This is a genomic window from Xenorhabdus thailandensis (assembly GCF_037996785.1).
GTDB lineage: Bacteria > Pseudomonadota > Gammaproteobacteria > Enterobacterales > Enterobacteriaceae > Xenorhabdus > Xenorhabdus griffiniae.
The window spans coordinates 1-115,343 of sequence record NZ_JBBMXF010000013.1 but is presented as its reverse complement, the minus strand read 5'-3'; the positions used below and the strand labels follow the sequence as shown (position 1 = coordinate 115,343).

General features: G+C 42.3%; 97 protein-coding genes, 2 tRNA genes, 6 pseudogenes and 1 other annotated feature. Of the genes and pseudogenes, 58 read left to right on the top strand and 47 right to left on the bottom strand.

Going from position 1 to position 115,343, the window contains the following annotated elements; all coding sequences use genetic code 11:
- Positions 1-79: 79 nt before the first annotated feature.
- The 3 genes from AAC853_RS14045 to pabB form a co-directional block, all read right to left on the bottom strand.
- Positions 80-1,444, bottom strand: a complete 1,365-nt coding sequence (locus AAC853_RS14045) for an L-serine ammonia-lyase (RefSeq protein WP_340614907.1) — start codon at positions 1,442-1,444, stop codon at positions 80-82.
- Positions 1,445-1,602: 158 nt separating this feature from the next.
- A complete protein-coding gene (locus AAC853_RS14040) occupies positions 1,603-2,172 on the bottom strand; it encodes a CoA pyrophosphatase (RefSeq protein ID WP_338882564.1) in 570 nt (189 codons plus the stop codon).
- Positions 2,169-3,539: an aminodeoxychorismate synthase component 1 gene (pabB, locus tag AAC853_RS14035; protein WP_338882562.1), complete on the bottom strand. Its 1,371-nt coding sequence runs from the start codon at positions 3,537-3,539 to the stop codon at positions 2,169-2,171. Before pabB ends, AAC853_RS14040 begins: the two co-directional genes overlap by 4 nt.
- Before the next feature lie 150 nt (positions 3,540-3,689).
- Between pabB and AAC853_RS14030 the strand changes: the two genes are divergently transcribed.
- The 3 genes from AAC853_RS14030 (at position 3,690) to pip (ending at position 5,392) form a co-directional block, all read left to right on the top strand.
- On the top strand, positions 3,690-3,872 hold the full coding sequence (locus AAC853_RS14030; protein WP_338882561.1) for a YoaH family protein: 183 nt from the start codon (positions 3,690-3,692) through the stop codon (positions 3,870-3,872).
- A gap of 101 nt (positions 3,873-3,973) precedes the next feature.
- Complete coding sequence (gene yebF / locus AAC853_RS14025) at positions 3,974-4,345, top strand: protein YebF (protein ID WP_338882560.1); 372 nt, start codon at positions 3,974-3,976, stop codon at positions 4,343-4,345.
- 93 nt (positions 4,346-4,438) lie between these two features.
- Positions 4,439-5,392: a prolyl aminopeptidase gene (gene pip, locus AAC853_RS14020; RefSeq protein ID WP_338882558.1), complete on the top strand. Its 954-nt coding sequence runs from the start codon at positions 4,439-4,441 to the stop codon at positions 5,390-5,392.
- Positions 5,393-5,451: 59 nt separating this feature from the next.
- Here pip and AAC853_RS14015 read toward each other — a convergent pair whose 3' ends face one another.
- On the bottom strand, positions 5,452-5,682 hold the full coding sequence (locus AAC853_RS14015) for a DNA polymerase III subunit theta (protein ID WP_338882557.1): 231 nt from the start codon (positions 5,680-5,682) through the stop codon (positions 5,452-5,454).
- A 437-nt stretch (positions 5,683-6,119) separates the two neighbouring features.
- On the opposite strand from AAC853_RS14015, the gene ftnA reads away from it, so the two are divergent.
- From ftnA to htpX, 8 genes and pseudogenes are all read left to right on the top strand, one after another.
- On the top strand, positions 6,120-6,626 hold the full coding sequence (gene ftnA, locus AAC853_RS14010) for a non-heme ferritin (protein WP_338882556.1): 507 nt from the start codon (positions 6,120-6,122) through the stop codon (positions 6,624-6,626).
- Between the two features lie 234 nt (positions 6,627-6,860).
- Positions 6,861-7,247, top strand: a pseudogene (copC, locus tag AAC853_RS14005) (copper homeostasis periplasmic binding protein CopC).
- Positions 7,247-8,170, top strand: coding sequence for a copper homeostasis membrane protein CopD (gene copD / locus AAC853_RS14000; protein ID WP_340614906.1), 924 nt, complete (start codon positions 7,247-7,249; stop codon positions 8,168-8,170). Before copC ends, copD begins: the two are co-directional and overlap by 1 nt.
- 76 nt (positions 8,171-8,246) lie before the next feature.
- Positions 8,247-8,597: a YebY family protein gene (locus AAC853_RS13995; RefSeq protein WP_338882552.1), complete on the top strand. Its 351-nt coding sequence runs from the start codon at positions 8,247-8,249 to the stop codon at positions 8,595-8,597.
- A gap of 441 nt (positions 8,598-9,038) precedes the next feature.
- Entirely contained in the window at positions 9,039-9,536 is a 498-nt protein-coding gene (locus AAC853_RS13990) for a GAF domain-containing protein (protein ID WP_338882551.1), read from the top strand.
- 95 nt (positions 9,537-9,631) lie between these two features.
- On the top strand, positions 9,632-10,342 hold the full coding sequence (proQ, locus tag AAC853_RS13985) for an RNA chaperone ProQ (RefSeq protein WP_338882549.1): 711 nt from the start codon (positions 9,632-9,634) through the stop codon (positions 10,340-10,342).
- A 19-nt stretch (positions 10,343-10,361) separates the two neighbouring features.
- Complete coding sequence (prc, locus tag AAC853_RS13980; RefSeq protein WP_340614905.1) at positions 10,362-12,449, top strand: carboxy terminal-processing peptidase; 2,088 nt, start codon at positions 10,362-10,364, stop codon at positions 12,447-12,449.
- 177 nt (positions 12,450-12,626) lie between these two features.
- Positions 12,627-13,511 carry a protease HtpX gene (htpX, locus tag AAC853_RS13975; RefSeq protein WP_338882546.1) on the top strand — a complete coding sequence of 295 codons (885 nt, stop codon included), beginning with the start codon at positions 12,627-12,629 and terminating at the stop codon, positions 13,509-13,511.
- A gap of 123 nt (positions 13,512-13,634) precedes the next feature.
- Here the strand turns inward: htpX and AAC853_RS13970 are convergent, their stop codons facing one another.
- The 3 genes from AAC853_RS13970 to hxpB form a co-directional block, all read right to left on the bottom strand.
- On the bottom strand, positions 13,635-15,029 hold the full coding sequence (locus AAC853_RS13970; RefSeq protein WP_338882545.1) for an L-cystine transporter: 1,395 nt from the start codon (positions 15,027-15,029) through the stop codon (positions 13,635-13,637).
- Between the two features lie 371 nt (positions 15,030-15,400).
- Positions 15,401-15,994, bottom strand: a complete 594-nt coding sequence (locus AAC853_RS13965; RefSeq protein WP_338882544.1) for a metal-dependent hydrolase — start codon at positions 15,992-15,994, stop codon at positions 15,401-15,403.
- Between the two features lie 180 nt (positions 15,995-16,174).
- On the bottom strand, positions 16,175-16,840 hold the full coding sequence (gene hxpB, locus AAC853_RS13960; protein ID WP_340614904.1) for a hexitol phosphatase HxpB: 666 nt from the start codon (positions 16,838-16,840) through the stop codon (positions 16,175-16,177).
- Between the two features lie 207 nt (positions 16,841-17,047).
- On the opposite strand from hxpB, the gene AAC853_RS13955 reads away from it, so the two are divergent.
- Positions 17,048-17,605, top strand: a complete 558-nt coding sequence (locus AAC853_RS13955; protein ID WP_340614903.1) for a YniB family protein — start codon at positions 17,048-17,050, stop codon at positions 17,603-17,605.
- 114 nt (positions 17,606-17,719) lie between these two features.
- On the opposite strand, the gene AAC853_RS13950 is transcribed toward AAC853_RS13955, so the two are convergent.
- The 5 genes from AAC853_RS13950 to AAC853_RS13930 form a co-directional block, all read right to left on the bottom strand.
- A complete protein-coding gene (locus tag AAC853_RS13950; protein WP_340614902.1) occupies positions 17,720-18,589 on the bottom strand; it encodes a fructosamine kinase family protein in 870 nt (289 codons plus the stop codon).
- Between the two features lie 132 nt (positions 18,590-18,721).
- The gene (locus AAC853_RS13945) at positions 18,722-19,618 is read right to left on the bottom strand and encodes a metal ABC transporter permease (protein ID WP_340614901.1); all 897 of its coding nucleotides are present in this window, start codon (positions 19,616-19,618) and stop codon (positions 18,722-18,724) included.
- Positions 19,615-20,490 carry a metal ABC transporter permease gene (locus AAC853_RS13940; RefSeq protein ID WP_338882538.1) on the bottom strand — a complete coding sequence of 292 codons (876 nt, stop codon included), beginning with the start codon at positions 20,488-20,490 and terminating at the stop codon, positions 19,615-19,617. The genes AAC853_RS13945 and AAC853_RS13940 overlap by 4 nt, the downstream gene beginning before the upstream one ends.
- Positions 20,487-21,398, bottom strand: coding sequence for a manganese/iron ABC transporter ATP-binding protein (locus AAC853_RS13935; protein ID WP_340614900.1), 912 nt, complete (start codon positions 21,396-21,398; stop codon positions 20,487-20,489). The genes AAC853_RS13940 and AAC853_RS13935 overlap by 4 nt, the downstream gene beginning before the upstream one ends.
- Positions 21,395-22,309, bottom strand: a complete 915-nt coding sequence (locus AAC853_RS13930; RefSeq protein ID WP_340614899.1) for a metal ABC transporter substrate-binding protein — start codon at positions 22,307-22,309, stop codon at positions 21,395-21,397. Before AAC853_RS13930 ends, AAC853_RS13935 begins: the two co-directional genes overlap by 4 nt.
- A 295-nt stretch (positions 22,310-22,604) precedes the next feature.
- Between AAC853_RS13930 and AAC853_RS13925 the strand changes: the two genes are divergently transcribed.
- From AAC853_RS13925 to AAC853_RS13830, 23 genes and pseudogenes are all read left to right on the top strand, one after another.
- Entirely contained in the window at positions 22,605-23,285 is a 681-nt protein-coding gene (locus AAC853_RS13925; protein WP_340614898.1) for a transglycosylase SLT domain-containing protein, read from the top strand.
- Between the two features lie 325 nt (positions 23,286-23,610).
- Positions 23,611-23,933, top strand: a pseudogene (locus AAC853_RS17900) (hypothetical protein).
- A 214-nt stretch (positions 23,934-24,147) separates the two neighbouring features.
- Positions 24,148-24,684, top strand: coding sequence for an Ail/Lom family outer membrane beta-barrel protein (locus AAC853_RS13920; RefSeq protein WP_338882533.1), 537 nt, complete (start codon positions 24,148-24,150; stop codon positions 24,682-24,684).
- 445 nt (positions 24,685-25,129) lie between these two features.
- Positions 25,130-27,058, top strand: a complete 1,929-nt coding sequence (gene thrS, locus AAC853_RS13915) for a threonine--tRNA ligase (RefSeq protein WP_338882528.1) — start codon at positions 25,130-25,132, stop codon at positions 27,056-27,058.
- A 3-nt stretch (positions 27,059-27,061) separates the two neighbouring features.
- Complete coding sequence (gene infC, locus AAC853_RS13910; RefSeq protein WP_273570799.1) at positions 27,062-27,601, top strand: translation initiation factor IF-3; 540 nt, start codon at positions 27,062-27,064, stop codon at positions 27,599-27,601.
- 93 nt (positions 27,602-27,694) lie between these two features.
- On the top strand, positions 27,695-27,892 hold the full coding sequence (gene rpmI, locus AAC853_RS13905; protein WP_006118955.1) for a 50S ribosomal protein L35: 198 nt from the start codon (positions 27,695-27,697) through the stop codon (positions 27,890-27,892).
- A 42-nt stretch (positions 27,893-27,934) separates the two neighbouring features.
- Positions 27,935-28,291 (top strand): 50S ribosomal protein L20, encoded by a 357-nt coding sequence (rplT, locus tag AAC853_RS13900; RefSeq protein ID WP_010847342.1) that lies wholly within the window; start codon positions 27,935-27,937, stop codon positions 28,289-28,291.
- A gap of 103 nt (positions 28,292-28,394) precedes the next feature.
- Positions 28,395-28,519, top strand: a sequence feature (Phe leader region).
- A complete protein-coding gene (gene pheM, locus AAC853_RS17895) occupies positions 28,398-28,445 on the top strand; it encodes a pheST operon leader peptide PheM (RefSeq protein ID WP_152669842.1) in 48 nt (15 codons plus the stop codon). Its footprint overlaps the feature before it by 48 nt.
- Positions 28,520-28,601: 82 nt before the next feature.
- The gene (gene pheS, locus AAC853_RS13895; protein ID WP_189760066.1) at positions 28,602-29,585 is read left to right on the top strand and encodes a phenylalanine--tRNA ligase subunit alpha; all 984 of its coding nucleotides are present in this window, start codon (positions 28,602-28,604) and stop codon (positions 29,583-29,585) included.
- Positions 29,586-29,599: 14 nt separating this feature from the next.
- Complete coding sequence (gene pheT, locus AAC853_RS13890) at positions 29,600-31,987, top strand: phenylalanine--tRNA ligase subunit beta (protein ID WP_340614897.1); 2,388 nt, start codon at positions 29,600-29,602, stop codon at positions 31,985-31,987.
- Between the two features lie 4 nt (positions 31,988-31,991).
- The gene (gene ihfA / locus AAC853_RS13885; RefSeq protein WP_038233943.1) at positions 31,992-32,288 is read left to right on the top strand and encodes an integration host factor subunit alpha; all 297 of its coding nucleotides are present in this window, start codon (positions 31,992-31,994) and stop codon (positions 32,286-32,288) included.
- 93 nt (positions 32,289-32,381) lie between these two features.
- Positions 32,382-33,376: pseudogene (btuC, locus tag AAC853_RS13880) on the top strand (vitamin B12 ABC transporter permease BtuC).
- A gap of 51 nt (positions 33,377-33,427) precedes the next feature.
- Positions 33,428-34,195, top strand: coding sequence for a vitamin B12 ABC transporter ATP-binding protein BtuD (gene btuD, locus AAC853_RS13875; protein ID WP_340614896.1), 768 nt, complete (start codon positions 33,428-33,430; stop codon positions 34,193-34,195).
- 155 nt (positions 34,196-34,350) lie between these two features.
- Positions 34,351-35,496, top strand: a complete 1,146-nt coding sequence (gene arnB, locus AAC853_RS13870) for a UDP-4-amino-4-deoxy-L-arabinose aminotransferase (protein WP_340614895.1) — start codon at positions 34,351-34,353, stop codon at positions 35,494-35,496.
- Complete coding sequence (gene arnC, locus AAC853_RS13865) at positions 35,497-36,474, top strand: undecaprenyl-phosphate 4-deoxy-4-formamido-L-arabinose transferase (protein ID WP_340614894.1); 978 nt, start codon at positions 35,497-35,499, stop codon at positions 36,472-36,474.
- The gene (arnA, locus tag AAC853_RS13860; RefSeq protein ID WP_340614893.1) at positions 36,474-38,459 is read left to right on the top strand and encodes a bifunctional UDP-4-amino-4-deoxy-L-arabinose formyltransferase/UDP-glucuronic acid oxidase ArnA; all 1,986 of its coding nucleotides are present in this window, start codon (positions 36,474-36,476) and stop codon (positions 38,457-38,459) included. Before arnC ends, arnA begins: the two co-directional genes overlap by 1 nt.
- A gap of 41 nt (positions 38,460-38,500) precedes the next feature.
- On the top strand, positions 38,501-39,394 hold the full coding sequence (gene arnD / locus AAC853_RS13855; RefSeq protein WP_340614892.1) for a 4-deoxy-4-formamido-L-arabinose-phosphoundecaprenol deformylase: 894 nt from the start codon (positions 38,501-38,503) through the stop codon (positions 39,392-39,394).
- A gap of 5 nt (positions 39,395-39,399) precedes the next feature.
- Positions 39,400-41,061 (top strand): lipid IV(A) 4-amino-4-deoxy-L-arabinosyltransferase, encoded by a 1,662-nt coding sequence (gene arnT / locus AAC853_RS13850; protein ID WP_340614891.1) that lies wholly within the window; start codon positions 39,400-39,402, stop codon positions 41,059-41,061.
- On the top strand, positions 41,058-41,405 hold the full coding sequence (gene arnE, locus AAC853_RS13845; protein ID WP_340614890.1) for a 4-amino-4-deoxy-L-arabinose-phosphoundecaprenol flippase subunit ArnE: 348 nt from the start codon (positions 41,058-41,060) through the stop codon (positions 41,403-41,405). The genes arnT and arnE overlap by 4 nt, the downstream gene beginning before the upstream one ends.
- Positions 41,405-41,791, top strand: coding sequence for a 4-amino-4-deoxy-L-arabinose-phosphoundecaprenol flippase subunit ArnF (gene arnF / locus AAC853_RS13840; RefSeq protein WP_189760075.1), 387 nt, complete (start codon positions 41,405-41,407; stop codon positions 41,789-41,791). The genes arnE and arnF overlap by 1 nt, the downstream gene beginning before the upstream one ends.
- A gap of 7 nt (positions 41,792-41,798) precedes the next feature.
- Positions 41,799-42,035, top strand: a complete 237-nt coding sequence (locus AAC853_RS17975) for a DUF7823 domain-containing protein (RefSeq protein WP_479715120.1) — start codon at positions 41,799-41,801, stop codon at positions 42,033-42,035.
- A 210-nt stretch (positions 42,036-42,245) separates the two neighbouring features.
- On the top strand, positions 42,246-42,722 hold the full coding sequence (locus AAC853_RS13835; RefSeq protein WP_340614889.1) for a C40 family peptidase: 477 nt from the start codon (positions 42,246-42,248) through the stop codon (positions 42,720-42,722).
- A 75-nt stretch (positions 42,723-42,797) separates the two neighbouring features.
- Entirely contained in the window at positions 42,798-43,814 is a 1,017-nt protein-coding gene (locus AAC853_RS13830; RefSeq protein ID WP_338882508.1) for a lipoate--protein ligase, read from the top strand.
- Between the two features lie 112 nt (positions 43,815-43,926).
- On the opposite strand, the gene AAC853_RS13825 is transcribed toward AAC853_RS13830, so the two are convergent.
- The gene (locus tag AAC853_RS13825; RefSeq protein ID WP_338882507.1) at positions 43,927-44,322 is read right to left on the bottom strand and encodes a helix-turn-helix domain-containing protein; all 396 of its coding nucleotides are present in this window, start codon (positions 44,320-44,322) and stop codon (positions 43,927-43,929) included.
- Between the two features lie 246 nt (positions 44,323-44,568).
- Here AAC853_RS13825 and AAC853_RS13820 point away from each other — a divergent pair, with 246 nt between their 5' ends.
- Positions 44,569-45,201, top strand: coding sequence for a hypothetical protein (locus AAC853_RS13820; protein ID WP_338882506.1), 633 nt, complete (start codon positions 44,569-44,571; stop codon positions 45,199-45,201).
- Between the two features lie 114 nt (positions 45,202-45,315).
- On the opposite strand, the gene AAC853_RS13815 is transcribed toward AAC853_RS13820, so the two are convergent.
- The 7 genes and pseudogenes from AAC853_RS13815 to ppsR form a co-directional block, all read right to left on the bottom strand.
- Positions 45,316-46,110, bottom strand: coding sequence for a heme ABC transporter ATP-binding protein (locus AAC853_RS13815; protein WP_422824224.1), 795 nt, complete (start codon positions 46,108-46,110; stop codon positions 45,316-45,318).
- Positions 46,110-47,111, bottom strand: coding sequence for a FecCD family ABC transporter permease (locus AAC853_RS13810; RefSeq protein ID WP_340614888.1), 1,002 nt, complete (start codon positions 47,109-47,111; stop codon positions 46,110-46,112). The genes AAC853_RS13815 and AAC853_RS13810 overlap by 1 nt, the downstream gene beginning before the upstream one ends.
- A complete protein-coding gene (locus tag AAC853_RS13805; protein WP_340614887.1) occupies positions 47,108-47,926 on the bottom strand; it encodes a heme/hemin ABC transporter substrate-binding protein in 819 nt (272 codons plus the stop codon). Before AAC853_RS13805 ends, AAC853_RS13810 begins: the two co-directional genes overlap by 4 nt.
- The gene (locus tag AAC853_RS13800; protein ID WP_340614886.1) at positions 47,923-48,996 is read right to left on the bottom strand and encodes a hemin-degrading factor; all 1,074 of its coding nucleotides are present in this window, start codon (positions 48,994-48,996) and stop codon (positions 47,923-47,925) included. The genes AAC853_RS13805 and AAC853_RS13800 overlap by 4 nt, the downstream gene beginning before the upstream one ends.
- Before the next feature lie 75 nt (positions 48,997-49,071).
- On the bottom strand, positions 49,072-51,141 hold the full coding sequence (locus AAC853_RS13795; RefSeq protein ID WP_340614885.1) for a TonB-dependent hemoglobin/transferrin/lactoferrin family receptor: 2,070 nt from the start codon (positions 51,139-51,141) through the stop codon (positions 49,072-49,074).
- 299 nt (positions 51,142-51,440) lie between these two features.
- A pseudogene (locus tag AAC853_RS13790) lies at positions 51,441-52,488 on the bottom strand (3-deoxy-7-phosphoheptulonate synthase).
- A 157-nt stretch (positions 52,489-52,645) separates the two neighbouring features.
- A complete protein-coding gene (gene ppsR / locus AAC853_RS13785) occupies positions 52,646-53,509 on the bottom strand; it encodes a posphoenolpyruvate synthetase regulatory kinase/phosphorylase PpsR (protein WP_340614884.1) in 864 nt (287 codons plus the stop codon).
- 188 nt (positions 53,510-53,697) lie between these two features.
- Here ppsR and ppsA point away from each other — a divergent pair, with 188 nt between their 5' ends.
- The gene (ppsA, locus tag AAC853_RS13780) at positions 53,698-56,076 is read left to right on the top strand and encodes a phosphoenolpyruvate synthase (RefSeq protein ID WP_338882498.1); all 2,379 of its coding nucleotides are present in this window, start codon (positions 53,698-53,700) and stop codon (positions 56,074-56,076) included.
- Positions 56,077-56,516: 440 nt separating this feature from the next.
- Here ppsA and ydiK read toward each other — a convergent pair whose 3' ends face one another.
- Entirely contained in the window at positions 56,517-57,626 is a 1,110-nt protein-coding gene (gene ydiK / locus AAC853_RS13775; RefSeq protein ID WP_338882497.1) for an AI-2E family transporter YdiK, read from the bottom strand.
- Between the two features lie 211 nt (positions 57,627-57,837).
- Between ydiK and ydiJ the strand changes: the two are divergent.
- From ydiJ to AAC853_RS13760, 3 genes and pseudogenes are all read left to right on the top strand, one after another.
- Positions 57,838-60,908: pseudogene (ydiJ, locus tag AAC853_RS13770) on the top strand (D-2-hydroxyglutarate dehydrogenase YdiJ).
- The gene (locus AAC853_RS13765) at positions 60,905-61,318 is read left to right on the top strand and encodes a hotdog fold thioesterase (RefSeq protein ID WP_338882495.1); all 414 of its coding nucleotides are present in this window, start codon (positions 60,905-60,907) and stop codon (positions 61,316-61,318) included. The pseudogene ydiJ and the gene AAC853_RS13765 overlap by 4 nt, the downstream one beginning before the upstream one ends.
- 161 nt (positions 61,319-61,479) lie before the next feature.
- Positions 61,480-62,469 (top strand): L,D-transpeptidase family protein, encoded by a 990-nt coding sequence (locus tag AAC853_RS13760; protein WP_340614883.1) that lies wholly within the window; start codon positions 61,480-61,482, stop codon positions 62,467-62,469.
- A 71-nt stretch (positions 62,470-62,540) separates the two neighbouring features.
- Here AAC853_RS13760 and AAC853_RS13755 read toward each other — a convergent pair whose 3' ends face one another.
- The 5 genes from AAC853_RS13755 to AAC853_RS13735 all read right to left on the bottom strand — a co-directional run bounded on the left by AAC853_RS13755 (position 62,541) and on the right by AAC853_RS13735 (position 67,004).
- Positions 62,541-62,777, bottom strand: a complete 237-nt coding sequence (locus AAC853_RS13755; protein ID WP_338882493.1) for a major outer membrane lipoprotein — start codon at positions 62,775-62,777, stop codon at positions 62,541-62,543.
- A gap of 588 nt (positions 62,778-63,365) precedes the next feature.
- Positions 63,366-64,775, bottom strand: coding sequence for a pyruvate kinase PykF (gene pykF, locus AAC853_RS13750; protein ID WP_338882492.1), 1,410 nt, complete (start codon positions 64,773-64,775; stop codon positions 63,366-63,368).
- Positions 64,776-65,288: 513 nt separating this feature from the next.
- Positions 65,289-65,365 (bottom strand) — tRNA-Val (locus tag AAC853_RS13745).
- 32 nt (positions 65,366-65,397) lie between these two features.
- Positions 65,398-65,474, bottom strand: a tRNA-Val gene (locus AAC853_RS13740).
- Positions 65,475-65,630: 156 nt separating this feature from the next.
- Positions 65,631-67,004, bottom strand: a complete 1,374-nt coding sequence (locus AAC853_RS13735) for an MATE family efflux transporter (protein ID WP_340614882.1) — start codon at positions 67,002-67,004, stop codon at positions 65,631-65,633.
- 307 nt (positions 67,005-67,311) lie between these two features.
- Here AAC853_RS13735 and AAC853_RS13730 point away from each other — a divergent pair, with 307 nt between their 5' ends.
- The gene (locus AAC853_RS13730) at positions 67,312-67,956 is read left to right on the top strand and encodes a riboflavin synthase subunit alpha (protein ID WP_338882489.1); all 645 of its coding nucleotides are present in this window, start codon (positions 67,312-67,314) and stop codon (positions 67,954-67,956) included.
- A gap of 109 nt (positions 67,957-68,065) precedes the next feature.
- Here the strand turns inward: AAC853_RS13730 and cfa are convergent, their stop codons facing one another.
- Together cfa and punC are read right to left on the bottom strand one after the other, a co-directional pair.
- Positions 68,066-69,217: a cyclopropane fatty acyl phospholipid synthase gene (cfa, locus tag AAC853_RS13725; protein ID WP_340614881.1), complete on the bottom strand. Its 1,152-nt coding sequence runs from the start codon at positions 69,215-69,217 to the stop codon at positions 68,066-68,068.
- Positions 69,218-69,529: 312 nt separating this feature from the next.
- The gene (punC, locus tag AAC853_RS13720) at positions 69,530-70,717 is read right to left on the bottom strand and encodes a purine nucleoside transporter PunC (RefSeq protein ID WP_340614880.1); all 1,188 of its coding nucleotides are present in this window, start codon (positions 70,715-70,717) and stop codon (positions 69,530-69,532) included.
- Between the two features lie 123 nt (positions 70,718-70,840).
- On the opposite strand from punC, the gene punR reads away from it, so the two are divergent.
- Positions 70,841-71,749 carry a DNA-binding transcriptional activator PunR gene (punR, locus tag AAC853_RS13715; protein ID WP_340614879.1) on the top strand — a complete coding sequence of 303 codons (909 nt, stop codon included), beginning with the start codon at positions 70,841-70,843 and terminating at the stop codon, positions 71,747-71,749.
- 3 nt (positions 71,750-71,752) lie between these two features.
- On the opposite strand, the gene purR is transcribed toward punR, so the two are convergent.
- The gene (purR, locus tag AAC853_RS13710) at positions 71,753-72,778 is read right to left on the bottom strand and encodes an HTH-type transcriptional repressor PurR (protein WP_340614878.1); all 1,026 of its coding nucleotides are present in this window, start codon (positions 72,776-72,778) and stop codon (positions 71,753-71,755) included.
- A gap of 491 nt (positions 72,779-73,269) precedes the next feature.
- Complete coding sequence (gene sodB, locus AAC853_RS13705; protein WP_338882482.1) at positions 73,270-73,848, bottom strand: superoxide dismutase [Fe]; 579 nt, start codon at positions 73,846-73,848, stop codon at positions 73,270-73,272.
- A gap of 363 nt (positions 73,849-74,211) precedes the next feature.
- Here sodB and AAC853_RS13700 point away from each other — a divergent pair, with 363 nt between their 5' ends.
- Positions 74,212-74,592: a Grx4 family monothiol glutaredoxin gene (locus AAC853_RS13700; RefSeq protein ID WP_189760907.1), complete on the top strand. Its 381-nt coding sequence runs from the start codon at positions 74,212-74,214 to the stop codon at positions 74,590-74,592.
- 70 nt (positions 74,593-74,662) lie between these two features.
- Here AAC853_RS13700 and rnt read toward each other — a convergent pair whose 3' ends face one another.
- Both rnt and gloA read right to left on the bottom strand, forming a co-directional pair.
- Positions 74,663-75,322 carry a ribonuclease T gene (rnt, locus tag AAC853_RS13695; protein WP_340614876.1) on the bottom strand — a complete coding sequence of 220 codons (660 nt, stop codon included), beginning with the start codon at positions 75,320-75,322 and terminating at the stop codon, positions 74,663-74,665.
- 278 nt (positions 75,323-75,600) lie between these two features.
- On the bottom strand, positions 75,601-76,008 hold the full coding sequence (gloA, locus tag AAC853_RS13690) for a lactoylglutathione lyase (RefSeq protein WP_338882479.1): 408 nt from the start codon (positions 76,006-76,008) through the stop codon (positions 75,601-75,603).
- Positions 76,009-76,241: 233 nt separating this feature from the next.
- Here gloA and AAC853_RS13685 point away from each other — a divergent pair, with 233 nt between their 5' ends.
- Both AAC853_RS13685 and slyA read left to right on the top strand, forming a co-directional pair.
- Positions 76,242-76,481: a DUF1289 domain-containing protein gene (locus AAC853_RS13685; protein ID WP_340614875.1), complete on the top strand. Its 240-nt coding sequence runs from the start codon at positions 76,242-76,244 to the stop codon at positions 76,479-76,481.
- Positions 76,482-77,256: 775 nt separating this feature from the next.
- Positions 77,257-77,694, top strand: coding sequence for a transcriptional regulator SlyA (gene slyA, locus AAC853_RS13680; RefSeq protein WP_338882476.1), 438 nt, complete (start codon positions 77,257-77,259; stop codon positions 77,692-77,694).
- Between the two features lie 83 nt (positions 77,695-77,777).
- Here slyA and AAC853_RS13675 read toward each other — a convergent pair whose 3' ends face one another.
- Positions 77,778-78,251, bottom strand: coding sequence for an outer membrane lipoprotein (locus AAC853_RS13675; RefSeq protein WP_338882475.1), 474 nt, complete (start codon positions 78,249-78,251; stop codon positions 77,778-77,780).
- Positions 78,252-78,520: 269 nt separating this feature from the next.
- Here AAC853_RS13675 and anmK point away from each other — a divergent pair, with 269 nt between their 5' ends.
- The 4 genes from anmK (at position 78,521) to pdxY (ending at position 82,874) form a co-directional block, all read left to right on the top strand.
- The gene (gene anmK, locus AAC853_RS13670) at positions 78,521-79,630 is read left to right on the top strand and encodes an anhydro-N-acetylmuramic acid kinase (protein ID WP_338882473.1); all 1,110 of its coding nucleotides are present in this window, start codon (positions 78,521-78,523) and stop codon (positions 79,628-79,630) included.
- Positions 79,631-79,740: 110 nt separating this feature from the next.
- Entirely contained in the window at positions 79,741-80,394 is a 654-nt protein-coding gene (gene pdxH / locus AAC853_RS13665; protein WP_338882471.1) for a pyridoxamine 5'-phosphate oxidase, read from the top strand.
- A 224-nt stretch (positions 80,395-80,618) separates the two neighbouring features.
- Positions 80,619-81,890: a tyrosine--tRNA ligase gene (tyrS, locus tag AAC853_RS13660; protein ID WP_338882470.1), complete on the top strand. Its 1,272-nt coding sequence runs from the start codon at positions 80,619-80,621 to the stop codon at positions 81,888-81,890.
- A gap of 105 nt (positions 81,891-81,995) precedes the next feature.
- Positions 81,996-82,874 carry a pyridoxal kinase PdxY gene (gene pdxY / locus AAC853_RS13655; protein ID WP_340614874.1) on the top strand — a complete coding sequence of 293 codons (879 nt, stop codon included), beginning with the start codon at positions 81,996-81,998 and terminating at the stop codon, positions 82,872-82,874.
- 57 nt (positions 82,875-82,931) lie between these two features.
- Here the strand turns inward: pdxY and fabI are convergent, their stop codons facing one another.
- The 7 genes and pseudogenes from fabI to pspF all read right to left on the bottom strand — a co-directional run bounded on the left by fabI (position 82,932) and on the right by pspF (position 90,556).
- Positions 82,932-83,720 (bottom strand): enoyl-ACP reductase FabI, encoded by a 789-nt coding sequence (fabI, locus tag AAC853_RS13650; RefSeq protein WP_273558177.1) that lies wholly within the window; start codon positions 83,718-83,720, stop codon positions 82,932-82,934.
- Between the two features lie 206 nt (positions 83,721-83,926).
- A complete protein-coding gene (gene sapF / locus AAC853_RS13645; RefSeq protein WP_338882466.1) occupies positions 83,927-84,736 on the bottom strand; it encodes a putrescine export ABC transporter ATP-binding protein SapF in 810 nt (269 codons plus the stop codon).
- On the bottom strand, positions 84,737-85,729 hold the full coding sequence (gene sapD, locus AAC853_RS13640; RefSeq protein ID WP_340614979.1) for a putrescine export ABC transporter ATP-binding protein SapD: 993 nt from the start codon (positions 85,727-85,729) through the stop codon (positions 84,737-84,739). It abuts the gene before it with no gap.
- Positions 85,729-86,615: pseudogene (gene sapC / locus AAC853_RS13635) on the bottom strand (putrescine export ABC transporter permease SapC). The gene sapD and the pseudogene sapC overlap by 1 nt, the downstream one beginning before the upstream one ends.
- Entirely contained in the window at positions 86,602-87,567 is a 966-nt protein-coding gene (gene sapB / locus AAC853_RS13630; RefSeq protein ID WP_340614873.1) for a putrescine export ABC transporter permease SapB, read from the bottom strand. Before sapB ends, sapC begins: the two are co-directional and overlap by 14 nt.
- A complete protein-coding gene (gene sapA / locus AAC853_RS13625) occupies positions 87,564-89,282 on the bottom strand; it encodes an ABC transporter substrate-binding protein SapA (RefSeq protein WP_340614872.1) in 1,719 nt (572 codons plus the stop codon). Before sapA ends, sapB begins: the two co-directional genes overlap by 4 nt.
- A gap of 266 nt (positions 89,283-89,548) precedes the next feature.
- On the bottom strand, positions 89,549-90,556 hold the full coding sequence (gene pspF, locus AAC853_RS13620) for a phage shock protein operon transcriptional activator (RefSeq protein ID WP_340614871.1): 1,008 nt from the start codon (positions 90,554-90,556) through the stop codon (positions 89,549-89,551).
- 209 nt (positions 90,557-90,765) lie between these two features.
- On the opposite strand from pspF, the gene pspA reads away from it, so the two are divergent.
- The 6 genes from pspA (at position 90,766) to tyrR (ending at position 96,388) form a co-directional block, all read left to right on the top strand.
- Positions 90,766-91,437: a phage shock protein PspA gene (gene pspA / locus AAC853_RS13615; RefSeq protein ID WP_273558174.1), complete on the top strand. Its 672-nt coding sequence runs from the start codon at positions 90,766-90,768 to the stop codon at positions 91,435-91,437.
- 32 nt (positions 91,438-91,469) lie between these two features.
- Entirely contained in the window at positions 91,470-91,697 is a 228-nt protein-coding gene (gene pspB / locus AAC853_RS13610) for an envelope stress response membrane protein PspB (protein ID WP_340614870.1), read from the top strand.
- Positions 91,697-92,059 carry an envelope stress response membrane protein PspC gene (gene pspC, locus AAC853_RS13605; protein ID WP_340614869.1) on the top strand — a complete coding sequence of 121 codons (363 nt, stop codon included), beginning with the start codon at positions 91,697-91,699 and terminating at the stop codon, positions 92,057-92,059. The genes pspB and pspC overlap by 1 nt, the downstream gene beginning before the upstream one ends.
- 128 nt (positions 92,060-92,187) lie before the next feature.
- Positions 92,188-93,585: a YcjX family GTP-binding protein gene (locus tag AAC853_RS13600; protein ID WP_338882456.1), complete on the top strand. Its 1,398-nt coding sequence runs from the start codon at positions 92,188-92,190 to the stop codon at positions 93,583-93,585.
- Entirely contained in the window at positions 93,582-94,658 is a 1,077-nt protein-coding gene (locus tag AAC853_RS13595; protein WP_340614868.1) for a YcjF family protein, read from the top strand. Before AAC853_RS13600 ends, AAC853_RS13595 begins: the two co-directional genes overlap by 4 nt.
- 137 nt (positions 94,659-94,795) lie before the next feature.
- Complete coding sequence (gene tyrR / locus AAC853_RS13590) at positions 94,796-96,388, top strand: transcriptional regulator TyrR (RefSeq protein WP_340614867.1); 1,593 nt, start codon at positions 94,796-94,798, stop codon at positions 96,386-96,388.
- A 126-nt stretch (positions 96,389-96,514) separates the two neighbouring features.
- Here the strand turns inward: tyrR and tpx are convergent, their stop codons facing one another.
- Complete coding sequence (gene tpx / locus AAC853_RS13585; RefSeq protein WP_340614866.1) at positions 96,515-97,018, bottom strand: thiol peroxidase; 504 nt, start codon at positions 97,016-97,018, stop codon at positions 96,515-96,517.
- Between the two features lie 293 nt (positions 97,019-97,311).
- Between tpx and zntB the strand changes: the two genes are divergently transcribed.
- The gene (gene zntB / locus AAC853_RS13580; RefSeq protein WP_338882452.1) at positions 97,312-98,295 is read left to right on the top strand and encodes a zinc transporter ZntB; all 984 of its coding nucleotides are present in this window, start codon (positions 97,312-97,314) and stop codon (positions 98,293-98,295) included.
- Positions 98,296-98,506: 211 nt separating this feature from the next.
- Here the strand turns inward: zntB and ttcA are convergent, their stop codons facing one another.
- Positions 98,507-99,400: a tRNA 2-thiocytidine(32) synthetase TtcA gene (gene ttcA / locus AAC853_RS13575; protein ID WP_340614865.1), complete on the bottom strand. Its 894-nt coding sequence runs from the start codon at positions 99,398-99,400 to the stop codon at positions 98,507-98,509.
- A 1,138-nt stretch (positions 99,401-100,538) separates the two neighbouring features.
- Here ttcA and AAC853_RS13570 point away from each other — a divergent pair.
- Complete coding sequence (locus tag AAC853_RS13570; protein WP_273558167.1) at positions 100,539-100,871, top strand: DMT family transporter; 333 nt, start codon at positions 100,539-100,541, stop codon at positions 100,869-100,871.
- 138 nt (positions 100,872-101,009) lie between these two features.
- The gene (locus tag AAC853_RS13565; RefSeq protein WP_273558166.1) at positions 101,010-101,288 is read left to right on the top strand and encodes a putative hemolysin; all 279 of its coding nucleotides are present in this window, start codon (positions 101,010-101,012) and stop codon (positions 101,286-101,288) included.
- Positions 101,289-101,346: 58 nt separating this feature from the next.
- Here the strand turns inward: AAC853_RS13565 and AAC853_RS13560 are convergent, their stop codons facing one another.
- The 5 genes from AAC853_RS13560 to AAC853_RS13540 all read right to left on the bottom strand — a co-directional run.
- Positions 101,347-104,244 (bottom strand): salicylate synthase, encoded by a 2,898-nt coding sequence (locus tag AAC853_RS13560; protein ID WP_340614978.1) that lies wholly within the window; start codon positions 104,242-104,244, stop codon positions 101,347-101,349.
- A 35-nt stretch (positions 104,245-104,279) separates the two neighbouring features.
- Positions 104,280-105,083, bottom strand: a complete 804-nt coding sequence (locus AAC853_RS13555; RefSeq protein WP_340614864.1) for a thioesterase II family protein — start codon at positions 105,081-105,083, stop codon at positions 104,280-104,282.
- Positions 105,083-106,180, bottom strand: coding sequence for a Gfo/Idh/MocA family oxidoreductase (locus AAC853_RS13550; RefSeq protein WP_340614863.1), 1,098 nt, complete (start codon positions 106,178-106,180; stop codon positions 105,083-105,085). The genes AAC853_RS13555 and AAC853_RS13550 overlap by 1 nt, the downstream gene beginning before the upstream one ends.
- Positions 106,177-113,295 (bottom strand): amino acid adenylation domain-containing protein, encoded by a 7,119-nt coding sequence (locus AAC853_RS13545; RefSeq protein WP_340614862.1) that lies wholly within the window; start codon positions 113,293-113,295, stop codon positions 106,177-106,179. Before AAC853_RS13545 ends, AAC853_RS13550 begins: the two co-directional genes overlap by 4 nt.
- Positions 113,292-115,343: beta-ketoacyl reductase (locus AAC853_RS13540; RefSeq protein WP_340614861.1), on the bottom strand; the 2,052-nt coding region annotated here is incomplete at its 5' end. The genes AAC853_RS13545 and AAC853_RS13540, both read right to left, overlap by 4 nt.

Sequence of the window (115,343 nt, the reverse complement as noted above, 5' to 3'; positions counted from 1 at the left end):
ACTATTTCAGCTAAAATTTAAATGTAGAAAAAGGAGGCGATAATATCGCTTTCTGTCTAATGAGTAAGCAATGCTTACATTAGTCACACTGAACTTTTATCGCCAAACCACCGCGTGAAGTTTCACGGTATTTTGCGTTCATATCTTTGCCCGTTTCATACATCGTCTCAATAACTTTATCGAGAGAAACACGAGGTTCACTGGTACGGCGAAGTGCCATACGGGCAGCATTGATCGCTTTCACGGAAGCAATAGCATTACGTTCAATGCAAGGAACTTGCACCTGGCCTGCAACAGGGTCACAAGTCAGACCAAGGTTATGCTCCATGCCAATCTCTGCTGCGATGCAAACCTGTTCAGGGCTTGCGCCAAATAATTCGGCAATGCCGGCTGCTGCCATCGAGCAAGCTACCCCAACTTCACCCTGACAGCCAACTTCCGCACCAGAAATAGAGGCATTCATCTTATATAAGATACCAATGGCACCCGCAGCCAGGAAATAGCGGGTGTATAGTTCCGCTGTCACAGGCTCAATGCAATGGTTGTAGTAGGCCAAAACAGCAGGGACAATACCACATGCCCCATTGGTTGGAGCGGTAACAACACGGCCACCCGCCGCATTTTCTTCATTGACGGCCAATGCAAACATGTTAATTAAATCAACAACATTCATTGGGTCATTAGACAATTTATTTGATGATGTCAGCATACGCTGCAATGCAGCGGCACGGCGAGGAACACGCAATGGGCCAGGCAAAACCCCTTCTGTATTCAGGCCACGCTCAATACAAGCTTGCATAGTTGCCCATACGTCTGCGAAATACTCAGCAATTTCTTCTTTGCTGTGTAAATCCAATTCATTTTTCATCATCAAGCCAGAAACAGACAAGCCGGTTTTATTACAGTTCATCAACAGCTCAGCCGCAGAGCTGTAAGGGTAAGAAACCGGTTTGGAATCCTGGGATGGTTTGCCAAAATGTTCTTCATCAACAATAAAACCACCCCCGATGGAGTAGTAGGTTTTGCTGTAAACCTTTTTGTCACCTGCGAATGCATGAATTTGCATGCCGTTTTCGTGCAGTGATAAGTTATCGCTACGGAAGTTCATACCGCCATCGCGAGGAAAATCGACTTCGTGTAAACCATTTGCCAGCGGCAAACGTTCAGTTTGCTCAACATCACGAATAAAACCTGGGATTGAATCAATATCAACAGTTGCGGGCATGTTACCTGCCAGGCCCATGATGATAGCGATATCCGTATGGTGACCTTTCCCGGTTAATGAAAGTGAGCCGTATACATCAACAGCTACACGCGTGATAGAGGACATTACTCCTTGGTTTACAAGATCATCGACAAATTGTTTGCCTGCTTTCATAGGACCAACAGTATGAGAGCTGGATGGGCCAATACCCACCTTAAACATGTCGAAAACGCTAATCACGCCAGACTCCTTTAAAGAAGAAAGAAATATAGTTATTTATATAAAGCGCGCTACTTTACTGTTATTTGGTAGTGTTGATAAAGGAGTTTACAGTTTTTTTTTAATTATAATAGCAATTGATATGATTATGGATAAGTAATGCACAGTTTTGTGGTGTTTTAGAACGTTTTTTGTACTTGCTGGGCTAAGCGATAAATAATGGCTGCGGTTAATCCCCAAATCATATGCTCTTGGTGCCAATAAAAATAGACTCGTCGCTGTTGGTTGCGGTGTTTTATATCCAGATATCGATAATGGGGAAGGGAAAGTGCCTCAAGCAGCGGGATTTCAAAAATGCTTGCTACTTCTGCGGGATTGGTTCGAAAAGAGATGGGTTCGGTAATAAGCCCAATTATCGGAGTGACACGATAACCCCCAATACTATCCAAGGGGGCTAATTGCCCCAATATTTGCACTTTATTTTGTGGCAGGCTGACTTCTTCTTCTGCTTCGCGCAAAGCTGTGGCAATCAGAGAGGCGTCTTCAGGATCTGCCGCTCCACCCGGAAAAGCAATTTGTCCGGCGTGGGAGCGGAGGCTTGCGGAGCGTTGGGTGAATAACAGCGTTGGTTCTGGCTTACATATAATCGGTAATAATACCGCAGCATTTCGTTGGTTGCTGGCTAAATGTGCTGGTTTTGCAGGAAGCTGCAATTGAAACCGATGAATGAAGTCAGAGAGCGATGTCATGATATAGATAGTTCCCCTAATTGAGGTAAGATCCGTCCGAGTTTATCAAATGTTTCCTGGTATTCTTTTTCAGCGATGCTATCTGCAACGATACCACCACCTGCCCAACAGTAAATTTTTTCTTTTTCTGTCAGCAAGGTACGAATAGTAATATTGCTGTCCATTGTACCGCAGAAACTAATGTAGCCAATAGCACCACAATATCCATGTCTGCGATGTGGCTCTAATTCTTCAATGATTTCCATGGCTCGGATTTTAGGGGCACCCGTAATTGATCCACCTGGGAAACAGGCCCGCAGTAAATCTGTGGCATGATATGTGTCAGGCAAAGTTGCTGTGATGGTGCTAACCAGATGGTGTACGGCCGGAAAGGGTTCAACAACAAATAATTCAGGGACTTTGACTGAACCTGGGGTAGCAACTCGCCCAATATCATTTCTCAATAAGTCAACAATCATCAAGTTTTCCGCGCGATCTTTGCGTGAGTTTGCTAATTTCTCAGCTTGTAATTGATCCTCTACAGGGTCTTGCAATCGGGGCAGCGTTCCTTTTATTGGGCGCGTCTGAATGTGATGATCTTTCAAAAGGATAAAACGTTCAGGTGAAACGCTGATAATGCAGTGCTCAGGCAAGCGGATAAAGGCAGAAAAGGGAGCCTGGTTGCTTTCATTGAGCTGGATAAATGCCTGCCATTCATCTCCCTTGTAATTAGCATAGAACCGCTGGGATAAATTGACTTGATAGCAATCCCCTTCTCGTAGGTAGCGATGGATATGAGCAATTTTTTCGTGGTATTGCTGTGCTGTCATATTCGATTGCCACGGACTTGTCAGGGAAAATTCTTCTTTTCTGGTTTCTCGCAGAGACTCTAACCATGTCAGCCGTTCGTCAATATCGTGGTAGCTTAGTAACGTTACTTTCTGTAGCTGATGATCAATAATTAATCCCCAATCGTAGATCCCTATAGCCATATCAGGAAAGCTCAGTTCATGGGTGGCTAATTCAGGTAACTTTTCGATACGTCGTCCGAGATCGTATCCCCATATACCTAATGCTCCTCCTTGAAAAGGGAGGTCCGGATCAAATTGAGCATTAATGTCCCAGATGCGAAGATAGTTTTTTAATAGCTGGAAGGGATCTTCTTTGGAAAGAGAAACCTTATCATTACAATTAATCTCGGTAGAGGTTCCTTGGGTGACAAGGGTTGTCACAGGTTCAGCGACAATAATATCAAATCGATTATGCGGATGTTCGGCGGTTCCAGAATGTAACAGCATGGCCCAGGGTAATGCAGACAAAGGGGCGAAATAGTGAATGGCGAGATCAGGAGAATACGGTAATTGTCGTTTTTGTAATGCAATTTTCATGGCGGAATCAATATTGGTGTTGAGCAATCCACAAGGAATAACATATTAATCCGCGGAGATTATCACACAATCTTGCTCCTGACTTGAGATAAAAACAGGCTATAATCGCCGTTTGCCATTAAGTGCTATGTTTTATTTGAGGTTATAACGATGTTTTCAGGTATGCCAGTATTATCCCATGAAGAGCAGCAAGCGGCCGTAGAGAGGATCCATCAGCTTATTTCCGAAGGAATGGGCAGCGGAGAAGCCATTGCTATTATTGCTCAGGAATTACGCGAAAAGCACCGAAACCATGAGCAGATCCCTGTTTTATTTGAAGATGATGAAAACTAGTCGCGAGGCATTTTTAACAAAACTCACATAATTGCTTTCTATTACATGTTAATTTATTGCAACTTTTAATCCATACTATTTGGATGGTAATAGGAGGTAATATGAAGGCAAATCAGTTTATTCATCGTATTGGTTTATTGAGTGCCGGTATTTTGTTTTCCGTTTCGTTCACGGTAACCGCTGCTGAGAACGACCGTGTGGCGAAGTTTATTTCTTGTAAAAATTTAACTAAAGATCAAGTAGCGGCACAAGTTAAGCAAGATTTTTTACAAAAGCGTATTAGTCACTGGGATAGAGACAGAAAACAATTAGGTACTTCAAAACCCATTGCATGGGTAAATGTCAATGATATTACTGGTGATACAAATGTATTGCAGGTTCCATTGATCGTCCGAGGTACGAAAGAAGATAAAAGTTACAATGTCACGATTGATTGTCAAAAAGAAACTATCAGTTATGGTGAAGTAAAGTAAATAAAAGCAAATAATTTGTCACACTATCTTTTCTTTAAATATGTGCGGGATACTGAGAAAGTATCCCGTTTTGTTTAAACAGTGAGGGGCTTTATGACGGAACAACGGAAACTCTATCCCGCTTATGATGCATATCAAACAGGGTATCTGGATACGGGTGATGGACATCAGGTTTATTGGGAATTGTGTGGCAATCCAAAAGGTAAACCCGCAGTATTCATCCATGGTGGCCCTGGTGGTGGGATAGCAAACTATCATCGTCAGTTATTCGATCCTGAACGCTACCATATTATGTTATTTGATCAGCGTGGCTGTGGGCGTTCTAAGCCCCACGCTAGCCTGGAAAATAATACAACATGGCATTTAATAGAGGATCTTGAACGGCTGCGTAATCTCATGGGTGTTGAGAAATGGCTGGTTTTTGGCGGTTCATGGGGATCAACACTGTCTTTGGCCTATGCTGAAAAACACCCGAATAGTGTGTCAGAATTAGTGCTAAGAGGGATTTTCTTGCTTCGTCCACAAGAGTTGCACTGGTATTACCAAGAAGGTGCTTCGCGTTTTTTCCCGGAAAAATGGGAACGTACATTGTCGATCCTGTCAGAAGAAGAGCGTAAAGATGTCATAGCGGCCTATAACAAACGGCTGACCAGTGACGATTTGCAAGTCCAGCTGGAAGCGGCCCGTTTATGGAGTCTTTGGGAAGGAGAAACCGTCACACTGTTGCCTTCTGCAAGTTCAGCTTCTTTTTCAGAAGATAATTTTGCTTTGGCATTTGCACGTATTGAAAACCATTACTTTATTAATAATGGTTTTATGGACGAAACCCAGCAATTACTGGATCATATTGATGTGATCAGACATATCCCTGCGGTGATTATCCATGGCCGTTATGATATGGCATGTCAGATACAAAATGCGTGGGATTTAGCAAAAGCGTGGCCGGAAGCTGAATTGCATATTGTGGAAGGTGCTGGGCACTCTTTTGATGAAGCCGGTATTTTACACCAACTCATTAAGGCGACTGATAAATTTGTTGGAAAATAAATTAGCTGGAATAAGATAACCACCAGAAAATGGTGGTTATCTTTTCTCATCGCATTCCCTTAGCGGTTTTTAGGCTCATAAGGCAGGCGTGACAGTAACCTTGATTGCTGGCGGTAGTGCTGTAAGCGTTGTTGGAAATATTCCCGCAGATGTGCTGGTTGTGATTGTTCAACCGTGTCAGGAATAACAGGCATGTTATAACGTTCTTTGAAAGCAACACCGGATGCTACTAAATCAATATTGACCTTATCCATCTCATCTTTAGATAATTTGGCTAAATTATGTTCCATATTGGCCTCTCTGAAAATTCATTTTAAATTTCTCTATACGCATTAAACTTCAAGTTGCGATTTATAACACGCTATGAAACCTGATTTCTCCCCGCGAAGCGGGGGAGAAATCACACGCATCTTGAAGTTAGATTGGTATAAAAGAAAATTAGTAAACACTCTTTTGTTTAGCAAGTTGTTTAAAAAGGGCAGAAACTCACCTAATAAATACAAATAATATCAATTATCATTTTTATTAAAAATGTTTTTTTGAATAAAAATTTAATTAAATAAAATTGATTCTTATTTTCTCATATTTAATGAGATTTATTTCTATCGATTATTATTTGTAATCCTTTATTTATCATTGTGTTATATATTTTTATTTTGTTTTTGTATTATGTGATTTTAATTGGCATAATACGCCAAGTTTAATGAATTATTGGGAGAGTTGGCTGATGTTAAAACAAGAAATGATCAAAAAATTAAATGAGCAATTAAATCTTGAATTTTATTCTGCGAATTTATATTTGCAAATGAGTGCATGGTGCAGTGATAAAGGATATGAAGGTGCTGCAGCGTTTTTAAAGACTCATTCACAGGAAGAAATGCAACATATGCAACGTTTGTTTGATTATTTGGGTGACACTGGATCAATGCCTGTATTAGGCGCTATTCAGGCTCCTCCTGTAGAATTTAAATCTATCTCTGATGTGTTTAATCAGACTTATGAGCATGAAAAATTGATCACGGAAGAGATCAATAAACTTGCCCATGTAGCGATGACGACACAGGACTATTCCACTTTTAACTTCTTGCAGTGGTATGTTGCTGAGCAGCATGAAGAAGAAAAACTGTTCAAATCCATTCTGGACAAACTAGATATGGTAGGTGAAAGTGGAAAAGCCTTGTTCTTGTTGGATAAAGATCTTAAAGGATTATCTACGGCACCAGTACAGGCCTGATATAGCTTTCGGTTTTCGATTTGATCTATTTTTCCATCGTAACTCCCGTTTCTTTATCTGTTTTTCATGCATTGTGAAACCGGGGTTACGACCCTCACTCTTTTATCCCATTTTTGCGTAGTGCCTCACAGGTCAGGACATTACTCGTCAATTGCCGCAGATTAAACAGATTTTTTGGTATAGAATCACCCTTCAAGCATGAAAAATTTATCTACATATTAAAGGGTTATCTATATGCTCATTCTTAACATCCGTTCATTCTGGACCAAATTATCTACTCTTGTGGTTCTGTTTGTCGGCATGTCTGTCAGCAGGCTTTGGCCCATGCACATTTGAAAGATCAAGACTCCCGCAGAAAATACCGTGGTTGAAGTTGTCCCACAAACTATCACCTTGAACTTCTCAGAACGTATTGAACTGGGATTTAGTAAGGTAAAATTGATTGGTCCAGAAAAGACTGTAGTTAAAACAGGTCGGTTAGAACTCGATCCTGAAACTAAAACTAAGTTAATCCTGCCAGTTGAAGATAAACTTGCTGCGGGAAAATACAGTGTTGACTGGAGTGTACTCTCTGTCGATGGTCATAAAACCAAAGGCGTTTATAGTTTTACTGTAAAATAATGATCTCTCTAGAGGCGCTATACATATTCTGCCGTTTCTCTCATTTTGTGGCCGTCATGTTGATGTTCGGCCTTAGCTTATTCACTGTAATGCTTGTTTCTGGGCATTTCTCAAGCCTAATGAGAGAACGGTTAAAAGTTGGAGTTTTAATCAGCACCGTGTTGGCTTTGATAACTTCAATCATCTGGTTTATTGTACAGGCTGGATTAATGGGGGATGGTTGGCACGATGTTTATGTCCTGGATATCTGGCTGGCTGTTTTGGGAACCTCTTTTGGGCAAATATGGAGATGGCAGTTATTGATTGCTGTATTTGCCGTTGGTGGGCTGTTCCTTTCCAATATTAAGATCAAAAATTTCCTATTGTTAGGTTGTTCGATTATTTTACTCTCAAGCCATGCTTTCATTGGACATGCAGCTATGCATGAAGGAAGCATAGGGCTATTACTTCAAGCTAATCAGGTTGTTCATTTACTCAGTGCTGGTTACTGGTTTGGTGGGTTGTGGCCATTCTTAGTGTGTCTACAATTCTTGCGATTACGGCAGTCAGTAGAAACCAACTTATCCCCTAATGCGGCTAATCTATATGCAGATAGCGTAATTGCTATGAAGAAATTTTCTCTTTATGGGCATTTTGCCGTGTTTCTGGTGATTGTGACAGGAATAGTGAGTAGTGTGATTCTCATTCCAGATTGGCCTGTCTTTAGTCGAGCTCTATCTGAATACCAATCCATGCTATGGTTAAAAATAGTTCTGGTTATTGGAATGGTTCTTTTGGCTTTGATTAACCGTTATATTTTAGTTCCCAAGTTAAAACAGAAAAAGTGCTATCAGCAATTGATAATCAACAGCTGGCTGGAAATTATTCTGGGTACAACCGCATTGTTATGCGTAGCGATTTTTGCAACGCAACCTCCTGCGTAATGGTTGGTGCAAATCTGGGTACATAAACAGGAAAATTAGCGATAAAATTACGGCATGTATCTATAGGGGAAATATAATGAAACGACTATTTTGGGTTCTGCCTTTTTTACTTCTCTCTTTTCAAGGAGTAGCTGCGCCAATAAAAACCATCAGCAAGCTACAGTTTGGGAAACAGTGGGCATTCACTCGCGAAGAGGTTATGCTTGATTGCCGAACAGATGGCGCGTTGTTTGTGATCAATCCCAGTACATTGATGCAGTATCCATTGAATGATAGAGCAACACAACTGATGCAAGCTAATAAAGTCATTGCATCATCATTAGATACCATCCTCTTAAATGATCCCGATCGTCCTAAGCAAAAAATGAGCATTGAGCCATTCCAGAAAGCGGCACTGGCTTTATGTGATCATTCATCCAACCGATAGTGGCTAAAGCTTGTAATTCATTGTATGTCAACTACGCTTTAGGTAGTAAGTTGTTCTACGTCTCAATGGCAACTTTTAGCGCAAGGCTTTTTAATAGAGCCATTTTTCCCTGGGCCGAGTAGAGGAGTAACTCGGCCTTTTTTTATTTGTACTTAAAGTAACCATAACGTGTTTTATAATAAAAAATGAAGAAAGGCCAATATTGAGTGTAAATTGGTCTATTTTTTAAACAGATTGTGATATCTCCCTAAATTTTATAAGTGAATACTGGTAAAAATAATTAAAGAAAATTTAAATTCAGGCAGAGAGACGGTATTCTAAAAGTAAATCTAAATCATATGACTGGTTATGCTTAGAAATAGTTTGTTACATAGGGTAAAAATTTAATGTAAAACAATTGTTTTCATTGTGTTAAATTTTTTGTTTATTGCGTAGGGAATTATGGATAAGAATAAATTTTATCAAGAGCTATCTGATAGTTTGATGGCCCTGCTATCAGGAGAGTACGATTTTATAGCTTCTCTTGCTAACACAAGCGCATTGTTATACGAGCGTTTGGATAATGTTAATTGGGTTGGCTTTTACTTAGTTGATGATGATACCCTAGTATTAGGGCCATTTCAGGGTAGGATTGCTTGCGTTCGTATTCCAATAGGAAAAGGTGTATGTGGAACGGCGGTTGCAAATAAGAGTATACAGCGGATTTCTGATGTGCATGTTTTTCCGGGTCATATAGCCTGCGATGCCAGCAGTAATGCTGAAATTGTACTTCCTTTAGAAATCAACGAGAAAGTTGTTGGTGTTTTGGATATTGATAGCACGGTTTTTGATCGGTTTGACGAGAATGATGAAAATGGCTTGAAAGCGCTAGTTATCAGGCTTTGTAACCACTTGGAACAATGTGTTGTGTCAAAATATCTACAACAGAACGTAACTTAACATACGTATAACGTGGCATTTATCAGCAACATTATTATAATGTCGCCTGTTCATGCCTGCGCTGGTTGGCAAAACCGTTGTAATCAGGAAATTTCATGGAAAATCAACCTAAGTTGAACAGTAGTAAAGAAGTCATTGCTTTCTTGGCTGAGCGCTTCCCACTTTGCTTTGTAGCAGAAGGTGAAGCACGTCCTTTGAAGATTGGGATCTTCCAGGACATCGTTGAACGTATTCAGGGCGAGGAGTGTTTGAGTAAAACACAGCTCCGTTCTGCTTTGCGTTTGTATACTTCCAGTTGGCGCTATCTCTATGGTGTAAAAGAGGGAGCACAGCGTGTTGACCTTGACGGGAACATGTGTGGCGAGCTGGAAATTGAACATATTGAACATGCGCGTCAGCAATTAGCAGAAGCGAAAGCGCGGGTACAGGCTCAACGATCTGAACAGCATGCCAAGAAACGTGAAACTGAAAACGTATCTGACAAGAAAAATGAACGGCCTGTGAATAAAAAGCCGGTTCCTCGTCGTCAGAAGAAATCAGGCGATGGTGAAAAGCGTCCAGTGCGTTCGCAAAACCGCCCGCAACAATCACGTAAACCAGCAGATAAGACCATAAAAAAAATTGCACAATCTGGGTTAAACTCAGTCACTGACGTATCCTCTTTGAAAGTCGGTCAGACAATCAAAGTAAACGTAGGAAAAAGCTTAATGGATGCATCTGTGCTTGAAATTGCAAAAGATGGTGTCAGAGTGCAGTTACCTACTGGTTTAGCAATGATTGTACGCGCAGAACACTTAAAGTTCTGATACGGAGGCCAACTTGGGCATGAACAAACTCATTACATTGGCTTTCGTTTTAGGTCTATCATTTTCTGGTACAGGTTATACAGATACTATTAATAATGGTAATGTCGCGAGTGGTAGCCACGTTACTGACTCTAATCATAATACGTCTGTGGTCAGCCTGAGCCAATTGCCAGATTTAAAACCGGAACTGCAACATCCCACAATAAGTAAACGGATTGTTTCCCGTTTTCTTCGTTCTCATTATCGCCAGTTTTATCTGGATGCAGATTTTTCAGGAAAAATTTTTGATCGTTACCTGAATCAACTGGATTATGGACATAATGTTTTTTTAGCATCTGATATCGCGCAATTCGCGAGCCAGAAGGGAGAATTAGGAAAAGAACTTGAAAATGGCGTGCTAAAACTTCCGTATGATCTATTTAATCTGATGCAAAAGCGTCGTTTTGAACGCTATCAATATGTGCTTGCCCGTTTAGAAAAACCCGTTGACTTAAACGATCATGACACCATTGACACCGACCGTATTAAAGCGCCATGGCCAAAGAGTAGTGAAGAGTTGGATAGGCTTTGGGATGCTAAAATCAAATCTGATTGGATAAATCTTAAATTATCCGGCAAAGATGATAAAGAAATCAAAGAAACGTTGACTAAACGTTATCGGACATTATTAAAACGCCTCACACAAACCCAAAGTGAGGATGTTTTTCAAAGCATTATGATGGCTTTTGCCCGTGAAATAGATCCGCATACCAGTTATCTCTCGCCTCGTGATACAGAACAATTTAATTCAGAGATGAGCTTATCTCTTGAAGGCATTGGTGCTGTTTTACAATATGATGATGAGTATATCGCTATTCATTCATTGCTTCCAGGCGGTCCAGCGGCCAAAAGCAATTTATTGAAAGTTGGGGATAAAATCATTGGTGTTGGGCAAGTAGGTAAACCAATTGTTGATGTTGTTGGATGGCGTTTGGAAGATGTCGTTGCTCTCATCAAAGGTCCGAAGGGGAGTAAGGTTCGTCTTGAAATCATTCCAAGTACGAAAGGGGCAAAAAACCACATTGTTACCATAACCCGTGAGAATATCCGCCTTGAAGATAAAGCTGTCAAGATGTCGGTAAAAACGGTAGGGAAAGATAAGGTTGGTGTTCTGGATATACCAGGTTTCTACGTTGGCTTAACTAATGATGTAAAAGTACAGTTGCAAAAACTCACTAAACAGGGGGTTGCCTCGGTTGTTATTGATTTGCGCGGCAATGGTGGTGGAGCGCTAACAGAAGCTGTATCGTTATCTGGCTTATTTATTCCTACTGGTCCCGTTGTCCAGATTCGAGATAATACTGGTAGAGTAAAAGTGGAGGCAGATACAGATGAAGCAATCTATTATAAAGGTCCTCTGGTTGTTCTGATTGACAACAGAAGTGCTTCTGCATCTGAAATCTTTGCGGCTGCCATGCAAGATTATGGCCGTGGATTGATAGTGGGAGAACCATCTTTCGGCAAAGGTACAGTTCAGCAATATCGTCCTTTGAACCGTATTTATGATCAAATGCTGCGGCCTGAGTGGCCAGAAATTGGTTCTGTGCAATACACGATCCAGAAATTCTATCGGATAAATGGTGGTAGTACCCAGCTTAAGGGAGTAACGCCTGATATCATTATGCCGACAGGAGAAGAGCCTTCTGAAATAGGGGAAAGCCAAGAAGATAATGCGTTACCTTGGGACAGTATTCAGCCTGCGCATTATACATCTTTGAAAGTGATTTCAGAGTTAACGCCACTCTTGACTAAGTTGCATAATCAACGGATTGCTAATGATCCTGAATTTAAATATATCAAACAGGATATTGCTTACTATAAAGTCATCAAAGAACGTAAGGGCGTTTATTCCTTGAACTATGCTCAAAGAGAGAAAGAAAACAAGGAATACGAAGCAATCAAATTGAATCGTTTTAATGAACGCTTTAAACGAGAAGGTAAAAAAACGCTCAAATCGCTTGATGATTTACCAAAAGATTATAAAGGGCCTGATCCTTACTTAGATGAATCTGTAAAAATTGCTTTGGATTTGGCACATCAGCCTGCTGAAATAGCTGTAACGAGATAGTCTTAAAATTTGTTATAAATAAAAGGCCGGCTTGGTAGTCGGCCTTTTATCATATTGTAAAGTTATGTTGTTTATATCGCTTAACATCTTAAAAAACTTGAATAATATGGGGGTTGTCCCCATCTTATGGCTTAACTTTTAGTTGAACTGTTTGATAATTAAAGGAAGCAAATTTATATGATGAGAATCGCCTTGTTCCTTCTCACAAACCTTGCTGTCATGGTGGTGTTTGGAATAATACTTTCACTTACAGGAGTTCAGCGGAGCAGTGTTGCTGGCCTCATGATTATGGCTGGTTTGTTTGGTTTTGGGGGTGCATTCATTTCTTTGTTAATGTCGAAATGGATGGCTCTGCGTTCTGTGGGTGGCCAGGTTATTGAAAAACCATCCAATGAAACTGAAGCTTGGTTGATGGAAACTGTACGCCGTCAGTCGGATCAAGTGGGAATTACTATGCCACAAGTGGCTATCTATGATGCCTTGGATATTAATGCATTTGCTACAGGAGCACGCCGTAATGCTTCTCTAGTCGCTGTTAGTACAGGGCTACTGAACAATATGAGCCGTGATGAAGCTGAAGCCGTCATAGCGCATGAAATTAGTCATATTGCCAATGGTGATATGGTTACGATGACATTGTTGCAGGGTATTGTGAATACATTTGTTATCTTCATTTCACGTATCATTGCGCAGGCTGCTGCAAGTTTCCTTTCCAGCAGCGATGATGAAAGTGAAAGCAGCAGTAATGGTAATCCGATAGTCTACATGGTGATTTCTATGGTGTTAGAGATCGTATTCGGTATTCTGGCAAGCATTATTACCATGTGGTTCTCCCGCTACCGTGAATTCCATGCGGATGCAGGATCAGCAAAATTGGTTGGCCGCGAAAAGATGATTGCAGCATTGCAACGTCTTAAGACCAGCTATGAACCTCAGGAAGAGGGAAGCATGATGGCATTCTGTATTAATGGTAAAGCTAAGAGTTTCAGCGAGTTGTTCTTATCTCATCCGCCGTTGGATAAGCGTATTGAAGCCCTTCGTAGCGGTGAATATATAAAATAATAAATAACCAATAGCTAATATAGATAAGAAAGCCGAGGTTCGCCATGAACCTCGGCTTTATTGTATATAGAAACCCCTGGCTATGCCGGGTAAACTCTCTTTATTCACAGAAGAAAGTGCATGTTATTGAGAGTGATTTAATAAAACTTTTTCATCTTGCTCAAATACTTTTTTATTGGTTTTTCTCATTAATTGACTGGTAATAGTACCTGCTGTCATAGCGCCATTAACATTCAATGCTGTACGTCCCATATCAATAAGAGGCTCAACAGAAATGAGCAGTGCCACTAAGGTGACAGGTAAACCCATGGCAGGTAAAACAATCAATGCTGCAAATGTTGCGCCACCACCAACACCAGCAACTCCCGCAGAGCTAATAGTGACAATTCCCACAAGAGTTGCAATCCACACTGGATCAAAAGGGTTAATACCTACGGTTGGAGCGACCATCACTGCCAACATCGCTGGATAAATGCCAGCACAGCCATTTTGTCCAATAGTTGCGCCAAAAGAAGCGGAGAAGCTGGCAATAGACTCAGGAATACCGAGGCGGCGAGTTTGTGTTTCAACATTCAAGGGAATACTTGCAGCGCTTGAACGGCTGGTAAATGCGAAGGTCAGTACGGGGCCTGCTTTTTTCAAGAATTTCAGAGGATTGATACCCGTAAGTGCCAAAAGCCCGCCATGTACTACAAACATCAGGCCAAGAGCGATGTAGGAAGCAACAACAAAACTACCTAATTGGGTAATGTCATGGATATTGGAACTAGCAACAACTTTGGTCATTAAAGCCATCACACCGTATGGAGTGAGGCGCATAACTAACCTAACTAGCTTCATTGCCCATGCTTGCATGGTATCAATGGCAACGAGAACCCGTTTACCGCGTCCCTGATCATCTTTAATCATTTGTAGCGCAGCGATGCCTAAAAATGTTGCAAAAATTACCACACTAATAATGGAAGTAGGGCGTGCTCCCGTCAAGTCAGCAAAGGGATTTTTGGGGATAAAAGAGAGAATGATCTGAGGCACACTCATATCTGCAACTTTGCCAATATAATTGCTTTCAATTGCTAATAAACGAGCAGTTTCTTGAGTACCTTGGATCAGTCCTGCTGCATTGAGCCCAAATAAATTGGCAATTACGATGCCGATTAAAGCGGAAATCGCTGTAGTAAACAGTAACGTACCAATGGTAAACAAGCTGATTTTTCCTAAGGAAGATGCTTTGTGTAAACGAGCAACGGCACTAAGGATAGAAGCAAAAACCAACGGCATGATAACCATTTGTAGCAATTGTACATAACCATTACCAATAATATTGAACCATTTAATTGATTCTTTTACGGTAAGATTATCTGTTCCATAAATGATGTTTAATGCCAGCCCAAAAACGACACCTACGACTAGAGCCACAAGAACTTTTTTGGATAAACTCCATTTATTTGAGTTCGTTTTTGCCAATAGAATAAGCAGTGCTACAAAAACGAGCACGTTGATGATGAGTGGTAAATTCATCTCTAGTCTCCAAAACTTATATACTCTTTAATTTCGAGTTGTGGTGTGTAGTTTGGAATATAGATTTGTAAGTTGTATTCCAATTTGAATCTATCGTCTACATACCATGAAATGCGTAAGGTGAAATATTATCAGTATAATAAGCCGCTTCCTTATAATTAAATGGAATTTAATATAATTATTTTTCACTAGCTAGTTTAATTGATTATATATCCTAATCTATTTCTATTGTTACAGCTGTTAACTTTGTATTTTATTAAGTCAAAGATTTTCTTGGGGCGACAGGAAGTGAATAAAAAATGTTCTATATTTTCAAGTAGCCCCATTATTCAATGAGGCTACTATATTTGTTGTATATGGATATTGATCAATTACTTGTAGAGATTCTGTAGCTTATCAATAGGTAATTTATCAAACTGTATTTGGTTAAATTGCAGGCTATCGAAATAGCGAATGAATGAGAAATTAATGTGTTGTGGAAGGATAATAGCGATCACTACTACCAGTACGGCAATAAAACGTTCGGCTTTTTTACGATCCTTACCTCTAAGAATAGGCAAGCAAAAACGTATTCTTAGCGGCCATAACAGTGGAATACCAGCGGGAGTAAGCATATCAGCAATAAGATGGCTGATATAACCGATAACCATTGCATGGACAAAGTCAGTTGGGATGGGCCAATTAGACGGTATTTCAGTCTGGAATAGAGTAACTCCCACGAGCAGTGCTAATAAACTATGTGTAAATCCACGGTGTCCACATAATCGCGCGATTGGAATGGATATGAAGCGGAACAATCGGCCTAAGGTTGAACTTGGGTGGTCGATATCTGGCAACAATGAAGCCAGAAGTACACCGGGAAGCATGTGTAACCAGTCTCCCTGTGCTATTTCTGGTGTAATTTCTAGCTGATGAGCCAATACAAGACTGGCAACGGAAAAAAGAAGATGCCCTTCTGCTGTCATAACGATTTATACTAATTATTTATGCTGATTGCTGTTTATACATACAGTTGGGCAGTATAGAGGGTTTTGTCTGAGGAAGATAGAGGGTAATTAGGAAATTTTTAAATTGTGGCTTGTTGGCTGAGGGGAAGGTTGATATTTGCGCTGCCTTATGCGAGAAATGGGACAGCGCGGTGGCGATTAAGTAATATCTTCTATTGTTAGTTTTTCCAGAGAATTCAGTTTAATGTCAGCCAATGACCAGCGGTGATCATCGAAATGATGAGTGGCTGGAACGACAATTGAGCGCATTCTTGCTGCTTTGGTTGCTATCATACCGTTAAATGAATCTTCTAATGTAAGACAGTTAATCGGGTTGATTCCAAGTTGACTGGCTGCCAGCAAATAAACTTCGGGATGTGGTTTACTGTAAGGTAAGTGCGCAGCAGAAACAACAATATCAAAGTAATGTCGTAGGTTAAATAATTCGAGTACTTTTTCAATCATTTCATAGGGTGAGGCAGAAGCTAGGCCGATTTTTAACCCGCGTTCGCAACAGAGATTTAAAGCATGTTCTACTCCAGGTAGTAAGGGACGGTTTTTTTCAACTGATTGAACTACATAATTGATGATGCGTTGCTCAACTTCACTTTTTGGGATGCCTTGCCAGGGTGATGCTTGGTACCATAACTCAACCACCTGATCGATGCGTAACCCCAATGTATCAGGTAGGTTTTTGGCTAAATTTAAATCCAACCCTAATTCACTGAATACGCTTTTTTCTCCCTGTATCCAATAAGGTTCAGAATCAATCAGCAAGCCATCCATATCAAAAATGGCGGCTTCCATAGATAAACAAAATGACATCTCAAATCTCTCCGTGATGATAACAGTGATTAAAGAGGTTTGATTGTAACAATTCCAATAAATTAAATCTCGTTATGGATGATAACAAAGGAAGAGATGATTTCATTAATAAAGTAAAATAATGACTCCATAAATAGGATTAACATTGGTTCTTTATGAGTTATCATTGAGTAAAAAATAAAACTATTTGTGCCAATGGAGAATGTAATGACGTATCAACAAGCCAGATATGTTGCTATAGCTAAGCGAATCTTAGGCTGGATTATTTTTGTACCAGCCCTGTTGTCGACTTTTGTTTCAGTAATTAATCTAGCAGCAGGGCAGCATGGTGTGAAAGACGATAGTATTGGCGGTGGTGGTGTTAATGTGGTATTGAATGATTTTCTTCAGATGATGACAGAAATGATTAAATTCAATACACCATTTTGGGATTTTTTCTGGAAATATTCTCCAACCCCTGAGTTTGTTGCTGGAATTACTGGGGAAAATATCAGTTTTTTTGTCATTTATATGCTGATGTTTGTGGGGCTGGCAATGAGTGCGTCTGGATTGAGAATATATCGTCAATTTAAATTCATTAAAGAACGTATCGAAGATCAAATGGTCTTTGAACACGCGCAGGAAAGTGGAATAACCAAGGAACAATTGAAAGCTAAAATTGTTTTCCCCTCTCATTCTTTATTCAGACAGATTTTTATTCTTTACATATCACCAATCATTATCGGTGTAATTGCTTACTTATTATTTAAATTTTTAGGGTGGTAATACGATAGTTAATAACACTGCAAGGATGCTCAATGTCACGTTGGGGTTAATATAATAAATTTTATCTTTTTTTGAATCATTGGACTATTATCAATAATTAAATATTAAGTTCTCTTATGTCTGCTCAGATAAAATTTTATCAATTATCTTTTGGATTAGAATAAAATTCTCTCCTCCGAAAAGATTGCATCTATTTAACAAATAGTAAAGTTGGTAAATGGGTTGACGTTCAAGAAAATCTTTAGGCAATGGCCAAATGCTCTGGTAACCGTCAAATATTTGCAAAGGAAGATCTGGGTAAAGTGGCAGCATCGCCAGATCGCATTCGCGATCTCCCCAATAGCAGGCAGGATCAAAAGTGACGGCACAATTATCGTTCAATGATGCACAGTTCATGGGCCATAGATCGCCATGCAGGAGAGAGGGTTGAGGGTGATGATTGTGCAGTCTATCGCTGATTACTTGAACAATTTGGTTAATATCTCCAAACACCATCCCGTTATCAGCGGCAAGTTGCAGTTGCCATCCAATGCGTTTTTCGGCATAAAAATGGGCCCAACGCTTTTGCCATCCGTTAGGTTGTATGGTCGTTGCCAGCATGTTATCAAAATCAAAACCAAATTTAGGTTGTTCACTCCATTGATGTAGCTTCGCAAGGTGTTGACCAAAAAGATACGCACTGTGTGGGTTAAAGGGTTTTATGGGCAAATGCTCCAGCAGCAGGAAGCTATAGTTGCGGTCGTGACCTACACCATAAACATCGGGGACTCGGGTTGTTTTGCTGCGAGCTAATAATTCCAGTTGCTCTGCTTCTGCTTTGAAAATTGGCAGCATTTCTTTTACGTTGGATTTGATAAAGATAGGTTGTTCACCATATTTAACATGCCAGGCGCGGTGAATATCTCCTCCTGTCAATTCCTTTTTATCGTGAATTTCAGCATCACCAAAATGCTCACTTAATAGTCGGCTCACTGTTTGCCACATGTTTCACCTCATTAAGTTGACAGTTGCTATGCTTATATTACAGACAGATGTAACATTTGAACAGGATAAAAGGCATTTTAATAGGAATTAATAAGGCCATATCTCAAATTTGATATGGCACTCTATTATTTTTTAATTTGATTTTTCTGGAATTGATACTTCTTGGGATGAGATTTTCTCAAACGATCTTCTGTTTGCTTTCTTGCAAGCTAATTTTATTTGGTCATAAGTCAGTGCAATAGTGAAGAAAATTGCCTGAATGATGACGATACAGGGGCCTGTTTCACCATCAATATGGAAGCTGATGATTGTTCCAAGGACACTGGATGATATAGAAACAACCATTGCCACAATCAGCATGCGATCAAAGCTCCGGCAAAGTATAAAAGCAATAATGCCGGGGGAGATTAACATCGCAATGACCAAGATGATACCGACTGCTTGCAAAGATGCGACAATTGTTAGAGCCAGTAGTGATAATAATCCGTAATGGAGAAGTTTTACGGGAAGGCCAACCACTCGTGCCTGGTTGGGATCGAAGCAGTAGAGCATGAAGTCTTTTCTCTTTAGCAGCACAATAGCCAGTGTGATCCCGGCAATACACAAAGTTTGGAGTAATTCATGCTGGGTAATGCCGAGTATGCTGCCGAATAAAATGTGTGTCAGGTGTTGATCCGTATCTATACGAGTAAACAGGACTAACCCAAATGCAAACATACCTGAGAAAACGATTCCCATGACAGTATCTTCTTTGATTCGGCTATGTTCTTTTAAATATCCTGTCGCGAATGCACAAGATATACCAGAAAGGAAAGCACCTATTGCCAGTGGTACGCCGGTTACAAAAGCGAGCACTATCCCTGGCAAAACGGCATGGGAAATGGCATCTCCCATCAATGACCAACCCTTTAAGACTAAATAACAGGAAAGTACAGCACAAACAGCTCCCACCATAATAGCCGCATAGATAGCTCGTCGCATAAACTCATGCATGAAAGGTTCAGTTATTAATTCAATAAATGTGTTCATGAGCGTTGCTCCTGAATCAATGCCAGAGATTCCTTTCTGGCTCGTCTGCGGGAGGCTAACGTGCCATGCTTAGGGGCAAAGAAGAACGCGAGTAAGAAAATGACTGTTTGTATAGTAACAATCACTCCTCCAGTTGCACCGTTGAGAAAATAACTCACATATGCGCCGAGACCACTCGTGAGTGAACCGATAGCGACGGCAATAATCAACAAATGTTTAAATCTATCTGTCAATAAATAGGCGGTTGCACCAGGCGTTACAACCATTGCGATAACCAGGATAGCGCCCACTGTCTGTAATGCAGCAACGGTACAGGCACTTAATAAAGTGAAGAAAATGATTTTCAACCGTAACGGTGATAATCCAATAGAGCGTGCATGAGTTTCATCAAAGAAAACAACCAACAGATCTTTCCAAAGTACCATTAATATGATGAAGGAAACGGCAATAATGATTTCCACTTGTAAAACATCTTCGTCAGCGATCCCCAGAATATTGCCTAATATAATGGTTTGTACATTCACGGATGTAGGGTTTAAAGAAACGATCAATAATCCGACGGCAAAAAAAGTGGAGAATATAAAACCTATCACCGCATCTTCACGTAACCGAGTAATATGACGCACCAATGTCATTGATAATGCAGCGAGCATCCCTGTAAAAAAAGCACCACCTGCATAAGGTAAACCGAGAGCATATGCGCCAGCCACACCAGGCACAACAGAGTGGGAGAGGGCGTCTCCCATTAGCGACCAACCTTTTAGCATCAGATAAGCAGATAAGAAAGCACAGACACCCCCAACAATGGTGCTTACCCACATGGCTTTCACCATGTAGTTGTAACTGAATGGTTGTAAAAGCAGTTCCATCATGGTTGGTTTTCCTTTTTTTTGGGGTTTTTCCGCGGTGGAATATGGTGATCATGTCCGTAGAAGACGGCAGCACGTTCATCATCGGTTATCACTGTCAGTGTGCGTGGATCGTCATCTTTATGCAGCTCAGGCGCGGAAAGATTAATATGGCGCAAGACGCCACCGAAGGTTATTTCCAGATTTTTTTGAGTAAACGTATTTTCAGTTCGGCCACTGGCGAGCACCGTGCGGTTGATCAAAATAACGTGATCACAAAATTCAGGTACACTGCCGAGGTTATGCGTTGACACTAAGACCAAATGCCCTTCGTCACGTAAGTCACGAAGTAAGTCAATAATGGCATTTTCTGTTTTAACATCTACCCCAGTAAAAGGTTCGTCCAATAGCAAGACTTTTCCTTCTTGAGCCAACGCACGGGCTAAAAATGCGCGTTTTTTCTGCCCGCCAGAAAGTTCGCCAATTTGGCGATCACGCAAGTCTGCCAGTCCGACACGTTCAAGGGCGTTATTGACAATTTCATGATCACGTTTGCTAGGGCGGCGCAAAAATCCCATTTTTCCATAGCGTCCCATCATTACAACATCAGAAACCAGAACCGGAAAATTCCAATCTACATCTTCAGTTTGAGGAACATATGCGATGATATTTTGTTTTAATGCAGCTTTGATAGGTTGCTTGTTGAGCGTCACTTTTCCTTGTGAAGGTGTGACTAATCCCATGATGGTTTTGAATAATGTGGATTTGCCGCTGCCATTCATACCTACCAATGCACAAATTGTGCCGCCAGTAATGTCAAAACTGGCATCATAAATAGCCGTATGCCCATTGTTGTAAGTGACAGTGGCGTTATGCACAATTAAATGAGGATGCTCAAATAACGATTGATGGTTTAATGATGAGCGATTCATTGATTAAATCCTTTTGCGATGGTGTCTACAGTGGTGTTAAGTAGATCAATATAAGTTGGAACTGGTCCTTTTTGAGTGGACAGGGAGTCTACATAAAGCACCCCGCCATAATGTGCCCCCGTTTCTTTACTGACTTGTCTTGCTGGTTTATCTGAAACTGTGCTTTCACTGAAGACGACCGGGATCTTATTCGCTCTTACTGTGTCAATGACACGGCGAACCTGTTGTGGGGAACCTTGTTCCTCAGCATTAATTGGCCATAAGTAAACTTCTTTGAAACCATAATCTTGTGTGAGGTAGCTGAAAGCACCTTCACTGGTGACGAGCCAGCGTTGATCTTCAGGAATACGAGAAAGACGTTCTCTAAGAGGTGCATCCAATTGAGTCATTTTTTCTGCATAAGTTTTGGCATTACGATTGTAAATTTCGGCATTGTCGGGATCGTATTTGACTAAGGCTTTGCGGATATTTTCGATATAGATCAGCGCATTTTTTGGCGACATCCAGGCGTGGGGGTTAGGATTTTTATTGTAAGGCCCTTCACGAATCGGTAAAGGGGTAATACCTTCGGTTATCACCGCAGCAGGAATATCTTGCATGTTTTCAAAGAAGCGTTCGAACCAGCGTTCTAAATTTAAGCCATTCCAGAGAATAAGGTCTGCACGCTGTGCTTTTATGATATCTTTGGGAGTGGGTTGATAATCATGGATTTCTGCACCAGGTTTAGTGATTGACTCGACAATTGCTGCGTCTCCTGCGACATTTTGGGCTATATCTTGAATAATAGTAAATGTTGTAACCACTCTGAATTTTTTTTCGGCATGGGCTTGCTGGCTGAATAACACCATTGTGAATAGAACAAGGATCAGATTAACTATCGGAAGATCAGAAAGAGAATATTTTTTATTCATTATGGTAACCCTTACTCGTTGTACATATAATTATTGATAATGATTATCAGTATCATTTGTGTAAAGTCAAGGCGATAGAGGCAAAATTGATGATAAATTCGATAGATGCTCCTTAAATTCTTACCGATTGATATGACAACGACACACCTCATGCGAACAAAAAACCAGCATATTGTTTAGCGTTAGCTACGAGCAATTAAAGAGATTTATTTTATTAAGTGATAGAAAAATATTTTTGGTTTATCAGTAAAATTATATATCCTTTATAGAATTAATTTTATTTAGGGGAAGCAGTGTGAAATTAAAACTCCGTTACATTGCAGTGATATTGTTATTGTCTGGATGTGCAAGCCAACAAATACACCAGTCAGACAGTAATAGACAATCAACGGTAAAACGTATGCTTGATGGCAACAAGTCTGCTTTTGGTACTCATAAATTGACAAATAGGTTTAAATCCACCCCATTTGATGGTTTTATTGCGCAAGCCGCGAGACGTTATGGTGTTGATGAAACGCTCATCAAAGCGATTATTCAGGTGGAATCAGATTTTCGTCCAGAGGTTGTTAGTAAATCGAATGCGGTTGGACTCATGCAGATTAAGGCATCTACAGCTGGACGAGATGCTTACAGAATGAAAGGGAAATCAGGACAACCAACGCTGCGTGAATTGAAAGATCCTAAAACCAACATCGACCTTGGTACAGCCTATATCAGCATCTTGAAAAAGCAGCATCTGGAAGGTATTTCTAATCCAGAAACGTTGTACTACGCAACGATAGTTGCTTATGTAAATGGTGCAGGAGCATTATTGCGAACGTTTGACTCAAACCGAGCTTTGGCAATTAATAAAATTAATCAAATGACTCCGAATGAATTCTATCAATATGTTCAAAATAATCATCCTGCACCACAGGATTCGCGTTATTTATGGAAAGTTAAAAATGCTTATCATTCTTTAGATGTAACTTATTAATCATAATCTGTAAATTTTCATTAGGCTAGTCTGAATTTTTTATTGTAAAAAAATAGTCTTTTGTAAACTATGAATATTACAAATTTTCGATAAATATTTTACAAGCAGTATTGATTATTAATGTTTTATAAAAAATATTTATGATAACTTATGGTTAAAGTTATTTCTTTAATAAAACAATTTGTTCAATGAAAAATAATGGTACTATCCTGGATTATTTTAGTTATCTCAGATAGCTTCCAACATATAAATACAGCCCTTTTATTCATTAATTGTTGTAATTTCCAATTTACGTTAAGGAATATGTTTGCATAGGGTCGTTTAAATATGTTCCTACGGAGCTATTTTAACACCTATTCTGTGTATTAGTTTGATGGAACCATTAACGCGTTGCTGTCGGGCTTATCAAAACCAGGTTCAGGCGCGTGTGACTATTCGCATGATGTTTGCGCATTATTTGGGTGTACGAAATTTTCCAGAGGGAACCCGCAAGCAAATCTTACGCAGGAAAAGGTTGATATTTTCTACATTGATAGTAAGAGGTATGAAGGCAATACAGAACTTCATTTTACCTTGTCTTCTACTGCTGATGTGAAAGGGATTCTATGCGGGAACGGGGTATTTTATGAGGATTCATCCGACCAATGATCCCTCCTAAAGATGTATGCGATGGATTGATGAGCGATTGCAAAGTTTGATATGGAGAGGATGTTCGATTGCTTTTCGGCGGTTTTCCGGGGCCTGCGTTGATGAGTTGGTGAAAAATCCATAGTGACTCAGATCAACCTTTAGGAAACACAGCAGGATAAAATCAATAATTTTCCTATACTTTTTATGATTTTTTAATTACTAAAGGTTTTTTATGAAAAATTTGGTTTTAGCAACATTGATTGCAGCAGGAATATCAGCCCTATCTATAAACGTGCATGCTGCTAGTGAAAGCACTATTTCAGCAGGATATGCTCAGAGTCACGTTAAAGTACAGGGTGACAAATTAAAAGAGAATCCAAAAGGATTTAATGTTAAATATCGTTATGAATTGGATGATAATTGGGGAATAGTTGGCTCGTTTACATATACCCACCAAGGTTATGATTTTTATAGTGGCGGACACAAGGTAGCTAATGTTGATTTGGATTACTATTCATTAACCGCTGGCCCTGCGTATCGTATCAATGAATATGTGAGTGCCTACGGTTTAATTGGTGCGGCTCATGGTAAAGAGGAAGCTAAATCAGGTGGAAATTCACATAGTGAAAGCAAAACAGAGTTTGCCTATGCCGCAGGCTTACAGATTAATCCAATTCCTAATATAGCCATTGATGCATCATATGAATATTCAAAAATTGGTGAGTTAAAAGCGGGAACATGGGTGATAGGTGTTGGTTATCGATTCTAGTGAATGAATTTAAATATAACTTAACCTGCTTCGGCGGGTTTTTTGTTATATAGAGGAACCTATATGCGTTCACACATTACCCAGTTTATTGTGAATCACGCACAAACAGCATATCCCAATGAATATTGTGGGCTGGTGGTTCAATATCCCACCTCAAAGATGGTTGGAATTTAAACTATGATAAAGATCAATAAATTATATAAAATTAACTCATTGCGAATGTAATACGTATGGCGTCACTTAGTTACATTAAGTAGTCCTGTATGTTAGTATAGATTTTGAGTTTTAGCGATGTACATAGGTAATTTGGCAAAAGATGTATATACCTATGTACATAACTTACAGAGTGAAGTAAGAAATTGCTAATGTCTTATTAAAAATAAACGAATTTGATTTAATACAAGTGATCTTTCGTGTGGGTCACCACTGTACATAAGGATTTTAAATGCCTGTAATTACTCTTCCTGACGGTAGTCAACGTCAATTTGAGCATGCTGTTTCCGTAATGGATGTGGCTCGTGATATCGGTACTGGTTTAGCAAAAGCGTGTATTGCTGGCCGTGTTAATGGAGAATTGGTTGATGCTTGCGAATTAATCGAGACTGATTCCAATCTTGCTATTATCACCAGTAAGAATGAAGAAGGTTTGGAAATTATCCGTCATTCATGCGCACATTTGTTGGGCCATGCAATTAAGCAGTTGTGGCCCGATACGAAAATGGCTATCGGTCCTGTTATTGACAATGGTTTCTACTATGACGTCGATTTAGATCGCTCGTTGACACAGGAAGATATCGAGCTGCTTGAAAAACGCATGCTGGAACTTGCCAAAAAAGACTACGATGTCATCAAGAAAAGGGTTGGCTGGCAAGAAGCGCGTGACACATTTGCAGCTCGCGGTGAAGAGTATAAGATCCAGATTTTGGACGAAAACATTAGTCGTGATGATCGCCCAGGTCTGTATCACCATGAAGAATACGTTGATATGTGCCGTGGGCCGCATGTTCCTAACATGCGTTTTTGTCATCACTTTAAACTGCAAAAAGTTGCAGGAGCATACTGGCGCGGCAATAGTGACAACAAAATGTTGCAGCGTATTTATGGTACTGCATGGGCGGATAAGAAACAGCTTAATGCCTATTTACAGCGCTTGGAAGAAGCAGCAAAACGCGATCACCGTAAAATTGGTAAGCAGCTTGACCTGTATCATATGCAGGAAGAAGCACCGGGCATGGCGTTTTGGCATAATGACGGCTGGACAATTTTCCGTGAATTAGAAACTTTCGTCCGCACAAAACTCAAAGAGTACCAATACCAGGAAGTAAAGGGTCCATTTATGATGGATCGTATTCTGTGGGAAAAAACTGGGCATTGGGAAAACTATAAAGAAAACATGTTCACAACTTCATCGGAAAACCGCGAATATTGCGTAAAACCGATGAACTGCCCGGGCCATGTTCAGATTTTCAACCAAGGATTGAAATCTTACCGTGACTTGCCGTTGCGTATGGCTGAATTTGGTAGTTGTCATCGTAACGAACCCTCTGGCGCTTTACATGGTTTGATGCGTGTACGCGGTTTTACTCAAGACGATGCACATATTTTCTGTACTGAAGATCAGATCCTTCAAGAAGTCAGTAGCTGTATCAAGATGATTTACGATGTGTACGGCACATTTGGTTTTGAGAAGATTGTTGTTAAGTTATCAACACGCCCGGAAAAACGTATTGGTACGGAAAAACAGTGGGATGAAGCAGAAGCAGATCTTGCTGAAGCATTAACCCGAAATGGCATTGAATTTGAGTACCAGCCGGGTGAAGGGGCATTTTATGGCCCTAAAATTGAATTTACTCTATATGATTGTTTGGATCGTGCGTGGCAATGTGGTACTGTGCAACTCGATTTTTCACTGCCAGCACGCTTGAGCGCGTCATATGTAGGGGAAAATAACGAACGTAAGGTTCCTGTCATGATTCACCGTGCAGTTCTGGGATCGCTGGAACGGTTCATCGGTATCCTGACAGAAGAGTATGCTGGGTTTTTCCCAACATGGTTGGCACCTCAGCAGGTCGTCGTTATGAATATTACTGATGGCCAGTCAGATTATGTACAGGAATTGGTTAAAAAACTTCAAGATGCAGGCATTCGTGCAAAAGCAGACTTGAGAAACGAGAAGATTGGTTTTAAAATCCGTGAACACACTCTGCGTCGTGTACCTTATATGCTTGTATGTGGTGACAAAGAAGTCGAATCAGGAAAAGTATCCGTTCGTACTCGCCGCGGCAAAGACTTAGGTAGCATTGAGGTCAGTGAGTTTACAGAAAAACTGCTGACAGAAATACGCAGTCGCAATCTTCACCAATTGGAGGAATAAGGTATTAAAGGCGGAAAAAGAATTCAACCGGCGCGCCCAAATCGCATTAATGAAGAGATTCGCGCCTCTGAAGTTCGTTTAACTGGATTAGATGGCGAACAGATTGGTATTGTCAGTCTGAGAGAAGCTCTCGAAAAAGCTGAGGAAGCTGGTGTTGATTTAGTTGAAATCAGCCCAAATGCCGAACCGCCGGTTTGTCGTATTATGGATTACGGCAAGTTCCTCTATGAAAAGAGTAAGTCAATCAAAGAACAGAAAAAGAAACAAAAGGTTATTCAGGTTAAGGAAATTAAATTCCGTCCTGGTACAGATGAAGGCGACTATCAGGTCAAACTACGCAACCTGATTCGTTTTCTGGAAGATGGCGATAAAGCCAAAATCACCCTGCGTTTCCGTGGGCGTGAAATGGCACACCAACAGATTGGTATCGAGATGCTTAACCGCATTCGTGACGATCTGAGTGAACTGGCGGTGGTCGAATCCTTCCCAACGAAGGTTGAAGGTCGCCAGATGATCATGGTGCTCGCTCCTAAGAAGAAATAGTCAGGCAAACAAGTAATAGGCTCCAGTTAATCTGGCTGGAGTCTATTCGCCTGGCTAGTTCGTTGTAATTAACAATGCGAAGTGGAAATTAAAATGCCAAAGATTAAAACAGTACGCGGCGCAGCTAAACGCTTCAAAAAAACCGCAAGCGGCGGTTTCAAGCGTAAGCACGCTAACCTTCGTCACATTCTGACTAAAAAATCAACCAAGCGTAAACGTCATTTACGTCCAAAAGGCATGGTCTCCAAAGGTGATCTGGGCCTGGTTGTTGCTTGTTTGCCATACGCATAAGCAATTTTTTAGATTAGAACTCAGAGACGATAGGAGAAGTATATGGCTCGCGTAAAACGTGGTGTTATTGCCCGTGCACGTCACAAAAAAATTCTGAAACAAGCGAAAGGTTACTACGGTGCTCGTTCGCGCGTTTACCGTGTTGCTTTCCAGGCTGTTATCAAAGCTGGTCAGTACGCTTACCGTGACCGCCGTCAGCGTAAACGTCAATTCCGTCAATTGTGGATTGCACGTATCAACGCTGCTGCACGTCAGAACGGCATGTCTTACAGCCGTTTCATCAACGGCCTGAAAAAGGCTTCGATTGAAATCGACCGTAAGATCCTGGCTGACATCGCTGTATTCGACAAAGTAGCATTCGCTGCTCTGGTTGAAAAAGCGAAGGGCGCTCTGGCATAAGTCAGGTTAAAAGAGGGAGCTTGCTCCCTCTTTTACTTTTTTTCCAAAAGATTAGATACTGTCTGCAATCAGTAAATGCAAGAAGGGTACAGGAGAAAGAACGCAAATGATAAAGTTAGCCTTTTTTCGTTTCTTTTTTTACTTTAGCACCTGAAATCAGGGGGCTTCGCGCGTAAGAAAAGAAACGAAAAATAGCGCTTGAGCCTCCAGTGTGGAGGCTTTTTTATTTTTATGGCCTCATTAGTCGATAACATTGAGGACATAGTCGATAACAACTAAAGGGCCATCAGGCCGAAGGAAGAGGAAAACGATGTCACATCTTACTGAGCTGGTTGCAAAGGCAAAAACAGCCGTGGAAGAAGCCCAGGATGTTGCCGCGTTGGATTTGGTGCGAGTTGAATACCTGGGAAAAAAAGGCCATTTAACCCTCCAGATGTCATCGCTGCGTGACTTACCAGCCGAAGAACGTCCAGCGGCAGGGGCTGTTATTAATCAGGCGAAACAAGAAGTTCAAGAAGCTTTGAATGCGCGTAAGGCAAAGCTGGAAGCTGATATTCTGAATGCGCGTTTGGCAGCAGAAAAAATTGATGTTTCGTTGCCTGGTCGTCGTATGGAAAATGGTGGCTTGCACCCTGTTACCCGCACGATTGAACGTATTGAAACTTTCTTTGGCGAGTTGGGCTTTTCTGTTGAATCAGGCCCGGAAATCGAAGATGACTATCATAATTTTGATGCTCTGAACATTCCTGCACACCATCCTGCGCGTGCTGATCACGATACTTTCTGGTTTGATGCGACGCGTTTGTTGCGTACCCAGACTTCTGGGGTACAGATCCGCACCATGAAAGAGCGTCAGCCGCCAATCCGTATCATTGCACCTGGTCGTGTATACCGTAACGATTATGATCAGACTCATACTCCGATGTTCCATCAGGTAGAAGGGCTGATCGTTGATAAAAATATCAGCTTTACCAACCTGAAAGGCACACTGCATGACTTTTTGAATAACTTTTTTGAAGAAGATATGCAGATACGTTTCCGTCCTTCTTATTTTCCATTTACAGAACCTTCCGCAGAAGTTGATGTGATGGGCAAAAATGGGAAATGGTTAGAAGTTTTGGGTTGCGGTATGGTGCATCCTAACGTATTACGCAATGTTGGTATTGATCCTGAAATCTATTCTGGTTTTGCCTTTGGCATGGGAATGGAGCGTCTGACCATGCTGCGTTATGGTGTTACAGACTTGCGTGCATTCTTCGAAAATGATTTACGTTTCCTCAAACAATTTAAATAAGGCGGGTATATCTCATGAAATTCAGTGAACTCTGGTTACGCGAGTGGGCAAACCCAGCCATTAATAGTGAAGCATTGTCTGATCAAATCACCATGGCGGGTTTGGAAGTTGATGGTGTTGAAAAAGTGGCAGGTCAATTCCACGGTGTATTTGTTGGTGAAGTTGTTGAGTGTGGACAACATCCAAATGCAGATAAGTTGCGTGTCACAAAAGTTAATGTTGGCGGCGAACGCCTGTTAGATATTGTCTGTGGTGCACCTAATTGCCGACAAGGGCTTCGTGTCGCTGTTGCTACGGTTGGTGCTGTGCTGCCAGGTGATTTCAAAATTAAGCCAGCGAAATTGCGTGGCGAGCCGTCAGAAGGCATGTTGTGTTCATTTGCTGAATTAGGTATTGCAGACGATCATGATGGCATTATTGAACTGCCAGCAGATGCTCCGATTGGTGTTGATCTGCGTGATTACATGAAGTTGGACGATAATGCGATTGAAATCAGCATTACACCAAACCGTGCTGACTGCCTGAGCATCATGGGGGTTGCACGTGATGTTGCAGTTATCAATAAATTGTCCATGGCAGAGCCAAAAATCGAAGCGGTTAAACCAACTACAGATGCCACATTCCCTATTCGTGTTGAGGCTCCTGAAGCCTGTCCACGCTATTTGGGACGTGTGATCAAGAATGTGAACGTCAAAGCAATCACCCCACTGTGGATGCGCGAAAAACTGCGTCGTGGTGGTGTTCGTTCCATTGATCCGGTTGTTGATATTACCAACTATGTTTTGCTCGAATTGGGTCAACCATTGCACGCGTTCGATTTGGAACGTTTAAATGGTTCAATTATTGTGCGTTTTGCTGAGCAAGGTGAAAAACTTACTCTGCTAGATGGTAGTGAAACCGAACTTTCTGCTGAAACACTCATTATTTCTGATGAAAAACAACCGGTTGCTATGGCGGGGATTTTTGGCGGGGAATATTCTGGTGTTAATGCAGAAACACAGCATATTATGCTAGAATGTGCGTTCTTTGCACCACTGGCAATTACTGGCCGTGCTCGTCGTTATGGTTTGCACACCGATGCTTCTCACCGTTTTGAACGTGGTGTTGATCCACAGCTTCAGCATAAAGCGATGGAATATGCCACTCAATTGTTGATCGACATTTGTGGTGGAGAAGCCGGTGAAATCGTTGATGTTACTAGCGAATCTCACTTACCAAAACCAGCGACGATTACGCTTAATCGCAATAAATTGGATCGCTTGATTGGTTATCATGTTGCTGATGAACAAGTCACGGATATCCTGACGCGTTTAGGTTGCCAGGTCACGATCCAGGATGGAAGTTGGCAGGCTGTTGCACCTAGCTGGCGTTTTGATATGCAAATTGAGGAAGATCTCGTTGAAGAGGTCGCTCGTATTTACGGTTATAACAACATTCCTGACGTTCCAGTGCGCGCAGATCTGATTATGACTTCACATCGTGAAGCTGATTTGCCATTGAAACGGGTTAAAACAATGTTGGTGGACAAAGGTTATCAAGAAGCGATTACTTATAGCTTTGTTGATCCTAAGATTCAGAAATATCTTCACCCGCAGGAAGAAGCGTTAATTTTGCCTAATCCAATTTCGGCGGATATGTCTGCAATGCGTTTGTCCTTGTTGACAGGATTATTGACTACTGTTGCCTATAACCAGAACCGTCAGCAAAACCGTGTCCGTTTATTCGAAACAGGATTGCGTTTTGTGCCGGATGAACATGCGGAGCATGGGATCCGTCAGGAATTCATGCTCGGTGGCGTTATTGCAGGCAACCGTTTCGAAGAGCACTGGTCGATTGAAAAACAAGCAGTTGATTTCTTTGATTTGAAGGGTGATTTAGAATCTGTTTTAGAACTGACAGGTAAACTATCTAACATTTCCTTTAAGGCAGAAGAACATCCTGCTTTACATCCTGGACAAAGCGCTGGGATTTATCTGGAAAATAATTACATTGGTTATATCGGTGTTGTTCATCCAGAACTGGAGCGTAAACTTGACTTAAACGGCCGTACCGTGGTATTCGAGTTATTATGGACTGGTCTGGTAGACCGCGTAATCCCTGAGATGAAGGAAGTTTCTCGCTTCCCATCTAACCGCCGCGATATCGCCATCGTTGTGCCTGAAAATGTAGCCGCAGAAGATGTTCTGGCTGAATGTAAGAAAGTTGGCGTAAATCATATAGTTGGCATAAACTTATTTGACGTGTATTGTGGTAAAGGTGTCGCGGAAGGCTACAAGAGCCTTGCTATTAGCTTAATCTTGCAGGATACCATGCGTACACTGGAAGAAGAAGAAATTGCTGCGACCGTCAACAAATGCGTTGCTGCACTAGAACAGCGATTCCAAGCATCCTTGAGGGACTGAACTTATGGCGCTTACTAAAGCTGAAATGTCAGAAAATCTGTTTGAGAAACTGGGTATTAGCAAGCGTGACGCTAAAGATCTGGTAGAAATGTTCTTTGAAGAAGTTCGTCGTTCTTTGGAGAATGGGGAGCAAGTGAAATTATCTGGATTTGGCAACTTTGATTTGCGAGACAAAAATCAACGTCCAGGCCGTAATCCAAAAACAGGTGAAGATATTCCGATTACGGCTCGCCGTGTTGTCACTTTTCGCCCTGGCCAAAAACTGAAAAACAGAGTGGAAAAAGCGTTACCCAAAGAATAACTACATAAAAAGGCCGCATTTTGCGGTCTTTTTCTTATCTTCTCTTTTCAGCCTTCAATGGAAGGAGCATTTATTTTCTAAATGGCCTCACACATGCGCTCTGTTTACGAGTTGATCACCTATCAGAGAAAACGTAACCATCGAGTGATGGCGGTTTTGTCTGTTTTATTCGTTATTCTGTTTATCTTGTCATTATGTGCCGGTGAAATCTGGTTTTGGCCTGATCAATGGTTATCAGAGCCTGCCCAGTTGTTTATTTGGCAGTTGAGATTGCCCAGAGTGATTGCCGTGATGGTGGTTGGTGCGAGCTTAGCCCTGTCAGGAGCCATTATGCAGGCGTTGTTCGAAAATCCATTGGCGGAGCCAGGATTGCTTGGGATCAGTAATGGCGCTGGTGTTGTAGTGGTATGTTTAATACTTGTCTTTCATGGTATTGCACCATTGTGGTTATTAAGTGTTGGCGCGGTATCTGGGGCATTTTTTATGACCGCTATTTTGCTGGGATTTTCCAGAAAACATCAAGTGACCAATACCCGCTTGTTATTGATTGGCGTTGCTTTCGGGGTGATCTTTGGCGCCTTGATGACATGGATGGTTTATTTCAGTACCAGTTTAGATCTCCGGCAATTGATGTATTGGATGATGGGAAGTTTCAGTGGCGTTGATTGGCGCCAAAAATGGCTGATGGTTGCATTGTTTCCCGCTGTCTTATGGTTAAGCAGTAAAGGTAACATTTTGAATTACCTCTCTCTGGGGAGTTACAGGCTCGGCAACTAGGTGTGTCTCACCATAAATGGCGTAATGCATTTGTATCGGTAATCGGGTTATTAGTTGGTTTGAGTGTTGCTCTTGCGGGAGCTATCAGTTTTATCGGTTTGGTTATTCCCCATATTTTGAGATTAATTGGTTTGACTGATCATAAGGCATTACTTCCAGCCAGTGCATTGGCGGGAGGCAGTGGTTTACTGTTGGCAGATTTAATTTCCCGTCTATCATTATCCCATGCAGAAGTGCCAATAGGTGTTGTTACCGTAACTTTAGGTTCCCCCATTTTTATATGGCTGTTATTAAGAACACGTCACTATTAAGAAATATCGCACTTGCCTGTTAATGCGAGATAAGGAAATAAGGGTAATAGCATGATCAGTCAGCCGATTTTGCAACTGGATAATGTTAGTGTTAACAATAGATTGAGTTCATTGTCTGGGACTATTGCGGTAGGGAAACAGATTCATTTGGTGGGACTCAATGGCTCAGGGAAAAGTACTCTGCTTGCAGCAATTGCGGGCGTGTTATCCTATAGCGGCACTATTTGTTTGCATAGCCGAAACTTGCAGGATTACCGCCAGCACGAATTGGCAAAGCACCGTGCCTGGTTCTCTCAGGCTTCTTCTGTTCCTATCATGCCGGTTTTTCAGTATCTAGATATGTTCCGCCCTGAATGTACGTCATTGGCTCACAGTGAACATGTGTTGTATGAACTGTGCCAGCAAATGAAACTCCTGCCATTGCTTACTTCGTCCATTGGTCAACTCTCCGGCGGAGAGTGGCAACGAGTCAGATTGGCGGGTACGTTTTTTCAGATATGGCCGGAGCTAAATCCTGCTGGAAGTTTACTCTTACTTGATGAACCAACAAATAATCTTGATATCACCCAACAAGCCGTTTTGGATAAGTTAATAAAAAGATTTTGTGCGTTGGGAGGAACGGTATTATTGAGTAGCCATGATCTTAACCACACATATGAACAAGCGACAGAAGTATGGCTGCTTTCTCATGGGAAATTGTTAGCATCAGGCATGCCACAGAATATCATGACAGAACGAAATTTATCAGAAGTTTTTGAGGTAAATATTGGACATATCAAAAATGACAGCTATAAATTATGGAGGGTCAGCCACGTGTAATTCCTGTAAGCGAAATCTACCATAATTATTGCTTGCTATCTGTTTTTGGTGTTTGGTTGACCATAATTTGTTTTTCGTTGATGTTTCGTTAAAAAATCATTACCTAGAATCGATCGATTATAAAGCAATTAGGATATACAAGGCACAAAACGATTATGGATAATTTTTTGCCATTTTCTCGTCCTGCAATTGGCAGCGAAGAGATAGAAGCGATAGAGAAAGTTTTACACTCCGGCTGGATTACTACAGGCCCACAAAACCATCAGTTAGAGCAAGATTTTTCTCTTATGTTTGGCTGCAAACATGCCATTGCTCTATGTTCCGCGACTGCGGGAATGCATTTGGCTTTGTTGGCTCTTGGCATAGGCCCAGGTGATGAAGTCATTACGCCTTCCCAAACTTGGGTTTCTACTATCAATATGATTTGCTTGTTAGGCGCTGAACCTGTCATGGTTGATGTTGACCGTGATACATTAATGGTCAGCGCAGAAACAATCAAAAAAGCGATCACTCCCAAAACCAAAGCAATTATTCCCGTTCATTATGCAGGAGCGCCTTGTGATCTTGATGCTCTTCGCGCTGTAGCCCAAAAAGCGAAAATTCCTCTGATTGAAGATGCAGCTCATGCTGTCGGCACTCGTTATAAAAATGAATGGATCGGAGAACGGGGTAGCGCAATTTTTTCTTTTCATGCGATAAAAAACATGACCTGTGCCGAAGGTGGCATGTTCGTTACAGATGATGATGAACTTGCCCAGCGGATCCGCTGTTTAAAATTTCATGGCTTAGCTGTTGACGCTTTTGATAGACAAATTCAGGGCAGAAAACCCCAAGCGGAAGTGATTGAGCCGGGTTTTAAATACAACCTATCAGATATTCATGCGGCGATGGCAGTTGTGCAATTGGGCAAACTGGCATCAATGAATGAACGCCGTCGGGAATTGGTGGCTCGCTATTCTGCCGCTCTTATTGATTCACCGCTGCAAATGCTGAAAGCCCCAGAATATGCGCATTTGCATTCCCACCATCTTTTTATGGTACGCGTTGACAAAAATATCTGTGGCATTGACCGCGATACGTTTATGGCACGCCTAAAGGATAGAAATATTGGCACGGGTTTGCACTTCAGAGCCGCGCATACACAAAAATATTATCGTGAGCGTTATCCACAACTTTCCTTGCCTGTATCTGAGTGGAATTCATCAACATTGTGTTCATTACCTCTTTTTCCCGACATGAGCAATGATGATGTAGATCGTGTCGTGAATGTAATAACTGAAATTCTTTCGGAGCATAATTAAGTGATATTTGAGAAGATCAAAAAAGTTTCAGTCGTTATTCCTGTTTACAACGAAGAAGAAAGTTTACCCCAATTATTGGAAAGAACGCTCGCAGCGTGCCAAAAATTAGAACAGAAATACGAATTAATCTTGGTCGATGATGGCAGCCATGATAGTTCTGCCGAGATCTTAACTCAGGCGGCAGAATCTCCAGAAAATCATGTGATTGCAATTTTGCTTAACCGTAATTATGGGCAACATTCAGCCATTATGGCCGGTTTCCATCAAGCTGACGGTGATCTGGTTATTACACTTGATGCTGATTTGCAAAACCCACCGGAAGAAATTCCCCGTTTAGTTAAAACGGCGGAAGAGGGGTATGACGTTGTGGGAACTCGTCGTATTCATCGGCAGGACTCTTGGTTCCGTAAAGCCGCCTCTAAAATAATCAATGCGATGATAACTAAGGCGACAGGGCGTTCAATGGGGGATTATGGTTGCATGTTGCGCGCCTATCGACGTCATATTGTCTGTGCGATGCTTCAATGCCATGAGCGCAGTACATTTATTCCTATCCTTGCCAACACCTTTGCACGCAGAACAATAGAAATTGACGTGGCCCATGCAGAGCGTGAGTTTGGGGACTCCAAATACAGTTTTATGAAACTGATAAACCTGATGTATGACCTTCTGACGTGCTTAACTACTGCACCATTGCGGTTACTAAGCGTCGCGGGAAGTATCATTGCCATAACAGGTTTTTTGTTGGCGGTGTTATTGATTGTTCTGCGCCTTATATTTGGTTCAATGTGGGCTGCTGAAGGGGTGTTTACCCTGTTTGCTATTCTTTTCATGTTCATTGGGGCACAGTTCGTCGCCATGGGACTGTTGGGTGAATACATTGGTCGAATATATAACGATGTACGTGCTCGTCCGCGCTATTTTATTCAGAAAGTGGTCGGAATTAAGAAGACTAACGATAATCAGGAAGAAAGCTAATGAAAGCAATTATTTTTGCCTATCACGATATTGGTTGTGTCGGACTTAATGCATTAGTCAAATTGGGTTTTGATGTTCAGGCTGTATTCACTCACACAGATGATCCAAATGAAAATCACTTTTTCTCTTCTGTTGCACGTATCGGTGCTGATTTGGGGTTACCTGTGTTTGCACCAGAAAATGTGAATCACCCGCTTTGGGTTGAACGCATTCGTGAGATGAAACCAGATGTTATTTTCTCTTTTTACTATCGCAACATGCTTAGCCAGGAAATTCTGTCACTGGCTGAAAAAGGCGCGTTTAACCTTCATGGCTCCTTGTTGCCTAAATATCGTGGCCGTGCTCCGGTTAACTGGGCTGTACTCCATGGCGAGGCTGAAACCGGTGTAACATTACATAAAATGCTGGAGAAGCCGGATGCGGGAGATATTATCGCGCAACAGGTTGTACAGATTGGTGAAAATGATACTTCGCTGAGAGTACATGAAAAAATACGTGAAGCGACAGTTGAATTATTGGATCGTATTCTGCCTCAAATAAAATCAGGTCATTATCCATCAATTCCACAGGATGAAAGCCAGGCCACTTATTTTGGCCGTCGTACCGCTGAAGATGGTGAGATAGCATGGAATAAGTCTGCCAAAGAGATTAACAACTTAGTCAGGGCGGTGACAGAACCCTACCCAGGGGTATTTACTTTTCTCGGTGAACGTAAGATGACGATTTGGCGTTCACGGCCACTTGATCAGTCCCACGGAAAACGCCCAGGAACCGTAATCTCGACGGATCCCTTTGTGATTGCTTGTGGTGATGGTGCGTTGGAAATTATTAGCGGCCAAGGGGAGTCAGGGCTTTATGTTCAAGGTAATCGATTAGCTCTTGAGATGGGTATTGTCGCAGGGGTTCATGTTGGTCCTAAAGCAACAACCCAAATCAGTCGCCGTAAACGAGTACTCATTTTGGGTGTGAATGGATTCATTGGTAACCATCTGACTGAACGGTTGTTGAGTGATGGCAATTATGACATTTATGGGATGGATATTGGTTCTTCTGCGATTGAGCGATTTATTGGTAATCCACGTTTTCACTTTATTGAAGGAGATATCAGCATTCATACTGAATGGATTGAATATCACATCAAAAAATGTGATGTCATCCTGCCATTAGTGGCAATTGCGACGCCAATTGAATATACCCGTAATCCTTTGCGAGTCTTTGAGCTGGATTTTGAAGAGAACCTTAAAATTGTTCGTTATTGTGTTAAATACAATAAACGGATTATTTTCCCCTCCACATCCGAAGTTTACGGTATGTGTGATGATAAAGAGTTTGATGAAGATACTTCGCGTCTGATTGTTGGACCTATTAATAAACAGCGTTGGATCTATTCAGTTTCAAAACAATTACTTGATCGAGTCATTTGGGCATATGGTACACAAGAAGGCCTGAAATTTACTTTATTCCGTCCATTTAACTGGATGGGGCCAAGGCTGGATAACCTAAATTCAGCGCGTATTGGTAGTTCAAGGGCTATTACCCAATTGATTTTGAACTTGGTGGAAGGTTCGCCAATTAAATTGGTGGATGGGGGAGAACAAAAACGCTGTTTCACGGATATCCATGATGGTATTGAGGCACTGTACAGGATCATCGAAAACCGGGATGGGCGATGCGATAGTCAGATAATCAATATTGGTAATCCAACAAATGAAGCGAGCATTCGTCAGTTAGCCGAAATGTTATTAGATAGCTTTGAACAACATGAGTTGCGGGGGCACTTTCCCCCATTTGCTGGATTCAAAAAGGTCGAAAGCAGCAGTTATTATGGGCAAGGCTATCAGGATGTTGCACACCGCAAACCCAGCATTAAAAACGCAGAACGTCTGTTAGGTTGGAAACCCACTATTGATATGAAGCAAACCATTGATAAAACATTGGACTTCTTTCTGCGTGGCGCAGTTGAAGAAGCGAAAGAGAAAAATTAAAAAGGCAGTAGGAAAACGAGGAAGAGAGCGGAAATAACGTAATGAAAAAAGTTGGTTTGAGAATTGATGTGGACACTTATCGAGGCACTAAGGAAGGTGTACCACGGTTGCTTGAAGTTTTACAAAAGCACCATATTCAAGCCAGCTTTTTTTTCAGTGTTGGCCCAGACAATATGGGGCGCCATTTATGGCGTCTGTTGCGTCCAAAGTTTCTCTGGAAGATGCTGAGATCAAATGCTGTGTCTCTCTATGGCTTGGATATTTTATTGGCAGGTACAGCTTGGCCGGGAAAAAAAATCGCAAAAGATTTAGGGCATTTGATGAAGCAAACAATAGAAGCAGGCCATGAAGTAGGTTTACATGCATGGGATCATCAAGGTTGGCAGGCAAAAGTAGGTTGTTGGTCGGAGAAGGAATTAACAGAGCAAGTGAAATTGGGTGTTGATGCTTTGCAAAAAGCAACAGGAAAAACTGTGACATGCTCAGCCGTTGCGGGTTGGCGCGCTGATGAACGTGTGCTGGCCGTTAAACAACATTTTGGTTTTGATTACAACAGTGATTGCCGCGGAACACATCCATTCAGGCCACTCTTGCCCGATGGACAAGTGGGAACTGTACAAATTCCTGTCACATTACCTACCTATGATGAAGTTGTTGGAACACAAGTCAGTGATGCAGATTTTAATCACTTTATCCTTGCAGCGATTAAAAATGATCATGGGATTCCTGTTTATACGATCCATACCGAAGTCGAAGGGATGTCGAAATCTGCACAATTTGAGGCATTACTGGACATGCTTCATCAACAAGATATTCAGTTCTGTAAATTAAGCCATTTGTTACCAGAGAATAGGGATACGCTTCCTATTGGGAAAATTGTTCGTTCGGATTTTCTTGGTCGTGAAGGCTGGTTAGGTTGCCAACAAGAGGTATAGCACAGATGTTGAACACCCGAACGAGTAAAGCAGGAGCCGTTCTGATGGCTCTTTTTTTTGTTCTTACTTACTTATTACCGCTGGATAGTCGTTCATTATGGCAACCGGATGAAACTCGGTATGCAGAAATTAGCCGGGAAATGCTGCAACGTGGGGATTGGATCGTACCGTATTTCCTGGATATCCGCTATTTTGAGAAACCAGTAGCAGGATATTGGATCAACAACATTAGCCAATGGATTTTTGGTGATAATAATTTTGCTGTCCGTTTTGGTTCCGTACTTAGTATCCTAATCAGCGTGTTTCTTCTTTATCGTTTAGCAATGATGATGTGGCAATGTCGCCAGACTGCTTTCGTTTCCAGCCTGATCTACATTTCCATGTTTATTGTTTTTTCCATTGGTACTTACAGTGTCCTTGATCCTATGTTTTCTTTATGGATTACCGCGGGGATCGTAAGCTGTTATTGGGCGCTTAAGGCGGTGTCGATCCGAGAACGGATTTTGGCATGGTCTGTTCTGGGGCTGACCTGTGGGATGGCTTTTATGACAAAAGGCTTTCTAGCATTAGCATTACCCGTGATTGCCATGCTACCCATTACAATATATCAAAAGCGGTTTTTGGAAATGGTTCGTTTTGGTTCTCTTGCCGTAATTTTTGCTGTTTTGATAAGCCTACCGTGGGTGATTGCGATTGCTGTGCGTGAGCCGGATTACTGGCATTATTTCTTTTGGGTAGAGCACATACAGCGTTTTGCTTCTGATAAAGCTCAGCATATTGCACCTATTTGGTATTACTTACCCGTATTGATTTTAGGCGTGATCCCGTGGCTAGGGTTACTACCAGGTGCTTTAATCAAAAGCTGGAAGGAGAAAAACAGTCACCCAGAAATGTTTTTTTTGTTTTGCTGGTTTGTTGTTCCATTTGTGTTTTTTAGTATCGCAAAAGGAAAATTACCAACTTACGTTTTACCTTTTATCGGCCCTTTAGCTTTAATGATGGCAAAATATGCTGTCGATTGCGTCAAAAATGGCCGCATGAACGTGTTGAAAATAAATGGGTTGGTGAACGTTTTCATCGGATTGCTTGCCATTTTGGTACTTTTTATTCTGGAAACCTTGAAGGATCCACCACTTTATCAACCCGACGAGTGGCTGAAATGGATTATGGGAATCATTGCCTTTGGCGTTTGGGGTGGGATTGGTTATCTCTGTTTTATTCGCGATGGTAAATATTGGTTATGGGCTGCCGCTTGTTCAATTATACTCAACCTATCCATAGGTAGTGCTTTACCTGATAAGACGATAAATTCGAAACTTCCTCAGCATTTCATTCAGCAAAACGAAAAAGAGTTGGCTGACAGTAAATATATTTTGGCTCAGTCTGTTGGGATGGGGGCTGCGGTTGCCTGGGAATTGAAACGCAGTGATATTTACCTGTTTGATCGTCAGGGAGAATTAAAATATGGTCTTGCATATCCTGATAGCCAATATCGATATATCACAGCGCAAAAATTTCCTGCATGGCTAGTAAAAGCACGTCAAAAAGGTCAAGTCGCGATTGTTTTTCTATTACCTTCAGAAGGTGAGTTGTCTGAACTACCAGAACCGGATTTTGTGCGTCGTAGTCATAGATTTGTGCTTGTGATTTATAAGAAACAGCCATGAGTAGCAATATAATCTTATTGATTTTGGTTAGCTTGTTTACTTGCGCGGGGCAATTATGCCAGAAGCAGGCAGTTGCTTGTTGGCAGAAAAAAGATACCCCGCATAAAGTAGTATCGATGGCGGCATGGCTGTCTAGTGCTATTCTTCTGTTGGGTATAGGAATGATATTTTGGTTGCGATTATTGCAATTTTTTCCATTGAGCATTGCTTACCCTCTGCTTAGTATAAATTTTGTCATAGTGACTTTGATTGGGCAATTCTTGTATCAGGAAAAAGTGGGATTAAAGCACTGGATGGGAGTTTTTGCCATTATGTTCGGGATCTTATTGATGAGTTTAAGTTAATGAAAGGTTATCTTTGGGGGATGGCCAGTGTCCTGCTGATCACTGTAGCGCAATTGTTATTGAAGTGGGGAGTTGCCCATCTGCCGGAACTTTCGTTATCAATGCACTGGCTGGACATCAACTGGCTTTGGGCAAATCACAATCCTCTGCTGATGATTATGGCAGGGTTGGCGGGTTATATACTATCTATGTTATGTTGGTTTTTCACATTGAAATATCTGCCATTGAATAAAGCGTACCCTATTATTAGCTTGAGTTATGCCTTTGTTTATTTAATGGTGGCTTTATTACCTTGGTTTAGCGAAACAGTCTCACTGTTAAAAACGTTGGGCGTTTTTTTCATCTTATTGGGCGTTTGGTTAATCAGCAGACCGGAAACAAAATAGATAAAATTTGTCGTCACAGGTTTGTTTATTTCAGATATTTTACCTCTTTTTAATAAGGGGTATCCAGATTAGCAGCAAACTTCAAATTTACACTCCAGCGGATTATTTACTTGGTAATTCCTCTGAGAATAATGAAGAATATCTTTGCACTTCTCAGTATCAAAGTGCCGATGCTAAAAAATTAGGTGTTTTTCTGCAACAAAACGTAAGTAAGACGTTTTATTTTTGCTTCAATTGGCTTTAATTTTAAATCTATACTCTGAACTTAAGGCTGCGCTATGTGAAGTTTCAAGGGCGTGGCCTTTTTGTTTTCTTACAATAAAGTCGTTCTACAACGGTATATGGGATGCTATATGGGGGAAAATAGCTTAAAATAACCTTAACTGCACGAAAATGAGCAAGAAATATAACTCAGTTAATCAATGCAATAGCGAGTAATGGCGGGGTTTTGGTAATGAAATTAAGGTATTTGTTTTTTCTATCCAGTTTATTTCTTATTGGTTGTACCAACCCTGTTTCTAAGCCTAAATCATCTCCACTGAAGGCAAGTCTTGATCCGATCATGGTCATTGCCCAATTAAAAGATCAACTTGAACGATGGCAAAATACGCCGTATCGCTATGGTGGCATGGATAAACATGGTATCGATTGTTCTGGCTTTGTGTACCGAACTTTTTCTGATCGTTTTAATATCCAGCTTCCCCGGACGACAAGTGAACAAACCCGAATAGGCACATGGATAAGTAAAGACGATCTGATGCCAGGGGATTTGGTTTTTTTCAAAACCGGCAGTGGAAAGAGTGGATTGCATGTGGGTATTTACGATACTAACAGTGAGTTTATTCATGCTTCCACAAGTAAGGGGGTAATACGTTCTTCCCTTGATAATGTATATTGGCGTCGTGTTTTTTGGCAAGCTCGTAGGATTTAACATTACGTCTATCTTATTGTTTCGGCAGTGCTTTATGATATCTTAAAGCGCTATTCTTTTTTGCCGGAGTCAAAAATGTCCTCATTACGTCTGTTGCTTTCAGATTCTCATGATCCTTGGTTTAACCTTGCTGTTGAAGAATGTATTTTTCGACAAATGCCTCCAAATCAGCGTGTCCTATTTTTATGGCGTAATGCCGATACTGTTGTGGTGGGACGCGCGCAGAATCCATGGAAAGAGTGTAACACTCGGAAAATGGAGCGAGATGGCATCAAACTGGCTCGGCGTAGTAGCGGAGGTGGTGCAGTTTTTCATGATTTGGGTAATACATGTTTCACTTTTATGGCAGGGAAGCCTGAATATAACAAAACCGTTTCCACACAAATCATCCTGGAAGGATTGCAGAAAACAGGAGTTCATGCAATCGCTTCTGGCCGCAATGATTTGGTTCTATCTTCCCCGGAAGGAGAGCGTAAAATTTCCGGCTCTGCGTATAAGGAAACAAAAGACAGAGGTTTTCATCACGGAACTTTGTTGATTAATGCAGATCTAAATCGACTTGCTGATTATCTTAATCCGGATCCTAAAAAGTTACAGACGAAAGGTATCACTTCAGTTCGTTCCAGGGTTATGAATTTGGCTGAGTTATTGCCTGACATCACGCATGAAAGGGTTTGTCAGGGGATTATCGATGCATTTTTTGCACACTTCGGTGAGACAGTCAAAGCGGAAGTGATTTCTCCCTTGGTTTTGCCTGATTTACCCGGTTTTAGTGATATTTTTGCTAAACAGAGTAGTTGGGAATGGAATTTTGGTCAGGCTCCTGCATTTAGTCATGTACTGGAGACGCGATTCCATTGGGGAGGGGTTGAATTACATGTTGATGTTGAACATGGTGTAATTAGCCGTTGCCAAGTTTTTACTGACAGTCTGGAACCTGCTCCGCTTGAAATATTGTCCGGAAAATTAATTGGGGTACTGTATCAGCCAGGAGCGGTTGGGCAAGTGATCTTGCAAATTAGTGAACAATATTCCGCTCTGGATGGCGAATTACAGCAATTATATCATTGGCTAATTAATGAACTTAAGTAATTGAATAATTTTCGGTAAAATACAAAAAAATGGCCAACGACAGGGAAGTTGACCAGAAAAGGTGATAATTAATATAATTCTAATACATAGAGAGTTATTTTTTACTTCGTATTTATTCTTCACAATATTTATACTTGTGGATATATTCCTCACAATGCAAGAACGTCTTGAGCTCAGGTAGATATCCATTTTCTCGGAATTTAGCGGGTGTAGTATTAAAATGTTTTTTAAATATTCGGGTAAATGTAGCTTGAGAACTAAAACCATATTGAAGAGCAATGTCAAGAATTGGCAAATTGTCTTCACGTAAAGATCTGGCTGCTTCATGGAGACGACGACGACGTACATATTGGCCTAATGTACAGCCTTTCAACTCCTTAAAAATTCGTTGTAAATGCCATTTTGAGTAACCACTTTTATGGGCTATAGCATCTATTTTGATACCTTCAGTCCGTTGAAGTTGGCTTTCTAACCATCTTACAATATCGTTGATAACATTTTCTAACATGTTTACCTTCCACATGGGTGGGGTTTTGCTAAAAATACACTGATAAATAATTAGTTATGTTATTGCGTGAGCCATTTTAAGAATTTCTTTTTTATCGTATACGCAAAATGTGCTGTTTCAGATTAATAATTGTGACCTATGATTTATTTTTTTTCGATTAAAAAATAAATCATAGCACCAGATGTTTATCAGATTTTAGTGTAAGTGGTATTATGCTCCACATTATTGATTATAAACGAGGATGTAATGCAAACGGATATTATCTATTTAATCAGGAAACTGGTTTTTTTTATTTTCTACGCATTAGTGATAGCAGGAGTTACGGGTTTACTCTTTTTGGATGTTAATTACCTGAAAAATGGGGTACATGAAGATTCACTGACTGAAATTTTTCAGGAAATAACTTTGTTGATTATTGCTGCTTTGCTGTTTTATGAAGCCAAGAAAAATGTAAAGTTGCGCCCATCATTGGTATTAATGGCTGGTTTTTTCAGTTGTCTTCTGATTAGAGAATTAGATATCTATTTTGATAATCTCTTTTTTCATGGTGCATGGTCATGGTTTGCCATTCCACTTGCTTTAGTCTGTATTGGGTATGCCTGTAAATATGGGCAGCAAACTCTTTCTGGACTTGTCCATTTCACACGTCACCAAAGTTATTCGATGATGGCTTGTGGCTTGTTGTGTGTACTGGTGTTTTCCCGTTTATTTGGTATGGGTGAACTGTGGAAGGGATTGATGGATGAACATTTTAACCGAACGGTTAAAAATATGGTGGAAGAGGGCTGTGAAATGTTGGGTTATGCCCTGTGTTTTATTGCCACACTTTGGTATTTACCTTCAGTCCGCAAGCAACGTATTTCTAAAAATATTATTTAATTTTAAGCTGTTTTGAACTCGATTTTTACTTATTCGAGGCAAATTTTGCCGATCACAGCAAAATTTGCCTTTCTTATCTTTTTCTCATCATTAAAAGGGAATAAACGATATCTTTTATTTGCGGAGGTAGATCTGTGGCTGATGAGTTTCAGGGTGCTGCATAACGCCTAAATCGGCTTGATACCATTGCTTAAGAATATTGTCACGCAGTACATCTTGCGGAGTACCAGATGCGACTAATTGGCCTTTGTGCAACAAGACAATTTTATCGGCATAAAGTGAAGCCAGGTTCAAATCATGCAGTACACAACAGGCAGCAATGGGATGCTGTCGTGTCAGGCGGTGAACCAATCGCAATGTATGTTGTTGGTGATAAAGATCCAGTGCCGACGTGGGTTCATCCAAAAACAGACAAGATTCGGTAGGTACAGGGTGCCAAAGTTGAGCTAAGACCCTTGCCAGTTGAACCCGTTGTTGTTCCCCCCCGGATAATTGTTGATAATTCCTGTTTCTCAGTTCTTCACACTCTGTCAAAGCAATCGCTTCATCAATAGCGCTTTTTTTGTGGGAATTTTCATGGGGAACACGCCCCATAGCAATGACTTCCTCTACACTAAAGGGAAAGGAGAGGGCGCTATATTGTCGCATGACTGCACGAATACGAGCCAGTTGCTGGGTTGGCCAGCGAGAAATAGGCGTTCCTTTTAACAGACAATCTCCCGAACTGGGTTGGATATAGCCGGTCAATAGACGTAACAGTGTTGATTTCCCCGCCCCGTTTGGGCCAATAATTGCTACAACTTCCCCTTGATGCAGGGAAAGGGAAACATCCTTGATTATTTTACGCTGCCCGATGAAATAATTTAAATTTTGTGCTTCAAGTAAATTATTTGACATGCTCGGTTCCATTATGAACGGTTTCTTGATGGCTTAAGGATAAGCCATAAAAAATAGGGGGCACCGATCAAGCCAGTGATAAGGCCTACTGGCATTTCAGCAGGGGAAACTAATGTCCTGGCTAATGTGTCGGCTTTTAACAGAAGGCAGGCACCGCCCAATGCAGATATTGGCAGTAGCCAAGTGTGATCTCCCCCAAACTGCTGCCTGGCAAGGTGTGGGATAACGAGGCCAATGAAGCCAATGACACCGGTCAAAGCAACGGCACATCCAACTAGTAAGGCACTTAACAGCAATAATTGATATTTAGTGCGTTGGACATTAATACCTAAATAGTGTGCTTCTTCATCACCCAGTTGCAGCAAATTGAGTTTGCGTGATTGACTGAGTGTCAGCATACAGACAGGGATAATGAGTGATGCCGCAATCGCCAGTGTTGGCCACTCTATTTGACTGAGTGAACCCATCATCCAAATGGAAAATTGGCGTAATTGTTGGTCGTTACTGATATAGCTCAATACACCAATAAATGACGAACAGAGTGCATTAATGGCGATGCCTGCAAGGAGTAGCTTTGACAGGTTGCCGTGGTTATATTTGTTTAGAATGAATATTAGGGTTGATACTAATAGGCTGCCGATAAAAGCGGCAATAATATGTCCGTACAGCGCAATACTGGCAGGTAAGGCGAAAGGCAGCACAATAAACATTGCAACGGTAAGAGCTGCACCACTGCTGATCCCTAATAATCCGGGATCGGCCAGAGGGTTACGAAATAATCCTTGCATTACGGCACCGGATATAGCCAGCGCTCCTCCAACGAGGATCGCCAGCAAAATACGTGGGAGCCGAATGTTTAACCAGATTTGCCACTGTGGGTCATCCAAAGAGGATTCCCACAGTGTTTTAAAAGAAAGTGGCAATGCTCCCATATTTGCTGAGCTAATTGCCAGAAGGAACAACAATAAACTCAGTGCTATCACACCGAAACTGGGAGAGCGGGAATGGCTCATTGCGCTTTCTCCGCAGCATCACGGACTTGTTTCATCACAGCGGGTGTTTGTAGGCCGAAACCAAGCAGGCCCATTTCATCAACAACCACGACTTGTTTTTTCTTTCCTGCTGGTGTGAAACTTAACCCAGGAAGCTGCCAAACTTTATCCATCCCACCTAACGTTTTTAGCCCCTCGGTGCTGACTAACAGTAAGTCCGGCTTGCTGGCAATAACCCCTTCCTGAGATAAAGGGCGATATCCCTGGAAGCCTTGCATCGCATTTTTTGCCCCAATGGCACGAATAATTTGATCGGCTGCGGTTTTCTGACCAGCTGCCATTGGCATAATGCCACCGTGACTCATAACAAAGACTACTTTGGTGGAAATATCTGACGTGGCGATATCTGCGAGTTGTTGCCGATATTGGGCAATCAATTCGTTACCTCGTTTTTTTTGGTTGACCGCCTTGGCGACGGTCATGATTTTTGCAGGAACGGCTTCTAACGAGGTTTCGCTGGTCACTTTAATGACTTTTACACCAGAATCTTCGACTTGCTTGAGTGCGAGAGAAGGTTGGGCTGACTCACTCGCAATCACCAGTGAGGGGCGCATGGATAGAATCCCTTCTGAACTCAACATCCTCATATACCCGATATCAGGTAAGGAAAGCAGTTCCTTGGGATTTTGGCTGGTACTGTCCCTTGCGACAACGTGATGTCCTTCACCAAGTGCAAAAACAATTTCAGACACATCGCCACCAATGGTCACAATGCGTTCAGCAGAGAACACATTGAAAGAGATGGCAAGCATAAATGTTAGAAGCCATTTTTTCATGCTACACAAGTTTCCTGTTCTGGTTGCAGTTTAGGTAAAGCAGCAATCTGTTCACGCCATTGGGCCTGTTCAGGCGTGCCTTCAGTGCGTTGGCCGTATAACTGTGCGATTTGGTTGCCATTGGCATCAAACAACTCAAGGCTGGTGACAAAGCCACAATCGGTGGGTTTACGGGTAACCCAGCTTTCTGCGATGGCACTTTCAATCAGATGCAGGGTGAAATTTTGGTTGAATATGTTGAGCCATTTCTGGGAAGAATTTTCTTCCTGATAAGGCATCAATCGTTCTAATTTACCTGTGAAAATCTGGACACAACCACGGTTTCCGACAAAGATCATGATTTCGTTTTGATCTTTATAGGCAACTTCAACAAGTTGAGTGAGTGCTGAATTATCCACGCGATAAGCCAAATCATCTTTAACTGCGTTAAAAATCTGCTGGCGGTTAAGATTGTGGCGTTTCATCATGATGAAGAATTGGTGAACATCCGTCATGGCACGCCATTCTTCATCTAACTGTACTTTCAGTTGTTCCGTTACTTCTGCATGTTCAGGCACTTCTTCTGGCTGAATTTCCAGCGCTGGATTTTCACTCGTCTGATATTTTTCGATCAGTGCATCCCATGCAGCCATATCGGTGTTGCTGGTGGCATAGATTTTATGCAAGGCATCACCTTGGCGGTCAAAGAATTGAATGCTATGACGCACACCACTCTTGGCGGGTTCAACCAAAGAGAAAACGCTGCTCCAGTGTTCGAAGAATAGACGCAAATCAAGTTCACGCGGATTAAGGATCAAACCAACATGTGGGCTAAATTTGGTATTTTCGTAGCGTCCAATATGTTCATGAACGGCAAAGTCATTTCGGGTAATTGCCTTGATTTCGCCAACTGCTGCCAGTTCTTGAAGCAGGGTAGGAGCGTCAACATTTAAACGTGTTGCGTCGATACCAACACGGCTATGCAATAACTCTCCTTCGCTGACATTAAGGTAAGCAGCCAGATCGCGTGCATATTTAGCTTTATTTTCTGCTTTGGCTTGTAGGTAACGCTCATAAAGTGACTGATTCACAGTTGCTAGCTCCTTAAAAAACGGTGTTTAAAAACAATGTTATTTTAAAATCGAGATAATAATCTGTTTGTTCTTTTACCACTGGTAGCTGACAAACAGTTTGGCATTACGACCATGCTGTGGTGCTCCCAGCGATGAGTAATAGGCTTTATCAAAGGCGTTACCCAGTACAACGGAGGTAGTTAGACCTTTTAATGTTCCAGTGCCATGATAGCTAACGTAGAAGTCATTGACGCCATAACCTGCGTATTGAGAAATCTTCCGGCCTTGTTCACTCCTATTGGTGCCATGTACCCCTTTCGTTTGGGTATGCTGGGTGAATTTACCGATCCATCCAATAGAGAAATCTGTGTCAGATAATGGAATATTTAATGTACTGGTTAGGGTATCGGGGGTCAGTGCTTCTATAGATGCCCCTGTTTCTTCGTTCTTACCCGTTGTCCGGTTGTAAGCGAGATCCCAACTGAACCAATCAGAATCGTACGTCATAGAAACATCCCAACCCCAAATTTTAGCTTTTGGGATATTGGAAGATGTCGTGAACCTCATATCAGGTGTCATAGTGAGAGAGATATAATCTTTCGCTTGAGTATCAAAATAACTGGCTTTAAATTTCAGGCCATCATTGTTGGCAAACAGTTCATCGAAACGCAACCCGAAACCGTATTCCTGAGTTTCATTGCTTTCAGGACGTAAATTTGGATTGGGTTTCCAATAGTTTGTAAATCCAGGAACCCCTTTCCTTGGGGGCATATAGAAATGTTCCGAATCGTTATACATTTCACCCATGGTCGGAGAACGGAATGCTTGAGAATAAGAGGCAAATAGCATTGACCAATCTGTAGGGGTAATACTAATGGCGCCTTTTGATGACCATTTGTCGGCACTAATATCATCATATTTGCTATTTGTGGCTTTGTAATTGTCGTAACGTGTACCCACAATAAATGAGACAGGTAAATCACGCAGGGTCATTTCATCTTGAACCCAGCCAGATGCAAAACGGATATCGGCGTTGGGAAATCCCTTTACAATACTGCTACTTGGCTTTTGTTTTTGTTTATAGGCTTCACCACCATAGGTAAATTGGTGGGCTGCAAAGGTAGCACTTCCCAAATGGGAGCGGTTTTCAAGTTTTATACCATAAGTTTCTTGTTTACGACCTTCAAAAACCTTGTCTTTGCTTTTGTTATTAATATTGATATCGGAATAATAAATATCTGCTTTGGCGTTTAACCAACTATATTGGGCTGGGTTTAATTGATAAGACAATTGAGCATCACGTTGTGCTGTGGTGCGGTCTACTCGTTTGTTTCCCTCGCTATAGATGTCTTGTGGATTTTTAGGCTCATGTGCCTCATTGCGGTAATAACGCAAGTTGCCACTGAGCTTTTGGTTGTCATCTATTTTCCAGGAACCTTTTACCAAAGCATTGCCAATGAGTTCGTCGTTATTTTCTGTTATGCCCTTTCCGAAACGGATATTTCCCGCGTCACGGGTGCCAAATGCAACTAAACCATCAAACTGTTCGGTTTTACCGAATGCAGCGCCCCCAAATCCCAGACTGTGGTCACCGCTCCCTGCGTGGCTAAAAATACGAAAACCCGTATTTTTGCCTTCTTCCAGTAAATCAGCAGCATCTACTGTTTGATAGGCAATAACACCCCCCAAAGCCCCACTGCCATAAAGGAGTGCTGATGGGCCACGGACAACTTCCACTTGCTTAATCAAAGCGGGATCGAGGAAGACAGCATTAAGGTGTCCGGTATTAGTTCCTTGTCGAATACCATCAACAAGGGTCAAAACCCCTTTTTGGGTATAACCCCGAATGCTGATATCTTGTCCATTGGCGCGGCCAATACCCGCGACATTAACGCCTGGAATATTGCGTAGTAAATCATTTGCGTTGCCTGCAACCTGATTGCTGGCTGAATTGCCTTCAATGACTGTCACCATCATAGGGGCTTCAAAACTGTTACGCTGGTTACCAGTGGCATAGACGGTTACCGTGTCTTTGGAAGATTTCTCTTTCTTGGAATGTACTGTTTCCGAAGGCACTGTTGTGGCATACGCAGAAGATAAACTCGTGAAGATGAGTACACTTAATGTAGACAGTTTTAGGTTTGGTGATTTAATTAAAGTCATACAAGTCAATTTCCATGGTGAAATAGCGTGTTCTTATGAACATAATTAACTGATATATCACTGTTATTCAGTAGCGAGTTTGTTAGATTTTTTATTGTGTCAGAGTTGACTATCAATGCATTTTATTTTATTGAACAATAATTATTCTGATATTGAGAATAATTATCGTTTCAATAGTGGTTAACTTCAAGCTATTTTTTTTATACCTGAAATTTTGAGTTAATATTTTGATTTTAAAGGATTTAAATTTATGACTATTGGCTCCCGATAGTCGGTGGGAGCCAAAATAAGGAAAGGATTCAGGAACGATTTCTCATGGCTTCATCAAGAATATTGATAAATTCTTCCGTGTCTTGCCAGCCAAGACATGGATCGGTAATAGATTGGCCGTAGGTCAAAAGATCCTCCCTTAATAACTTTTTGCGTTCCCTCAACTAAAAAGCTTTCAGCCATAACACCAGCAATCGCTGTTGAGCCAGATTGGAGCTGTTCACCAATATTTCTTGCTATATCCAATTGACGACGATGAATTTTCTGGCAATTAGCATGGCTACAATCCACAATTAAGCGTTCAGGTAAGTGAAATTCACGTAATTTGTGGCAAGTTGCTGCAATATCTTCAGCACTGTAATTCGGCTTTTTCCCACCACGCATAATAATATGTCCATAGGGGTTGCCGCTGGTTTGATAAATCGTCATCTGACCGTTTTTATCTGGGGACAAAAACAGATGCCTGGCTCGTACTGCACGTATTGCATCAATAGCGATAAGCGTATTGCCATCCGTCCCGTTTTTAAAACCTACTGGACATGACAAGGCAGAGGCCATTTCTCGGTGAATTTGGCTCTCTGTTGTTCTGGCGCCTATCGCCCCCCAACTGATTAAATCGGCAATGTATTGACCAGTAACCATATCCAGAAATTCTGTGGCTGTCGGAACGCCTAATTCATTGATATCAATTAGCAGCTTACGGGCAAGAGAGAGTCCTTTATTAACCTGGCAAGAGCCGTCTAACAGGGGATCTGAAATCAAGCCTTTCCAGCCAACAACAGTTCTTGGTTTCTCGAAATAAGTTCGCATCACAATTTCTAGATTTTGCTGGTATTTTTCGCGAAGGATGCGTAATCGAGAGGCATAATCAAGAGCTGCATCAACATCATGAATGGAGCAAGGGCCAATAATAACGAGTAGACGTTGATCTTCGCCTGTCAGGATGGATTCAATACGCTTTCGTGACAATGTCACATTTTGTGAGATTTTATCTGGTATAGGATATTGTGCGGTAAGTACTTGAGGTGTGATCAGGCTATCAATGCGGTGGGTTCTTAATTCATCTGTTTTGTACATATACTTTCTTTCTCGGATTTTACTTTATATTGTGACAGAGTCTGGAATAACTGGGGAATCACAATAACTCAACCCCCAGCAAATTCAACAGACAATCATGATAATTACGCGAGAAAGTGTCGTGAGTAAATATTGTTAAGTATGTTGCGTTTTGAAATCAGAACATACGGCGTTTTAATCCCATGCTGTCAATAATTTTGGCCGAAATCTCTTCGACAGAATAATTAGTGGTATTCAGGTAATTGATCTTATTTTTTCGGAATAAAGCCTCAACTTCAGCAATTTCGACCCGACATTGTCGTAATGAGGCATAACGGCTATTTTCACGCCGCTCTTCACGAATAGTTGCAAGCCTTTCTGGGCTAATCGTCAGACCAAATAATTTATGCTGAAAAGGTTTTAAAGCCGCTGGTAACTGCAAATTATCCATATCATCTGCGGTAAAAGGATAGTTTGCAGCCTGAATACCAAATTGCATAGCAAGGTAGAGGCTGGTTGGTGTTTTCCCACATCGAGATACACCAAGAATAATGACTTGAGCCTGATCAAGGTTACGTAATGAAATACCATCATCGTGAGCGAGAGTGTAATCAATGGCCGCAATGCGAGCGTCATATTGCCCCAGATTTTTTCTAGATAAACCATGAGTTCGGTGTAATTCTGGTTTTGGTTCCAAGCCAATTTCTTGTTGTAACGGTGCAACTAATGTTTGAACAATATCCTGACAAAATCCATTGCTTCTGGTAATAATGCTTTTCACTTCATCTGAAATGATGGAATAAAAAACGAGTGGCTTAATTTGGTTTTGCTGATATATCGCGTTTATTTGATCCCTGACTTCCTCTGCTCTAGCCTTGCTAGTCACAAAAGGTAAGGTATAGGAAGTAATAGTAATTGGAAATTGGGATAATACAGCATGGCCTAATACTTCGGCCGTGATTGCTGTTCCATCGGAAATAAAAAACACACTGCGTTCCAGTATTTCATTTTTCGCTGTTTGAGGGGAATGGATCTCTATCATTGTCTCTCTTCTTTTATCGTTATGCACTGAGGGTTTTCTCCAGATTATACCTGTAAAAAAATAATGTTGTTGGGTTGATCGATTCACCTTTCTATATCTGTCAAGACAATGTGTTAGGCTATTTCCTGCTGTGAAGTGCAGCTTTAATTTTCCGATTGTACCTCCGAATGTAAAAAGGATAGTTTCTAATGTCCAATAGTGGCCTCACCTCAAGTAATGTGCTTTGGTATAACCAATTAGGCATGAATGACGTTAATCGGGTTGGTGGTAAAAACGCCTCACTTGGCGAGATGATTACTAATCTGGCTGAACTTGGCGTGATCGTTCCCAATGGTTTTGCTACAACGGCACAAGCATTTAATGATTTCTTGGAACAAAGTGGTGTGAACCAGCGTATTTATCAATTGCTGGATGAAACTAATGTTGATGATGTCAATGAATTAGCTAAAGCTGGCGCCCAGATCCGTCAGTGGGTTATTAATACGCCATTTACAGCTCAGCTTGAAAAAGATATTCGTGATGCCTATCTACAATTGTCTGAAGGTGAGCCTGATGCCTCTTTCGCCGTGCGCTCTTCCGCAACAGCAGAAGATATGCCAGATGCTTCTTTTGCTGGACAGCAAGAAACTTTCTTGAATGTGCAAGGTATTGATGCGGTTATGGTGGCTATCAAGCATGTTTTTGCATCACTTTTTAATGATCGTGCTATCTCTTATCGTGTCCATCAGGGGTATGACCACCGCGGTGTTGCACTTTCTGCGGGTATACAACGTATGGTACGTTCTGATTTGGCTTCGTCTGGTGTGATGTTCACGATTGATACTGAATCAGGTTTTGATCAGGTTGTATTCATTACATCAGCATATGGTTTGGGAGAGATGGTTGTTCAGGGGGCGGTAAACCCTGATGAATTTTATGTCCACAAACCGACGTTGAATAACAATCGTCCTGCAATAGTGCGCCGTAATCTTGGCTCTAAAAAAATACGCATGGTTTATGCAAATAGTAAAGAGCATGGGAAGCAAGTGCGTACGGAAACGGTATCAGATGAATTGCGCAATCGTTTCTCTTTAGCTGACAGTGAAGTGGAAGAGTTGGCCAGACAAGCTTTGCTGATTGAGAAACATTACGGTCGTCCAATGGATATCGAATGGGCGAAAGATGGACACAATGGCAAGTTATACATTGTTCAAGCCCGTCCTGAAACGGTTCGGTCAAATCAGCAGGTAATGGAACGTTACCAACTCAATGAGCAAGGTAATGTACTGATAGAAGGTCGAGCAATTGGGCATCGCATTGGTGTTGGAACAGTCAAAGTTATCCACAATCTTAGTGAAATGGATCGTATTCAAGTGGGGGATGTACTGGTCACTGATATGACTGATCCGGATTGGGAACCGATCATGAAAAGAGCCGCCGCAATTGTCACTAATCGTGGTGGACGTACCTGTCATGCAGCCATTATCGCTCGTGAACTGGGCATTCCTGCCGTTGTAGGGTGTGGAGATGCGACTGAGCGTTTGCAAGAAGGCCAACAGGTAACAGTTTCTTGTTCAGAAGGTGATACAGGTTACGTTTATCAGAATAAGTTGGACTTTAGCGTCCAAAGTTCCCAAGTTGATAAACTGCCAGAATTAGATGTGAAGATTATGATGAATGTGGGTAATCCTGATCGCGCATTTGATTTCGCCTGTTTGCCAAATGAAGGGATTGGCTTGGCTCGACTGGAGTTTATTATTAACCGAATGATCGGTGTGCACCCTCGTGCCCTGCTTGAATTCTCCAAACAATCTCCTGAGCTACAAGGGCAAATTAACTCATTGATGGTTGGTTACAGTGATCCTATTGAGTTTTATGTAGGGAAATTGACGGAAGGGATTGCAACGCTTGCGGCAGCCTTTTGGCCAAAACGTGTGATTGTTCGCTTATCAGATTTCAAATCCAATGAATATGCGAACTTAGTGGGTGGAGACAGGTATGAACCACAGGAAGAAAACCCAATGCTGGGTTTCCGTGGAGCGGGGCGCTACGTTTCTGACAGTTTCCGCCAATGTTTTGCTTTGGAGTGTGAGGCGATCAAGCGGGTACGTAATGTGATGGGATTAACTAACGTTGAAGTGATGATCCCGTTTGTGCGTACTGTTGCTCAAGCAGAAGCAGTGATAGCGGAATTGGCATCTCAGGGTTTGAAACGCGGTGAGAATGGCTTGAAAGTTATCATGATGTGTGAAATTCCATCGAATGCGTTGTTAGCAGATCAATTTCTTGAATATTTTGACGGCTTCTCCATTGGCTCAAATGATATGACGCAATTAGCTCTGGGATTAGATCGTGATTCTGGTGTGGTATCCGAATTATTCGACGAGCGTAATGAAGCAGTGAAACAATTACTTTCAATGGCTATTCAAGCAGCTAAACGGCAGGGGAAATATGTTGGTATTTGTGGACAAGGACCTTCGGATCATGAAGATTTTGCTCAATGGCTAATGAAGGAAGGAATTGACAGTTTATCATTGAATCCTGATACGGTTGTGAAAACCTGGATTTCTTTGGCTGAAAATAATTAGTTGTAAATAACTCATTATTTAATTCAAATTAAAAAGCCTGTTAAAATATTTTCAGGCTTTTATATTTTATATCACATAACTTTTTTTGTAATACCAAAAAAAAAGCCTATCATGGGCTGACAGGCAAAGACTACACACAGCAATATATATTACTTTATTGACCCTGGCCTATGGCGTTATAGGCCGAGGCAGCAATACTCTGGAAAACATTTGTTTCGATGAAGTGAATACTAATTTAATAAATGAATTTATTCATTAAGAATTCTCTTAATAAACAGAGGCTAGAAAATAAACTTTGGAAAAATAACTTTTTTGCAACAATTTTCTTAAGGGGAGTTATTTATTCTGAAAATAAGTGGGTATTTTAGAAAGTGGTTTGGTGACATATTAATCAGTTTGATAACTGCGCGAAAAAATTATATTTCCGCGCAGTTATTTGATTATTTGATATGCTTTTTCCCAAAATATTTTTCTATATCTGTCATTTTTCCTTCGGGTTTAGGAACTTCATTCATCCATGCCAATAGCAAACTGTAAGAAACAGCTAATACAACGGGCCCAATAAATAGCCCGATAACACCCAATGAAAGGATCCCGCCGATGACACCAGTAAGAATTAATACCATCGGCAAGTCAGCACCAAGACGGATCAGGAATGGGCGTAGGATACCATCCATGGTGGTTAATACCAGGCTCCAGATAATTAAAATTGTTCCCCAGGTTGTTTCTCCTGTCCAATAAAGCCATGCGATAGAGGGAACGAGAACAAACAGAGGCCCTAGCTGGGCAACACAGCATACAAACATGAGTACTGTTAATATCATTGGATACGGAATGCCGGCAATTGCTAGCCCAATTCCACCCGCAATGGCCTGAACCAACGCCGTTACCACCACGCCAAGAGCTACGGCTCGGATCGATTGGGCAGCCAGCAATACGACAGCATCACCGCGTTTATCCGCCAGCCGGATAGCAAAATGACGGATACTCAGCATAACCTGATCACCCTTCCAATAAAGTAATACACTGAACATGACCATCAGTGCCAGATGGAAAAGGAAGCGCCCAGCATTAGCGGCTTGGGTAAAAAACCACGTTGCTGCTTTACCGATGTAAGGAGGAATTTTGTTGAGTAGTATGTTACTGCCATCAGCAATCAAATCCTGCCATTTAAGATATAAATCTTCGCCAATGACCGGTACTCGATTGAGCCATTCCAACTGTGGCAGATGGAAAGAGGAAGGCGATTTTGCCCATTCAATCAAAGGAGCACTGTTTTCTACCAAGCTACTGACCAGTAACGCAATCGGAATAACAAATAACAAAACTAACAGTAATGTCATGATAGAAACTGCAATCCAGCGTTTTCCCCATAGCCGTTGTTGTAATTTCTCCAATAATGGCCAGGTTGCGATAACCACCATTCCTGACCAAATAAATCCCAAAATGAAGGGACTTAAGACCCAAAAGCTGGTGGTAATGAGCAATAAAATGAAGAATAGAGCGAATAACAACTTAGGTAAATCTTGGTGTGATTGTGATTTTTCCATGAAATCATTTCTCAGGTAATTAAATGTGTTGGCAGTAACAACGGTAATTAAATATAACGATATTTCATTGGTTGCTCAAAATCGATAAATATTGTGATATGGTTAAAAGCCTGCCTGCTCAGAAAGTAGAAAATTGTCTGAGTTACGTTATCCAAGATAGTATATAGATAAAGCAATGTGGATATTTATTAGAATAAGGGGCAACTAGCCAATGATCCCACGTATATCACAAGCCCCCCATGCCAGTGAACTGGCACAGAACTATTTGATTGCACTGAAAGAAGCGGGTTTTACTGGAGACACCGCCAGTAGTTATGCCGATAGGCTGACTATGGCGACAGATAACAGTATTTATCAACTGTTACCACAAGCTGTTGTATTTCCTCGTTCCAGTGCTGATGTTGTTTTGCTGACAAGAATAGCAGAAGAGGGGCGTTTTAAGGCACTGACGTTTACCCCCCGCGGCGGTGGAACTGGCACGAATGGGCAATCACTTAACAATGGTATTGTGGTGGATATGTCCCGTTATATGAACCGCATTTTGGAAATCAACCCAGAGCAGGGATGGGTAAGGGTAGAAGCTGGTGTTATCAAAGATCAGCTTAATCAATACCTAAAACCTTTCGGTTATTTTTTCTCTCCAGAACTTTCAACCAGTAATCGTGCTACGTTAGGCGGCATGATCAATACGGATGCTTCCGGTCAGGGATCGTTGGTTTATGGTAAGACCTCGGATCATGTACTGGGTGTACGTGCTGTTTTATTGGGCGGGGAAATGTTAGATACCCGCCCTATGAGTACAACATTGGCGGAATCGATTGCCCAAGAAGAGAGTATCGTTGGTCGTGTTTATAAAACGGTATTGGAACGTTGCCGTGAACAACGGAAACTAATCATTGAGAAATTCCCTAAACTCAATCGATTTTTGACGGGGTACGATTTACGCCATGTATTCAGCGATGATATGCAGTCTTTTGATCTCACCCGTATTTTGACGGGTTCTGAAGGTACTTTGGCCTTCATTACCGAGGCGACGCTGGATATCACACCGTTACCTAAAGTCAGGCGACTGGTGAATGTCAAATATAATTCCTTTGATTCTGCCTTACGTAATGCTCCCTTTATGGTCGAAGCCAAAGCGCTTTCAGTAGAGACGGTGGACTCTAAGGTACTCAATCTGGCGCGCGAAGATATTATCTGGCATTCAGTGAAGGAATTGATTACAGATGTGCCTGATAAGGATATGCAAGGCCTGAATATTGTCGAATTCAGTGGTAATGATGAACAAAAAATTGATCAGCAGTTGCAGGAGCTTTGCTTACGTCTTGATGAATTGATGGAAAAAAATCAGGCGGGCATTATTGGCTATCAGATATGCCATGATTTGAGGGATATTGAACGCATTTATGCCATGCGGAAAAAATCTGTCGGATTGTTAGGCAACAGTAAAGGTCTAGCTAAACCCATTCCATTTGTCGAAGATACTTGTGTTCCTCCTCAACACCTTGCCGATTACATTGCTGAATTTCGCCAGCTTTTGGATAATCACCAACTGAATTACGGTATGTTTGGTCATGTAGATGCAGGTGTTTTACACGTGCGTCCCGCGTTGGATATGTGTGATCCTCAGCAGGAAATCTTGATGAAACAGATTTCTGATGAAGTTGTTCATTTGACGGCCAAATATGGCGGTTTGTTATGGGGAGAACATGGAAAGGGCTTTCGAGCAGAATATAGCCCTGCCTTTTTTGGTGAGCTTTTGTATAACGAACTGCGCCGAATAAAAGCAGCATTTGATCCACTCAATCGCCTCAATCCGGGAAAATTTGTCCACCAATTGGTGTCGATGCGCCAATGATGAAAGTGGATGCACCCAAGCGCGGAACTTACGATCGTACCATTCCTGTCAATGTAAGGACTGCATTTCGTGGTGCAATGGAATGTAATGGTAATGGGTTATGCTTCAATTTCGATGTCAGAAGCCCAATGTGTCCATCAATGAAAATCAGCCAGCATCGCATACATTCTCCCAAAGGCAGGGCGACTCTGGTGAGAGAATGGTTGCGGCTTTTGACCGAACAAGGGGTTGAACCCAAATTGCTGGAGCATGGGCTGGATCAAGCGCGCCCCAGCTTGCGGGGATTGATTGAAAAAACTCGTCATAGCTGGCTGGCGTGGCGAGGTGAATATGATTTCTCACATGAAGTTAAAGAGGCCATGTCAGGTTGTTTAGCCTGTAAAGCGTGTTCCACACAGTGCCCGATCAAGATTGATGTCCCTTCGTTTCGTTCACGCTTCTTAGCTTTGTATCACAGCCGTTACTTGCGTCCGTTGTGTGATCATATTGTTGCTAATGTTGAACACAGTACGCCATTGATGGCAAGAGCGCCGCGAGTATTTAATTTTTTCCTGAAACAACCATGGGTACAAAAAATTAGCCAGCATACCATTGGCATGGCTGATCTGCCGTTACTCTCCTACCCGACATTGCAACAGAAACTTGCTGGCCATTATGCAGCAAGGACAACACTGGAACAGTTGGAAGTCATGTCATCATTACAGCGTGACCAACATGTGCTGATTGTCCAGGATCCTTTTACCAGTTATTACGATGCGAAAGTGGTCACCGATTTTGTATTGTTGACAGAAAAATTGGGGTATAAGCCGGTCTTATTGCCATTTTCACCCAATGGAAAGGCGCAGCATGTGAAAGGGTTCTTGAATCGATTTGCCAAAACTGCGGGAAAAACAGCTGACTTCCTTAATCGGATAGCGCGTTTGAATATTCCTATGGTAGGTGTCGATCCTGCTTTAGTTCTGTGTTATCGAGATGAATACAACGCTATTCTCGGTGAGCGAAGGGGAAATTTTAACGTTCAGCTGGTACATGAGTGGTTAATCAGCATCCTGCCGGAAAAAATGTCACAAGTGAAAAATGGTGATTCCATGTCCAAAGATGCCTGGTATTTGCTTGGACACTGTACCGAAGTGACAGCATTGCCTAATAGCGGCAAGCAGTGGGCTGATATCTTCTGCCATTTTGGTCATCAATTGAATCATGTCAATGTTGGATGCTGTGGCATGGCAGGTACTTATGGTCACGAAAAGAAAAATCTGGAGAAATCCATTGGCATCTACAAACTTTCATGGGCTTCGGCACTGAAAAATCTCTCCTTAGAACATTGCCTGAGTACAGGGTATTCGTGCCGCAGTCAGGTGAAGCGTATAGAAGGAAAACAGCTTAAACATCCATTACAAGCCCTATTGGAGATAATGTCGTGATTTGGAAACGTAATATAGATGTAAATACACTGAATCAATTTAATAGTGAGTGTATGGTAAAACATGTCGGGATCGAATTTACCCAGATTGGCGATGATTTTATCGAAGGAACAATGCCAGTCGATCAACGAACTAAACAGCCATTCGGGATCTTGCATGGCGGGGCATCTGTGGTCTTGGCCGAAACACTTGGCTCAATTGCAGGTTATCTCTGCTCGGAAGGCGAACAGAAAGTGGTGGGAGTAGAGATTAATGCTAACCACCTTAAATCTGTTTATGAAGGCATGGTTAAAGGCATTTGTAAACCTGTTCATCTTGGTCGTTCACATCAGGTCTGGCAGATTGATATCTATAATGATCAACAACAATTATGCTGCACATCCCGCCTGACAACGGCTGTTTTATCTTAAGTTATCTACCTATTATGTTTTTGTTCCTGTCAGTATTTACCTGATGGGAACAGTCAAACGATATCAATCCCGCTTTGATTACTACGAATAAGATAGAATAGTTTTGCAAAATAGGCTATTAATTAACCACCACATTCAAGCATCATTTTCAGGAAGCACGTATGAAGCGATTTTTAACTGTTATCGGCATGTTCTTGATTGGCATGTTGTCGTTAAGTGGATTGACCAATATCGCCCATGCTATCGAGTATCCATTGCCTCCTGCCAATAGCCGCCTGATTGGCGAAAACTCTACCTATATTGTGCCCGATGATGGGCGTCCATTAGAATCCATTGCTGCCAAATACCAAATAGGATTATTAGCGATGTTGGAAGCAAATCCTGGTGTCGATCCTTACTTACCTAAACCAGGTACTGAGTTAATTATTCCATCACAGATGCTGCTTCCAGACACTCCCCGCCAAGGAATTATTATCAACCTGGCTGAGCTTAGGCTTTATTATTTTCCTGAGGGAAAAAATTATGTCGTTGTTTATCCTATTGGAATAGGCCAACTTGGGCGTAACACGCCGATTATGACAACGTCAGTCAGCCAATTAATTAAAAACCCGACATGGACACCAACCGTTAATATTCGTAAGGATTATGCTAGTCGGGGAATTATTTTGCCTGCTGTCATACCCGCAGGTCCTGATAATCCAATGGGGGATTTTGCCTTACGTTTGGCTGCTGGGCGTGGCGAGTATCTGATCCACGGTACAAATGCGAATTTTGGCATTGGTATGCGTGTGAGTTCAGGATGTATTCGTTTGCGGCCTGAGGATATTGAAAATTTGTTTCGGACTGTCCCACGAGGAACCCGTGTCCAAGTTATTAATGAACCGGTGAAATATGCTGTAGAGCCAGATGGTAAGCGCTATGTGGAAGTTCATCAGCCACTGTCTAATAAAGAGACAGATGATCCACAAACAATGCCGATCTCACGTTCTGAAGGATTAGTGAAGTTCGTTAATCATCGTGAAACAGATGAATTTCTTGTTGATCAAGCGATTATTCGTCGTTCAGGTATGCCAGTACAAGTGAATATAGGGTTAGTTACCAATATGCCACCACTACATCAACCAGGGCCGATTTACCAACCTGAAACCTAAGAAATAGGAATGGCGTACTACTGTACGCCATTTTTTATCAATAATTTCTACTGACTTTCCTACTATAAAAATTATTTCTTGTATGAACGAACTTGGTTATCAAGGCGTTGGTTCGCACGAGCAGCTTCGTCTCTGGCTGATTGTACATCAGAACGAACAGAACTGAGATCACTGCTCAATTGGTCAACTTTGGAACCGAGAGTTTGAACCTGAGAGGCAAGTTGTTCAACTTTAGTAGCGCTTGAACAGCCCGCTAACAGAGTAGAAGCCAGAATTACTGCACCAAATACAACTTTAGTACGATTCATTACATTACCCTCTAGATTAAGTTAATCACCAAGTAGCCATCTAAGTATTACACAAACTGTTTTGGAAAGAGAATAAATTTTTGCTATGAAAAAAATTTCACTATTCTTTATTTCAAAATAAACCAATAATTTTTTGGATATCGGCAATAAAAGGCAACACAAATGATAGTGTAACTTATATGTTTAATTATTTTTAATGATAAAAGGATGTTTGAATTAATATTGTTAAATTAACACGAATTATTGTTATATACGTATTAAATTTAAAGTTGCCATTTACAATACTATATGAAACCTGATTTCTCCCCGCAAGGCGGGGGGAAATCACATACATTTTGAAGTTAGATGGGTATATAAAAAATCTTTTGACTCAAACATAAATGGAGAAAATAGTAAAATATAAAGAAACCCATATTTGTATTATACAAATATGGGTTTCTTTATGATTCTATACGCATTAAACTTCAAGTTGCAATTTACAACACGCTATGAAACCTGATTTCTCCCCGCAAAGCGGGGAGAAATCACATGCATCTTGAAGTTATATTGGTATAGTATTGCCAAGTTTAGGCAGTACTGTTATTTAGCCTATAGCACGTGAACAGAGGAAGTGTTTGTGGTGCCACTTGGTACTAATGCGCCGGACACCATAACAACGATATCCCCTTTGTGTGCCATACCACTTGCCAATGCGGCTTCTTTACCAAGGCGATAAAAATCATCGGTAGAGGCGATTTCTTTGACAACCTGGGTGGAAACACCTTTGACCAACAGCAATTGACGAGCTGTGATTTCATTCGTTGTCAACGCAAGGATTGAAGCATTAGGGAAATATTTGCGGATAGATCTTGCAGACTTACCACCATATGTTGCCACGACAATTAATGGAGCTTCCAATTTTTCTGCAATTTCAACCGCGCCACGGCACACTGCTTCGGTAACACGCAATTTCTGAGTTCTGGTATGTTCAATTTTGCTGCCCATAACGCGATCTGTACGTTCACAGATTGTTGCCATGATAGAAACGGCTTCAACAGGGTATTTTCCTTTCGCACTTTCACCAGAAAGCATTACTGCATCGGTACCGTCTAAAATAGCGTTAGCAACATCGCCGGCTTCAGCGCGGGTAGGGCGTGGGTTTTTGATCATTGAATCCAGCATCTGGGTGGCAGTGATAACAACTTTACGAGCTGCATTACATTTTTCGATCATCATTTTTTGCGCGAAGATAACTTCTTCTACTGGGATTTCAACACCCAGATCACCACGGGCAACCATGATGCCATCAGACGCTTCGAGAATTTCATCGAAGTTATTTAGGCCTTCTTGATTTTCAATTTTGGAAATAATTTGGATGTGTTCGCCACCATGAGCTTTCAGGTGTTCACGGATTTCCAGTACATCGGAGCGTTTACGGATAAAAGATGCCGCAACGAAATCTACGCCTTGCTCACAACCAAAGATCAAATCCTGTTTATCTTTTTCTGCCAGTGCAGGCAGGTTGATAGAAACATTTGGCAGGTTAACACCCTTGTTTTCACCTAAGTCACCGTTGTTCAATACCTCACAGATGACTTCAGTAGCGGTAGTTGCTTTAACTGTCATGGCGATCAAACCATCATCAACCAATACAGTGTTTCCTGGTTTCAAATCTTCTGGCAGTCCAGTATACGTTACAGCGACACGATCTCGATTGCCAATAACAGATTTATCTGTTGTAAAGGTGAAAGTTTGGCCCGCGATAAGAGAGACGTCATTGCCATCTTCCAGTTTCATGGTACGGATTTCGGGACCCTTAGTATCCAGTAATATTGCTGCTTTTTTGCTCGTTTTAGCTACAACCGCGCGAATATTTTTAATGCGCTGACCATGTTCTTCATAGTCACCGTGAGAAAAGTTCAGGCGCATCACATTCATACCAGCATTAAGCAACTCGGTCAATTTCTCTTCGGATTCTGTTTTTGGCCCGATAGTACAAACAATTTTGGTTTTTTTCATGACAATCTATCTACTGATTTTAATGGATTAAAAGAGTGAATCGCCAGCCATTAACGTCTATGCCAGCATCATCTGGTGTTATGGGTTGCGCAACATAGTGAAAACGGATAGCAATAGAAAATAGATAATGTAAGAGTCAAATAGTTTTTCAGCTTGAATTTAGGCATGTGTAGATATGCGGATTTAGTTTGATTAATCATCTGTAATTTTTTCTGAATTCGGTAAATTAATTGGCTGAAACCATTCAACTTATGACATAAACGTATTATAGAGACTAATTTCTGTGAAATGAATCAAAAAATGGCTCTCGAAAGGATTTCCATACAGAAAAGAGGAGATAGTTATGACTCATGATTAAAGAAATCAGAGAGTTGTTGCGCAAACAAAATATAATGGAATTTTTACTACGCAAGCAGATCAGGTAACAACTGGCATGTGAGCAAAGGAATGTTAGAGTGAAAAAACTGGAAAATGTAAGCAGAACAAGAAAAGTGTGAAGTGATGAATGAGATATGGTGCGTCCGAGTGGACTCGAACCACCGACCCCCACCATGTCAAGGTGGTGCTCTAACCAACTGAGCTACGGACGCACATTAAGATTCTTTTTTGTCAACCGGATATTTGGTGCGTCCGAGTGGACTCGAACCACCGACCCCCACCATGTCAAGGTGGTGCTCTAACCAACTGAGCTACGGACGCAATCTAAATTTCCGTGACTGACAACGGGGACGAATATTAACGGGCACTGAGCTTTCTGGCAAGGGGAAAATGCAAATTCTTGTTCAATTGCTCGCATTTACATCTTTTAGCATGAATTAGCAGCTTTTCCCCTTGTGTTGGTAAAAAAGTACTGAATTAACGAGTAGAACGTTTCAGTACATCATGGGCTGGCTGTTTTTGTGTCCATAGGATACGGTAGCCCATCATAAATGCTGATGCGGTTAAACCGATAATGAACCCAATCCAGAAACCCTGTGGCCCCATCGGCTGAGTGACATAATCAGTCAATGCCAGAATATAACCACTAGGTAGCCCTAAGAGCCAGTAAGCAATAAAAGTGATAAAGAAAATAGAACGTGTATCTTTATATCCGCGTAGTATCCCTGATCCAATGACCTGAACCGAATCAGAAAGCTGGTAAATAGCAGCAAACAACATCAAATGGGAAGCAAGAAGAACGACTTCAGGATTATCGTTGTACATAAACGCAATGTGTTTGCTAAACAGTACCGTAAAGGTCGCTGTCACACAGGCAATAATTAAGCCAACAATAATACTTGTATAAGCGGATATCTTAGCGCCTTCTATTGATTGTTGGCCCAGGTTATAGCCAACGCGAATAGTTGCAGCTATCCCCAATGACAGAGGGAACATAAACATCATGGAGCTGAAGTTGAGTGATATTTGGTGCCCAGCAACAGCCACAACGCCAAGCGGAGAAACCAATAACGAAACGACAGCAAACAGGGTAACCTCAAAGAACAGCGCCAAAGCGATAGGTAGGCCAAGCAGTGTAATACGTTTTTGCGTATGCCATTCAGGACCCCCAAATTTTTTGAATGTTTGGATATCTTTTTGGGAAGGAGAGTGCTTCACATAGACAAGCAGCAACAGGAACATGATCCAGTAAACGGTTGCCGTTGCAACACCACAACCTACACCACCCAATTCAGGTGCACCAAATTTACCGTAAATAAAAATATAGTTAACAGGGATATTGACCAGTAATCCGGCAAGGCCAATTATCATTGCTGGTTTGGTTTTCGATAATCCTTCACATTGACTACGCAAAACTTGATAAAACAAATAACCTGGTGCCCCCCACATGATAGCATGGATAAATTCTGTGGCTTTTTGTGCCAATACAGGATCGATATTATGTTGTGCCTCTATAATAAATCGGCTGTTATACAGTATTACGATGGTCAAGATAGAAAGGATGGTTGCAAGCCAAAATCCTTGCTGGATTTGGCCTGCAATATTTTTTCTCTGGCCAGAGCCATTCATGTGTGCCACGATTGGCGTCAAGGCAAGCAATAAACCTTGGCTAAACAGAATGGTTGGCAGCCAGATTGATGTGCCAACCGCCACTGCTGACATTTCAACAGCACCAGCTTTACCGGCCATGACAGTATCGACGAAACCCATCGCAGTTTGTGAAAACTGTGCGATGACAATAGGGATCCCCAAAGCGAGCAAACGACGCGCTTCATTTAAATATTTCTGCACGTACTACACCTTTTTTGATTGAAAATTAACAAGAAAAACAAGAAATATTTTGCGAGCAAACGATGTTAATGGAAAATGTATCGCTTATAAGCCGCCCTATTGTATAGGACTCATTTTATTAATCCAATCATTGCAAGATGTTTATACTCGATATGATTGAAGCAACACTTAACTGAAACTAAACTCAACCCAAATAGTGAGTTAAGTAAAATGATATTTAAACAGAGTCATGTTTAAACGAAATGCTGTTTAAAAGTGGTGAGTGGGTTAAACTAATCCGCTAGATGAAATTATTAAAGAGGTTCCCATGTTTACAGGTATCGTTCAGGGAAAAGCGCCGATAGTTGCTATTGAAGAAAAAATGAATTTTCGGACCCATGTTGTTAAATTTCCGGCTGAATTATTACCCGGAATTGCAACGGGAGCTTCTGTTTCCCACAATGGTTGTTGTCTGACTGTCACTAAGATCGTTGGTGATTTAGTCAGTTTTGATTTAATGAAAGAAACATTACGTCTGACCAACCTTGGTGAACTGAGAATCGGTGATTTAGTTAATCTGGAAAGGGCAGCTAAATTCGGTGATGAAATAGGTGGGCATTTGATGTCCGGTCATGTTATTACGATAGCAGAAATTACCAAGATTTTTACTTCTGAAAATAACCATGAAATATGGTTTCGGATTCACGATAAACCGTTAATGAAATATATCCTGCATAAAGGATTTATTGGGATTGACGGGATTAGCCTAACCATTGGAGATGTAGTCAATAATCGTTTTTGCGTTCATTTAATTCCAGAAACATTGGAGCGCACAACTCTGGGCAAAAAACGTTTGGGTGAAAAGGTTAATATTGAAATTGATCCACAAACTCAAGCGATTGTCGATACTGTTGAACGGGTTATGGCTCAGAAAGAACAAAATAATTTATTGTTTCAGGTTGAAGGGCAATAAAAATATTTCTAGATTGTGTCTTCGATGTTTTAATAATTTGGTTCGACAAAATCTGAAAGCTACAGAAATATCCTATTTCTGTAGCTTGGAGTGCGTATTATGGGGGATCTTATCTAGGTACTCTCAATCCATTTTCTATACCCTGCGGACTGAATATTACCTGCCATAACTGAATATCTCTTGCACGGAATGCACCTGCACAAGCATTCAAGTAATAAGTGAACATTCGTTTAAAGCGTGGGCTATAGTTGTGTTCTATTTCATGCCAACTGGCAGTAAATCGCTCATACCATGCCATCAGTGTTCGGTCATAATCAGCCCCAAAGTTGTGCCAATCTTCCATGACAAATTTTCCTGTCGTTGCTTTGGCAATTTTGGCTATTGATGGTAAACAGCCGTTGGGAAAAATATATTTATTAATCCATGCATCGGAACCTAATTTATCAACATTGGAGCCGATGGTATGGAGAAGAAATAAACCATCAGGTTTTAGATTTTTTTTCACGATATTGAAATAATTATCATAATTTTTAGGGCCAACGTGCTCAAACATACCGACGGATACAACACGATCAAATTGAAGGTTAAGATTTCGGTAATCTTCAAGGATAATTTTTACATTTAAACCTTTGCAACGTTCCTGGGCATATTTCTGCTGTTCGGCTGAAATCGTTACCCCTGTGACAGATACACCGTAGTTTTCAGCGGCATAGGCTGCTAAGCCTCCCCATCCACAACCGATATCTAATACAGTCATGCCTGGGGACAACTGTAGTTTTTCGCAAATCAGGTGTAGTTTATGAGATTGTGCTTCTTCCAGTGTGTTGGCATCTTTCCAATAACCGCAAGAATATTGCATGTGAGGATCAAGCATCCGAATAAACAGGTCATTGCCTAAATTATAATGCTCTTCACCTACAATCCAGGCACGTTTGGGCGATTGTAAATTAAATATACGAGCGATAATTATCTTGAAGATATCTTTGACATTTTTAGGAATACGATGTTCTAAATCTGCCCGTAATACTTTATAAAAGAAAATATCAAGGCGATCACATTCCCACCAGCCATCCATATAGCTCTCACCTAAACCCAAAGAGCCTTCTTTCAATACGCGTTTATAGAAGTCAGGATTTTTAACACGTATGTCGAAAGGGCGTTTGCCATTGATATTGATATCAGCTTCCTGAAGCAATTCGTGGGCGATCCTATGCCAAGGATTAGTGATTGTTTTTTTACCTTCAACGAAAGATGAACTCATATACTCTCCAACATTGGTGTGGTGGAATTTTGAGGTATCACTTTGTAGCTGATTTTTTATTATATAAAACCTCTAAGGTTTATTGGAAAATAATATAGAAATTGTTTTAAAAAGCACATATTGCCTATTCATCCTAAAATTAAATAGAGCGTCAATGCCCTGAAAGACCCCAAATTCCGAAGTTTTAAAATAATTAAACCGTATGAGTATATGAGTGAAATGGCATTTAAACAATCATCTAAAGGTCACATAATGGGGTAACCTTTAGATAATAATGTTCTTAACTATTATTTTTTTAGGAAATTATTTTATTTATGCCTGGTGGCTTTTTTTAATACTTTGTTTTTGCAGCCAATAACCGACAGCCATTGGAACAACCGTAAGCACCATTATTGTCGTCGTCGATAGAAGAGGGTATTCCATAAATACAGAGACGAGCATACTTGCGACAAAACAGAGGCCCAGTTGTAGGGCATTTTGTAATGCAGCTGCTTTACCGCTATCCTGGGGATAAACAGACAGAGCATTTGCTACTGCAATTGGATAGGATGCGCCATTCATTGCTGCCATCACACAAAAAGGAATAAGAATGGCGATAAATGAAGGTTCACTCAATATGGAGAGCAAATAAATAGTGATCATGCTTACAGCATATCCCACTAATAGAAATGGGAATATCGTTTCGCTTTTCACTTTTTCCAATAAGATACGGCAACCATACCCGCCAATCATAAAGGCCAGAGTTTGGGGAATATAACTTAGGCCAATATCGGTAGGATCATAACCCATGCCTTTCAAAATTGTTGGTGAGCCTGTTAACCAAGCAAAAAAACCAGCACTACAAGACGCATAGACCAAAACATTTCCGTTAAAAACAGGGGAAGTTAATAACGTAAAGAAAGAAACTGCCTTTTTATCGGTGTTGGTTTCGATATTAGTACGTTTATTGGTCAGGAAAAATGTGGGTATTAACAACAACATCGTTACGATCATTAAAACCAGAAAAATGATTCTCCAACCATTATGCGTCAATAACCATGCGCCCAACAAAGGAGCAAGAGCAGGGGAAAGGGCAACCAAAGGCATGATCATGGCAAAAATACGTTTGGTACGTTCTGCATCATATCTGTCGACGACTAAAGCCTGCCAAGTTACCGCGGCAGAACAAACACCAACTGCTTGCATAAACCTTAATACCAGTAACTGGGTAGGACCCGTTATCCAAAGCATACCTAAACAACTAATGGAAAACAGGGACAGGCCGATAATAAGAACAGGTTTTCTGCCTAAACGGTCAGACAATTGACCCCATAAAAGTTGTGCAAAAGCAAATCCGGCAAGGAAAATGCTAAGGCTCGCACTGATAGCATTAGTTGATGTATCCAATTCTGCTTGCATTGCATCAAAAGCGGGCAGATACATATCAATAGCCAAATAGCCTAACATGCTTAAGCCGGCGAGATAAGACATAAATGGAATGGCGTTTTTATTTGTTGTCATTGTGTTAATAACTAGGTTTTGTAGTGGATAAGGAAATAGTTAGCCTATTTTATATAGCATGATTTTTACTTGTGAAACGGTAATATTTGCACCATGCTGTGAAAAAAATTGAAAGGAAGATATATGTGGTCTGAATACTCTCTGGAAGTCGTTGATGCTGTTGCCAGAACAGGAAGTTTTAGCGCGGCTGCTTCAGAACTTCATCGTGTCCCTTCTGCTGTCAGCTATACGGTAAAACAGCTTGAAGAATGGTTGGCAGTCCCTCTGTTTGAACGTCGTCATCGTGATGTCGATTTAACAGAAGCGGGAGCAATTTTTGTCAAAGAAGCACGTTCTGTTATCAAAAAAATGAATCACACTCGGCACCAGTGCCAACAGGTTGCCAATGGTTGGCGGGGGCAATTTAGTATTGCGGTTGATCAGGTTGTAAAACCAGAGCGAACGCTTCGGCTAATTTTGGATTTTTATCGTCATTTTCCAGATATTGAATTATTAATTTATCCTGAAGTTTTCAATGGCGTATGGGATGCTCTGGTGGATGGCAGAGTGGATGTCGCTATCGGAGCGACGCGTGCTTCCCCTGTTGGTGAGCGATATAGCTTCAGGGATATGGGATTTATGCCTTGGTTGTGTGTAGCCAGCCCTGAACACGAACTGGCAGTAATATCGGAAAAATTGAATGATGACCAAATGCGGCCTTACCCTAGTTTATGCCTCGAAGATACCTCCCGCAACTTGCCTAAGCGTGATACATGGGCTTTGGATAATCAACGGAGATTAATTGTTCCTGATTGGGATGTTGGATTAAGTTGTTTGATGGATGGATTGTGTGTAGGCATGGTGCCTAAACACCGTGCTCTACCGCTGATCCGTAAAGGCAAGCTGGTTACACTTGAACTTGAACAACCATTGCCTGACAGCCCATGCTGCTTGACATGGTCGCAAAAAAGCCATTCACCGGCATTAAGTTGGTTACTTGATTATCTGGGGGATAGCGAAACGCTTAATGCCGAATGGCTACAAGAAAATTAACTGTCAGCGGCGATAATCGATAAAAGGTCCATCTGCAACAGAGCGCCGTTCAACAAGGCGTGGGTGGACTTCAATAGTTTGTGCATCCTCACGTTTATTGACGATCCTGTCCAGCAACATTGAAAAGGCCATTTGCCCTAAACGCTCTTTGGGTTGGTGAATGGTTGTCAATGCTGGCGTAAAATAGCGGGCATTACGAATATTATCATAACCGATGATTGAAATATCTTGCGGAACGCGCAGACCCAACTCATCAGCTGCACAGATCGCTCCCATCGCCATGACATCTCCACCACAGAAAACAGCAGTTGGACGATGTTTTTGATTCAGGATCTTATACATGGCTTGATAACCGGACTCAGGTTCAAAATCACCTTGTACAATCCACTCATCCCGAATGGCTATATTGCCTTCTTTTAGTGCCTTAAGAAAACCTTGGTGGCGGCCTCCCCCTGTATTTCTTGCCAATGGTCCAGGAATAGATGCAATATCACGATGGCCACGTTCAATAAGATAACGACCCGCCAGATAACCACCATGAAAGGCATTATCAATAATTGCATCGGTAAAATCGCCTCTGGATTCTCCCCAATCCATGACCACCATAGGAATATTACGATAGCCTTCCAACATACTCAAAAGTTGCTCAGGGTATTCTGAACACATTACTAGCAAACCATCGACGCGTTTTTGTGCGAGCATCGCGAGATACGCTTTCTGTTTATCAAGATTGTTATGAGAATTACATAAAATCAGGGTATAACCTTTGCTATAGCAGCTATTTTCAACCGATTCTATGATCTCAGCAAAGTATGGTGCTTCACTTGATGTTGCCAGCAATCCAATGGACTTGGTGTGGTTAACTTTTAAGCTACGGGCAACCGCACTGGGAGAATAGTTCAATTCGTTAATAGCGGCCCAAACTGCAGCCTTTGTATCTTCGGCGACGAAACGGGTTTTATTGATAACATGGGATACGGTTGTGGTCGAAACACCAGCGCGTTTAGCCACATCTTTAATCGTTGCCATGAAAAAAGGACTCCTGACCTAATTTATATACCCTTTATCTTTCTTGTCGGGTATAGCTATTTGTTAATCGTTTGCCAATATATTTATATACAGGGTGATGGTTGACAATAATTTCGCGGTAAACCTTGGATTTTGTCTGATCTAGCTCAAAAGTGAAAGCAATAATCGATGCTATAAAGAGTATGTACTAAATATTGCGGTATGGTTTTTTCGATATATGGCAAATAACCGCTTAAAATTTATGGTGTTGAGGTGTCTTAATTTTCACATTGAGGATATTCTATGGATACAGATCTGAAATTGGGATTATTGGCCGCCAGTAGTGCATTAATCATGATTATTTTTCTGGGGAGCCTCTGCCTGATCTGATCAAGCTCTAAAAGAATTTGTAGCCCCACTTGCCTTAAGGGCGGGTTTTCCAACATGCGGAATGCCGCGAATAAAGGAAAACCCGCCCTTATTATTTCAAGCTAGTATAAGAATTAGGCTTATTAAGCCAAGTTTTCTTCAACAAATTTCCAATTGACCAGAGCCCAGAAGTGTTCTAAATATTGGGGGCGTGCATTGCGGTAATCGATGTAATATGCGTGCTCCCAAACATCAACAGTCAGTACTGGTTTATCTTCGCCAGTCAATGGCGTTGCTGCATTAGACGTGTTAACGATAGCCAAAGTACCATCAGCTTTCTTAACTAACCAAGTCCAACCCGAACCAAAGTTTTTCAAGGCTGAATCAGTGAACTGTTGTTTAAACTCAGCAAAAGAGCCGAAAGCATTGTTGATAGCGTCTGCCACTTTTCCGGTAGGTTCGCCACCCCCATTTGGTGACAGGCTATGCCAGTAGAAAGTATGGTTCCAAACTTGTGCTGCGTTATTGAAGATGCCACCTTCAGATGTTTTGATGATTTCTTCCAGAGATTTTCCGGCAAATTCAGTATCTTTAATTAGATTATTCAGATTTACAACATAAGCGTTGTGGTGTTTGCCGTAGTGATATTCCAGAGTTTCTGCAGAAATGTGTGGTTCCAGGGCATCTTTGGCATAAGGTAATGCTGGTAATTCAAAAGACATTGCATGCTCCTTTTTTTAATATCGGGTTTTTGGCTCTGCAAACCATGGCTTAGACACGAACCATGAGCAGGGCAAATTTAAGTTTATTATCGTGTTGCTATTTTGATAATTATCTTAACAACTTTTCTGCTAAATAACAGGGAAAAAGATGCTATTAAGCTGCGAACTGGTGCAGAACTGAGCTTAATATGGATTGAATACAGTCAGTTGAAATGAAAATATTAAGTGATCACTTGTGGTAAGTCATAGCAAAAATTTGCCATACAAAGTTCACGGTAGAAAAATTAGCGTAGAAAGTGGTATTCTGAATCAATCTTTATCTTATGCTGATAAATAGCGCTTGCAGTTTTTAAGGAAGCAAAAATGACTAATATCAATACAAACACTAACACGGTTACTGATACAACGGCTGATGCGGTAATTGAAAAAATCGAACGCCAAATCAGAGAAAACCCAATTCTGTTGTACATGAAAGGTTCACCAAAATTGCCAAGCTGTGGCTTCTCTGCACAGGCAGTTCAGGCTTTATCAGCTTGTGGTGAACGTTTTGCTTATGTGGATATTCTGCAAAATCCGGATATCCGTGCTCAATTACCTAAGTATGCAAATTGGCCGACTTTTCCTCAGCTTTGGGTTGATGGTGAGTTGGTGGGAGGTTGTGACATTCTTGTTGAGATGTATCAACGCGGTGAACTACAAACACTGATCAAAGAGACTGCTGATAAATATCGTGAGCAGGAATAAGGTCAGTCATTCATTTGAATAATGGCTACTTTTTATAGCCCCATACTTATTAAAGATGGGGCTTACTTTTTTAGGATCCGCAGTTAGCGTTATCAGTAGAAGCTAGCGGCCAACCACCCAGCCGCTTCCAGCGATTAACCAGTTCACAGAAAAGTAGGGCGGTTCGATCAGTATCATAAAGAGCACTATGAGCCTGATTGCTGTCAAACGGAATTTCCGCTGTGATACAGGCTTTGGCAAGAATTGTCTGACCAAGAACCAAGCCACTGAGTGCAGCAGTATCAAAAGTGGCGAACGGATGGAACGGATTGCGTTTCAAACCAGAACGTTCAGCAGCAGCCATAACAAAACTGTGATCAAAATTGGCATTATGAGCGACTATAATTGCACGGTTACAATTCGTGTCTTTCATGCCTTTACGGATCATTTTAAAAATTGCATGTAAAGCAGTGTATTCACTGACAGCCCCTCGTAAGGGGTTTGTAGGATCAATACCAGTGAAAGCGAGAGCGGCAGGATCAAGATTAGCCCCTTCAAAAGGCTCGATATGAAAATGCAGTGTATTGGCAGGCGTTAGCCAACCATCTTCATCCATTTTTAAAGTAGTTGCAGCAATTTCAAGTAAAGCGTCTGTACGCGCATTAAAACCAGCGGTTTCGACATCAATGACAACAGGATAGTAGCCACGAAAGCGCCCACTTAGCATATTTTTATCATTTTGATTAGGCATCTGATTTTCAGTTCTTAGCTTCAGGATTCTTTTTTTGATTCTGGAATAGTGGGTATTATGACAAAATTTGAAGTGTCTTGCAGAAATAATGCTTATCTGGTGGGGAATTAAAGGGCAATATGCCCTTATATACCTTATAAATAGCTGTATACCAATCCACTTCAAGATGCATGTAATTTCTCCCCGCGAAGCGGGGAGAAATCAGGTTTCATATCGTGTTGTAAATTGCAGCTTGAAGTTTAATGCGTATAGCTATAATTTGATAGCTATTGATAGAGTTAGTTGCCTAATGCATTGCTGGCACTTGAATTTTCGATAAGTTCAATCTTATAGCCATCGGGATCTTCAACGAATGCAATGATAGTTGTTCCACCTTTAACCGGCCCTGCTTCACGAACTACTTTCCCTCCAGCACGTTTGATGCGTTCACAGGTTGCCACAACGTCGTCAACACCCAAGGCGATATGCCCAAATGCGGTCCCCATTTCATAGTTTTCAACACCCCAATTATAGGTTAGCTCAATAACGGCGCCTTGACTTTCATCGGTATAACCAACAAACGCGAGAGAATACTTATACTCTGGATTTTCGCTGGTGCGAAGTAAGCGCATCCCCATTACCTGAGTATAGAAATCAATCGAACGCTGCATATGGCCTACACGGATCATAGTGTGGAGTAAACGCATGATTACCTCCTGATATTTATAGTTTTATTGCGAAATATAGCCTTATTGCAAAACTTTGCCCACCTATCTGTATGTGCCTGATTACTATAGCGTGTATAGATCAAATAATTCAAATTATCCGGCTTATTTTGGTTGTTACCATTTTGTTTTGAAATATTATGGCTGAAGTTTATACTGGCCAACAAACAGTCTTATTTTTGGAATGTTTGATAAGCTTAGAGGTAGGGGGGAAGATGGCTGAACAATTAGAATTCTTTGCTATTCCAAACCCTTGCCGAGGCGTTTGTGAATCTGATCCCCGTGGTTTTTGCCGAGGATGCTATCGCAGTAGAGAAGAGCGATTTATATGGATGAAATTATCGAATGGTGAAAAAAGAGAAATATTGCGGTTATGTCATCAGAGAAAACTAAGGGAGTTAAGAAGTAAGAGGGATGAAGAAAATATCATTTCAAAACAATCCGATTTATTTTAATTTCATTCTGAGTTGTCTAAAAAGTATCATTTATACCAATCTAACTTCAAGATATGTGTGATTTCTCCCCGCGAAGCGGGGATAAATCAGGTTTCATAGCGTGTTGTAAATTGCAACTTGAAGTTTAATGCGTATATATGAATTACAGTTTAGGATGATCCAAAAATAAGAAATATTACTAGTCATAAATGATATATTATTTATGTTACATTTCTTTTATTTGACATAAGTCATTTCAAAATATTATTTCTGTTACCTATATTAGCCATTCCAGTAAAAATTTTTTATTAAAGAATTATTTATTGAATGAAAAATGATCAATCTGTTATCTTATTGTTTTTTATATTATTTATTATGAGGTGGCTAATCTCTGTAAGAGAAAAATGATATTAATGTAAAAATATATAGATTAGTATTTGGATGGCGGTTATTCTTATAGAACTTTGGTCGAGTGGAAGTGTATATATTTAGGAGGGTATTTTTTGTTGACATCTAGAATTTCAATAGTTTAGTTGGAGGATTATTTTATACAGTTTATATCGTTGGTGGATTAATGCGCGATATTATTCTGTACGCCATACAATTTCGCTCTTCAGGGCGACGAAAATGTCAACTTTGAGTAACAAGCCAACGCGACACTAATTAGGTAATTAGCGAACTTGCTGACTCTGCTAATGTAAGCATGATATAGGGGTGCGTATCCATTATTCATATGAATAAACTGATTGGATAATTCATTGATGTTATATGAGTCTCTAATTATAAGGAGGGGTAATTGGAATTGACATTGGGATCAGATCTGGCACGTTTAGTCCGTGTTTGGCGCGCTTTAATTGATCATCGTTTGAAACCGTTGAAATTAACTCAGACGCATTGGGTTACTCTATACAATATTAGTCAACTACCACCAGAGCAGTCACAGATACAGTTAGCAAAAGCTATTGGTATTGAACAACCCTCTTTGGTGAGAACGCTTGATCAATTAGAAGAAAAGAAACTGATTACACGTCATACATGTGCTAATGATAGACGTGCAAAAAGAATCAAATTAACCAAAGAATCGGAAAATTTTATTAGAGAAGTAGATAGTGTTATTGATTCGACCAGAAAAGAAATTTTGGAAGGAATTACTCATGATGAGTTAATTCTACTTGCTTCTGTAATAAAGAAAATTGAAAAAAATATTAACCAATTGCACAAACAGGTAATATAAGAATTAAACTATAATAATAAAATCGCGGCCCGGATATTTGTTACTGGTAAGCCGCGATTTTTTGTCTTGTTTATTTGAGTATTTCAAAGAGGTGATACAGTCAAAGAATTTCCGCTGTTTGCGATCTTGACGCGTTGCCCTCTGCTGAATACGACGCTATCCAATTTTTGTACTATGATAAGATTTTTTCCACTGTCCATACGAATTTCTAGCTCAACACCTTTCGTTTGGTCTAAAGTACCTTCGATTCTTTGGCCGGCTAAACCGCCAGCAATAGCACCGGCGGCTGTGGCAAGCCTTTGACCAGAACCATCACCAACTGTATTACCTAGCAGCCCTCCCAAAACAGCACCACCAATGAGACCCAACATATTAGGATCACCGGCTTGTTTGCCTTTAATCGTGACGGGTCGTACAGACAGAATGGTCCCATAGGTCACGGTTTGAGCTTGTTTGGCTTGACCAATAGAGTAAGTATCACTAGAAAGTGCTCCCATGTCTGCACAGCCAGACAATGTGGTTACTACAATTGCACCAACCAGGAAACGTTTTAACATAGTCACTCCTAATTTTAATACCCGACAGGGAAGCTTGATAATAAACTTATCACCAAGTGTTCGGCTACTAATGATGTATGTCTACATCGTAATAAATGTTCACAATGAACGAAAAGAATAATTCCTGACCAAAAGCTTAGCAGGTTTTGTGAAGAGCTTTCCAAAACTCAGATTTTATCCCTGATAATGATCGTTATTTTATCGTTTACGCAAGATTAAATGTAATCCACATGTAAAATATGATCCATTATTCAATGGGGGAAATGTTTATGAAGTCAGGATGTTATATTGGTGTGATGTCTGGCACCAGCATGGATGGGGTTGATGTTATTTTGGCGGAGATCAGTGATAAGGCTGTGACTCAGCAAGAGAGTTATAGTTATCCTTTTCCGCAAGAGCTTAAGCAAAAATTGCTATCCATTTGTCAAGGGCAGCAGACGACATTATCAATGGTCGGGAGACTTGACTATGAGCTTGGCACTCTCTTTGCGGAAGCTGTTCAAGGGTTACTGAATAAAGCAGGGTTGACTGCAAATGATATTATAGCAATTGGATGTCACGGGCAGACTGTATGGCATGAGCCGGACGGTGAAAAACCTTTTACTATGCAAATTGGTGACAATAACCGAGTGGCAGCACTTACCAATATCACAACGGTTGGTGATTTCAGACGGCGTGACATGGCTTATGGTGGTCAGGGTGCCCCTTTGGTGCCTGCATTCCATATGGCTGTATTGGGCCATCCGACAGAAAGGCGTGTTATTTTAAACATTGGCGGAATAGCAAATATCTCAGCACTTCTGCCTAATTCAGCCGTTAAGGGATATGACACCGGGCCGGGTAATATGTTGATGGATGCTTGGACATGGCGGCATAAGCAATTACCTTATGATAAAGATGCACAATGGGCCAATGAAGGGACTGTTAATGCTTCTTTACTCCAGAAAATGCTTTCTGATCCTTATTTCGCACGTACAGCACCGAAGAGTACAGGGCGTGAATATTTTAATATGGCATGGTTGGAAAAACAGTTGGCTGATTTCCCTGATGTGGAACCCGTGGATGTTCAAGCCACATTAGCTGAACTAACGGCTGTAAGCGTTGCTCAGCAAGTTAGGCTAAGTGGTGGGTGTGATCGTCTTCTGGTATGTGGTGGCGGGGCGCGTAATCCATTCGTGATGAATCGGCTATCGGCTTTATTGCCAGGTACTGAAGTGACCACAACAGACAAATATGGTTTGAGTGGTGACGACATGGAAGCACTGGCATTTGCCTGGCTAGCATTCCGAACAATGTCTGGGTTGTCGGGTAATTTACCATCAGTCACAGGTGCGGATAGAGAAACGATTTTAGGAGCAATTTATCCGGTTGTCAGATAATTGGTTGGATAATGATCAATTAACGGATGGTCATTATTAATTAAAAGACGGCAGTTAGCTAACAGATAACAATGGTATGCTAATACTCATTAATAAATAGAGAGTTAGAAATGTCAGAGAATAATGAAACCGATATTGCAGAACTGCGCAGGGAATATATACGTGGTGGGTTAAGGCGAAAAGATCTTACTGAAGAACCAATTGAACTTTTTGAACGTTGGTTAAAGCAGGCTTGTGAAGCGAAGCTCAGCGATCCGACAGCAATGTGTATTGCGACAGTCGATGAGCATGGGCAACCTTATCAACGCATCGTTCTATTAAAACATTTCGATGCTGATCACTTGATATTCTATACCAATCTTGGCAGTCGCAAGGCAAAACATCTGACCCAGAATAACCGGATCAGCCTCCATTTTCCTTGGTATCAATTGGAACGACAGGTCAGTTTTCTCGGCAGAGCTGAGCGCTTATCCCCGGTTGAGGTTGTAAAATATTTCCATAGCCGTCCGAGGGATAGCCAAATTGCAGCCTGGGCTTCCCAACAATCTTCAAAGGTATCAGCCAGAAGCATTTTGGAAGGGAAGTTTTTGGAGTTAAAACAGAAATTCCAGAATGGTGAAGTTCCTCTCCCTAGTTTTTGGGGAGGATTCAAAGTCAAATTTGACTCAGTTGAATTTTGGCAGGGCGGAGCCCATCGTCTTCATGATCGTTTCCTGTATCAACGTGATGGTGATAAGTGGAATATTGACCGTTTGGCTCCTTAATTGCAAATTACAGCCAATCAGGGCAGTGAATTGCAAAATAGGGGAAATAATTACTGTTTTTAATACTGGCACTTATATAACTGGCGTTTTATGCTATAGCACTTGTTTATCACGAGATGCTTATATACCCAATAGATTTCAAGTTGCGGCGTAGCTAACAAGGCGGCAACATGAAAGACGCGTATAAAAATATAAGCAAAGTATACAAACTGATGGAGTTATTAATGTCTAGCAATAACCTGATTAAACAACTGCAAGAGCGGGGCCTTGTTGCCCAGGTAACGGATGAAGAGGCGTTAGCTGAGAGACTGGCGCAAGGTCCGGTTTCTCTCTATTGTGGCTTCGATCCTACCGCTGACAGCTTGCATTTGGGCCATCTGGTTCCCTTGCTGTGTTTAAAACGATTCCAACTTGCTGGACACAAACCTATTGCGTTGGTTGGTGGGGCGACAGGATTGATTGGTGATCCAAGCTTTAAAGCAACCGAACGTAAATTGAATACAGGGGAAACGGTCAAAGAGTGGGTTGAGAAAATTCGTAACCAGGTTTCTCCGTTCCTTAGTTTCGAGGGTGAAAATGGTGCAGAGTTAGCCAATAACTACGATTGGTTTGGTCAAATGGATGTGCTGACCTTCCTGCGTGATATCGGTAAGCATTTTTCCGTAAACCAAATGATCAACAAAGAGGCGGTGAAGCAACGTCTTAACCGTGATGATGTTGGTATTTCCTACACTGAATTTTCTTATAACCTATTGCAGTCTTATGACTTTGCAAATTTGAATAGAGAATATGGTGTTGAATTACAGATTGGTGGATCAGACCAATGGGGCAACATTACTTCAGGTATCGATTTGACGCGTCGCTTAAACCAGAAACAAGTGTTTGGCATGACCGTGCCACTTATCACCAAATCAGATGGAACTAAATTTGGTAAGACAGAGGGTGGGGCAGTTTGGTTGGATCCGAAGAAAACGAGTCCGTACAAATTTTACCAGTTCTGGATTAACACAGCAGATGCAGATGTTTACCGTTTCTTGAAATTCTTTACTTTCATGAGCATTGAAGAAATTAATGCACTGGAAGAAGAAGATAAAAACAGTGGTAAAGCGCCTCGTGCCCAATATGTACTGGCAGAACAAGTTACCGGTCTGGTGCATGGTGAAGAAGGTCTTGCAGCGGCGAAGCGTATCACCGAGAGTTTATTCTCAGGAGCCATTGCCGATTTGACCGAAGAAGATTTTGCCCAATTAGCACAAGATGGAATGCCAACAATTGAACTTGAAAAAGGTGCTGATCTGCAACAAGCATTGGTCACCGCCGAATTTGTTCCTTCCCGTGGGCAGGCACGTACTATGATCAGTTCTAATGCGGTTTCCATCAACGGTGAAAAACAATCCGAACCTATGTATGTATTTACGGATAGTGATTGTTTATTTGGGCGTTATAGCTTATTACGCCGTGGTAAAAAACATTATTGTCTCGTCAATTGGAAATAATTAACTGATATTCTTAAGGGCAACGATAATGTTGCCCTTAATGTATCTGGTGTCTTTATAAATATTATCCATTCATAAATTAAAAATAATAAACTAGGCCTTATTATGAATAATGTTCTTTCAATTCAGTCTCATGTTGTCTTTGGCTATGCTGGAAACAGTGCGGCTGTTTTTCCGATGCGTCGTATGGGAGTGAACGTATGGGCATTAAATACGGTTCAATTTTCAAACCATACCCAATATCCTCAATGGCGTGGCTGTGTCATGCCGCCGGAACACTTGTCGGAAATCGTGCAGGGAATAGGTGAAATAAATAAACTCGCATCCTGTAATGCAGTTTTGAGTGGTTATATTGGTTCTGCGGAGCAGGGAAATTATATCCTTGATATCGTAAAGCAGGTGAAAGAAGCCAACCCTGATGCATGGTATTTCTGTGACCCTGTCATGGGACATCCAGAAAAAGGATGCATAGTTGCTCCGGGCGTTGCAGAATTTTTATGTGATAAAGCTCTGCCAGCCAGTGATGTTATTGCACCTAATTTGCTGGAGCTTGAAACATTGGCGATGCGAAAAATTAGCAGCGTAGAACAAGCGATATCCGCTGCGCGTGAGTTATGTGAAAAAGGTCCCAGAATTGTATTGGTTAAGCATTTGAGTCGTGCAGGTTATCAGGCCGATTGTTTTGAAATGCTTTTGGTCACTAAAGAGCATAGTTGGCACGTTAGCCGCCCATTAATTGATACGGGAGCACGTCAGCCAGTTGGTGTTGGTGATTTAACGAGTGGTTTGTTTCTCGCTGATCTATTAAAAAACCCTTCTTTGACAAATGAAGCATTACAAGCTGCCTTAGAACATGTTGCCGCTGCGGTTTACGAAGTGATGTTGGAAACGCAAAAGAGTGAGGAATATGAATTACAGATTGTTGCTGCACAAGATAGGATAGTTACTCCAGCACATCAATTTCATGCTGTCAGAATAGACTAATAATAAAAAAACAGTCCCACCCATAATGTTATGGCTGGAACTGTTTTTAACAGACTATTACTTTAACTCTAATTCATTCATGGCCGCGATGCTGAAACCGCCATCAACATGCAAGATCTCACCGCTAATACCACCAGCCAGATCTGAACACAAGAAGGCAGCCGCATTACCGACATCCTCTGTTGTCACAGTGCGGCGAATAGGTGTAACCGCTTCACAGTGTGCCAGCATCTTACGGAAATCTTTGATACCAGAAGCTGCCAGAGTACGGATTGGGCCAGCAGAGATACCATTAACACGAATACCTTCAACCCCCATTGCATTTGCCATATAACGTACGTTTGCTTCCAGGGAGGCTTTTGCCAGACCCATTACGTTATAGTTAGGAATGGCACGCTCAGCACCCAAATAACTCAAGGTAAGCAGGGCAGAACCTGGATTCAACATATTACGGCAGACTTTCGCCATTGCGACGAAGCTGTATGCGCTGATGTCGTGGGCAATTTTGAAACCTTCACGGTTAACAGCGTTAACATAATCACCATCAAGCTGGTCAGCCGGTGCATAACCGATAGAGTGAACAAAACCATCGAATTTAGGCCATACTTTGCCTAATTCAGCGAACAATGCGTCGATACTTTCATCTTCAGCCACGTCACATGGCAGAACGATATCTGAATTCAGTGATGCGGCGAATTCTTCGACGCGAGGTTTCAACTTGTCATTTTGGTAAGTGAAAGCCAGCTCTGCTCCCTGATCGTGCATTGCCTTGGCAATTCCATAAGCAATAGACAGTTTGCTGGCGACGCCAGTAATGAGAATGCGCTTGCCGGTCATGAAACCCATAGCAGTATCCTTATTGTTCTTTATGATCAAAATTGTTCTTTGTGATCAAACACCAAAAGTCATGGATAAACAGAAATAATAAACCTCTAACCATAACTGCGGTATTTATGGTGAATAAACGGGGATGATTCTACCATGCCGGAGAAAAATGTGGTGAGTTTCCCATTCTGTTCCGATCAGTGATTAAAATACATCCAATAAAAACGTCAGGTGATATCCTGTCGCCATGCTTCAGCAGACAGGGCTTCACCAAAATGGCTGGCTATCAATTTGCGTGTAATATCATGCAGCGGAGAAGCCAGAACCTCTGCTGTATTGCCACGCTCGACAACTTCCCCTTGATGCATGACCAGTACTTGATCGCTGATGTGTTTCATCATACCGAGATGCTGGGTGACATAGATATATGAAATACCGTGTTTTTCCTGTAACTCCAGCATTAAGTTAATGATTTGGGAACGCATCGACATATCAAGGGATGCCAGTGCTTCGTCTGCAACAATGATTTGTGGTTGCAATATTAGAGCTCGTGCTAAAGCCACGCGTTGTTTCTGCCCTGATGCAAGCATATGTGGATAATAATTGGCATGATCCGGCAGTAAACCAACCTGGCGCAATGTTTGGTTGATACGTTTTTCCCGTTCGGAGGGAGATAACTTAGTATTCAAAATTAATGGCATATCCAGAATCTGACCAATGCGCTGACGAGGATTCAGTGATGTACTGGGATCTTGAAAAATCATACGAATGCGCTGGCTGCGGTAGCTATAATCTCCGTAAGACAGCTTATGACCGTTAATCAGAATTTCACCTGAACTTGGCTCAATAACCCCTGATAACATTCTCGCGAGTGTAGATTTACCAGAACCATTTGCACCAAGGATAGCGAGGGTTTTTTTCGATTGTAGGGTAAAGCTCACTGGTTTTACGGCGTCAAGTTGATGACGGCGAAATAGTCCGGTTCGATAGCGAAATGTTTTAGTCAGGTTTTTAACTTCCAGCAGTGTCTCAACCACTTACGATTCCTCCATATTCAAAGGGAAATGGCAGGCGAATGCATGGCTCTTAATGACCCGTAGCCGTGGGGTTGCGATACAGGTTTTTTGTGCATAAGGGCAACGTGGCCCCAAACGGCAACCTACCGGCAAATGTTCCAGTGATGGAATAGCGCCAGACAGCGTGTTTAACCGACTTTTGTGTGGTAGCGGACTACCAAAATCAGGTATTGAACGGATCAAGGCTTGTGTATAGGGATGATAAGGTTTCACCAATAACTCATCTGGTATGGCGCTTTCCACTGTCTGACCGCAATACAGCACATTGATACGTTTGACCAGTTTACTCATCATTTGCAGGTCATGGCTGATTAATAAAATAGTCATGTTGTTGTTCTGATTGAGGCTCGACAGTAAACGGAATATTTGTGCCTGGGTCGTTGGTTCCATTGCATTGGTCGGCTCATCAGCAATCAGCAAGCGTGGCTGGTTGGCAAGCGCAATGGCAATCATCACTTTTTGACATTCACCTTCTGTTAATTCGTAAGGGTAACTGTGCATAATGTCGGAGTGATCTTTAATACCAACACGGTGCAACAACTCAATTGCACGACGTTTTCGCCAATTAAATCTCTGCCACCAACGGCCTTTGTACGTCCATCCAGGAATAGATTGAACAATCTGTTTACCAATATTTTCTGATGGATCGAGACATGACTGCGGTTCCTGAAAAATCATGGAAATATTGTGCCCAATCACCTTACGGCGCTGCCGTGGTGTCAGGCGCAATAAATCAATGTCGTTAAAACGGAAACGATCTGCGGTTACTTTGAGGTTATCTTTTGTGACGCCACAAATCGCTTTGGCGATCAGACTCTTGCCTGAGCCTGATTCGCCAGCCAAACCCAATATCTCACCTTCTGTCAGTGAAATACTCATTCGGTCAACAGCTTTGACGGGGCCTTCCGTTGTCATGAATTCAATGGTGAGGTTTCGAATATCAAGTAATGGCATCATTCGACTCCTGCGTTAATAGCGCGGTGTAGACCATCACCCAGTAAGTTAACCAGCAAAACGCTGAGCATAATTGCTGCTCCAGGTAACATAACAGTCCAGGGTGCAGCATAGATCAATTCTAGTGAATCTCCCAGCATAGCTCCCCATTCGGGAGAAGGTAGTTGTGCCCCAAGATTGAGAAATCCCAGTGCGGCAATATCAAGAATAGCGATGGAGAGGGTACGGGTTAATTCACTGACTATCACCGCAGTGATATTGGGGAGAACGGCATAACGTAAAATATGGTAGTTTGAAGCGCCATCCAGACGCGCTGCAATAATGTATTCTTTATCCAGTTCGTCATGTACAGCAGTATAAACGGTACGTACAATTCTTGGCAACAATGCCAGAAAAACGGCAATCATGGCATGGTGCAGGCTAGCGCCAACAAAAGCGACGACGATGATAGCCAATAGCAATGAAGGAATAGAGAGCAAGGTATCAAGAATATGGTTCATCACCGCCGATTTCAAGCCGTGAGTCATACCGGCAAGGCTACCAATGATTAATCCTACAATGGTTGCCGCCGCAGTGACCACCAATGCCCCCCCAAATGTGGAAGACGTGCCAATCAATAGACGGCTGAAAATATCACGGCCAAGATCGTCAGTTCCAAGAAAAAAGGCGACATTACCGTGATGTGACCATGAAGGTGGCATCAGTTGGGACATAAATTGTTGGTCAAGCCGATATGGGGCGAAAAGATCGCCTAACAGGCACAGTGCAATTAAAATTAACACCCCATAAAAACCTGTCATTGCTAATATATCGGCATAGAAAAATCGCCAGATAACTCTCAATGGCGACGGCATTTTTTTTCGCGGTAAAAATTATCTAACGGCATACCATTCCTTATGCTTCAAGGGATTAGCCATTGCACCAATAATATCTGTCAGAATATTAACGGAAATAACCAGCGTTCCTATCACCATGACACCTGCTGAGATAGCGGAATAATCCTGCTGGCGGATAGCGCTGATGAGCCAGCGCCCTAAACCAGGCCAGTTAAAGACTTGCTCTGTCACCATAGCTAATGTGAGCATGGTTGAAAATTGTAACCCCAACTTAGGGATGATAGGCGGCAAAGCATTATGCAATAAATGGCGACGAATGATAGTAAACCGTGATAAACCGCGTGTTGCTGCCGACTTGATATAATTTTCACCTGAAACTTCTTCTGCACTATTGCGCATCAAACGGATAACTTCGGTAGTAGGCGCAACGGCCAGTGTCATAACGGGCAGGATCATATGCAGAATAACACTCATGATCATTTCATTGCGATAGGGTGACTTTGATAGCCAGGCATCAATCAGTGCAGAACCAGTGACAGGCTCCATCCGATAGAGTAAATCAAAACGTCCTGAGACAGGCAGCCAGCCTAAATAAAGTGAAAAAAACAGGGTCAGCAGCAACGCCAGCCAGAAAACAGGAATGGAAAAACCGCATAGGGAAAATGTACTGATAATGATATCGACTTTTTTATTGCGCCAGACACCCGCAATAATCCCAAGAGGGATGCCAATTAGCAATGCCATGGAAAAAGAGAGGACACACAGCTCCATCGTGGCCGGGAGAACAGTATACAGTTGTTCGATAATCCGTTCCCCATTAATTCTGGAAATACCAAAATCCCATTGGAGTAAGCTACGGAAATAGTATACGTAAGCGTCTGACAGTGATGCGCCACTTAAGGCACCATGAGGTGTGAAATACATCAGGCTGAAACTGATTAATGAAAGAAAAAATAACGTCACAACCAGAAGCAACAAACGACGCAGGATATAAATAATCATTGGCTTCCTTTTTTATTTTCATCAGGAACGGTGGCTTCTTGTTCGCGGTAAACTTTGTCAAAGGAACTATTACCAAACGGGCTGAGCACCAATCCTTGAATGTTATAACGAGAGATTTGTAAACGCATCGAATAAGCCAGAGGTAACACGGGTAATTGCTGCGCGAGAATTTCTTGTGCAACATGATAATTTTTGATGCGTGAAGCCAGTTGTTGATTTAATAAGGCCTCATGCAGAGCTTCATCAAAATCTGAATTACACCAACGGCTTAGATTCGTTTGCGACGCAATGGCGGCACAGCTCAATAATGGGCGGAAAAAACTATCGGGATCATTGCTATCAGTAGACCAGCCTGCCAGCGTCATATCATGGGTTTTGTCCATGAGTTGGTTTTCCTGAAAACGGCCTTCGACGGGACGGATAGACATCTTAATACCCACTTGTGCCAAATCAGCCTGAATGAGTTCCGCCATTTTCAGCGGGCTTGGGTTATAGGATTGTGAAGCCGTTGGCACCCATAACGTTAATTCCAACCCATTTAATCCCAATTCATTTAACATCTTGCGGGATTTTTCAGGATTATATTCAGTGATCTCAGCACGATTATCATACGCCCATGATGCCCGAGGTAAAATAGAAGCTGCTGTTTCTGCCGTACCATAGTAAATGGATTTCATCAGGCGTTGGTTATTGATGGCATAAGCAATGGCTTGACGAACGGCTAACTGATCCAGTGGCGGTTTACTGGTATTGAATGCGAGATAAGCAATATTCATGCCTGAACGTAACATCTGACGCAGATTGGGATCATCATGTAAAATATTCCACTGATTAGCATCGGGATAAGCCAGTACATCGCATTCACCCGTGAGTAATTTTGAGATCCTACCTGTACCAACAGCCCCCGTGTCTATAACGACTTGTTCCATGTGCGGTTGACCTTTCCAATACTTATCATGGCGAACAAGGCGGATAAATTGGTCCATCTGATAATCTTCCAGCATGAAGGGACCTGTTCCGACAGGTTTCCAATCTATTTGCCCCTGTCGATTTATTTGTTGCAATTTCTCAGCATATTCTTGGGACAGTATAGGTGCATAGTAGGTTGCCAGGTGCCAGAGAAAAGAAGCATCGGGTGCATTAAGATGAAATTCGACAGTATATTGGTTGATCTTGCGGATATTTTTTACTGAATCACCAAACTGCAAACTGTCAAAATAGGGATAGTGTCCACCATTAACATCATGATAATCTTGTGTTTTATCGAAGACACGACGGAAACTGAAAACGACATCATCAGCATTCATTGTGCGGGTTGGTGTAAACCAATCGGTTGATTGGAAAGCAACATTATGGCGCAGGTGAAGGCGATAAGTTGCGCCGTTATCCCGAACTTCCCAATCGGTAGCGAGTTCAGGAACCAGACGATAGGTCAGAGGATCAACGCCCAACAGGCGATTGTAAATCTGTGCAGCAAGCGTATCTACAGTCAAGCCGCTGATAGCCATTTGGGGGTTAAACGTATTCAAATTGCCATTAACGCAATAAATAAAACCGTTCTGCCGTAAGGAGGCAGAAATATGAGGCAAGTTTTCCGAGGCATTGTTTGACCTCGATTCTGGAATGGGTTCCGCAACCGTTTCTGGAGTCGCATTCTTGGCCGCCAGGGTAGGGGCGGAAATCAATAATATAATCCAGTAAATCAAATAACGCATATAAAATGTCAGTCATAAAAAAGAGTTTGGCCATTGTAACTTAATTAACGCTTTCTGCTCAAAAACAACGGACAGATCACGATAATGAGAAAAATTCTCAATAAAATACTTTACAAGTGTAATTGATAAGTATTATCATTCTCATGTGCTTTCAGGGATACACCTTGCAATAGCAAGTCTGTATATCAGGAGAGGCACGACATTGCTCACATTGCTTCCAGTATTTTTTATTAGCCGGCTCGGGTGCCGGCTACTTTTTTATCTGTCTACTCTATCTTGCCATTAACATCAATACGGTGTTTCTTGATTAACCCGCGGAATTGGTGGTAAGTCAAATTGAGTTTGTCAGCCGCCTTTCTTTGATTGAATTGACTTTCTGTCAAAGCTTGTTTGATGAAACTCTTTTCGCTGTCGTTTTGCCATTGTCTTAAATCAAGAGGTAATTTGGGAAGGCAGGCAGGGTTCATCTCACTCCCAGTGGCTAGGGGAGTCGGTTGTTGCGATAGTGAAAAGGGGTTGATGATAATTGTGTTTAATTCATTTTCACTATTACCATGTCGGTAAATAGAGCGTTCGATGACATTCTTTAATTCGCGAACATTGCCAGGCCAGTGGTAGGAAAGTAGCAGTTGTTTAGCTTCGTCAGTAAATCCAGGGAAGAATGGCAATTCCAACTCACGGCACATCTGAATCGCAAAATTTTGTGCCAGTAGCATAATATCCTGTTGCCGCTGGCGTAATGGTGGGATATGAACTACGTCGAACGCGAGCCTATCGAGCAAATCGGCCCTGAATTTTCCACAGGCAGCCATGGCAGGTAAATCTTCGTTGGTGGCACAGATCAAACGTACGTTAACTTGTAATGACTGAGTGCCGCCAACACGCTCCAGGTGGCCATATTCAATGACACGTAATAATTTCTCCTGTACTTGCATGGGCGCAGTAGCGAGTTCGTCAAGAAACAAGGTTCCGCCATCGGCTCGTTCAAAGCGTCCTTGGTGTTTTGAACGAGCGCTAGTGAATGCCCCCGCTTCATGACCAAATAGTTCTGAGTCAAGCAAATTTTCGTTGAGTGCTGCACAATTTAGGGAAATGAAAGGGCCTTGCCAACGTGGGGACAGATAGTGTAATCGGCGGGCAATTAACTCCTTACCTGTTCCTCGTTCCCCCAGAACTAAAACAGGTTTGTTCAACTTCGCTAATGCGGAGACTTGTTCCAAAACTTCAATAAAACAGTTTGTTTCACCTAATAGATTATCAATGAACTGGGACATGGTATTTTTCGCCAGAAATTGGTTAACTTTACTAAGCTAGCTAATTGCGATAAAAAAGCAAACAAAAAAATATTTCAATAATTTCAGTCAGATAACAAAAATAAGAAAGTTGGCATGTATCTTGTATTAGTTAAGTGCCTTATCTTGTTTCCGTTTTAACAATACACAGGCATAACATACATACATTCTAATGAAAGAGGTTTATGACTATGGGTATTTTTTCTCGTTTTGCTGATATCGTGAATGCCAATATCTCTTCTCTGCTGGATAAAGCAGAAGATCCACAGAAAATGATCCGTTTGATGATTCAGGAAATGGAAGACACATTGGTGGAGATCCGTTCGACTTCTGCCCGTACCCTGGCAGAGAAAAAACAGCTTTTGCGCCGCATTAGCATGGGTGAAAACCAAATTGATGGTTGGCAAGAAAAAGCTGAACTGGCATTGAGCAAGGGTAAAGAAGATTTAGCGCGTGCAGCATTGATTGAAAAACAAAAAGTCACTAGCTTAGTTGAATCACTCACACACGAATTATCCATTCTGGATGAGACGCTGGGACGTATTAAAGGCGAAGTGACAGAGCTTGAAAATAAATTGACAGAAGCGCGTGCGAGACAACAATCATTGGCACTGCGTCATCAGGCTGCGGCATCTTCGCGCCAGGTACGCCGTCAGTTGGATAGTGGTAAAATCGATGAGGCAATGGCGCGTTTCGAACAGTTTGAACGTCGGATAGACCATATGGAAGCGGAGGCAGAAGCGTTTGGGTTGGGTAAACAGAAATCACTCGACCAACAATTTGCAGAATTGAAGGCAGATGATGAAATCAGTGCACAACTAGCGGCCTTGAAAGCTAAAATGAATATCAAAGATTCTCAATGATGACATATGTCATACATAACTAAGGAAAGATAATGGGCTATATATTTCTTGGGATCCCGCTGATCATTTTTGTGCTTTTTGTCTTACCCATCTGGTTGTGGCTGCATTATAGCCACCGTAACAGCAATCGGGATCAGTTAGGGAACAGTGCAATTCAGCGTTTGGAACAGTTGACGGAGAATGCCAGACGTATGCAAGAACGGATCAAAACGTTAGAAGATATCCTCGACGCAGAGCATCCAAATTGGAGACAGTCATAATGTCAAATCAATACCGTCGAAAACTTTACCGTCTGCCAGAGCAGGGGGTAGTTAAAGGAGTTTGTGCCGGACTGGCAAACTATTTTGACGTACCCGCTCCGCTTATTCGTACCATCGCAGTATTATCGTTGTTCTTTGGTCTATTTGGCATAACGGTATTGGCTTATATTATCTTGACCTTTGTCATGGATCCCGCACCTGCGGGATATTCAGCAGAGGAAAAGTATAGAGGACCATCAGCACAGAAGATGTTGGACGAAATAGACGACCAATTGAAAGCAAGCGAAGCACGTTTACGTCAAATGGAACGCTATGTGACTTCTGACACTTACAATGTGCGTAGCCGTTTCCGCCAGCTTTGAGTTGTAGCAGGCAGTGGATAATAGCATGGGATCTGACCTGTAACAGCCAACAGCGGAAATAATGGCAAATTTTGCCGATGTTACAGGCCAGATGAAACTGATTCACGGTATTCCCATTTAGGAGAAACATGAAACGGTTACAAAACGAACTGACAGCACTTGTTAATCGTGGTATGGATCGTCATTTGCGACTGGCGGTAACAGGATTAAGTCGCAGTGGAAAGACCGCATTTATTACTTCCTTGGTAAATCAACTTTTGCATGTTCACAGTGGAGCCAGATTGCCGCTGTTTTCTGCTGTGCGTGATGGGCGTTTGCTTGGTGTGAAGCGAGTGCCACAGCGAGATTTTGGGGTGCCTCGTTTTACCTATGATGAAAACATCGCAGAATTATATGACACTCCGCCTAACTGGCCGACGCCAACCCGTGGTGTAAGTGAAATACGTTTAGCGTTGCGCTATCGTTCTGAAGATTCCCTATTTCGCTACCTCAAAGAAACTTCTACCCTTTATTTAGAAATTGTCGATTATCCGGGCGAATGGTTATTGGATTTACCCATGCTGGAACAAAATTATCTGGCGTGGTCACGGCATATGCATGGATTACTGAAAGGAGAAAGAGCAAATTGGGCTAAGCCATGGTTAGCGTTATGCCAGCAATGTGATCCACTGGCGCCAGCTGATGAAAATTTACTGGCTAAAATCGCTCAGGCTTATACGGACTACCTGCATCAATGTAAACAGCAAGGTTTGCATTTTATCCAACCTGGCCGTTTTATCTTACCGGGTGATTTGGCGGGAGCACCCGCGCTGCAATTTTTCCCGTGGCCGGATATTGATAGCATCGGAGAGCCACAACTGGCAAAGGCGGATAAACACACCAATATCGGCATGTTGCGTGAGCGTTTTGCTTATTACTGTGATCATATCGTTAAAGCGTTCTATAAAGAGCATTTTCTGCGTTTTGATCGGCAAATTGTGCTGGTGGATTGCTTGCAACCATTAAATAGTGGCCCGCAAGCTTTCAATGACATGCGACTTGCATTAACACAACTTATGCAAAGTTTTCATTATGGTAAACGAACACTGTTTCGTCGTTTATTTTCGCCTTGCATCGATAAGTTGCTGTTTGCTGCCAGCAAAGCAGATCATATTACGTCAGATCAACATGCCAATCTCGTTTCACTCTTACAGCATTTGGTACAGGAGGCATGGCAAAATGCGGCGTTTGAAGGGATCAGCATGGATTGTGTAGGGCTTGCATCTGTTCAGGCAACAGAGAGCGGCATTGTCATGCATAAAGGTGAAAAAATCCCTGCCATCAAAGGCAATCGCTTGTCAGATGATAAGTTATTGACATTTTTTCCAGGTGAAGTGCCACAGCGCTTGCCGAATAGTGAATTCTGGCAGAAACAGGGGTTTAATTTTGAATTATTTCGGCCAAAACAAGCCAATGTTAACACCCCGTTATCCCATATTCGCATGGATAGCGTGATGGAATTTTTATTGGGAGACAAATTAACATGACCGAGCCTTTAAAACCGCGAATGGATTTTGACGATCTTACACAAACAGCGTCTGAGCCATCACTAAAAGCAAAAAAAGAATTTATTGGGCAGGAAGAAGAATTCTATCCGGTTATGTCAGAGCGGGAAGCGGAGGAGAAGGAAAGCGAATTTGAAGGTGCAGTGTATGCTGCGCTGAAACCAAAACGTAGTTTCTGGCGAAAAGTTTTTATCAGTGCTGTCCTGTTATTGGGGATGAGTGTTGTTGCCCAATGTATTCAGTGGATCTACCAGGCATGGCGGCAACATGACTGGATTGCACTGGGGATCGCAGCAGCAGGCAGTATGATTGTGTTTGCGGGAATAGGCAGCGTGATAAAAGAATGGCGGCGTCTTCACCATTTACGGCAGCGTACAGAAGAGCGAGACACGGCGAAAACGCTATTGCAAAGTCATGGCATTGGCAAGGGAAGGCAATTTTGTGAAAAATTAGCAGAACAGGCTGGCATTGAACGACAACATCCGGCATTACAGCGTTGGCAGGCTGCCGTGCATGAGACGCACAATGATCGTGAAATTGTCATGCTATACAGCCAATTAGTCCAGCCTGTCCTGGATACGCAAGCCAGGCAAGAGATCAGTCGCTCAGCTGCGGAATCGGCTTTGATGATCGCTGTCAGTCCATTGGCTATCGTGGATATGGCTTTTATTGCCTGGAGAAACATTCGGCTCATTAATCGTATTGCAGCGCTTTATGGTATCGAGTTAGGTTATTTCAGCCGTATTCGCTTATTTCGGTTAGTATTGCTGAATATTGCCTTTGCAGGAGCCTCAGAGTTAGTCAGGGAAGTGGGTATGGACTGGTTGTCACAAGACATTGCGGCTCGTCTTTCTGCACGTGCCGCACAAGGGATTGGTGCAGGGTTGCTGACAGCCCGTTTGGGCATCAAGGCAATGGAATTGTGTCGGCCTTTGCCGTGGATTGATGGAAATAAACCGAAGTTAGGCGATTTTCGCCACCAATTACTTACTCAGCTTAAAAGTACGTTACCAATGAAAAACAAAAGCACAGCCAAAGAGGCAATAAAAAAGTAAGCAAATTAATAACAAATGTCATACCAGGTTGACATCTTATTTTCTTGTAAACTTTTGCTGACAAGGGCTTCATCTATTGGATAGTAACGGGTAACATTTCAGGCAGTTAAGAACATCGTGTCAATAAGGTCAGAAAAATGCGATTGGAAGTTACTTGTCAGGATCGAATTGGGTTAACCCGCGAGTTACTTGATTTACTGGTTTTACGAAATATTGACCTGAAAGGAATTGAAATTTCTCCTGCATGTCGTATTTACCTTAATTTCACTCAAATTGATTTCAATATCTTTCGGGAGTTGATGGCAGAAATTCGCCGTATCAATGGCGTCATTGATGTCAGGACAGTTGCCTTTATGCCATCAGAAAAAGAGCATCGGGCGATGTGGACATTGTTGGAATCGATTCCCGACCCCATCTTTTCTATTGACATGAAAGGCAATGTTGAACTGGTTAACTCTGCGGCTTTGGCACTGTTTGGTGTCAGTAAAGAAAAAATTAGCCAAAAAAACATTAGCCATCTGATTAACAATTACAATTTCCTTCGCTGGCTTGAAAGTGAGCATCATCAACCCCATTCAGCACAACTCTCCATCAAAGAGCAAAAGTATGGAATGAATATTATTCCTATGCAATTAACGGATGAAAATCAAGTTGTCAGATGTGCAGGGGCGGTAATTATGCTGCGTTCTGGTGAACATCAACCAACGGGGTATATTGAATCATCACGCAAAAAATTAACTGTAAGTGATGATAATGCTTTTGAACAGATTATTGCTGTCAGTCCTAAAATGGTTCATATCGTTGAGCAAGCCCGTAAGATGTCAATGCTCGATGTTCCCTTGCTGCTTGTTGGTGAAACAGGAACAGGAAAAGATGAATTTGCTAAAGCCTGTCATTTGCGCAGTGCAAGGGGAAAACAGCCTTTTCTTGGGCTAAATTGTGCTTCTATGCCGGATGATGTTGTAGAAAGTGAACTGTTTGGTTATGCGGCAGGAGCCTACCCCAATGCATTGGAAGGTAAAAAAGGATTCTTTGAACAGGCTAATGGCGGTACGGTTTTGCTAGATGAAATTGGTGAAATGTCGCCACAGATGCAGACTAAATTACTGCGTTTCTTGAATGATGGAACATTTCGTCGTGTAGGTGAAGAGAATGAAGTTAAGGTAAACGTCAGGATCATTTGCGCCACGCAGAAAAACTTAATGGAGTTGGTACAAAAAGGGGCGTTTCGGGAAGATCTCTACTATCGGCTGAATGTCTTAACCATCACATTACCGCCTTTGCGGGAACGTCAGGCGGATATCATGCCATTGGCAGACTATTTTGTAACACGATTTGCGCAAGAACAGGGCTTACATAAGCCTAAATTCTCTGCTGATTTAGAGCAATTTTTGTGTGGTTACCATTGGCCAGGCAATGTTAGACAGCTTCGTAATGCGATATATCAGGCTTTGACTCAACTTGAGAGTAACAAACTTAGCCCGCAGGATATCCGGCTGCCCGAACTAGAAGCTGAGGTAACATTTAATGAAGATATTTTGGTGGGATCTTTGGATGAAATCAGCAAGCGTTTTGAACGCTCTGTGCTGACACGTCTTTATCGTCATTACCCCAGTACGCGTAAGCTGGCAAAACGGCTTGGTGTTTCTCACACGGCAATCGCCAATAAATTACGTGAATATGGTCTGAATGGTAAAAAACACTTAGTTGAACATGAAGACGGTGAATAATAACTGAAGTATTACGGCTTTTAACAATATCTTATATATGAAATAAGCTGGCGACGATAAAATGATAAATGGTGATTTTATCGTCGCCAGGCAATAAGATTTAAACACTAAACCTTAAAAAAACAATTACTTCAATGCGGCTAACGCGCTGTCATAGTCAGGTTCATTGGTGATTTCATCAACCAACTGGCTATAAATAACTTGATTATTTTCATCCAGAACAACAACAGCGCGTGCAGTCAGTCCACCCAATGGGCCTTCGCTGATTGCAACGCCGTAATCTTCCTGAAATTTCCCGCCACGCAGTGTAGAAAGAGTGACAACATTAGACAGACCTTCAGAACCACAGAAACGAGACTGCGCGAAAGGCAAATCCGCTGAAATGCACAGCACAACAGTATTATCTAATTCGCTGGCAAGTTGGTTGAACTTACGGACAGATGTGGCACAAACACCGGTGTCAATGCTTGGGAAGATATTAAGCACTTTACGTTTACCTGCGTAATGTCTCAATGTTACATCAGCGAGATCTTTGGCAACTAGCGTGAATTCTTTTGCTGCCTGACCTGCTTGTGGAAAATCTCCATTAACGGTGATATCACCACCTTGAAACTTGACTGTTTGTGTCATGATTTAATCTCTCTATAAAGTAAACTACGCCGCCAGTGTAAAGGAATAGTGCGATCTTGCCCACAAAAAGAAATAAAATATTCATCCTTCTTTTAATTAACAATATCTTATAATTTATTTATCAAAAAAAATACCGTATTGAAGAAAGTCACTATACCAATGGTCGATGGATCAAATCGTGGTTAAAAGGATACCCGATCACTAATCCTGAAGATATCGCCTATAGTCATATCCTGTAACACAATTGAGCATGAAGAGTAAGCGCGAAATTTAAGTACAAATAAGGAGCAGATGTGGAAGCTATCTATGGCTCGGTATTTAAAGGTTCAAATGCAATTTATGCCTGTCAATTAAATGGCAAGGGAGGTGTTACCGCATTTGGGGATAATTCACTCGTAACCGCAGAGCAACCAGTGTGGCAACATCTTGATTATAAAAATCCGGCTAGCCATCAATGGATTATGAATACAACCTTGCTACCGTTCCCAGTAAAGGAGGGGTTAGTGAGTGATAATATCCGTCCAAAGGTCGTGCGCACAGGTGAAGGAACTTTGATTACCTTGAGATCGGTGAACCGTAATGATAATGCGCGTCCCGATCATCTGGTTTCATTTCGCATCTATATTAATGACAAAATTATTATCTCCAGCCGGCATCGAAAAATTCATTCCATCGATCAGGTCTTGGCTGATTTGCATAACGGTGTTGGTGCGAAAAGTACAGGGAATTGGTTGGTAGAAATAGCGGGGGCCATTACTGATGAAGCCAATGATTTTATTGAAGAGCTACATGACAACCTGATTGAGTTTGAAGATGATATTTTGGAACAGAAAGTTCCTGGCCGCGGAGAATTAGTATTACTGCGTAAACAGCTAATCGTTCTGCGCCGATATATGGCACCACAGCGGGATATTTTTATCCGTTTGGCCAGTGAAAAATTGCCTTGGATGAATAATGAAGAGCGCCGTTTAATGCAAGAGATTGCTGATCGGTTGGGTAGGGGAATAGATGATCTTGATGGTTGTATTGCCCGAACCGCAGTTCTTGCTGATGAAATCACGTCCATGATGGCGGATGCCATGAACCGCCGTACTTACATGATGTCTCTATTGGCGATGGTATTCTTGCCAACCACCTTTTTGACTGGATTGTTCGGTGTCAACTTGGGCGGAATACCCGGTAATGAGTATCGGTTTGGGTTTGGTTTGTTCACGCTTTTGTTGTCACTATTAATGGTGGCTTTTGCGTGGTGGTTAAGGCGAAGTAAATGGCTATAGGATTTGAGATAAATCAATGATTGGTTGCCATAATTAAGGCATCATAGTTTCCGCAGGTGAATACAGCGTTGAACGTTGTGCTCCATAATTGTAGTTTTTCTCATATTGAGTTTTACACAGAATAATTGCTCATTAATTATGCCGATACTTGTTTTAGTATCGGCTATTTTTTTGACGGAGTTTAAGCCACCTGTACCAAAACTGCTTAGTTTTAAATGTTTGTCACATCGATAAACAGTGATTCATTAATATTCGTTGACGATACCACTGCTTCGTTAAAAGCATACTCTTCCCTTTCTCCCTCACGATGCAATGGCAAGTTGACAAAATCGAAAATCGTTTTGTCTGCCAGTTGGCTTGGGCTAACATTCTGAATAGACTTAAAAATATTCTCCACTCGGCCTGGTGTTTTCTTATCCCAATCTACTAGCATTGCTTTGATCGCCTGTCGCTGTAAGTTTTCTTGGGAACCACATAAGTTGCAAGGAATGATTGGGAATTTTTTGCTTTCCGCATACTCAATCAGGTCTGTTTCCCTGCAATATGCCAGCGGCCTGATGACAACATTACGGCCATCGTCAGAGCGTAATTTTGGCGGCATCGCTTTCATACGTGCGCCATGGAACATATTCAGGAACAGCGTTTCAACGATGTCATCAAGATGATGTCCCAGCGCAATTTTTGTTGCCCCGATTTTTTCTGCAAAAGAATAGAGGGTGCCGCGACGTAGTCTTGAACACAATCCGCAGGTAGTTTTGCCTTCAGGAATTTTCTCTTTAACAACAGAATAGGTATCTTTATCAACAATGTAGTATGGAATATCCAGGCTTTCAAAATATTGGGGTAAAATGTGTTCAGGGAAGCCAGGCTGTTTCTGATCAAGGTTTACTGCAACGACTTTGAATTTTATTGGTGCCGCTTTTTGCAGATTCAACAGAATATCTAACATCGCGAATGAATCCTTGCCGCCACTAATACATGCCATTACAATATCGTTATCTTCAATCATATTGTAATCAATGATGGCATTACCAACGTTTCTCCGCAGGCGTTTCTGGAGTTTGTTGAATTCAAGTGTCTCTTTTCTCGTATCTTTTTGATTCATTGCGACTTCTCACATTGCCGATTAATTGGCTGTAGATTTTCTATACGGATCCTTTGCAGGAGGGGGATTATACGGATTTTTCTTTTTGTTTGAAACATGTCTGTGTCCAACCGATTTCAGCCATATATCGAGCAGTGTTATAAAAAAGCACGGTAGTGATAAGGATGCCGCTGATGTCGGCTGGAAAAATATTCACAGTTGGTTTTATACCAATCGTTTTAATATCTCCCCGCGAAGCGGGGAGAAATCAAACGCATCTTGAAGTTAGATTGGTATACAACTAATCTTGCAATCTTTCAGCATCCTCCCTCATTTAAAATAGCTAATATTGTTTGTCCAAGGGTTTAAATTTTATTTTTTTCTATTTCAATGTATACCAATCCAACTTCAAGTTGCAGCTTGCAAATCAAAGTGATTGTTTATATTCCCCCGTTACGTGGGGAGATATAAGACGCATCTTGAAAGGAGATTGGTATATATCTTCGTCATTTATCCTGTTTCGCGCAGTTTGTTTTATTTTCTAAAATAGTCATTATTTTTGTCCATTATTCCATGTTCATGATTTTATAGTCGCAGTTTTTCATGTTTCAATAGTGATAGTCATTTGTAGTGAAGTCTATAATATTTTTATCCGTTAGAGTTATATTTTTTAATTACTTATGATCTGGTTTTGTTTCTTTATGGTTATCTGTTGGTTTTTAAGTTGCTGTTATAGTGTTTGTATCGCAAGGAAATAATTCCATGATCTTTTCTATATTGAAATTAATAATTTCTTTTAGTCATTTTTGTGATATACCAATCCAACTTCAAGTTGCAATTGACAACACGATATGAAACCCGATTTCTCCCCGCTCCGCGGGGAGAAATCACACGCATCTTGAAGTGAGATGGGTATAAATAATTTGAAGTGGTTTTTATAGGTGGAAATAATATTGATGCATGTGGATAGATTAATGGAATAATCATTTTTATTTTATTAAATAATTCCTTGTCAAATTTACATTTGATTTTTTCATCATCATTCTTTTTATAAAGAAAAAACACCTCATTTCGTTAAGGTATTCTGTTTTAAGTTATGGTAGATTAAGCGGTTTTTTTTGAATTTGGTCTGTCTTATAACGTTGGCTTGGTGAGCAAGATGAATGTATGGGGTTATTTGTTTATCGCAATTTTGTCTGAAGTGATAGCGACAACAATGTTAAAAACAGCCGATGGTTTCACTCGCTTAGTGCCGTCTGTTGTTGTGGTGATGGGATATTGCTTATCATTTTGGGCGTTATCACAAGTTGTCAAGGTGATGCCTTTGGGGATTGCTTATGCTGTATGGTCTTGCCTTGGTATAGTTTTAGTCTCTATTGCGGGTATATTTTTGTACCAGCAAAAATTGGATTTACCGGCAATTATCGGTATTCTTCTTATTATTGTCGGTGTTTTAGTCATCAATTTGTTTTCTAAAAGTACAGGGCATTGAGCTATACCAATCTAACTTCAAGTTGCCGCTGGCAAATCAATGTGATTGTTTATATCTCCCGCTACGCGGGGAGATATAAGGCGCATCTGGAAAGGCGATTGGTATATACCCTCATCAGATAAGTAAACGGGAGAAAATATGCGGTTAAAGCGGGGAGTTATCCTTGTCAAATTGTTGCTGGTAGGTGCTATATTGGCAGGTTGCAGCAGCCATCAATCAAGCCGATACAAACACTATCAATATTCTGATCTGGGTATTTATCTGAGTAAAGATGCCAGTGAAAGTTGTTCTGATGCAGGGGGAATTCCGGCATTAACCAAGCAATTGAATGGTCACCAAGTTCCTGTTTGCCAGCTGGCGAACGGTCGTCGTTGTAATGAACAGGCGTTGTTGGATGGTGGGTGTACATCCTTTTAACGTAGGGAAAACCAGAGTGATATCTGGTTTTCCCTCGGCAGCCTATCCTAATAAACGTTTAATCTTCTTTGCTGGAATAAGGGCGAACATATTTCATAATGCACTCAAGTTTTTCACAGGTTTCCTGCCATTCTCTTTCTGGTCTTGAATCTCTGACCAAACCAGCACCAGCCTGAAGCCAGCAGCGTCCTTTATGCTGGTAGAGGGAGCGTAATACCAATGCGGCATCCAGTTTACCTGTACTATCCAGGAGCATGACACAACCACTATAAAGCTGGCGTGGTTCATTTTCATAACGAGAAATGGCTTGTAAAGCAGGTTTTTTCGGTATCCCTGACGCGGTGACTGCCGGGAATAAGGCAATAAATGCATCCCAGCGGTTTTTGTCTGTGTGTAGCAACCCTTTTACTCGTGATGCCAAATGTTGTACCGAACCACGTTCACGAATAGCCATAAATTCTGAGACACAAAGCGTTTCTGGTTGACAAATCGGCGCTAATTCTTCTAATGCAAGTTTAACCGAAACCGCGTGTTCGGAAATTTCTTTCGGATCAGAAAGTAAATCGGCTCGCAGTTTCTGATCTTGCTCCTTGTCATGTGTTAATGCTCTGGTGCCAGCCAACGGTTGGGTATTAACCCAACCCGAACTTTCGGCTTCAACGACGGTTTCTGGACTGAAACCGTAAGCAGTGAAATCTCCATCACGTAAGAAGAAAGAGCGGGCAGGGGTGTTAGTCCGACGGCCTAGCCAGTAACTGTGTGTAATATCAATATTTGAACCAAGCTCGACTCGGCGTGACAGGATCACTTTTTGGTAGTGATCTGCGGCAATATCCTTAACTGCATTGGCAACGTTATCTTGATAATGTTTTGCCGCGTCTGCTGTATTGATAATATCTATCTCTTTTGTATCTGAGAAAACTGGTGTGCCTAATTGATCAGCCTGTTTGACTTTCTCACTCAATATAGACAGTTGCGCTTCTTCCAGTGTTCGTATCAGCACCTGCCCTTGAGTTATGCGTAATTCATGTTGTGGAATAGTAATTTTGATTAACGCTTCATCTTGGTTTTCTATTGCCATTCCATACGTCATATGGGAAAACTCAAATAATGTTTTGCCATAAGCACGCCAGTCTTTAATTGGAACCGCGTTGAGCACTTGTTCAAGTTTTTGGCTTAATGTATGGATATCATATGGATGATGATGGCCTTGTGAATCAATCAATTGCCCCGATGCATCTGCACTTATGGTTGCGGCGCAACCTATTCCCAATGACCATTCACCTTTCATTTCATAGAGTGTACAAGGTTGTGCATCATTATCGGCAAGTAAATGGGTAACCAGATCTAACGGAGTGCTGGTAATGGTAATAGTGTGTTCATGATATTGCTGCATCAGGTGGTTATTTTCTGCTTGTGCCATCTGTACTAACTGGCGTTTGTCGATTTTTCCTACCGCAGTTAATGGCCAGTACGCCACAAATAACCATTGGTCAGGGATTTTATGACGCTGAACACCCTTCTGATGCAAGAATGCTTGTATGAGTGCAGGATCGGGTTGGCTGACACTGTTTGGCAGGCAAGCACAAATGCGTTCACCCAATAGTTCGTCTGGTACAGCGATAACAACGGCGTCATCAATATCTGGGTGTTGCAGCAGCAATGTTTCAACTTCTAGCGTTGAAATTTTTTCACCGCTGCGGTTGATCTGTTCTTTAATTCGTCCCTCAACGATCAGGTTGCCATCTGGTCTGATGCGGACCAAATCGCCTGTGCGGTAGAAGCCATCCGTGGTAAAAGCGACGGTATTGTGCTGTTCAGCACGGTAATACCCTGCAATGGTGTAGGGACCTCGTGTAATCAGTTCACCGACTTCCCCAGATGCAACGGGTTGCAGATTGATATCAACAATTTTGATCTCGTCTTCTTCTGACAATGGGCGCCCTTGGGTGTTAATGATAACCTCATAAGGATCGTCTAATCGGGTATAGCACAGTAATCCTTCCGCTGTACCAAAGACTTGTTGTAAAGGACCAAGGCGCGCCATAACTTGTGCTGCCAGTTCCGGTGTGAGCCTGCCACCTCCAACTTGTAAGCAGCGCAGGGATGAAAGGTCGCTTTGTTCCCAGTCTCGCGCTTGTTCCCAGAGCCGTGCAAGAGCCGGAACTAATGCTAAGTGTGTTACCTTATACTCTTCGATCAATGGCATGGCTTCATCACAACTCGCAGTATCACTGAGGAGTACACACCCTCCCTGAGAAAGCGTACCCAGGATCCCAGGGCTGCCTAACGTGAAGTTGTGTGCAACAGGCAATACCGCTAAATAGACGCTTTCAGTATTGACTGCGCACAGACGGGCGGAGAGTACAAAATCATAGGTATAGGCATCGTGAGTACGTGGGATTAGTTTTGGTGTACCTGTCGTTCCGCCGGAAAGCAGAAGTACGGCGATATCACCATAACTTGGGCCAATAATATTGAGCGGTTCATCCTCAATAGCGGTGAATGGGATAAATTCTTCTGCCTCTCCATCAACGATAATATGTTGCAGTTCGGGGCAAGATGCGGCAACTTCCCGTGCCATTTCCCGATAATCAAAGCCGTGGATACAATCAGGGATAATATAAGCCACCGGACGGGCAATCTGGCAAAGCGCATGAACATCATGTGCCCGTTGGGTAGGCATTAATAATATTGGATGAGCGCCTAGCCTAAACAAAGCAAAACAGGTGACAACAAAGGAGATACGGTTAGGAAGTTGTACCATAACGTTATCACCACGGCGTATTCCACGATGATATAAACCGCTCGCCAGCCTTTCCGCAGCTTGATGGAGTTCATGGTAAGTGAGCCGCTGTTCTTGATAGATCAACGCTGTTTTATTCCCCCAGATACTGGACCATCCGGCAAGTTGTTGATCCAGGGTTTTGCCATTCCAAAGATAGTTTGGCGTCATCGTCAGTGTGTTCTCTGGGATAGAAAAAGGTGCCATTATGCGAACTCCTTTGAATAAACATATTGCATAAATTGGGTAACGTGAAGAATAAAATTCTGTGGTTTTTGCGTAATGTAAAAATGATCGCCAGCAATTTCTTGGCAGCAATCCGCAAGATTTTGTTTGTCACTTGCAAGCCAATGGTGCCATTGCTGAACTTCCACCGCGGAAGCTTCTTTGTCCTCAGTGCCATAAAGCAACAATGTGGGGGTTTGTAGTTTTACTGAATCCGGCTGAATAGCGTGGTAATAGTGCTCTGTAGCAAAAAAATCAGCCCGTAACATGGGTAAGAACAGGGCAAGTAGTTCAGGATCTTCCCGTAAAATCGGGCTGCAACCGCCAATATCAATCAGTTGTTCAATGAATTCATGATCAGGCAATCCACTCAGTTTGCGGCGGGGTTGAAGATGAGGGGCATGACATCCCGAAAGTACCAATGCCTTGGGGGCACAGTGATGTTGTTCAAGGTGTTGGCAGGTTTCAAAAGCGACTTGCGCTCCCATGCTGTGGCCGACCAGTATCAGGTTTTCTCTCTGTGCGGGAGTCAACGATCTGATCACATCAGAAAGCGACTGAGCCAATGGCGTAATGCGGGTAACAGCATGTTCATTCATACGGCTGTCACGTCCGGGATAAATCACCAGTGAAACCGCAATATCGGAATCTTCCAATGTGGACCAATTCCGAAATGCACTGGTACTGCCCCCAGCAAAGGGGCAGATGAGCAGCGTATATTTAGGTTTGCTATGCGTCGTCAGGCATGGACGGATCATTGGATGGACAGGAAGTTTCCACGTCATCAGTTTTCTTCCTTAATTAGCATCAATTGGGCTGGATCAATCCAGACGGGTGGCTGTAGCTCTTGAGTAACCGGCTCTCCCATCATGCGTAAAATTTGTTGCCACAAGCCTGCCAGCCGCAATTGGTAGGCGTAGCTAAAAGCAGGGGGGCAGAGTGCCCCATTCAATACCGAATTCAAGGTATTGAGGAGGCGTGCCACACCTTCAGCACCATCACATTCAAATGCAGTCATCCAATTTTGCGTTGCCGGACAAAGAATTTGTGATGTTGTCTGGTGCAGATAAGCGCCTTCCGGCTGGCCGGCATTCAGGTAAAGACTTTGTTCATTATTCAGATGGTTTGGTGCATGAAGAACCGGTGTCCAGATAACCGGTCCATAGCTGGCTTCCTGCGTCAGATAACCGGCCGGCCAAATTAGCGTCATTTTATGCATGACCAGGTTGTGCATATCGGGATCCCTGGGATCCAGATAGGATTGAACATCTAACGTTATTGTGGTTCCCGCTATGCTGAGTTCAAAGCGATGAAATGCATTGTTTCGCTGACCTACATAAGCTATCTCAATCTGTTCCGGGCAATGACAGCCCTGTAACAACAGATCAAGGGCGGAAAAAAGTAACTGGCGGCTGGTTGCCAGATAGCCACTGACCGGACGTTGCTGTGATAATTGCTCGATTTGATGAGCCGCATGTAACCAACTTCTGCCAGCCTGACATTGGCTGTAAAAGCTGTTTACCCAAAACATCGCATTATGCTGGTTAGCTGTTGATTGGTGTCTTTTGATCGCTTCTGCATCGAGAGGATGTTCCTGAATGACCGAAATGCCCCGTGCCAATAACGCCTGAGTTAATTGGTCGCCTTCGCCACCAATAACCTCTGCGCGTATGACCACACAGGCAATATCGATATCATCCGGCAATTCATCCAATGAACGGAATAGGGGGACATTGAAATCGCGGGCAAGTTGTTGTGAACGAGGGCTTCCTTGCGCCAGAATTCCGGCCAGTTCCAGATCTGACCGAGGCTGTAGAAACGCATTAAGATACAGTTCACCAAATTTTGAACCGACAATCAGAACCCGCCGTAGCTTTATCATATGTTCTCCTTAACAGTTGGAGCTAAACTCAGGATGTTTTTCAGACACGCAACCAGAGAGCCGACATGTTTGTGGAATAGGCTGTAATGATCACCATCAAGCTGTGTCACATTGACTGGCCCGAAAGCCTGCCAACCAAGATCAGTTGAGGTAATGGTTGTTGAATCGAGGTAATCCATAAAATCAGGCAATGCCTGCCTTGCCCGAATAAGGCTGAAAGGTTGTGAAGTTTGTGGTGGACAATAGTCAAGCAATGCCCGCAGATTATGCTGCCAGATGGCGTAAAGCTCAGCCAGTGAGTTATCCATCTGTGCAGATTGCGGTAAGGCTTGGTGCAATGCTTGCAGGAAGGTTTCCGTGTTTGCTGTGATAGCGCTGTTATCCAGCTCCAGCCCAGGGAATTGTCCTTGTAAATCGAGCAGGAAATGACGATGGCAGCATGTATCATCCAGCGTCAGATCCGTGCGCACATTCGGCGCGAAACTATCAATCAGGATGCAATGGGAAACACTTTCACCGGCAGCACGTAATTGATGGGCCATTTCATAAGCCACTAATCCACCGAAAGACCAACCCGCCAGTGCATAAGATCCTTTAGGCTGGAATTTACGGATTTGACTGATGTAATCCGTGGCCAGCGCAACGACAGAAGGTTTATCGGTATTCGTGCTTTCTGGCGCAAATGCCAGGCCAATCATGCGCTGGGCGTCAAAATTGGCAGCCAAATGACGGTATCCCAACAGGTGCCCACCAATTGGATGGACGATAAACAAGGTGGAGTCTTCTAAGGTGGATCGTTCTAAGGTAGATCGTGCAATGTTCCCTTTGTTTAATATCACGCCTTGACCCGTATTTTCTGGTTGGTGCTCAATAAATTCCGCCAGTGAATGTACGGTATCGTAAGTTTGCAACAGGCTGAGCGGGTATTGGCGATTAAATGTCTGATTGATTTGCACCATTAAGCGTACTGCTGCCAGAGAATCCCCGCCAAGAGTAAAGAAACTCTCATGCACGTTAATATCTTGTTGCTCTAATACGGCTTCCCAAAGGTTTAATACCGTTTGTCCTGTCGCGCTGAGAGTCACTGATGGTGCTGAGTCACTTTCTTGCACTTTTTCAACCAGAGTCATTAATGTACGTCTGTCGATTTTACCGTTGTCAGATACGGGTATCGTATCGAGAATGATAAAGAGCTGTGGACACATCCAAACTGGCAAGGTTTGCTGCAACCAGTGCGGCAGTATCGGTAACAGTTCGGCAGATATTGGCGCAGTATCGGTTAAACGTAAACCGGCGACGAGCTGCAATGCTCCGTTTGACGTCGTATGCGCAAAGACTATCGCTTGTTGTATGTCAGGGTGTTCACATAAGCGATGCTCGATTTCACCCAGTTCAATCCGGTAACCCCGAATTTTAATCTGGTGATCATTGCGCCCCAGAAATTCGATATTACCGTCTGGCCGCCAGCGACCTAAATCACCGGTACGGTAGAGCCGCTCACCTGTTTGGGGATGAATGATAAAGGCTTGTTGCGTTTTTTCTGTATCATTCCAATAACCCAAGGCAAGTCCACGTCCACCAATATAAAGCTCGCCGGTTACCCAGACCGGACAAGGTGACAATGCTGAATTAAGCACATAGAAAGTCTGATTAGCCAAAGGCTTGCCATAGGGAATGCTGCTCCAATGAGGCTCGACGTGTGCGATAGGATAAGCAATAGACCATATTGATGCTTCGGTTGCGCCGCCCAAACTGAGCAGGTTAAGCGCAGGGCGAAGGGCAGACAATTTTGCCGGCAAATGGGTGGGTATCCAGTCACCACTCATCAATATCCAACGCAGGCTATTTAGAGAATGAGAATAGCTTCGGGCATATTCCTCAAGCAGTTGCACAAATGCTGGCACGGAATTCCAAACAGTGACCGATTCTTGTTGTAACCATGCCAGCAGTTTGTCAGGTTGTTTAGTGTCTCCAGGAGCAGGAATAACCAGTTTTGCCCCACGGCTCAATGTGCCGAAGAGATCATAAACGGAAAGATCGAAGGTTAACTCTGATATTGCCAATACGCTATCGTGCTCATTGAGCGCAATGCGTTGATTAATATCCAAGATCGTGTTGACAGCACCCTGATGGTCTATCATTACGCCCTTTGGTTTTCCGGTCGAGCCGGAGGTGAAGATGACATAAGCCAAATCTTCGGGGTGTACAGCTAAACGTTGTGCTTCGGTGACAGGTAAGTGATTGAGCCATGTTTCATCCAGAGAGATGACATGGGTATGTTCAGGCCAATTCAGCTGTTGAGCAAACTTAGGTTGCGTCAGTACAGTATCAACTTTCCCTGATGCCAATAGCTGGTGGATCCGCTGTTGCGGATAACTGGCATCAATAGGCAGATAAGCCCGTCCTGAGAATAAAATCGCAAGAACGGCGACAACCTGTTCCCAGCCTTTTTCCATGACCACACCAATCAGGGATGAAGCCTGATTTTCCTGTGCTTGCAGATGGGCTGCCAGTGTCAGGCTTTGTGACCACAAAGTGCGATAGTCAATCTGACGAGAGGTATCGACTACAGCGGTACGTTGTGGGTAACGATTTACTGCCTGTTCAATGAGCGAGCAGAGCGTGTGTGATGGAAACACGTTTTTTGTCGCATTACTGTTCTGGCACAAAGCGCGATCACTTGCTGGCAGCCAGTCAGGCAGCGGGGTATTCCATGAGTAATCCGGTTCGAGCAAGGCAGTGATACACGCTTGATAATGGGCAAACATGTTTTCCGCAACCTGAGGCTGGAACAGTTGTGGCAAGATCGCCCATTGTATGGTGACACCACCTTCTGTGCCGGAAATTAACATACAGTCGAGATAAACATGGGGAGTTTGCGCACCAAAAAGATTGAGTGTTCCCAACCCTGCTGGTCCTTTACCCGCTGTGCCGGTTGTATCGTTGAATACAATTGGCATACCCGCGTTGAGGTTGTGGCGATGTTGGTTTTTCTCCCTGAGTACCCGTTGCCCGTCAAACAGCGCGTGTTGAAGATCGGCCAGCCATTGCCGCTGTATCCGGCTTACAGCCTCACTAAACCCTGTGATATTACGCAGATCCACTTCCAGCAATGATGTGGTAGACAGATTGCCGACTAACGTATCGCAATACTGAGGCATTAACAGGCGGTTACCATGCAGGACATTGATTGTAAAATGCTCGTTGCTGCTCCACACGGATAAAACATGGGTAAATAGCGTTAGCATCACTTGTGACGGTGATATGCGGTATTCTGCTGCACGCTGTTGCAAACGCTGCCATTGTTGTGGGCTGATATGTCCGGTCAGGCACTGTTGATTGAGTTGCTGTGACTGGTGATCTTGCAGTGGTAACACCGGAGCATCCGGTAACGAAGGTAAGCGATCAAGCCAGTATTGCCGGCTTTGTTGCCAGGTTTCTCCGGTTTCTTCATTCTCCAGTGCCTGAATATAGTCGCCAATTGTTACTGCCGGTGGCGCTGGCTGCCAGTCAGGTTCCTGATACCAATGGTGTAAATCGCGCAGGATTAACGTCAGGCTCTTACCATCCGCAACCAACAGGTCGATGGTCAAATGCAATAAATGCGTCCGATCATCGGTATGGTACAGGGTTAAATCAAACAGCGGCCAGTTGTCGCTGGGAACGCCTTGAGTTCGTAGCGTGTCGCGGGCATGATGCAGTTGCATCTCGCGTTCATTCGGCATCATGGCACGGCAGTCAATAACTGTCGGTGTATAGCGGGGAACTTGCGGCAAAATATGATATTGCCCATCCTTCACATAACCACGTAGTTGCGCATGATGGCTTATCACACGGTTCCAGGCGCGGGTAAAACGAGGCAGATCAAGCCCGTTGATAGCCAGTTCAGCATAGAAATGAGCGATACCGTTACCAAATTGAAACAGTTGGCTCTCTCCCAGCCAATAAGCGTATTGCAGTGCGGTCAGTGGCAAAATTTGCTCAGATACAGGCTCAGTTTGCTGCGATATCGCAAATGTCTCTGGACAGGGTTCGGTTACCCGCAGAGTACGGCAAAATTCACTCAACTTAGGATGTTCGAATAGCTGTTGCAGATTGGCTTGTTCGTAACCCTGACGACGTAGTTGCACGACCATTCGGGTGGCAATCAGGCTGTCACCGCCACTTTGGAAAAAGTCACTGTGGCGCTGTATTGACTGAGGAAGCAGTGAACGCCAGAGCGCAATGACTTGTTGTTCAATCTCATGAAGCTGACCATCTTCTGTGTCTGGTTGTCCGGTTTCCGCGATTAACGGTTGTACCATGCTCTCTTTCGCTGTCACTATCAACGACAATTGCTCTTGCTGTTGAATATGCAATGAGTAAGGCAAGGTAGAAAATTGGGCGGTTATTTCACTGATATTAAGCCGTGCTTGTTGTTCAGCTCGTGCCAGGATCAGTTGTTGATGCAGTTCAGGCCCGTTTTGCCCCGGCCATTCTAATGAAACCTGATAACCGGACTGCGTCAGGCAATTACGCCAACCCGCAAGTTCCATCAATGCACTATTACCATGATCATCACCGCGATCATCAACCCAGGCGTTAATACCTTCAATAAATCCGACACTGGTGAGTTGCATGGCGCTTTCGCGTTTGGTTGATTCAATAATTAGCAACCATCCGCCGGCTTTCAATAATCGGGAGAGGCGTCGCAGGGTATTCTTCAGATGGAGCGCATCATGTAATACGTTAACCGCCATAATCAGGTCATAACCGGATGCTGGGTGCTGACTAAAATCAATACGCTGATTAATATCAAACAGGGCAAATTTTACCGTTTCGCCGTAGTGATGGAGTAACTGGCGTGCGTCATCCAGGAATAGTGGTGAAACATCAGTAAAATGGTAGTTTTGAATGGCGTGTGCATTGTGTGCCAATACCTTCTCTGAAGTTGCACCGGTTCCTGCTCCGACTTCCAGTACAGTGAAATGTTCGGATGTCTGGCTCAATTGTCGGACAATTTCAGCGGCAGCCTGGTTCAGGCAACGTAATGCGGGATTTTCACTGTAGAGGCTGGCAGTGATTTGTTTATCGGCAAACAGCAGTTCCAATGCATTGCCACGTCCGGCAAGCAGGCTGTCATGTTGTTCGATGCAGGTTGCTATATATCGGCTGATGGTTTGGCACCACTGTGCATCATCCAGTTTTGCTGTAGGAGCCGGAACATGGCTAAGTGGTTGCAGACAACGGTATCCGTCAGCGATTTTTTCAATAAATCCCTGGCTATTGAACAATGCCAGCCATTGAGTCAGCAGGCGTTGATACTGTGGTGCCAGTTGTAAGCGTTGTTCAATCTCTGCACGAGAGTGATATTGTTGTGCAGCAGTGAATAAGTTATGGCGCAGTAAAGTTTGGCTCAGGCCAAATAATGCTTGTTGCTCAATATGTTGCCAGGAGCGTTCAAACGCGTGTTGTTCTGCTAACGTGGGGAGCGGTAAGGTATCGGTGTTGATAACCCGTGGTTCTGGCAGTGATAAGGGCAAATGATCTTCTGCAACCAACCACAGGTTGTAACCTTGTGTATCATCCTGACGTGGCTGAATTTCTGCCAGCCGTATTTCAGGCTTAGTACGCAGATAATGTTCGGCTTGACGCAATTCAGGGTGTTGTGGCCAGAAGTCATAACGCGTATGACCAGACGGTGGCGTATGCAGGTCGTAATACGCCATGTGTTCAGGCTGGCGGCAAATTTGCACTAACAGTGCATTATAAGCGGCAAACAGTGACTCAATAACGCCTGCCTCTAGCACATTATCCATGCAGTACCAGTTAAACAGCAGATCACCATCGACTTCCATGACCTGATGATCTAACCAGACTTGTGGCGTCTGGCTCAGAACAAAGACCGGATCGCCCAGTAATTGGGTGATGGATTGTTTGATAGCGACGCCTTCTTGTGCCATTCCTAACATACTGGTGAAAACAACCGGTGTCAGCGGCTGCCTGCTTTGGGTTTCACCGTTTTGTTGGCGGCCAAGTTCCCGCAATACCTCAACACCATTGACATGGCTATGGCTCAACCGTTGCCAGAGCAAAGCCTGGGTTTTTTCCATGCTGGCTCGTAGGGACGTTGTCTTGCGTAAATCAAAATCCATCAACATCACCGAGGTAAAATCACCAATCAGCTCTTGCACCTCTGGATGGAAAGGTTGCCGGTTAAAGAATGTCAGGTTGAGCGTAAACAGCGGATGACGGCTGTACCATTCAAGGGTATGGGCAAACAGCGTCAACAGACCTGCAGAAGGGGTAACTCCCCATTTTTTCCAGCTTTGTTTGAGACATTGCCAGTCAGATTGTGCCAGTCGACCTTCATAAGTTGTGAATTGTGGTTGGCTACGTTGGGGCAATTGTGGCGCCAACGGTAATCGTGGTGCCGGCGGCAATGAAAGTAGTTGTTCCTGCCAATAGGCCCATGATGCCCGCCACTCTTTACTTTCACGTTGCGCTTGTTCTGCCATCACATAATCGCGGAAAGTAAATGCTTGTGGGGCGAGAGGTTGTTGATGATAAGCGAGTTGTAGATCATCCATCATGATCCTGAAACTCTGTACATCAAACTGCAACAGATCCAGGTTCATATGTAAGCGACAACGTTCATTCGGTAGCAGTGATACAGAGACGTCAAACAGTGGCCACTGTTCTGCCGGTGGTACTTGGTAGGAGAGAGTATGGCGACGCTGGGCTAATGCTTGTTCGCAGGCGGTATCATCCAGTGTACGCAAATCAGCCTGAGACAGAACATACCACGGTGTTTCCGGCAATATTCTTTGTTGCCCGTCTTCATCGACTATCATGCGCAACATGCCATGACGCTGAATCAACGCATTCCATGCCTGTTCAAAACGCGGGATATTAAATCTATCCAGTGCCAGATCCCATTCAAATAAGACATGACAAGCAACACCCCCAAAATCAATGGCCTGTGTACGACCAATCCAGTAGGCGTGCTGAATGGGTGTCAGAGGGAAGGGGGCGTGGCGCTGGGCGCTGTCAATAATCACCGCTGGCTGGGAAGAGGTGACAGGCTGTTCAGGCAGGGCATCGCCAATGAGCGTATTAAGCCCCGCCAGCGTCATATTTGGTAAGCCAAACCTGCGGTCAACCTAAAACCAAATTGCTGGTGGATCGCCGCGTTTAACTCTAGGAATAGCAGGGAATCCAAACCGAATTGCAATAGATCTTGTTGTGGATCTAAATGTTCAATCTGTTCCAGACGTAATAATGTTGCAACACGCTGACGCAGCCAGTTAAGCCGTTGTTCATTGTCCTGATACAACGTGTTATCGGCAGAAAGTGACGAGGTAGTATCGGAAACGTTAGCCTGTAAGCGCCGCAAAATATCAGGGTGATGTTCATCTAACCGCATTGCCAGATAGCAAGCTGATGAAGTATGCAAAGATTGGTTGAGATGCCAGATACCTTCATTTGTGCTAAACGGTAACATGCCATCTTGCGCCAGTTTTTCTACCAACCGTCGGTCGCTGGCCATACCAATGCCACCCCAAACACCCCAAACCAACGTTTTAACCATTAATTGATTTGGTGCTGTCAGCGCTAAGGATTCCAGACAAGCGTTGGCGATTGCATAAGCACCTTGCCCTTGGGCACCTAGCATTGATGCAGCAGATGCGTGCAACAGCAGGTACTGTGCATGATGTTGTTGGAGCGCAGTTTGCAGTGCCGATGCGCTGTGAGCTTTGACGGATAATATTTGTGACAGGTGTTGACGCTCAAGCTTTGCCAGTGGGGTGTGGTCAGCAATGCCTGCGGCATGGATCGCGCCAGCAATACGATCTTCTTGTGCCAGAGTTTGCACCGCATTTAGCAAGGCTGACGTATCAGTGACATCAATGTTAACCCAACGTATTTCACATTCGTTATTCAATGACAATTCTTGCACAAAATCATCCCAATCAGCCTGTTTGCGGCGGGCAAACACGGCAATTTTGCGCGCACCCTGGGATAGCAACCAACGAATGGAAATGCGACCGATACCGCCCATTCCACCCGTAATAATGTGCCAACCCTGATGAGGAATGGATACCGGCTGCGGTAATAATGGTAATGGTTGGCGCTGTAAAACAGGGACAGCGATTTGTTTTCCACGTACTCGCAGCCAGCGTTGATGGCCTTCATCCAGATAGCCAAGTGCGAATGATAACGCGTCAGCGTCGTTGACATCAGCGATATCAATCGCCTGAATGCGACGATGGGGGTATTCTTCAACGGCAACACGCAGCAAGGCCCAAATAGCATATTGGGCGGGATTGATATCCTCTTTTAACAAGGTGGATTCTGGTTGAGCGCAGCAGGTTATAACGGTTAACGGTGTTGTTTCGTCGCGTTTTAGTTCATGAATAACCTGATCACATAATTCTGCAACATCATTGCCTGTGAGCAGCAATAACGTATTGCCACTTTCAGGTTGTAAATGAATACCGGCCTGACGCCAATGACTTATCGTCTCGCTATTTGCTGTTGAAGAGCGAAGCGTATAGGGCGTTGAAAATTTCTGTCTATCCGCGGTGTTTATTGGGCGCCAATGCAAGACATAGTGAGTATCAGGGCATGGTTGGGGGGCAGGAAGCCAGGCTTTTGCCATCGTTTGGGGTGCCACTGATTGACGAGGCAGATCAGCACGATCACTCAACAGAGCGAATAGGCGCTCACCAGCATAAATCAGTGCCGGGAAAGCCGCGAATAAACGCGCCTCCAATAACCGGCGTCTGGCATAAGGCAAGGCACGGTAAGGACGATATATTTTACTTACCGCTGGAACGGAAATTTCCTGGTAATAACCTTGCTGTACACAGTGGGTTAATAACTGCTCCAACAAAGGACGCCAGCAGGGTTGTAGCCGACCAGCCCGAATGGTGTCGATGGCACTGAAACCTTGTTCAGCATCACGTCCATGACACTGATATATCAATGCATCGGTATACAACGCCCGCAATATCGCTGCATCAGGGTTTTGCTCAATGGCAGGATCAAGCAGGGAATTGACATCAAGCTCAATAAGGCTATTGGCTAAAGATTGTCCGGTTTTATTGGCAGGTAATTCGGTTGCAGAGAAGCTGTAATGCTGCTCATCAAATGGATAGAGTGGCGCATGGCATTTTACTCC

Excerpts from the sequence above, each read along its gene's own strand:
- sapB (WP_340614873.1), bottom strand. The coding sequence starts at position 87,567 with ATGATTATTTATATCCTGCGTCGTTTGTTGCTTCTGGTTGTGACGTTA.
- tyrR (WP_340614867.1), top strand. The coding sequence starts at position 94,796 with ATGCGATTGGAAGTTACTTGTCAGGATCGAATTGGGTTAACCCGCGAG.
- arnE (WP_340614890.1), top strand. The coding sequence starts at position 41,058 with ATGAGTAGCAATATAATCTTATTGATTTTGGTTAGCTTGTTTACTTGC.
- cfa (WP_340614881.1), bottom strand. The coding sequence starts at position 69,217 with ATGAGTTCATCTTTCGTTGAAGGTAAAAAAACAATCACTAATCCTTGG.
- ydiK (WP_338882497.1), bottom strand. The coding sequence starts at position 57,626 with ATGGAAAAATCACAATCACACCAAGATTTACCTAAGTTGTTATTCGCT.
- AAC853_RS13570 (WP_273558167.1), top strand. The coding sequence starts at position 100,539 with ATGAATGTATGGGGTTATTTGTTTATCGCAATTTTGTCTGAAGTGATA.
- AAC853_RS13755 (WP_338882493.1), bottom strand. The coding sequence starts at position 62,777 with ATGAATCGTACTAAAGTTGTATTTGGTGCAGTAATTCTGGCTTCTACT.
- pspA (WP_273558174.1), top strand. The coding sequence starts at position 90,766 with ATGGGTATTTTTTCTCGTTTTGCTGATATCGTGAATGCCAATATCTCT.
- ppsR (WP_340614884.1), bottom strand. The coding sequence starts at position 53,509 with ATGATAGAGATCCATTCCCCTCAAACAGCGAAAAATGAAATACTGGAA.
- AAC853_RS14015 (WP_338882557.1), bottom strand. The coding sequence starts at position 5,682 with ATGGAACATAATTTAGCCAAATTATCTAAAGATGAGATGGATAAGGTC.
- proQ (WP_338882549.1), top strand. The coding sequence starts at position 9,632 with ATGGAAAATCAACCTAAGTTGAACAGTAGTAAAGAAGTCATTGCTTTC.
- AAC853_RS13795 (WP_340614885.1), bottom strand. The coding sequence starts at position 51,141 with ATGACTTTAATTAAATCACCAAACCTAAAACTGTCTACATTAAGTGTA.
- AAC853_RS13545 (WP_340614862.1), bottom strand. The coding sequence starts at position 113,295 with ATGACGCTGGCGGGGCTTAATACGCTCATTGGCGATGCCCTGCCTGAA.
- arnB (WP_340614895.1), top strand. The coding sequence starts at position 34,351 with ATGGATAATTTTTTGCCATTTTCTCGTCCTGCAATTGGCAGCGAAGAG.
- AAC853_RS13930 (WP_340614899.1), bottom strand. The coding sequence starts at position 22,309 with ATGAATAAAAAATATTCTCTTTCTGATCTTCCGATAGTTAATCTGATC.
- AAC853_RS13600 (WP_338882456.1), top strand. The coding sequence starts at position 92,188 with ATGAAACGGTTACAAAACGAACTGACAGCACTTGTTAATCGTGGTATG.
- AAC853_RS13995 (WP_338882552.1), top strand. The coding sequence starts at position 8,247 with ATGAAACGACTATTTTGGGTTCTGCCTTTTTTACTTCTCTCTTTTCAA.
- AAC853_RS13955 (WP_340614903.1), top strand. The coding sequence starts at position 17,048 with ATGACGTATCAACAAGCCAGATATGTTGCTATAGCTAAGCGAATCTTA.
- AAC853_RS13920 (WP_338882533.1), top strand. The coding sequence starts at position 24,148 with ATGAAAAATTTGGTTTTAGCAACATTGATTGCAGCAGGAATATCAGCC.
- ihfA (WP_038233943.1), top strand. The coding sequence starts at position 31,992 with ATGGCGCTTACTAAAGCTGAAATGTCAGAAAATCTGTTTGAGAAACTG.
- pdxY (WP_340614874.1), top strand. The coding sequence starts at position 81,996 with ATGAATAATGTTCTTTCAATTCAGTCTCATGTTGTCTTTGGCTATGCT.
- punR (WP_340614879.1), top strand. The coding sequence starts at position 70,841 with ATGTGGTCTGAATACTCTCTGGAAGTCGTTGATGCTGTTGCCAGAACA.
- punC (WP_340614880.1), bottom strand. The coding sequence starts at position 70,717 with ATGACAACAAATAAAAACGCCATTCCATTTATGTCTTATCTCGCCGGC.
- prc (WP_340614905.1), top strand. The coding sequence starts at position 10,362 with ATGAACAAACTCATTACATTGGCTTTCGTTTTAGGTCTATCATTTTCT.
- pykF (WP_338882492.1), bottom strand. The coding sequence starts at position 64,775 with ATGAAAAAAACCAAAATTGTTTGTACTATCGGGCCAAAAACAGAATCC.
- AAC853_RS13560 (WP_340614978.1), bottom strand. The coding sequence starts at position 104,244 with ATGACGCCAAACTATCTTTGGAATGGCAAAACCCTGGATCAACAACTT.
- arnT (WP_340614891.1), top strand. The coding sequence starts at position 39,400 with ATGTTGAACACCCGAACGAGTAAAGCAGGAGCCGTTCTGATGGCTCTT.
- sapD (WP_340614979.1), bottom strand. The coding sequence starts at position 85,729 with ATGCCATTACTTGATATTCGAAACCTCACCATTGAATTCATGACAACG.
- gloA (WP_338882479.1), bottom strand. The coding sequence starts at position 76,008 with ATGCGTTTACTCCACACTATGATCCGTGTAGGCCATATGCAGCGTTCG.
- AAC853_RS13950 (WP_340614902.1), bottom strand. The coding sequence starts at position 18,589 with ATGTGGCAAACAGTGAGCCGACTATTAAGTGAGCATTTTGGTGATGCT.
- AAC853_RS13945 (WP_340614901.1), bottom strand. The coding sequence starts at position 19,618 with ATGAACACATTTATTGAATTAATAACTGAACCTTTCATGCATGAGTTT.
- fabI (WP_273558177.1), bottom strand. The coding sequence starts at position 83,720 with ATGGGTTTCATGACCGGCAAGCGCATTCTCATTACTGGCGTCGCCAGC.
- ppsA (WP_338882498.1), top strand. The coding sequence starts at position 53,698 with ATGTCCAATAGTGGCCTCACCTCAAGTAATGTGCTTTGGTATAACCAA.
- AAC853_RS13685 (WP_340614875.1), top strand. The coding sequence starts at position 76,242 with ATGGCTGAACAATTAGAATTCTTTGCTATTCCAAACCCTTGCCGAGGC.
- AAC853_RS13675 (WP_338882475.1), bottom strand. The coding sequence starts at position 78,251 with ATGTTAAAACGTTTCCTGGTTGGTGCAATTGTAGTAACCACATTGTCT.
- AAC853_RS13805 (WP_340614887.1), bottom strand. The coding sequence starts at position 47,926 with ATGAAAAAATGGCTTCTAACATTTATGCTTGCCATCTCTTTCAATGTG.
- ttcA (WP_340614865.1), bottom strand. The coding sequence starts at position 99,400 with ATGAATCAAAAAGATACGAGAAAAGAGACACTTGAATTCAACAAACTC.
- pip (WP_338882558.1), top strand. The coding sequence starts at position 4,439 with ATGACGGAACAACGGAAACTCTATCCCGCTTATGATGCATATCAAACA.
- AAC853_RS13825 (WP_338882507.1), bottom strand. The coding sequence starts at position 44,322 with ATGTTAGAAAATGTTATCAACGATATTGTAAGATGGTTAGAAAGCCAA.
- AAC853_RS14040 (WP_338882564.1), bottom strand. The coding sequence starts at position 2,172 with ATGACATCGCTCTCTGACTTCATTCATCGGTTTCAATTGCAGCTTCCT.
- htpX (WP_338882546.1), top strand. The coding sequence starts at position 12,627 with ATGATGAGAATCGCCTTGTTCCTTCTCACAAACCTTGCTGTCATGGTG.
- AAC853_RS13940 (WP_338882538.1), bottom strand. The coding sequence starts at position 20,490 with ATGATGGAACTGCTTTTACAACCATTCAGTTACAACTACATGGTGAAA.
- AAC853_RS13760 (WP_340614883.1), top strand. The coding sequence starts at position 61,480 with ATGAAGCGATTTTTAACTGTTATCGGCATGTTCTTGATTGGCATGTTG.
- rnt (WP_340614876.1), bottom strand. The coding sequence starts at position 75,322 with ATGCCTAATCAAAATGATAAAAATATGCTAAGTGGGCGCTTTCGTGGC.
- AAC853_RS13965 (WP_338882544.1), bottom strand. The coding sequence starts at position 15,994 with ATGACAGCAGAAGGGCATCTTCTTTTTTCCGTTGCCAGTCTTGTATTG.
- tyrS (WP_338882470.1), top strand. The coding sequence starts at position 80,619 with ATGTCTAGCAATAACCTGATTAAACAACTGCAAGAGCGGGGCCTTGTT.
- anmK (WP_338882473.1), top strand. The coding sequence starts at position 78,521 with ATGAAGTCAGGATGTTATATTGGTGTGATGTCTGGCACCAGCATGGAT.
- pspC (WP_340614869.1), top strand. The coding sequence starts at position 91,697 with ATGTCAAATCAATACCGTCGAAAACTTTACCGTCTGCCAGAGCAGGGG.
- AAC853_RS13835 (WP_340614889.1), top strand. The coding sequence starts at position 42,246 with ATGAAATTAAGGTATTTGTTTTTTCTATCCAGTTTATTTCTTATTGGT.
- rpmI (WP_006118955.1), top strand. The coding sequence starts at position 27,695 with ATGCCAAAGATTAAAACAGTACGCGGCGCAGCTAAACGCTTCAAAAAA.
- AAC853_RS13815 (WP_422824224.1), bottom strand. The coding sequence starts at position 46,110 with ATGGAACCGAGCATGTCAAATAATTTACTTGAAGCACAAAATTTAAAT.
- copD (WP_340614906.1), top strand. The coding sequence starts at position 7,247 with ATGATCTCTCTAGAGGCGCTATACATATTCTGCCGTTTCTCTCATTTT.
- AAC853_RS14030 (WP_338882561.1), top strand. The coding sequence starts at position 3,690 with ATGTTTTCAGGTATGCCAGTATTATCCCATGAAGAGCAGCAAGCGGCC.
- rplT (WP_010847342.1), top strand. The coding sequence starts at position 27,935 with ATGGCTCGCGTAAAACGTGGTGTTATTGCCCGTGCACGTCACAAAAAA.
- AAC853_RS13810 (WP_340614888.1), bottom strand. The coding sequence starts at position 47,111 with ATGAGCCATTCCCGCTCTCCCAGTTTCGGTGTGATAGCACTGAGTTTA.
- AAC853_RS13550 (WP_340614863.1), bottom strand. The coding sequence starts at position 106,180 with ATGATAAAGCTACGGCGGGTTCTGATTGTCGGTTCAAAATTTGGTGAA.
- thrS (WP_338882528.1), top strand. The coding sequence starts at position 25,130 with ATGCCTGTAATTACTCTTCCTGACGGTAGTCAACGTCAATTTGAGCAT.
- AAC853_RS13990 (WP_338882551.1), top strand. The coding sequence starts at position 9,039 with ATGGATAAGAATAAATTTTATCAAGAGCTATCTGATAGTTTGATGGCC.
- AAC853_RS13820 (WP_338882506.1), top strand. The coding sequence starts at position 44,569 with ATGCAAACGGATATTATCTATTTAATCAGGAAACTGGTTTTTTTTATT.
- pabB (WP_338882562.1), bottom strand. The coding sequence starts at position 3,539 with ATGAAAATTGCATTACAAAAACGACAATTACCGTATTCTCCTGATCTC.
- AAC853_RS13970 (WP_338882545.1), bottom strand. The coding sequence starts at position 15,029 with ATGAATTTACCACTCATCATCAACGTGCTCGTTTTTGTAGCACTGCTT.
- hxpB (WP_340614904.1), bottom strand. The coding sequence starts at position 16,840 with ATGTCATTTTGTTTATCTATGGAAGCCGCCATTTTTGATATGGATGGC.
- sodB (WP_338882482.1), bottom strand. The coding sequence starts at position 73,848 with ATGTCTTTTGAATTACCAGCATTACCTTATGCCAAAGATGCCCTGGAA.
- pdxH (WP_338882471.1), top strand. The coding sequence starts at position 79,741 with ATGTCAGAGAATAATGAAACCGATATTGCAGAACTGCGCAGGGAATAT.
- pspB (WP_340614870.1), top strand. The coding sequence starts at position 91,470 with ATGGGCTATATATTTCTTGGGATCCCGCTGATCATTTTTGTGCTTTTT.
- yebF (WP_338882560.1), top strand. The coding sequence starts at position 3,974 with ATGAAGGCAAATCAGTTTATTCATCGTATTGGTTTATTGAGTGCCGGT.
- arnD (WP_340614892.1), top strand. The coding sequence starts at position 38,501 with ATGAAAAAAGTTGGTTTGAGAATTGATGTGGACACTTATCGAGGCACT.
- sapA (WP_340614872.1), bottom strand. The coding sequence starts at position 89,282 with ATGCGTTATTTGATTTACTGGATTATATTATTGATTTCCGCCCCTACC.
- pspF (WP_340614871.1), bottom strand. The coding sequence starts at position 90,556 with ATGTCCCAGTTCATTGATAATCTATTAGGTGAAACAAACTGTTTTATT.
- purR (WP_340614878.1), bottom strand. The coding sequence starts at position 72,778 with ATGGCAACGATTAAAGATGTGGCTAAACGCGCTGGTGTTTCGACCACA.
- pheT (WP_340614897.1), top strand. The coding sequence starts at position 29,600 with ATGAAATTCAGTGAACTCTGGTTACGCGAGTGGGCAAACCCAGCCATT.
- tpx (WP_340614866.1), bottom strand. The coding sequence starts at position 97,018 with ATGACACAAACAGTCAAGTTTCAAGGTGGTGATATCACCGTTAATGGA.
- arnA (WP_340614893.1), top strand. The coding sequence starts at position 36,474 with ATGAAAGCAATTATTTTTGCCTATCACGATATTGGTTGTGTCGGACTT.
- AAC853_RS13730 (WP_338882489.1), top strand. The coding sequence starts at position 67,312 with ATGTTTACAGGTATCGTTCAGGGAAAAGCGCCGATAGTTGCTATTGAA.
- arnF (WP_189760075.1), top strand. The coding sequence starts at position 41,405 with ATGAAAGGTTATCTTTGGGGGATGGCCAGTGTCCTGCTGATCACTGTA.
- AAC853_RS13555 (WP_340614864.1), bottom strand. The coding sequence starts at position 105,083 with ATGACGTGGAAACTTCCTGTCCATCCAATGATCCGTCCATGCCTGACG.
- ftnA (WP_338882556.1), top strand. The coding sequence starts at position 6,120 with ATGTTAAAACAAGAAATGATCAAAAAATTAAATGAGCAATTAAATCTT.
- AAC853_RS13700 (WP_189760907.1), top strand. The coding sequence starts at position 74,212 with ATGACTAATATCAATACAAACACTAACACGGTTACTGATACAACGGCT.
- AAC853_RS13830 (WP_338882508.1), top strand. The coding sequence starts at position 42,798 with ATGTCCTCATTACGTCTGTTGCTTTCAGATTCTCATGATCCTTGGTTT.
- AAC853_RS13595 (WP_340614868.1), top strand. The coding sequence starts at position 93,582 with ATGACCGAGCCTTTAAAACCGCGAATGGATTTTGACGATCTTACACAA.
- btuD (WP_340614896.1), top strand. The coding sequence starts at position 33,428 with ATGATCAGTCAGCCGATTTTGCAACTGGATAATGTTAGTGTTAACAAT.
- pheS (WP_189760066.1), top strand. The coding sequence starts at position 28,602 with ATGTCACATCTTACTGAGCTGGTTGCAAAGGCAAAAACAGCCGTGGAA.
- AAC853_RS13935 (WP_340614900.1), bottom strand. The coding sequence starts at position 21,398 with ATGAATCGCTCATCATTAAACCATCAATCGTTATTTGAGCATCCTCAT.
- AAC853_RS13565 (WP_273558166.1), top strand. The coding sequence starts at position 101,010 with ATGCGGTTAAAGCGGGGAGTTATCCTTGTCAAATTGTTGCTGGTAGGT.